Raw genomic sequence first — 115,343 nt, 5'->3', positions numbered from 1 at the left:
TGTATCTTCCTGAGTAAGTAGGATTTTTTTTAGCTTTTTATTTTCACCAATGTAATTATCAATCAATACTTTGTTTTCTTGTTGTTTCAATAAGTAGTACTCATTGCTACGAGTTACTCTTGATTTATTCTTTTTGAAAGGACGATTTCCCACCACCAAGGCTTGAAGAATATCATAATTTACATTGAAATTGAATTTTTCTGCAAAGCTTGAATAGGAATATTCCTTGTATTCGCCATGATATTTATCGTAAAGTTTCACCAAACTATCGTTGAAAAGTGCAGTAGCTACAGTAATGCCAAATGCCGAAACATTCATCCAAATTAAACTGTCTTTACGCATTCTGATATCAACTGTAAAGCTTTGATTATCTTTTGCCGATTTGTACGAAACCTTTGCTTTTGCCTTTAAATACTTGAAGTCAATTTCATCAATTTTTACTTTTTCTTCGTCTGTTGTTTCTGTAGCTACAATTGGTGGCGTAATTACAGGTTGTGTAACGAGCGAATCATTGATAGGTTTAGATTCGGCTAATTTTAGCGAATCTATGACTTGAATATCGGAAGTTTTACTGATATGCTGACGTTTACAAGAAGCAATAAAAAATGTAAACGCTAAAAGAATTAATGAGTAATGTTTCATATTTTAAGATTATGTAATTAATAGCTTGATAATTAAAATCCTTATTCTATTAATTTCATTTCTGCAATTTTTTTATCGATTAAAGTACTGGTTGAGCCAATGGTTTTTGCTTTTTTCCATTGTTCTACCGCTTTTTCTTTCTCTCCTAATTGAAAAAGTACATCTCCATAATGTTCCACAATCGTGCCACTGTTACTTTTATTTTGAACAACAGCTCTTTCTAAATAAATACGAGCTTTGTTGTAGTCTTTCATTACATAAAGTACCCAAGCATAAGTATCCAAATAAGTACCATTATCGGGATGTTTTTCTACAAGTCGAGCGCCCATTTCTGCGGCTAATTCCATTTTTTCTTTTCTCAAGGATAGAAAATAGGTATAATTATTCAACACATGGTCATTGTTTGGGTCAACTTTTAGGGCTGCTTCATAGGCTTCGTCTGATTTTTGATACTTACTTAAACTATTATAAGTATCACCCAAAAGTGCGTTGATGTGTTGAACCAATTCTGAGCCTTCAGGCGTGAGTCTTCTAGCTTCCTCTAATGATTCTGAGGCTTTGTTGTGATTTCTTTTTTGATAATATGCCGAGCCATTCAAATACCAAAATGCTGCTTGGTTCGGAAATACTTCAATTGCTTCTTCGCTGTGAACGATGGCACTGTCGATTTGTCTTAATTTAAAATCAATATTGATGATATTCCCCCAAACTTCATTGATAGATTTATCTAATCTTGCGGCTTTCACATATTCATCTCTTGCTGATTTTTCATCGCCTTTTTGGAAAAGTAAATCGCCATAAATAGCATGAGATTTTGGGTCTTGAGGATTGGTCTTCACCAAGATTTTTACCAAATTGAAAGCAGTTTCTTTTGATTTTTCATCTTTCGCCGTGTTCATGTAACCAATCAAAATACGAGCTTTCGTCGTAACATCAAGGCTGGCATCGGCAAAAGCTAATTCCAATTCACGATTACATTTTTCAATTTCCCCTTTTTCCTGATACAATTGCGCCAGCATAATATGTGCCTGTGCATTTTCAGGATTCATTGTTAATATTTTCTCAAGATATGGAATAGCTTGGTCGTTGCGTTTGTTAGACATCAACAATTCTGCTTGGTCGATATTATAATCAATCTCTTCGGGGTCTGAAGCAATAAGTTTTTCACCTTCTTTGATGGCGTCCTCTACTTTGCCCATTTTCACCAAAACCATTTGTTTTTGGCGAGTAATTTCTTCGTTGATACCAATGATTTTCTCTGCACGATTATACGATTTTATCGCTTCGTCTAAATGATTATCAAAAATATAAACGGCAGCCTGCGCTACATAAAATTCAGATTTTGAAGGATTCAATGCAATTAAACTTTGATAGATTTTAGCTGCAGCATCATATTTTTGTTTTCTAACATACAAATCAGCCAGCAATTCTCCATAAGTTTCGTTTGTTGAATTTTGCTGAAAAGCTTTTTCTGCATAAATAATGGCTTTGCTTTCGTCTTTCAATTTTAAATAATTGTTCGACATAGCATATAAAATGCCACTATTATCAGGAACGATGGCCAAAGCTTTTTCGTAAGCTTCAATAGCTTTGTCATAATCTTCCATCATATAGAATTTCATCCCTTCCGTAAAAAACGATTCGGCTTCAAGCAATTGTGCTTGCGATGTTTCTTCTTTTTTCTTAGAAGATTCACGTTTTTGAGCATACGAAAACTGCGCAATTACCAAGAAAGTAACGAGCAAAGAAGTAATATATCGAAGATTGAAATTCATCATTAAATATGTAGCATATTGAAGAAATAAAATACTGATAAAGTGTTTTGGCTATATCAGCGGTTTTATTTCTTCAAAGTTAAGTAAAATCTGTTTATCCGTTGTTGAATAATATTGTATCAAGCCTAAAACGAATATATTTATCATTAGGTATATCGAAAAGAAATACTTCTTCTTGCTTTTTTCAAGAAAGATAAATTGGAGATTCTTTACTCGTTTGGCTGATAGGCTTGGGCAAGTAATTGAACAACCGCTTGTATTTTTTTGCTATCAGAATAGGCAATTTCATATTCAGGAACTGCTGGCAAACCGCCCATTGCAATGCCTTCTTTTCGATAAATCATGGCAGAATCTTTGGTAGATTTTCCTGTTAAATGAATGGCATCAACGCCAGTTTGGGCAATTGTTAGGGCATTGTTTAGGTTTACGCCACTTCCCACCATGATTTGTATTCTACCGTTTGCTTGTTTGACCAAATTAGCAATTTCTTCGATGCCATCAATGGCGATATTTTTTTGTCCCGAAGTTAAAACTCTTGTACAACCCGCTTCAATAATGGCTTCTAATGCTTCAGCATAATTGGGCGTCATATCAATTGCTCTGTGGAAAGTTACTTGCAAAGGCGCTGCTAGTTTTACTAATTCAGCGGTTTGTTGAATATTTACTTTGCCGTCTGTTTGTAAAATTCCTAAAACGATGCCTGCGCAACCGAGTGTTTTCATTGAAAGAATATCAGCTTTCATGACTTCAATTTCTTCGTTGCTATAACAGAAATCTCCACCACGTGGGCGAATCATAGCGTGTACTTCTATGTTTACTTTCTGAGTAACCATTTTCACTAAACCAGCCGAAGGAGTAGTGCCACCTTCAAACATTGAACTACAAAGTTCTATTCTGTTGGCTTGGGCTTTTTCGGCTGCAATACACGATTCAAAAGAATAAGCGCATACTTCTACAAGTGGTTTTTTAGATAAAGTAAGGTTGGGGGACTTCATTGTAATAAATTTAATGTTTATTTAATCTCTTAAAGTAAGAATTAAGTATTTTGTTGAATTTCAGGATAATAAACGAGTTTGGGTACAAAATTGTAAATAATTATAGCTTTAAGTGTACTTTTTTCAAATAAATTTAGTTAATTCAACACAAGATTTTTCAGAAAAAAGTTTTTCGTAAATAAAAAACACATACTTTTGCAATCCTGAGAAAAAAGGGAATAAAAAATGCTAAAAAGTAAGCTGATAAGTATCTTATTTTCAGGATTTTATTTTTAAAATTAGTAATTAATTGTAATCAAATTCATATAATATGTACTGGACACTTGAATTAGCATCCTACCTAGAAGATGCTCCATGGCCTGCCACGAAAGATGAACTAATCGATTTCGCTATCCGTACTGGATCGCCACTTGAAGTAGTTGAAAACTTGCAAGAATTGGAAGACGATGGTCAACCTTATGAAAGCATCGAAGAAATCTGGCCAGATTATCCTACTAAAGATGATTTCTTCTTTAATGAAGATGAATATTAGCATTGGATATTAAGAGTTATCACGAAGTGCCACCTGTTGAGGGTGGCACTTTTTGTTGATAGCTAATTTCATTTCACCATAACTGGATATTAACATGAATAATATTAAAGTTAAACTCGTCGCTCAATTCCAGCCTGAACATAAAGCTATTATTTTGCCGATACTTCAAACAGAAGAGCTTTCAGTTGAATTAACACAAATTGCTGAAATGTTTGGTGTGGACACTCTTTTGCTTCAAACAGATTTTAAGGCGGATTTGAAGGAAATACATTCATTTTATTCGACTGATAATCAAAAGATTATTTTGTTGGGTTTGGGTAAAAAATCCAATTCGTCAGAAATTATTCGTGCTTTTAGAACGCTGATTCATCAACACAAAAGCAAATTACCGAACGAAATAACAATTGATGCACGAAAGCTTCCTGAAACTTGGATTGAATTTATCGTAAATGGATGTTTTTTGGGTACTTATGATTTGCGTTTGTACAAAACGGATGAAAAAGCAAGTATTCCACTTTTAGGAAACGATGGCGTTTTGAATATTCTTGCGGAATCGAAAAATGCAATAACTTTCATTGAAAAAGGAAAAGCCATTGCAGAAACACAAATGCAGATTTTTGATTTGATGAATGCGCCCGCAAACAAAAAATCTCCGCATACTTTGGCAAAATGGGCTGTGGCTTCTGGCGAAAAGTATAATTATTCTGTAAAGGTTTTAGAACGACAACAGTTGAATAGCCAAAAATTAAATGCGCTTTTGGCTGTTGGACAAGGCAGTGAACATGCTCCGATGTTGATTATTATGGAATATCGTTCTCCAAAAGCGAAACAAACTGTTGGCTTGGTTGGCAAAGGAGTAACTTTTGATACGGGTGGCATTTCGATAAAATCTTCAACGAATATGCACTTGATGAAGTCGGATATGGGTGGAGCTGCCGCTGTTTTTGGTGCGATAGAATTAGCTGCAAAATTTGAGTTACCTGTTCACTTAGTTGGAATTGTGCCTGCTTGCGAAAATGCGGTGGATGGAAAATCGTTCAAGCCAAGTGATGTGATTAATTCTTATTCAGGAAAAACGATAGAAGTTATTGATACTGACGCTGAAGGTAGATTGATTTTAGCAGATGGATTAAGCTACTTGACTCGTAATTTCAAAGTCGATACCATCATTGATTTGGCTACTTTAACGGGCAGTTGTATTGCTGCTTTGGGCTATCATGCGGCGGGAATGTTTACCAATAATGATGAATTGGCGGATACTTTAACCGAAGCAGCTAACCAAACAGGCGAGCGACTATGGCGTTTGCCTTTGTGGGATGTTTATAAAGAAGATATTTCTTCGGATATTGCCGATGTACGTAATTACTCTGGGAAACCAATGGCAGGTGCTATTTCTGCGGCAAAATTTTTAGAAGTATTTACAGATAATCACCCAAATTGGGCGCATCTGGATATTGCAGGAACAGCTTTTGGCGATACAGATTTTGCACCACAAAGAGCCGGAACGGCTTTTGGAGTAAGATTATTGGTCGATTTTTTAATGAAAATATAGTACATAGTTTCTTGGCTTAGTCCTTAGATTTTATTAATTTTAGTTAATTCCGAAATCTATGTAAATCCTAAAAACTATGTCTTCAACGCTTTCTTTTCTTTGTATTTCAACTTATTTTAAAGGGAATGAGTTTTTGCGAGCCTGCAAGCAAGCAGGAAATAAGGTGTATTTACTGACCAATAAAAAGCTAGAGTATAAACCTTGGGTAAGAGAATTTATTGATGAAATATTTTATGTAGAAGAAAAAGCTGATGGTTCTATTGATATGAATGAAATTATTTTAGGTTTAGCCTACATGATGCGTTCAAGAAAGGTTGATAGAATTGTTGCTTTAGATGATTTTGATGTAGAAAAAGCAGCTCATCTTCGAGAACACTTTAGAATTCCGGGAATGGGGCAAACCACTGGGCGACATTTTAGGGATAAACTGGCAATGCGCATGAAAGCGCAAGAAGCTGGTATAAAAGTACCGATGTTTTCAAGCTTGTTTAATGATAACGAAATCTTTGAATTTACCCAAAAAGTACAATATCCATGTGTTGTAAAACCTCGCTCGGAAGCTTCCGCAACGGGCATCCGAAAAGTTTATAATTCGGGACAATTGTGGGAAGTAGTTCATTATTTGGGCGACCGCCGACATGAGTATTTGGTAGAACAATTTAAACCCGGTGATGTTTTTCATGTTGATTCACTTTCATTGAATGGTGAATTTATATTTTCTCGTTCAAGTCAGTATTTATCAACACCAATGGAAGTTGCACATGGAGGTGGAATTTTTCGCTCGGTGACAGTTCCTATCGGTTCAGTACTAGATGTAGAACTTCAAGAAGTAAATGCACAAGTAATGAAAGCTTTTGGCATGAATTATTCTGCCACACATTCTGAATTCATCAAAGACCATGAAACTGGCGAAATTATATTTCTAGAAACTGCATCCAGAGTAGGAGGGGCAAATTTGGCGGAAATGGTTGAAGCTTCTTCGGGAATTAATTTGTGGCGGGAGTGGGCAAATATAGAAACGGCTGTTGCGAAAAAGGAAGAGTATGTTTTGCCGACTTTTGAAAATCTTTACTCAGGAATTATTATTTCTTTAACAAGACAACAATACCCAAATTTAGCCGACTTTGATGTGCCAGAAATTTGTTGGCGAATGAATGAAGAATATCATATTGGAATGGTTGTTAAATCTGAAAGTCGTGAAAGAGTAATTGAGATTTTAGATGATTTCGCTCAAAAAATTTATCAAAATTTTCATGCTTCGGCTCCTGTTCCCAACAGACCAACACATTAATAAAAGGCGGAAACCAATCGTGGTTTCCGCCTTTTATTTTCTTTTACTTTGATACAAATGCACTGGAATTTTATTGTCGCTTTCTTCGCTAATCGTAAAAAAGCTTGAGCCATCGCTACTAAAGCAAATGCCTTCTCCTTGCGGTTCGGCAGTGTAGGGCAACAAACTTGCGGCACGCTTCAAAGCTGAAGGAATACTTTCATTACTTTGTCGTCGCCAGTGAAAAACTTGCAGGTAATTTTTGATGAGTATTTCCTGATTATCAGCAGAAATACTTCCATCAGTAATATAAAATGCTTGATTTGTTCCTAACGAAAATGATACTTCTTCTACAAATTCAGCGGTCATCGTTTGGGTGAACGACTGTGGATAAGCAAGTCTATAAAGTCGCTGATTTTTTTCTCGCTTACTCAAAATATAAATATCTTTACTTTGCTGGTCAATCAACATACACTCTGCATCTTTCGCTCCGTCAGGATATTTAAAAGTAATTTTTTGAACATTACTTAAAGTATTGACTGCTTGGGTACTTCCTGTAATTGTTGGTTCGGCTACACGATAAATGGCATAGTCTTCATATTGGGCATTATTGTCGCCAATTTCGCCAATGTATAAATATGAACCTTCAGTAAAAGTAGCGATTGCCATTGCTTCCCAATCACGATTTGTAGCTCCTTCTAAATTGAATTGAAATAAGCCTTTTCCATTTTTATCAATCAAGAAAATCCTATTTTCGTCACCGCTGTCGTTGTGTGTCCAGAGATAATCTTTATTTTTCTGACTAGCAATTAAACCTGAAGCTTCGTCGATTGTTTTATTTTCGAGTAACCCAGCATCTGTTGGATTGTCGAAATTATCACTAACACTCGGTGTCGGATTTGGCTTTTTTTCACAAGCTAACAAAGCCATTAAAAGTAGAATAAGAAGCTTTTTCATAGTGAGATTGATGTTGAAAAGCCTATTCACTTTCCTTTGGTGGCGTATTTGTATTAACTTCTTCTTCTACTTTTGGCGTTACTTTTACTTTTTTGATTCTACGAGTATCGACAGAAGAAATTCTGAATTTATATTTTTCATATTCAATTTCTTCGCCAGCGTGTGGTAGTCTCGTGAAAAGCTCAATCAAAAGTCCTGCAAGCGATTCACTGTCTTCTCTGGCTTTATCAAAATAATCGTTATCAAGCCCCAAAGCACGACAAACATCATTTAAAGAAACTTTTCCTTCAAATTCGAAAGAACCATCGTTAAATTTCACATAACCCAAATCTTCCACGTCCGATTCATCATGAATATCACCTACAATTTCTTCGATAATATCCTCCATCGTTACAATGCCTTCCGTTTCTCCATATTCATTGACTACTACTGCCATGTGTACTCTTTTCTCTTGAAAATCATAGAGTAAATCATCAATTTTTTTACTTTCTGGAATGAAAAAAGTTTGATGTAACAAATCTTGCCATTTAAAATGTTCGTCTTTTTCAAGATGAGGTAAAAGGTCTTTGATGTACAAAATACCTTCTATTTTATCAATGGTTTCTTTGTAAACGGGAACTCTCGAATAGCCAGATTTATTGATTTTATCCATCAATTCGTGGAAGTCGAAAGCAATATCAAAAGCAGTAATGTCTCTTCTTGAACGCATAACACTTTTTGCCGAAGTACTTCCAAAGTTTACAATGCCTTTTAAAATGTCTTTTTCTTGTTCTGATGTGTCTTTGCCTGTAGTAATTTCTAGGGCATGATTTAGCTCGTCGGCAGTGATAGTATAGCCTTTTCTTTCTACTCTTTTTTCGATAACATTACTGATTCCTAATAAAAGCGAAGAAAGAGGTTGAAAAACGATAGTCGCAATTTCTAATAATGGAGCGGTGATTTTGGCAAAGCGAAGGTTGTTTTGTTGCGCCCATACTTTAGGAATGAGTTCTCCAAAAAATGTAATGATAAAAGTAACACCTACTAAAAGGACTAATGTAGCTACTAATCCTTCCTTTTGTTCTTCTCCAACTACTTGTTCGGTTACATAAGTTGAAATGGTAATAAAGGTAATGTTTACTAAATTGATAGAAATCAATAAAGTAGCAAGAAGTAACTGTGGTTTGTCTAGTAATTTAGAGATTTTTCGTTCTGTTCCGCTGTCGCTATCACGGCAAGCAGCACGCTCTTCGGCAGATAATGAAAAGAATGCAACTTCAGAGCCAGCCAATAAAGCTGATAAAATTAATAAGCCCAATAGAATCAAGGCATTGATTCCATAAACGCTATAAGAAGAGGTGCTTTCAACTTGGGCTAAAAGCACCAAAATCGGGTGAGGTTCGTCGGATAATCGGGTTTCCAAAATATAATGGGTTTTAGTTTCTAGTGATTAAATTGAAATGATTGGTAATTAAGCATTTTCAGGCTATCTTTTTTGATAGTTTCTAATGAAAAATATTGATTACCAATCTCTAATCACCAAATAACTTATAATTTAAAATGGTAAATCATCACTGTCGTCACTACCAGTATTATTATTGAATTCAGGCGCTGGTGCTGCCGTTCTTACTGGTGCTGGACGTTGCTGTTGTGCTGGCATTGCCGAACCACTTTCTGCACTTCCTTCATTACTTGCTCTACCGCCAACTAAGGTCATTGAAGTACCTCTAATTTTAACTGTTTTTCTTACGATATTATCTTTATCAGTATATTCTTCAGTACGAATTTTGCCTTCTACATACACTGAATCTCCTTTATGAAGATATTGTTCTGCGATGTTAGCCAAATTGTCCCAAAGTTCAATTCTATGCCATTCTGTTTGTTCTACTCTTTGCCCATCCTTGTTATTGTATGCCTCAGAGGTTGCAATGCTAAAAGTTGTCACTTTCGAGCCACTCGGTAGGGATCTTACTTCTGGATCAGAGCCCAATCTTCCTAAAAGAATTACTTTGTTTACGCCAGCCATTTTTGTTTGTTTTTAAAAGTTTGAGAACCTATGTGAATTTAATGAAAAACTTACAACTTACCAATTTATACCAAGGTGCTAATGCTATGATTTAGCTTTTACTAAGTAAAAAAAGTTCATTCTAAAAATCTATTTTTTATTCAAATACATACTCTTTTAAGTAATTATTTACCAAGGTTGATTTAGGTAAATCATCAACTTCATTGAGGTTGTACCATTCAAGTTCTTGTGGCAAATGTAAGAGAAAATGATTATCTACTTCTAAATGCCAAAATTTTGTTTGTATGCGCTGATGAGTAAGTATATGAATGTATATGCTTGATTCTCTTTTGATTAAGGAATTTTTTATTAATTCAGACAAGAAAGTATCTTCCATAGCAAGATACGATAAATCTTGAATATTTTCCTCAATTTCTTTCAGATAAAAATCATACATTCCTTCCCAAACATCTCTTCCTAATCTTTTACGCATGGCAAAATTACCATTTTGTTCGATGATAAAGTAATTAAAAAAACGTTCTTTTACTTTTACTTTTTTCGTTTTTATGGGTAATAAGGATACTTGTCCAGTAGCATTCGCTACACATTCCATCGCCAGTGTACAGAACATACAATCGGGCGAAGCAGGAGTACAGTGCATTGCTCCGAATTCCATAATGGCTTGGTTGTGCGTTGCTGAATCGCTTGCCGGTAATACACTTTCAGCCAATTGTGTAAATACTTTCTTGGCATCTTTGCCCGAAATATCGGTTGTTTCACCAAATACTCTTGACAATACTCTGTAAACATTACCATCTAAAACAGCTACTTTTTCACCAAAAGCGAAAGAGGCAATCGCCGCAGCAGTATAAGTGCCGATTCCTTTTAATTTTAATAATTCCGAATATTTTTCTGGAAATACTCCGTTGTAATCTTCCACAACCATTTTGGCGGTTTTGTGCAAATTCCTTGCTCTGGAATAATAGCCCAAACCTTGCCAAAGCCTGAGTACTTCGTTTTCATCAGCATTGGCTAAATCTTGTACCGTAGGAAAGGCTTCCACAAACTTATAATAGTAAGGCATGCCTTGTGCAACCCTGGTTTGTTGAAGAATAATTTCGGATAACCAGATGTAATATGGATTCTGAGTGTTTCGCCAAGGTAAATCTCGTTTATTTTGAAGATACCAATTCGTAATTTTTTTTGAGAAAAAATCGTTTTTCAAGGGATGAGTAGTTTGTTTGTTCACAAATAGAGATTTGTACTTAAAATGAGTGATTTTGTTGCTTTTTCAAGAAAATCACGTAAAAATTGATATTCGAGAACGGTTTTCAGTTTTGGCAAACGGTTCAAAATTAAGCAATTACGAAAAAAAAGTTCGGATAATATTTTTTTGTTTCTTTCATAATTCAAACCAAAGCCGTACCTTTGTGACCCTTAATAATCAAGGGGTTACGAAAGTAATGATTTCATCACTAAATTCAAGGTGAACTCTACCGTTATTTTCAATGCTGAAACGCAACCAATCATTATTTGTTTAACATATTTTTTATTAATCCTAAAATTTTCAAAAAGTGACTAAAGCAGACGTAATCGCAGAAATTTCAGACAAGACTGGTATCGACAAAGCAGATGTATCAAGTGCAATTGAGTCTTTCTTTTCGGTAGTTAAAGACAACCTTGCGAATGGTGAACCAATTTATGTAAGAGGTTTCGGAAGTTTTGTAAACAAGAAAAGAGCACACAAAATCGCTCGTAATATCTCTAAGAATACTTCAATTGAGATTCCAGAACACTTTATTCCTAGTTTCAAACCTGCAAAAACTTTTGTAGAACAGGTTAAGTCAAACGCAAAATAGATTAAGTATAGTTGTCTGTTCAAATTCTTTGTTATCCGTGGGTGGCGCTTTAACAGTGATTTGGGTTTAAAATTTACCTTAACAGATAAATTAATAGCTTAAAAAACTAAGAAATCATGCAAAAGTCTTTTATCATTATCATCGTAATTGCCTTCGGATTAGTTGGCGGTTTGTACAGTTTACCCAAAGTAGTTGTTAGCGATGAGAAAAGGACGTTAGAGCAATCTTCAAATGAAGCCCCTGCTACAGCTAATCGTGATAAAGCGACAGCATCGAAAACAGAAGAGAGTGCCGAAAGTCATGGAGCAACATTGAGTGTTGAACAGCAACGTGTGATTGCGCAATTGAAGGGGAGTTATTTGAATGGGAGTACTGCGAAAGTAAAAATGAAGGCAGCGAATGAATTAATCGCTAAATTTGTGGAATACACTCGCTTCGACAGTGCTGCTTATTATGCCGAGGAAGTAGCCAAAATCGAACCCTCAGAAACGAATTTGATGAAAGCAGGTAATTTGTATTACGAAGCATTTACCTACTCGCTTCAAGCGGAAAAAACAACTGTGTTAGGGGAAAAGGCCAGAGAGATTTTTACGAAAGTTTTGGCGAAAAATCCTGAAAACTTGTTGGCAAAAACCAACATGGCAATGACTTACGTTTCAACATCTACGCCCATGCAGGGAATTACGATGTTGAGAGAAGTAATTGCAAAGGAACCAGATTATGAACCAGCTTTGTTCAGTTTAGGTATTTTATCGATTCGTTCAAATCAGTTTGGAAAAGCGGTTGATCGTTTCAAACAAATTTTAAAGAATAACCCGTCGAATTCAAAAGCGGCTTTGAATTTAGGATATTGTTTAGCTGAACTAGACAGAAAGGAAGAAGCCAAGGAAATTCTTGAAAAAGTACTGAATAATAGTACAGATTCACAAGAAAAAGCCGCAGCAAATGAAATTCTGTCAAAATTAAAGTAATATTGTATTTTAAATATTACTTTTCGAGCTTCTTTAGCATCAGAAATACAAAAAAATTAAACATATTTTTAACATTTAAATCCTTTTATAATCATGCCTTGCGGAAAAAAAAGAAAGAGACATAAGATCTCAACGCACAAAAGAAAGAAGCGTCTTAGAAAAAGTAGACATAAGAAGAAGTAGTTAAGGCAATAAGGAATGGGCAAAGTAAATATTTATTACGACTCTTTTTTCCTTTCGCCTTGATACCCAAAAAACAGGCAGAATCTCCTTTATGGAGTTTGCCTGTTTTTGTTGTTTTTGTGAGATTGTTTGCTTGAAAGAAAAGTTTAATTACATAAAGGTTTCATTCTCAGTTTTTTATGTAATTATTGGTCATGACATTTTGGGGATATGTATTGATTTTGAAGAAATTCACTGAGTATTAATACTCGATGTTTTAATTGTTAATAAATGAAATTTAACGAGATTATTTATAAAATCATTTGCTTAACCAAGATATTCACCCACATTAAAGTCAACTTAAAAAAATTAAATTACAGACAGATTTCATTTAATAATTATCGTTTTTAAACGATGATTCCCCTAATAAAAAATCGATTTTCTCCTTTTTTTCTAGGCTCGCACATATCTGTAATTTTCTAATTTTTTAAAGACTTAACTCAAAAGCATACTCACTAACTACGACGTCCTTCATATCTCTTTCATTTCTAAATGCTTTAATCACCTGTGAGTAATGAATTAATTATCAATTCGACTCCCAAAGGTGACCGCATAGCTTTGTTGCAAGACAAGCGTATTGTGGAATACCACTTAGAGGAGTCTGAACCACACTTTTCAGTCGGAGATATTTATCTCGGGACGGTCAAGAAGATGGTAACGGGATTGAACGCTGCCTTTATTGATATTGGCTATGAGAAAGACGCCTTTCTTCATTATCATGACTTAGGTCCGAACGTCAATTCCTTAAACAAATTTACGAAAGAGGTTATCGCTGAAAGATTGCAGTCTGGACGATTAGATAACTTTAAGCTAGAACCTGAAATTGACAAGCACGATAAAATTGATAAAGTATTAAGTAAAAATACGCCGATTTTAGTGCAAGTTGTGAAGGAACCTATCTCGACAAAAGGACCTCGTTTATCTTGTGATATTTCTATTGCAGGACGTTACACAGTCTTAGTTCCTTTTTCGAATGGGGTGAATATCTCCAAAAAAATTACTGCAAAAGCGGAGCGTCAGCGTTTACAACGTTTGATGTCTTCGATTAAACCTGCGAATTTTGGAGTGATTGTAAGAACTGTAGCTGAAGGAAAAGAAGTAGAGGAATTGGATAAAGACCTCCGTGAATCCATCGCTAAATGGGATGCTGGTATGAAAGCACTGAAAAGTGCGAAACCACGTGACAAAATAATCGGTGAAATGAGTCGTGCAACATCAATGTTGCGAGATTTATTAAATGAAAATTTTGATAGCGTTGTTGTTGATACGCCCGAATTGTTTCAAGAAGCCCGTAATTATGTTTCGAATATTGCTCCTGAAAAGGAAAAAATTGTGAAACTTCATCAAGGTAAAAATAAAGTTTTTGAACAATTGGGTATCGAAAAACAACTGAAAATGTTGTTTGGTCGCTCAGTAAGTTTACCGCAAGGAGGCTATTTAATTGTAGAACATACAGAAGCTTTACACGTAATTGATGTAAACTCTGGAAATAAATCTAACAATGAGGATGGTCAAGAAGCGACGGCGCTGAGTGTAAACCGTGAAGCTGCTAAAGAGATTGCTCGCCAGTTAAGACTGCGAGATATGGGCGGAATTATCGTCATTGACTTCATTGATATGAAAAGACCTGAAAACAAGAAATTGATTCAGGACATCATGAAAGAAGAAATGAAAACCGACCGTTCGAAATATACCATTTTGCCTTTGACGAAATTTGGTTTAATGCAAATTACTCGTCAACGTGTTCGTCCTGAGATGAATGTAGTTACGGCAGAAAACTGCCCAACTTGTGGCGGAACAGGTAAAATCACAGCAAGTATTGCTATTTCGGATATTATTGAGCATCATCTTGAACACATTCTTGAGAAGCAAAACGAAAAGAAACCAACAATTTTATTACATCCATTTTTACACGCATATTTTACAAAAGGTTTCCCTTCAATTCGTATGAAGTGGTTCTTTAAATATAAAACGTGGGTGAATTTAATTCAGGATACTTCCTTTGGAATTACAGATTTTAAATTTCTGAACGACCATAGCGAGCCAATCGAATTAAATGGATAAAAGATAATTACTTGTATAACAGCCTGATTTCTTCTTGATTTCAGGCTGTTTTTTTTGCCTATATTTGTGTAAATATTATTCTGAAATGCCTCAAAAAAACGCTAGAAATTATTGGTGGTTAAATGTGAACCCTCGCCTTTGGTCGATAGACTCGTTCAAACTTGGACAAGTACAGTCTTATACTTCCCACAATGAATTTGACCATAAACGTAGAATCTATAAGTATTTCGAGGCGGTGAAAAAAGGCGATTTAGTGATTGGTTATGAATCTACGCCAGTAAAACAAATCAAAGCTATTTTTGAAATCACCGAAGCACTTCATTTTGACCCTTATCACGGTGAAATTATTTCCTTTAAAATGAAGGAGAAAGTTCCTGAACCAATTGATTGGATTGAACTAAAATCTATTCAATTTTTTAAAGATTCAGAAGTATTGAAGAATAATCAAGGAAGTTTATTCAAAATTACAGAAGATGAATTTGAGGCAATTCAAGCCATGATTGATGCCCAGAAAGAAGCAATGATTAGCGAAGATGTATTAATTCCTTATGAAAAAAAAGATGCTTTAGTCGATTTATTTATGGATGAAGAGCAGTTTGAGGAAATACTTGAAACGCTGAAATACAAGAAAAACATCATACTTCAAGGTCCTCCGGGCGTGGGCAAAACTTTTATCGCCAAGCGTTTGGCTTATACTTTGGTTGGAACGCAAGATGATTCCAGAATAAAAATGGTACAGTTTCATCAGTCGTACTCTTACGAAGATTTTATTCAAGGTTTAAGACCTGATGGTGACGGAGGTTTTAAGCTCAAAAATGGCGTATTCTATGAGTTTTGTCGCCAAGCACAACGCAATGCTGGCATCGACCATTTCTTTATTATTGATGAAATAAATCGGGGAAATTTAAGTAAAATTTTTGGCGAATTATTGCTCTTGATTGAATCCGACAAGCGTGGAAGAGTGAACGAAATGCCTTTAACTTACGGGGATAAAGATTCTGAGCCTTTTTATGTACCAGAGAATTTGTACATCATCGGCACGATGAATACTGCCGACCGCTCTTTGGCAATGATTGATTATGCTTTACGCCGACGTTTCGCATTTATTACTTTAGAACCTCTTTTTAATCAAAAATTTGAGATTTATTTGGTTCAAAAAGGAGTAGAGAAAAGCTTTGCAGAAAGACTAAGTAAAGCAATTACTCAGCTAAACCAAGTGATTTCGAATGATAAAAACCTGCAAAAAGGTTTTCAGATTGGACATAGTTATTTTTCAACTTTTGCTAACGAAGAAGATACTCGAAAATGGTATCGTAGGATTGTAAACCTAGAAATCGCTCCGCTTTTAGAAGAATATTGGTTTGATAATGAGGAGAAAGTAAGAACTGAAATTAAGAAATTACTGGATATTTTTTAGCTTGTAGCTTTGAGTAATGAGCTTTGAGCTTTTTGTTTTTTTATCATTTACATATTTCAGATTTCGAAGGTAAGTTTAAAAAGCTATTTATCAGAAATCTAAAATCTAAAATCCGCAATAGCATTTACTCAAAACTCCGTATTCATAACTCCACATTCCAATGATTCCTATTGAAAATATATATTATTTACTCTGCTACGCTTGGAATCGGCTAGAGGAAAAAGAGTTGATGAATGTTTCTACGATTGAAGTACCCGATTTGCCTAATTTATTAGCTAAAGTACTTTTAAAAGGTACAAAAGCGTTGATAAATCGTGGTCTTGATAAACAATATATTGCTGAGCAAAATCTCTATCAAGGCATCAAAGGAAGAGTAGCTTTTAATTATTCTCTTCGTAAAAATCTTTTTCAGCAAGGTTTGGCAATGTGCGAGTTTGATGAACTATCAGTAAATATTTTACCAAATCAAATCTTAAAAACTTCATTACAAAATGTAGTAAAACTACCAACGCTTGATAGAAAATTGAAGAGAGATATTCAGGCGGTTTTGTACCAATTAACGGATATTGATGCAATTGAAATTAGGAGCGATACTTTTTCAAGTGTTCAGATTCATCGTAATAATCAGTATTATCTTTTTCTATTGAATATTTGTGAATTGTTGCATCAAAACCTATCCATTCATGAAAAAACGGGAGAAGTAAAATTCAAAGATTTTTTGCGAGATGAACGCCAAATGGCTAGACTTTTTGAAGAATTTGTACGTAATTTTTATAAAATAGAAGTACCAGAAGCAAAGGTTTTTCGAGAAGATTTACATTGGCAATTTACTGGAGAACAAATGCAGTTTTTACCCAAAATGCAAACGGATATTTCAATCCAATTGCCTTCAAATCGGAAGATTATTATTGATGCAAAGTATTATGCTGAAACACTTCAGCATTTTTATGATGCCGAGAAAATACATTCTCGGAATTTATACCAAATGTTTGCCTATTTGAAAAACCAGCCCAACCAACAAGCGGAAGGGATTTTGTTGTATCCGACTGTTCAGAAAAGCTTGAGCCTCACTTACACTTATGAGGAACATCGAATCAGGGTCGAAACGTTGAATCTTAACCAGCCGTGGATGGAAATCAAAAGAGATTTACTGTTGATATTAGATAGAAAATCCAGCGAGTTGGAAACACATTCTACAGAAAATATTTAAAAATCAATTGTGAAAATTTTTGTTTTTGCATTGAAAATAAAAGACTTCTTTTCTTCTTTTACGAAGATATTTACAATATTGGTTTGGTCTTCAAACATATCAATGAGTACATCATTTTTTAATCTTAGTCCTGAAAGTGCTTCGTTCATTGGTAATTCTAAGTAAATCCAAGTTGCGTCTCCTTCTTTTTCTTTTCCTATGTATTGAATGGCTTTGAGTTGATTCTTAGCATTAACCAACATAAAGTGTTTTTTCACATATTGCTCTACCAAAGCATCGTTTTTATCGTTGTTTTCAACAATAATTTTCTTGTTCTGATTATCGTGCGAAAGTACTTTTTCCAAATCATCTGTAAATACTCTTACACTTACTTCAAATCCTTTACTTTTAGCATTATAGCGCATTTCGGTAAGGCTCGTATGAAATGCGTGCAAAGTATTACTTAGTTTGAAACTACTTGAAAGAATGATGATTCCTAAAAGTAAAAACCTGCCAAGATTGTTCATCTTGACAGGTTTTAAAATATTGTTATTTTTGATAGTCGTCATTTATTTAAAAAATGCTTTGAATGCTCCGTTTCCTAATACAAAAACCATTAAGGCTAACAAGATTACTGTTCCTACTTGTTGCGCTCTTTCTAATACTTTTTCCGATGGCGGGCGACCAGTGATGATTTCATACAATAAAAACAAAGCATGACCACCGTCAAGCGCAGGAATTGGCAATAAATTCATAAATGCCAAAGCCATTGAAAGTAAACCTGTAAGAGTCCAGAAATTTAACCAATCCCAGTGAGCACCGTACATTTCAGCAATTTCAAAAGGTCCGCTCAAGGCTTTATCGGCACGAACATCGCCTGCAAAAATCTTTTTGAAACCTTTAACATTTTTCACCACTACATCAAAAGCATCTGTTGCACCCATTACAAAGGCTTGTCCGATGGTATAATCTTCGTGTGAGAATTTGATTATTCGTTCTGCTGCAAAGCCTAATTTACCTTCTTTGGTAACGGTCATGTTAATGGTATCTACTTTTCCTTGTCTTTCAATACCAAAAGCAACGTTTTTCCCAGCGTATTTTGTTAAGCTATCTTTTAATAATTGATAGAAAAAAACTGGATGTCCATTCATACTTACTATTTTATCACCCGCTTTTAAGCCGACTTTGTAGGCAGGTAAATCTTCTGGTACAGACTTACCAAAAAGTTTACTTAATAAAGAAGGCTTTTTAGGTTCTGTTACTTGTGCAATTTTGAATGGATATAATGGTTGAATGAATTGGTCTTTTTGGTCAGATAATTTATTCAAGAAATCAGAAGGAATTACTACTTCGATGGTTTTTCCAGCACGTTCTACAGTGTAAGAAACATCATCATCGAGAATTGCACCACCGATTTCGCTATATTCTTTGAAATCTTTTCCGTTTACTTTCAATACTTTATCGCCAGTTTTAAAACCAACTTCTTGTGCCAAACTACCAGCATAAATACCGTTTTTGTTCAGTTCGTCTTTAGCGATATAATTATTTCCAGTTTTGTAATTGATACCGAAGTAGATAGCAACTCCCAAAATTACGTTGACAATAATTCCACCAAGCATTACAATTAAACGTTGCCAAGCTGGTTTTCCACGGAATTCCCAAGGTTCAGGAATGGCAGATAATTTTGAAGCATCTTGTGTTTCGTCAATCATTCCGGCAATAGAAACATAACCACCTAATGGAAACCATCCTAAACCATATTCTGTATCACCGATTTTCTTTTTGAATAAAGCGAAGTTTAAAACAGTAGGTACTGGAAACAAAAAGTCGAAGAAAAGATAGAATTTATCAACACGCATTTTGAACCACTTTGCAGTAATATAATGCCCAAATTCATGTAAACTTACTAAAATTGACAGTCCTAAAATTAACTGCCCCGCCATAACTAAACCGTCCATTTGTTAAGTGTTATCTCGTAAAATCAAATTTATTTACGATTTGTGTTCTAAGATTTTTTTACTGATTAAATATTGAAATTAAACTAGCGTTTGGGCTAGTCTTCTTGTTGCTTGGTCTGTCTGAATATAATCATCAATACTTGGCTTTTGAATAAAATCCACTTTACTCATGCACTTTTCGATGAGGTCTGACATCTCTAAAAAACCAATTTTGTCTTGTAAAAAGGCTTCAACAGCAATTTCATTGGCTGCATTCATGATACAAGGAAGGTTTCCGCCTTTGTCCATTGCCTCAAAAGCTAATTGCAAGTTACGAAATGTTTCGGTATCAGGTTGTTCAAATGTTAGAGAAGGATATTTTGTGAAGTCGAAACGTGGAAAATCTGATTTTATTCTATTTGGAAATCCCAAAGCAAATTGAATAGGAAGTTTCATATCAGGCAAACCCATTTGTGCTTTCATAGAACCATCTTCAAACTGAACCAAAGAGTGGATGATTGATTGCGGATGAACAACAACCTCAATTTGCGAAGCTTTCAATCCAAATAACCATTTTGCTTCAATTACTTCTAGTCCTTTGTTCATCAAACTGGCAGAATCAATCGTGATTTTAGCACCCATTACCCAATTTGGATGTTTTAGTGCCTGAACTTTGGTTACTTTTGCCAAATCTTCACGTTTTTTCCCTCTGAACGGACCACCTGAAGCTGTTAAAATTATTTTTTCGATTGGGTTATGAAATTCTCCAACCAAGCATTGAAAAATAGCAGAATGTTCAGAATCAACTGGATAAATATTTACTCCTTTTTCTTCGGCAAGTTTAGTTATTAATTCTCCAGCAACAACTAATGTTTCTTTATTGGCAAGTGCAATATGTTTACCTGCTTCAATGGCTTTGATGGTAGGTAATAAACCAGCATAACCAACCATCGAAGTAAGAACTATATCAATTGAATCCATTTGAACAACAGATTCCAAGGCTTTTGCACCAGCATAAACTTTTATTCCTGCGTTATCTAATGCTGAATGTACTTTATCGTATAAATCATCATTGCCAATAACAACACAATTTGGTTTGAACGTTAAACTTTGTTCAATTAATAAATCGGCATTGTTTTGGGCTGTTAATACTTCTACTTCGAAGATGTCTTCGTTGGCTTTTATTACTTCTAAGGCTTGTGTTCCGATTGAACCCGTTGAGCCTAAAATGGCAATTTTTCTTTTTTGCATAAATGATATTAGCCTTGAGCAATTAGTTGCAAGCTATGAGTCTTATTATCAGACGGTTTGCAAATTAGATTGTTGGTGAAATCTAATTTTTTCTCAAAACTTATTCTTGAAATTATCAGTAAGAAGTTTTAAGCGGGTTAATTGTCTTTTATGATTAGATTAATGATATAAAATTAAAGAGCCCAACCCAGAATTTGGCTAATAAAGTGCGAAAATAACGAAGGTTTTAGGAGTAATGTAAAAGCAATTCCAAAAGCAGCTCCATAAAGGTGAGCTGAGTGCCCAATATTATCTAAATTTCGTTTCGACATATAGTATGAGTACGCCGAATACAAAATGGCATAAATAAAACCTGGCATTGGGAAGAAATATACATAAATCTGGGCGGTAGGTTGGAAAAGAATCGCTGAAAACACAACTGCAGAAACTCCACCAGAAGCACCTAAAGCATTATAATAACGGTCGTTTTTATGGTCTGCATAACTTGGCACATTCGCAAAAATAATACCTAGTAAGTAAAGAGCAGCATAAAGCAATGACCCAATATCTGAGCCGAAAATTTCTGAAAAATAATATTCTACAATATCTCCGAAAAAATACAAACTCAGCATGTTGAAAAATAAATGTCCATAATCAGCATGTAAAAACCCAGAAGTCAAAAAACGATAATATTCTTTGTATTCTTTTACTGAATATGGATGCATAATCCACTTATTCAAAACAGTTTGATTATTCCAAGCATAAAGGCTCAGTGCAATCGTAATTCCAATAAAAATGAAAGTTAATGACATATTATTTTTTTAGAATATCTGTGGAAAAGAATTTGAATGAAATGACAAATTCTTAATTTTTATAAAACAAAAACAGCCGAAACAATTGGTTCGACTGCCAGTATCTTTCATTACAAATTTACGTTAAACCTCTCTATCAATCAAAGTTTCAGCAAATGTTCGTAGAATAAGCTTTCTGTCTTCATCTACTTTTAGCGAATCTAGCGCTTCAAAAGCTTTATCGAAGTAAGTATTAATTTTTATCGTGGCTACTTCACGAATACCTAAAATATCATAAATGGTAGTAACTGCTTTTACTTTTTCGGTAGCGTCAAATTCTTTCAGAGAAAGCCATTTGTCTAAAGCTAATTTGGTTTCACCTTCGGCTTTTTCCAAAGCTTCTATCAACATAAAAGTTTTTTTATTCGAAATAATGTCGCCACCTACTTGTTTCCCGAATTTCTCAGGGTCTCCATAAACATCTAATAAATCATCTTTTAGTTGGAAACCTAAACCAATATTTAGACCAATGTTATAAAGTAAATCACACGATTTTTCGCTTGCTCCACCAATAATTCCACCTAATTCTAAGGCATAACCCAAGAGTACTGAGGTTTTTAATTTAATCATTTCAAGATATTCTTCTTCGCTAACGTTTTCACGATTTTCGAAATTCATATCTAATTGTTGTCCTTCACAAACTTCTGCGGCAGTACGATTAAATCTTTTTAAAGCTTTTTTAAATTTAGCATCTTCTACAAACATCAATAATTCGTAAGCTTGCACTAGCATTACATCGCCAGAAAGAATGGCAGTATTATCATTCCATTTGGCATGAACTGTCGGTTTGCCACGACGCAATGGCGCTTTGTCCATGATATCATCGTGCATTAATGTGAAATTATGGAAAACTTCTACCGCAGTAGCTGGTTTAATCGCTTTTTGCCAATCGTCTGTGAATAAGGCTGTTGCCATTAAAGTCATTAATGGTCTCATCCTTTTACCACCCAAAGACATTAAATAGCGGATGGGTTCATATAATTCTTCGGGATGTTCACCGTAAGTTTGCTGGGAAAATTCTTCGTTGAGAGCTTGTACGAATTGTGTAAGTTTCATTTAATAATTGATAGTTTCTCTTTGAGAGTTAACGCACTCCATGTTAGAAATGTTATGAATTGTCAAAAATAGAAAGAAGAATTTAAACTCTCACTCGTTTCAGATTTATTTTGGCTAACTTTGCAAAACCTCTAAACGAGGTCTATATTATATGCTCAACCATCAGCTCAAACTCCGTAAACCACTTGCCGTTTTTGATTTAGAAACGACAGGTGTAAATGTTGTCAAAGATCGCATTGTAGAAATCAGTATTGCCAAAGCTAATATTGATGGAACTGTGACAGTAAAAACCCGTCGTGTAAATCCTGAAATGCCGATTCCACTCGAATCGTCACTTGTACATGGTATTTATGATGAAGATGTTGCGAATGAACCCACCTTCAGACAAATAGCTAAGTCGATGGCTCAGTTTTTAGAAGGTTGCGATTTGGCAGGTTTTAATTCTAATCGTTTCGATGTTCCGATTTTAGTGGAAGAATTTTTAAGAAACGAAGTAGATTTTGATATTAAGAATCGTCGATTAATAGATGCACAACGCATTTTCCATTTGATGGAACCTCGTACTTTGTCGGCTGCTTATAAATTTTATTGCAAGAAAGAATTAATTGATGCCCATTCGGCAGAAGCAGATACGATTGCTACTTTAGAGGTACTGAATGAACAAGTGAAGTATTATGAAGGAGTAAAAATTAAAGATAGCAATGGCGTAGAATTTGAGCCTGTAAAAAACGACATGGATGCTTTGCATGAAATCACAGCGTCTAAATTGGTTGACTTTGCTCAAAGAATGGCATTTAATAAAGAAGGAATCGAAGTAATCAATTTTGGTAAACATGCAGGTAAGCCAGTTGTTCAAGTATTAAAGGAAGAACCTTCATATTATGATTGGATGATGAAGGGCGATTTCCCGATGGATACCAAAAGAAAACTCACAGAAATAAAGTTAAGAGCTTTCAATAACAAGTAAATTAGCATAAGACAAAGGTCTGGTCAGAATAAACCTACACTTTTGTCTTATGTTTTTATGCTTTTATCAGTTTTTCCTTAATTTTGCTGATAAGTTTTCATTATTAAGCAGTCTATGTAAAGTGAAGGACGTTTTGTTTGGTTTAAAGTGTTTTATGTCAATATTTTAAAATCACAACTCATCACTCATAATTCATAACTCTTATTTAATTTGTCTGTAAACAAACAAATAGGTCTTTTTGATTTAGCAAAACAAGTTTCGTTTTAATAAGTTCTCAAGCAGAAACGCAATACTCATGCAACAAATACCTGATGTCATCCGAGAAATACCCTTGAACTATTATGTCTGGTTCAGTGCCGCATTATTTTGTATCGGAATTATTGGCGTATTAACACGCCGCAATGCAATCATCATCTTCATGTCGGTAGAATTAATGCTCAATTCAGTAAATTTATTACTGGTAGCATTTTCTTCTTACAAAGCAGACCCCGCTGGGCAAATCTTTGTGTTTTTTATCATGGCAGTAGCAGCGGCAGAAGTAGCAGTTGGGCTTGCCATTATTGTGATGATTTACAGAAATATCCAGACAATTGATGTTGGTTTGTTGAATAAATTGAAATGGTAATCTTCCAATTTAAAACATTATCATCTTCAACTTAGAAAACTTTCAAATTAGAATTATGTCTCTAATTACACTCATTCCACTATTTCCCTTAATCGGCTTCCTTATCAATGGAATCGGTTTCCGTCATGTTCCTAAATCTTTAGCTGGCATTATTAGCTCTGCGGCGGCATTTGCATCTTTTGTTTGTGCCTTAACCTTGTTTTTAGGCTTTAATGGTCAACCGCAAATTGTTCATTTATTCGACTGGATTACAGTTGGTACTTTGAATATTTCGATGTCATTTCAGTTAGATCAATTGTCATTATTAATGCTTTTGATTATTACTGGCGTAGGAACTTTGATTCATATTTATTCAATTGGCTACATGAGCCACGACGAAGGTTTTGGTAAGTTTTTTGCTTTCTTAAACCTATTTTTGTTCTTCATGCTTTTATTAGTAATGGGTTCAAACTATGTCGTGATGTTTATTGGTTGGGAAGGCGTAGGTTTATGTTCTTATTTATTGATTGGTTTCTGGAATAAAAATAGTAATTACGGAAATGCTGCTCGTAAAGCTTTTATCATGAACCGTATCGGTGACTTGGGATTTTTGTTAGGTATTTTCTTAATTATCAATCATTTTGGTTCTGTAGAATATTCAGAAGTATTTAGTAGAATTGCTGAAGGTGGTTATTCTTCTGGCGATAAAACTTTATTCTATATTACGATTCTTCTATTTATTGGAGCAATGGGTAAATCAGCCCAAATTCCATTATATACTTGGTTGCCAGATGCAATGGCTGGTCCAACACCAGTTTCTGCCTTGATTCACGCTGCTACGATGGTTACTGCGGGTATTTACATGATTATTCGCTCGAATATTATGTATTCATTAGCACCAGAAACTCTTGATATTGTAGCTTGGGTAGGTTTAGCAACGGCTTTATTAGCGGCTTCAATTGGTCTTTTCCAAAATGATATTAAAAAAGTATTGGCTTACTCTACAGTTTCTCAGTTAGGCTACATGTTTATGGGCTTAGGAGTAATGGCTTATTCTTCTTCGTTTTTCCACGTAATGACACACGCTTTCTTCAAAGCACTTTTGTTTTTGGGAGCAGGTTCAGTGATTCATGCGATGTCTGATGAACAAGATATTCGTTCAATGGGCGGACTTCGTAAAAAACTACCAATTACTTTTATTACTTTCTTGATTGCAACGATTGCTATTTCAGGTATTCCTCCCTTTGCAGGTTTCTTCTCGAAAGATGAAATTCTAGCACATGTTTTCGAACACAACAAATTAATGTGGGCGTTTGGTGTTTTAGGTTCGATAATGACTTCATTTTATATGTTCCGTTTATTGTTCCTTACTTTCTTCGGAGAATTCAGAGGAACAGAAAAACAAAAACATCATTTACACGAATCGCCAATTGCGATGACAGCTCCATTAATGATTCTTGCAGTACTTTCTGCCATCGGTGGATTCTTTAATTTTCCACATATTTTTGGTGGTCACGCTAGTTTAGCAGAATTTATGGCGCCATTGTTTGAACATTCAGCAATTGAACATGTTGCCGTAGATGAATCACTTGAAATTAAATTAATGATTGTTTCTGTCGTTGCTGCTTTACTTTCTGCGGGCGTTGCATACTTTATTTATGTAGTGAAGAAAACCGTTCCAGTAGCAGAAGGAGAGGAAACAGGCTTACAAAAAGTAATTTACAACAAATATTATATCGACGAATTGTACGATACTCTTTTTGTAAAACCAATCACAGCACTTTCTAATTTCTTTAGAGAAGTAATTGAATTCTTGGTAATAGATTTAATTGTAGAAGGAGTTGGTAAACTCGTAAAAACACTTTCAAGCGAAGTTCGTTTACTTCAAAATGGAACAACGGGTTATTATATTTTTGCAATGGTTTTATCAATTGCAGCGATATTAGTTTGGAGCTTAAAAAGTTTCCTTTTGGGATAGATTAAAGACAATATAAATACATTGAAAGATTTGCTCATTACAAATCCGATTGATAAAAAAATATGCTAACACTTTCTCTCATTCTTCTTCCCATTATTGCAGGGCTAATTACATTAGTCATCAAGGGAGAAACCGCTAAAACTGTTGCCTTGGTCTTTGCTTTTGCTGAGTTGGCTTTAGGAGCGTACTTGTATAAGTCATTTGTGCCAGACGCTACTTCACAATTTGGCGTAAGTTATGATTGGATTCATTCAGCTGGAATAAAATTTTCTGTAGGAGTTGATGGTATCAGCTTGATTTTGGTATTTCTTACCACTTTAATGGTGCCTTTTATCATTCTTTCTACTTTTGGGGCGGAATATAAAAATAGTTCAAATTTGTATGCGCTCATCTTATTTATGCAAGCAGCATTAATAGGTGTATTTACTGCAAAAGACGTTTTCCTTTTTTACTTCTTCTTCGAAGCAGCCCTAATCCCAATTTATTTTATTGCGGCTATTTGGGGAGGCGAAAATCGTATCAAAGTAACATTCAAGTTCTTTGTTTATACCATATTCGGTTCTTTGTTTATGTTGTTGGCTTTGGTTTACTTGTATTTATTGACGCCAGGAACACATTCAGCTGATATTAATGCTATTTATCAAGCAGCAGATGCTTTAGATTTATCAACTCAGAGTTACTTATTTGGGGCGTTTTTTATTGCATTTGCCATTAAAATGCCACTTTTCCCATTCCATACTTGGCAACCAGATACTTATGTGGAAGCACCTACAGCAGGAACAATGCTTTTATCAGGTATCATGTTGAAAATGGGGGTTTATGGTTTGATTCGTTTTATTTTACCAATTGTGCCACTTGGTGTAGATCAATGGGGCGGAATTGCGATACTTCTATCTGTAATAGGAATTATTTACGGTTCTGTGATTGCTATTCAGCAAAAAGACATGAAACGATTAATTGCTTATTCATCGTTTGCTCACGTTGGATTAATGTCAGCAGGTATTTTCTCAAGAAATTTAGAGGGTATTCAAGGTTCTTTGATTCAAATGTTGGCGCATGGTATCAATGTTGTAGGTTTATTCTTTGTCGTAGAAATTATTGAAAGAAGAGCAAAATCTCGTGAATTATCTCTTTTAGGCGGTATTACACAAACTACTCCAAACCTTACCGTTTACTTTATCATTCTAATGCTTGGTTCGGTAGCTTTACCACTTACAAATGGTTTTGTGGGTGAATTTTTGTTATTGAAAGGAGTATATGAATACAATGCTTGGATAGGAGCAGTAGCAGGATTAACCATCATTTTGGGTGCGGTTTATATGTTGAGAATGGTTCAGAAATCAATGTTTGGGATTACTTCTAAAATTACAGAAGGATTTGCAGATTTAACATTCAATGAAAAAGCTGTTTTATTCCCACTTTCGTTTTTAGTAATTGCTTTGGGAATTGCTCCGAATATTTTCTTAAAATTAACTGAACCAGCTGTTAGCCAATTATTATCAATCATCAAATAATTTGATTGTTGGGTTTGTGCAAAGTTTTACTTTTCAGAAACGCAATTTCTCAAGTTTTCAAATTTGAAACATGAACGCAATTATAGCATTATCACTCTTCGGGATTTCTAATCTGTTTTTAGGGTTTTTGAACAACCGTAAAATCTTGTTACCAGCTACGCTAGTTTTTATCCTTATTGCTCTTGGATTAAATTTTGCAGACTGGAATCATGAATATTATTGGTTCAATAATATGCTAAAAACCAATAATCTTTCTGTCAATTTTGTTACGATTATTCTACTATCAACATTATTAGTGGTAGCTATCTCTCGTAGCTTTGGTGATGACGACGAACATTCGCATCCTGCTGAATATTATGCCATTTTGCTTTTCTCTGCTGTAGGAGCTATTATGATGGTTACTTTCGAGAACCTGATTATGCTTTTTGTAGGTTTAGAAATTCTTTCAGTTTCTATGTATGTACTTACAGGTTCAGATAAACGTAGTTTACGTTCGAACGAAGCAGCGTTAAAATACTTTTTAATGGGTTCATTCGCTACAGGGATTTTATTATTTGGAGTAGCATTGGTATATGGCGCAACGGGCTCTTTTGATATTCACGGGATTGCTCAAGGAGTAGCGAAAGCTAAAGAACAAATGGGCGGTGCTTATGGCCCATTATTATATTCAGGTGTAATTCTGGTAATGGTTGGTTTACTCTTTAAAATTTCGGCAGCACCTTTTCATTTCTGGACGCCTGATGTTTATGATGGAGCACCAAGTATCTTTACTGCATTTATGTCAACTGTCGTGAAAACGGCTGGTGTTGCGGCTACTTATCGTATTTTGTCAATTTCTTTCCCTACCGTTTATGGCTTATGGGGAAATCCATTAGTGTATATTGTATGTGCGACTTTAATCATTGGTAATATCACTGCGGTTTATCAACAAAGCTTCAAAAGAATGTTAGCTTACTCTAGTATTTCTCATGCTGGATATTTGTTGATTACAGTTTTAGCAAAAAGACCAGAAACGAATTCTTCGCTTTTATTCTATTCATTAGCTTACGCTATTGCTACAATTACGGCTTTTGCAGTATTGATGGTAGTATCGGAAGCACAAGCTAAAAATGGTAAAGCAGATGAAAGTTTTGATGCTTTGAACGGATTAGCTAAAAACAATCCACTATTAGCATTCTCTTTAACAATTTCAATGTTATCACTTGCAGGAATTCCATTAACAGCTGGTTTCTTTGGAAAGTTTTTTGTCTTTAGTGATGCTTTTTCAAATCCATCATCATTGTTTAAATGGATTCTTGTGATTGCCGTTTTGATGTCAACAGTTGGTATTTATTATTACTTTAAACCAATCATTGCAGCTTACATGAAAAAAGGAGAAGTCGCAAAAATAGAGCTCTCACCACTGTATAAATTCATCTTAATTCTTACAACGACACTAACAATTTTATTAGGACTTGCTCCTGATTTAGTTAAAAATATCTTTTAATCTTGTCAAATTCAAAATTACTTAACAAAAAGGATTTAATTGTTTACTTTTTAGTTGCTGGTACTGGTGTTATCATTCAACTAGTTTGTAGTAGTCTTTTTCAATCTTGGTTTACCATTAGTTACGAAGCAAGTATTACTCCTTCGTACTTTATTTCTTTGATTGTAGGCTTTATCTTAACTAAACTATTTGCCTTTAATGCTCGCAAGACAAGCCAGACTCGCCGTGAAATGGTAAAGTACCTTATCGTTGCAACTTTTTCGGGTGGAGTAACATGGTTTTTCGCAACATTTTCCTACAGAATTTCAAATCATTATTTCGAGATTTTTCATTATTTGATTCCTTTTTCAAAGAAAGTAATCAATGTGAATCAATTGACTTGCCATTTAATTGGGAATGGTTTTAGTTTTATGTCTAATTACACACTTCATAAAACTTTTACTTTTAAGGATACAGGTTTTTATGATAGACTAAAGAGGTCAATTTTATGAAATAGTATTATTTTTATATTTTATTTTAATTTTCATCGTCGGTCTTGTTCTTAAATTTATAAAAACAACTTAAAATAAAAGAGTTTTTAAGGTTGTATTTGTATTTTTCTTCGAAAAAACACTGTAAAAACTAGATTTTTAATCAATTATTAAGAAATACTTAAAATTTATTTACAATTCCTTGCATGGAATAAAAGTTGTACATAAATTTGTATCAAACAAACCCCAATCACAACGAAATGAAGAAATTTTTTGCATTCGCTTTAGTAGCTGGTATGATTTCATTAGCTGCTTGTTCAGAAAAGAAAGCTGAAACTACTACAACTGATTCAGTAACTGTTGATACTACTACTGTAGTTGATACTGCTGCTGTAGTTGATACTGCTGCTGCTGATACTGCTGCTGCTAAGTAATTACAGTTTCCTTATGGAAAGAAAAGAGCCTTAACCTAGTTAAGGCTTTTTTATTGCCCAATAGTTTTCACTCAGATGTCAACAAAGTTTTCTTGTATATTAGCATCATGAAAAAAGACTTAGAGGTTTTTCAAAAATACTTCCCTAGTACTGCCGTAAACTATTGCTTTAGCTTGTGGGAAACGTATCAATTTAACTTCAAAATTACCCGTACTCGCCAATCTAAATTAGGTGATTATTCCTTTAGAAGAGATAAAGGACATAAAATTACCGTTAATGGCGATTTGAATCCTTACGCATTTTTGGTTACTTATATTCACGAAGTAGCACACTTGGTTACCTTTAAGCAGTTTGGCAACAAGCCCAACCCGCATGGAAAGGAATGGAAAAAGAATTTCAAAGATGTATTTTTACCATTATTGAATGAATCGGCTTTGCCACTTCAAATACTGATTCCTTTAAAAGAATATTTGCAAAATCCTTCAGCTACCACGCAGAGTTATTCTCCTTTGGTGAGAGAGCTAAGAAAGTTTGACAAATTAGCGGATGAAGGAGATAAGATGATATTGACAAATTTACAAAAAGGAGAAGTCTTCGAATTGAATGGAAGGTATTTCGAGAAAGGTGATTTGCGTAGAACCCGTTTTCTTTGTACGGACAAAGCAAATGGAAAACGATATGTAGTTTCTGCAATTGCCTTGGTGAAAAAAGTATAATTTTTGAAATAAGCTTACGTTTAAAAATTAAAAAGACCTGGCATTTTGAAAAAATCATTTCTATATAATCTTCTACTTTTTATTATTTCTTTCAACAGCTACGCACAGAATAATGCTGTATTGGCTAAAGGAAATTGGCTAAAAATTGGTGTCAACAGTAATGGCATTTATCGACTAGACGCTACATTTCTACAAAAAAATGGCTTTGATTTAGCAACAATTAATCCTCAGAATCTTCAACTTTTTGGAAATGGTGGTGGAATGTTGCCTCAAAGTAATGCTGAAAATCGTCCTGTTGATTTAACAGAAAATAGTATTTATATCGAAGGAGAAGCAGATGGGAAATTTGATGCCCAAGATTATATTCTTTTCTATGGACAAAGTCCGCATAAAACAATTTATAATTCCTCTACCAATTCTTACAAGCATCAATTCAATATTTATTCAGATACTACTTTTTATTTTCTGAGACTCTCTGAAACCAAGGGTTTACGAATAAAAGAACAGCCTTCTATTGGAGCCACCAAAAATATTTATACATTCGATGATTACGTTTTTCATGAAATAGACCAGAAAAATATATTAGCTCAAGCACCTTTTGCAGGTTCTGGAAGAGAATGGTTTGGAGAAGAATTTTCAGGAACGAACGAACAAATATTTACTTTTAATCTTCCTGGAATTACGGCTAATTCTTCTGTAAATATTACTTGTTCTGCGGTTGCTGTTGCTTACGGACAAACAGATTTTGTATTAAGAGCAAATGAACAAAACCTAGGAAGATTGGCAATTTCAGCCATTGGTTCAGACCGATATGATTATAAAGGGGCAATTGCTAGTAAAAGTTTCATCATAAATGGGAGTAACTTTACGAATGTCAATGACTTAAAAATCGGACTAACTTACGATAAAAAGACGCTTACTTTTGGAAGTGGATATTTGAATTTTTTAGGAGTACAATCTCAACGAACTTTAAAATTATATAACCAACAAACTATTTTTCGGTCTTTAGAAAGTTTAAATCATCCTTCTGTAAATTATGTGATAGAAAAACCATCTACCACTTTTAAAATTTGGGATATTACCAATCCTTTACAACCATTTAGTCAGGCTTTTTTACAGCAAAGCCAAACGCTTAATTTTGGAGCAAGTAGTCAGATTGTTAAAGAATATATTATTTTTAATACAACAGAATTCCTGAATCCAGTTTCTTCTCAAAAGATTAATAATCAAAATTTACACAATGTTGAAGTACCTGATTTGGTAATTGTTGCGTCTAAACTTTTAACAAATCAAGTAGAAAGACTTGCGGATTTTAGACGTCAGCATGATAAGTTATCGGTATTGGTGGTTTCACCAGAAGAAATTTATAATGAATATGCTTCAGGGAAACAAGATATTTCTGCCATTAGAGATTTTATGAGAAACCTCTATCAAAGAAATCCTAGTAAAATAAAGTACTTATTACTTTTTGGTGATGCTTCGTATGATTATAAAAAAAGGCTGAATGTCATTAATGATGAAACCAAAGCTATTTTGATTCCAACTTATGAAAGTAGAGAATCTTTGCATCCTATTTTTAGCTATTCTTCCGATGATTATTTTGGTTTTTTAGAGGATAATGAAGGCGAATGGATTGAAAATCAAGCTGGAAATCATAGTCTTGAAATCGGAATTGGGAGATTGCCCGTGAAAAATGTAGAAGAAGCCAAGCAAATTGTTGACAAGCTAATCAATTATGGAACGAATAAAAATACAATTGGGCAATGGCGAAACAAAGTAGCTTTTGTAGCTGATGATGGCGATGGAAATATTCACCAACAAGATGCTGAAGCATTTGCATCAATGGTCAATTCTTTTTATCCAGCATATCAAACCAATAAAATTTATTTAGATGCTTACCCGCTTGTTTCTTTACCAGAAGGACAAAGGTCGCCAGCAGCTAATACTGCGCTTAATCAAGCTTTCCAACAAGGTTCATTAATTATCAACTATAATGGACATGGTGCAGAAGGAGGGCTGACAGACGAACAAATTTTGACATTGAAAGATGTAGAATCGTGGACAAATTTTAATAATATGCCTTTGATGCTCACAGCTACTTGTCAGTTTGGTCGCTTTGATGACCCTAATCAAATTTCAGGGGCTGAGTTATCAATTCTTAATCCAAATGGCGGAGCAATCGCATTATTAACAACGACAAGACCTGTTTACCAAAACACCAATTTTTTTATTAATCAAGCTTTTTATGAATCAGTCTTTACTGCTAAAAATGGTGAAATGCCACGTTTGGGAGATGTCATGATTTATACGAAAAACAATAGTTTTCAAGGCATATTAAATAGAAATTTTTCTCTACTTGGCGACCCATCCATGAAACTGGCTTACCCACAATATGAAGCTGTGGTATTGAAAGTAAATGGAAAAGAAACTGCGAAAGCTGATACCATAAAGGCACAAAGTAAAGTAACCATTGAAGGAGAAATTAGGCAATTGGCGAGTGAAACAAAAATAAATAACTTTACCGGAAAGACAGTTATTACCGTTTATGATAAAGAAAAGAGTATTTTAACCAAAGGAAATAAAGGAGCGAAGTTCAATTATCAAGATTTTACAAATATTTTATTTAAAGGAGAAGTCAGTGTTCTGAATGGAAGCTTTACTAGCACTTTTATGATTCCTAAAGATATTAATTATCAATTGGGAGAAGGTAAAATTTACATTTATGCGCAAACGAACGATGGTTTAACAGATGCACTAGGTGCTTTGAGCCCTTTGATTGGTGGTGCTGGTAATAGCCTAGTACTTGATAATGTTCCGCCTCAATTAAATCTCTTCCTCAATGATAATACCTTTGTGGATGGAGGGGCTACGAATGATAATCCTATTTTTATTGCCAATATTTCAGATGAGAGCGGTATTAATATTGCCAGTGAAGGTTTAGGGCATGAGGTGCTTTTAACGATTGATGATACTTTGAATATTGCTGTAAATCAGTATTTTATCGCAACAAAAGATGATTACAAAAGTGGACAAGTAAAATATCAAATCAAGGGTTTGACGGCTGGCGAACATCAATTAAAATTAAAAGTTTGGGATACAAATAATAATTCAAACGAAGCTTCGTTACGATTCAGTGTCAATTCAGAAAGCCAAAATCGCTTAAAAAATGTATTTAGTTTTCCGAATCCAGCAAAAGAAAAAGCTACTTTCAGTTTTGAGCATAACCAAGAAGGAGATGATTTGAATATAATTGTCGAAATTTTTGATACTTTTGGGCATTTAATAAAACAAATAGACGAGAATGCTTACCGAGTAAGCTCACCATTTAATAAAATTTCATGGAATATTGTAGAAGATTCTGTCTCAAATGTAACTGGTAATTACTTTTATCGTATTTTTGTAAAGTCACTAACAACTGGCTATCAAGCCAATGGAAGTGGCAAGATTATTTTGCTTAAATAATTCCAGCAAAGAATATTTGGATAAATTTTGTAAAAAAAGGTTTATTGACTACTTTTGATATGCCTCGTTCCAAGAAACTTTAACCTTAAAGACAATGATTAAAAAAATTACCAGCGCTCTAAGAGTGTCTCTGTTGTTTGGATTAACAGTGCCCGCTGTGAACGTCTTTGCTCAAACTACTCGTACACCATCACCAGTTATCCAATCTTTAATAATTACTCCAGATGCTCGTTCAGCTGCAATGGGTGATGCGGGTGTAGCGCTTTCGCCTGGAGATGGCGATGCTAACAGCATTTTCTGGAATCCAGGAAAAATCCCTTTTTCTGGTAAAGATATGGCTGTTTCAGTATCTTATACTCCGTGGTTACGCCAGTTAGTGAATGATATGGGACTTTTGAACGCTAGTTTCTACAAAAAAATTCAAACGAATCAAGCGATTGGCCTATCAGTTCATTATTTTGATCAAGGAGAATTTCAAGCTACTAATAAATTCGGAGAATCTTTAGGAAGTTTCAATTCTAAAGAATATTCAGTTTCCCTTTCTTATTCTCGTAAACTTTCTGAGAAGTTAGGACTAGGAGTAAATGTAAAATATATTAATTCTGCATTATCGCCACTTACATCAGGAGCAGCAGGTACAGTTCAGGTTCAGACTGAATCAACTGTTGGTGCTGATATTGGTTTATTCCATACTTCAAAAAGAGATAAACCTTGGAACTACAATTGGGGTGTAATGATTCAAAACATTTCTGGTCGTGTTTCTTATGGTTTGAACGAATCAAACTTTATTCCAACGAATTTGAAAGCTGGTTTTGCTGCAATCAATACAATTGATCAGCACAATAAATTAACTTTAACGGCTGATATCAATAAATTAATGGTACCTACTCCGAAAGTAGTGAATGGTAAATTAGAACAACCTTCTACAGCCATTGGTGGAATTTTAGGTTCATTTGGAGATGCTCCAGATGGCTTTAGCGAAGAATTAAAAGAAATCAATCTTTCTTTAGGAGCAGAATATTTATACAATGATTTATTTGCTTTAAGAGGTGGCTATTTCTTTGAAGATGCTAGTAAAGGTGGACGTAAGTATTTTACAGCAGGTTTTGGAGTGAAATTAGAGAAAAAATTCGGTTTGGATTTTGCATACTTAATTCCAGTTTCAAGTGGAAACGCTTTAGCACAAACACTTAGATTGAGCTTACACGCAAATTTTAATGCAGCTCCTAAAGTAGCAACAACTACTACAAACTAGTTTCTGTAGCGTTTCAAAAATATTTTACAATAGTGAAATGGCATCTCCAACGAGATGTCATTTTTTTTAGATAATAATATCTGGCATCATCAAAATCCAGCAAGAAAATAGCATTTATAAGCAATGATTTTAGACAGAGTAAAAAGCCCGGCATTTCAGACGATTCAACAAGTATCTATTCCTAAAATAGAGAGTACGATGCTATCAAATGGCATCCCTGTTCATTATATCAGTATTGGTGAACAGCCAGTTGTTAAACTAGAAATTAGTTTTGAGGCAGGAAATTGGTATGAAAAGCAAAACGGAGTATCGCTATTTGTAGCTAAAATGCTTGGAGAAGGAACAAAGAAATATTCTTCTTCACAAATAAGTGCTTTTTTTGACCAGTATGGAGCATTTATTGAATTTGGTCATGGACTTGACAGAGCTAATATTACGGTTTACGGTTTGACAAAGTATTTGCCAACGCTTTTGCCTATGGTAAAAGACATATTAGAAAATGCCATTTTCCCAGAAGATGAATTAGAAAAATTCAAGAAAATACAATTACAAACACTTGAAGTAAATGCAGGAAAAACATCTTTCATTGCTAATAAGGTGTTTAGAAAAAAAGTATTTGGCGACAATCATTCCTATGGGAATTCTTTAGACGAAGAAGCTATTCAAGCCATTAACCGAAATACTTTACTAAATTTTTATCAAAATTTCTGGTTAGGAAAGAAACCTAGAATTTTTCTTTCTGGAAAAATTACAGAAAGTGAAGTTAATCTGCTGGACGATTTTTTTGGAAAAAATGATGTTCAGCAGATTGTAAAAGATGTTTCGCTTAATAAAGGCGAGTATGTTATGCTTGAAAAATCTGTACTTATCGAAAAAGAAGATTCAATTCAATCGTCGATTAGAATTGGGAAACAAATGATGACTCGCAAGCATCCAGATTACTTCAAAATGTTAGTTTTAAATGAGACATTAGGTGGTTATTTTGGTTCAAGGTTGATGAGTAATATTCGTGAAGAGAAAGGGCTTACTTATGGTATTTCTTCTAATATTGCTCCCTTTTCAAAAGCTGGGTACTTTGTCATTGGCACAGATGTTAAAAGAGAAAATACTCAACAAACAATTGATGAGATTTATAAAGAAATCAATGTTCTTCAAAGAGAATTAATCAAAGATGATGAATTAGAAGTAGTGAAGAATTATATGATTGGATCTTTTGCGGGCTCATTAAATACTCCTTTCGATATTTTAGATCGCTATAAAGTGATTTTATCAGAAGAACTTCCTTTAGATTTTTATGATTGTTACATTCAGCATATTCAAGGAATAAACGCTGAGATGGTTTTGGAGGCAGCGAATCAACATTTAGGAATAGATTCATTGGTTGAAATCATTGTAGGCGGAAAATAATTTATTTTTTGGTTTTTTATTTTGTATTTTTTTGTTAAATTATAGCATTATAACAAAATAAAAATCGCACTATGAAAAGAGTATCTAATCTTATTTATCACAAAGGAAATACTGTTACCGTTATTGATGCTTCTAAAACTGTTTATGAAGCACTTGAGATTATGTCTCAGAAAAATATTGGAGCGCTTGTCGTGTATAACCAAGATGATTTTGTAGGAATACTAACCGAGCGAGATTACGCCCAAAAAGTAATCGTGAAAGGGAAGCATTCAAATGATACTCTGGTGTCGGAAATCATGGAATCTGAATATCCATCTGTGAAATTTGAAGACTCTATTGAGACATGTATGGAAATTATGTCGGCAAAACATATTCGTTATTTGCCTGTAATTGCTGATAAACACGTTGTAGGAATTGTTTCGATGGGCGATGTAGTTCGTTATATTATTGAAGACCAAAAAGCCACCATTAGCCATTTACAGAATTTTATTTCAGGAGGTGGGATGTGAAAAATTCGGATTACTAGACTCGCTGAATCTAGTAATCCGAAAATATTAAATGTCGAATCCTGCTAAATCTTTGAATTCATTGATTCGGGCAGTAAGTTCTTCGTCGCTCAAATTAACGATGCGCTCAGTTCCAAATTTCTCTACACAGAAAGAAGCCATTGCCGAACCATGAACGATAGCTCTTTTCATATTTTCAAAGCTGATGTCATCCGTTTTAGCTAAATAACCAATAAAACCACCAACAAAAGTATCTCCAGCACCAGTTGGATCAAAAACTTCTTCAAGCACTAAAGCTGGACAGAAGAATAATTTATCTTCTTGGAAAAGTAAAGCTCCATGTTCCCCTTTTTTAATGATTAAGGTTTTTGGTCCCATTGCCATAATCGTTTTGGCAGCAGTTCTAAGAGAATAATCACCAGAAAGTTGACGAGCTTCTTCATCATTTATACAAAGTACATCAACCATTGTAAGTACTTTCTTCAAATCATCCATTGCAATGTCCATCCAAAAATTCATGGTGTCCATTACAACTAATTTAGGTCGTTTCGCTAAACGTTCAATTACTGTAATTTGCACTGCTGGTGTTAAATTTCCCAACATTAAGTATTCACAGTCTTGGTATTCGTTTGGAATGATAGGGTCAAAAGTGGCTAAAACATTCAATTCAGTCACTAATGTATCACGAGAATTCATATTGTTGTGATAACGACCAGACCAAAAGAACGATTTTTCTCCTTTTTTAATTTGTAAACCGTTTGTGTTAATTCCTTTATTTTCAAGAAGTTGAATGTATTCTTGTGGGAAATCTTCGCCGACAACGGCTACAAGATTTACGGGGATTTTAAAATAAGAAGCAGACAAAGAAATGTATGTTCCTGCACCACCAATGATTTTGTCTGTTTTGCCGTAGGGTGTTTCGAGGGCGTCAAAAGCTACCGAACCAATTGCTAATAAACTCATTTAGAATATTTTAGAATATTGAAATAATCATGCAATTTACAGATTTTTCATGTGTGAATGCAGGGCTTGTTTATAAAATTGACGCTGAAGTAGAAAAACATCAAGAAATGCTTTTGAATATTTTGTGTAAAACTGCTAAAATCTTGTATCTTGAGGAAAACGATTGAAGGATATTACTGATATTACAATTTTTGAAAATAGCTTACGTTCTCTGAAACAAGAATCTAACCAAATTGGCTAAAGTATAGGTCTTTGCGGGAATTCAATATTAAATTTTTAAATTTGTAAGATAGTTTATTCAGAAACAACAGCATTCGCTGTTTTGAAGAGCTTTTATTTGAGTGTTAATTGCTTTTAAACAGTCCTCTTAATAATCCTTATTGAAAATTACACATGATTCAACTTCAAGCTGGCAAATATAAACAAGTAATTTCTCGACTTTGGAAACTGTCGATTATTGGTTTTATTGCATTTATATTATACATTATTGCCGTTCAATATAATTTTTTGTGGCTTTTTGGTGGGATGCCAAGTTTGCAGGAACTGGAAAACCCTAAAAGCCAAATTGCTTCTGTTTTGATTTCGGAAGATGGCGTAGAATTAGAAAAATACTTCCGTGAAAACCGTTCTCCTGTAGAATACGAAGAACTTTCCCCCAATATTATTAATGCACTTGTCTCAACAGAAGATGCTCGTTTTACACAGCATTCTGGGATTGATTTAAGAAGTACTTTTAGGGTGATTTCTCATTTTGGTCGTGCTGGTGGAGGAAGTACGCTCTCGCAACAATTAGCCAAAAACCTTTTTGATACTCGTAGATTAGATCCAACCGAAGATGGACCAAGCTATAAAGGTTTGTTAGCTAAAATTCCTTTGGTAAGAACTGTCATAGCTAAAACAAAAGAATGGATTTTGGCAATACGTTTGGAAAGCCGTTATACCAAACAAGAAATTCTAAAGATGTACTTGAATGAAGTAGAATTTGGGAATAACGCTTACGGAATCAGAGTTGCTTGCAAAACCTATTTTGGTAAAAATGTGGGTAATGTAAGCGTAAAAGAAGCCGCTACTTTGGTTGGGATGTTACAAAATCCATCTCTCTACGACCCACGTCGCCATCCAGAAAAATGTACGATTAGAAGAAATGTAGTACTTAGCCAGATGAACAAGTATGAACATTTATCTGAAGAAGAAATGCTTGCTTTGCAAGATGAATCGCTTGGACTAAAGTTCAAGGTTGAAAACCAAAATACTGGACAAGCACCTTATTTGCGTGAAGCAGTAAAAAGACAATTACAAGAAATTATTGCTGATTTGAATTCAACCAGAGATGAAGGAGATAAATTGAATTTATACACCAGTGGTTTGAAAATTTATACAACCATTGATTCAAGAATGCAGGCTTATGCACAAGCATCACTAGATGACCACATGCGAAATCAGCAGAAGCTGTTTTATGCACATTGGAAAGGACGAAATCCTTGGGTAAACGAAAAAATGCAAGAAATAAAAGGCTTTTTGAAAGATGCAATGAAACGTACACAACGTTACAAAGCCTTAATGGAAGAGTTTGATGGCGATGAAGAAGCTGTTTGGAAAGTATTAAAAACACCTGTGAAGATGACGGTATTTTCTTGGCAAGGTGATAGAGATACAACACTGTCTCCGCTTGATTCGATGAGTTATTATAAAAGAATTTTGAATTGTGGTTTTATGGCGATGAATCCGAACGACGGACATATTAAAGCTTGGGTAGGAGGAATCAATTTTAAATATTTCAAATTCGACCATGTAAAACAAAGTAAGCGACAGCCAGGCTCTACGTTCAAGCCTTTTGTTTATGCCACAGCACTCGAAAACGACGTGGTAAATCTTTGTGGAAGTGTTGTAGATGAACCCGTAACTTTTGGACCAGAAGATGGTATAGATAGAACATGGACACCACAAAACTCAACAGGTAGTTATTCTTATGCTTCAATGTCGCTTCGTCATGCCATGGGACTTTCAATCAACTCAGTTTCTGCTGGATTAATGAAATTGTTAGGGCCTAAAAAAGTAGCTGAATTTGCCAACAGAGTAGGTATTCAGAGTACTTTAATGGAAGTTCCTGCACTGTGTTTGGGGGCGAGTGAAGTATCAGTTTATGAACAAGTAGCCGCTTATAGTACTTTCATCAACCAAGGTTATAGAATTGAACCAATCATGATTCTTAGAATTGAAGATAAAAATGGAAATGAATTAAGACGTTTTGAAACCACAACCAAACAAGTAATTAGCGCAGATTTAGCTTATAAAATGACTTATATGTTAAAGGGTGCTGTACAAGAATCAGGAGGAACAGCACAAGGTTTAAATCGCTATAACTGTGCTCAAGGAAATGATATTGGCGCTAAAACAGGTACTACTTCAAATTATTCTGATGGTTGGTTTATGGGTGTTACTCAGAATTTAGTAGCTGGTGTTTGGGTTGGTGGCGATGATAGGAGTATTCACTTTAGAAGTTTGGCATTAGGGCAGGGAGCGAAAATGGCAATGCCAGCTTATGCTAATTTTATGGATAAAGTATATGCAGACCAAACTTTGGCAATTGCGGGTTTCAAAAAAGAACCTTTCAAAAAGCCAGATGGAGCTGATTTAGGTTGTAATACTTATACTGTAGATTCAACCCAAGTGCAAGTTCCAACGGCTAAACCCAAAGAAGAAGAAGGATTCTTGAAATAATATTTTAAGAATTAAGGGCTGAATAAAAGAAACATAACTAATTGGCGATTTAATCTAACCATGAAAAATAAATTACAAATTGAGCCTAAAGCTCAGAAACCGAAATATCAACAAATTGTAGATGAAATCATTGAGAGAATCCAGCAGGGACTTTTGAAAAGAGGTGATCAGCTTCCTACGATTAATGAAATTACGGCTTCTTTGGGTGTTGCTAGGATGACTGTAATTCGGGCTTATGAAGAACTTCGAGAAAGAGGTATCGTGGCGGCTCAACATGGAAAAGGATATTATATCGCTTCAACTAACATTCAGGCATCCATGCACGTTTTTGTGCTTTTTGATGCAATGAATGCTTATAAAGAAGTACTTTTTCATGCCATGAAAGAAGCTCTGGGCGAAAATGTTTCCATTGATTTATTTTTTCACTACCATGATTTAAAGGTTTTTGAAAACGTCATTGTCAATAATATTGGTAATTATAATTTCTACATTATCATGCCTCATTTTAATGAAGATGTTTCTGATATTGTTAAACAAATCTCGAAAGATAAATTACTGATATTAGACATTGATGTTGAACAATTGGATGAAGAGTACGCAGTTTTGTATCAAGATTTTGAACAAAACTTTTATCAAGGACTTACAGGAGCGTTGCCGATGGTAAGAAAATATGAAAGTCTTACTTTGTTTCTCAGTAAAAATCAATTCCAATATACTCCGAAAGGCATTTTAATTGGCTTCAATAAATTTTGTGAAGAATATCAGGTGAAAGGAGAAATCGTTGATAATCTTGATGTAGAAAATTTACAAAAAGGACATGCTTACATTCTTTTCTTGGAAAATGACTTGGTGAGATTTGTAAATTTTACCCATAAAAAGCAATTGAAATTAGGCGAAGACATTGGATTACTTTCTTATGATGATACTCCGATTAAAGAAATTTTAGCAGAAGACGGTATCACGACAATTTCAAATGACTTTGTTCAGATGGGAAAAATGGTTGGAAGAATGGTGCACAATCGTCAGAAAGGAAAGATTGCTAGTACAAGTTCACTTATTGTGCGTGGTTCTTTGTAGCATAATTCAAGACTTAAATTATGCTACAATTGTAATTTATTGGTCATTAATTACATTCAGTTGTTCTCTTAACTTTATTGCTTTTGCTTTTCCTAACAGACTTTCTAACTCTGCTGGAGTAGCTTTATAAATGTTACTTACCGTACCAAAATGCTTCAAGAGTTTTTCTGCTGTATGTTTTCCGATACCATCAATACTTTCTAATTGACTAATAATAAAGTTTTTAGAACGTTTGTCTCGGTGTTTTGTAATCCCAAATCTATGAGCTTCGTCACGGAGACGTTGAATAAGTTTTAAAGATTCTGATTTTTTGTCAATGTATAAAGGAATGCTATCTTCCGGAAAATAGATTTCTTCCAAACGTTTAGCAATGCCAATAATTGGGATTTTCCCATATAATCCTAAATTCTTCAAAGCATCTGCCGAAGCACTTAATTGCCCTTTCCCACCATCAATGATAATCAAATCTGGTAAATCGGCTTCTTCTTCAATGAGTCTTGTATATCGTCTGGTTACTACTTCGTGCATGGTTGCAAAATCGTTTGGACCCTCTACTGTTTTTGGTGTAAAATGACGATAATCTTTTTTCGAAGGCAATCCATTTTTAAAGCAGACCATCGCTGAAACAGGATTTGTCCCTTGAATGTTCGAGTTATCGAAACATTCAATATGACGTGGAATGGCTTTTAATTGTAAATCATTTTTGAGCGTTAACAAAATTCTCATTTTGGCATCACCAGCACTTTCTTCAGAAGCTTGTCGGTCAGCCTTTTCCTTTTTGAAGTACAATACATTCTTCAAAGACATTTCCAACAGTTTTTTCTTATCACCAATTTGCGGAATGGTATTTTCAACACCTTTTAAATCTACCGATAGTGGAATGTTTGTAATTACTTCTTTGGCTTCGCTTTCATACTTATCACGCATTTCCCAAACCATCATCGTCAGAACATCTTCGTCAGTTTCATCAAGCTTCTTTTTTACTTCTAAAGATTGCGTTTGTGTGATAAAGCCATTTAATACTTTCATGAAATTGAAGTAAAAAGCATTTTCGTCAGAAACGATAGAAAACACATCCACATCTTTAATATTGGGATTCACAACCGTCGATTTACTCTGGAAATTGACCAAGTAAGTCAACTTTTCTTTAAACTCCTGAGCTTCTTCAAAGGCAAGTTTAGAGGCTGCTTCCAACATTCTTTCTTCAAAGTATTGTTTCGGCAAACTCATATTTCCCTTCAATATATTCTTGGCTTGGTCAACTTCTTTTAAATAATCATTTTCTGTTTGAAGCCCTTCGCAAGGACCTTTACAATTGCCAATATGATATTCTAAACAAACCTTAAATTTTCTATCCTGAATGTTTTTTTCACTAAGATTCAAATTACAAGTTCTGAAACTATAGAGCTGATTGAACATTTCCAGAATAGCGTGCATGGCTTTCTGGTTGGCAAAAGGCCCGAAAAAAGTACCTAATTTTTTATCAATCCTTCTAATGGTGATGATTTTTGGAAAAGCCTCATTGGTAATGCAGATGAACGGATACATTTTATCATCCCTCAACAAAATGTTGAATTTGGGCTGAAATTGCTTGATAAGTGTATTTTCTAATAGAAGAGCATCAAATTCTGTATGGGCAATGGTAAATTCTAGATTTCTAATCTGGCTAACCAAACGCTTTGTTTTTCTATCGTGTTGGTTAGATTTTGCAAAATAACTACTTACTCTATTTTTTAAATTTTTTGCTTTACCTACATAAATTACTGTCCCTTCATCATCAAAATAACGATATACACCCGGAAGTTCGGGTACTTTAGCTAAAGCACTTTTGTAATCAAACTCAGTCATATTTTTTTATTTAGAATACAAATTTACTAAATAAAATGGCCATCATTCTGGAAATTTATACTTAGAAAATTACAAAAAAATTAAAGAATAAATATTGTACGGCTTTGTTGGTGTTGTATTCTTTAAATAGATTTTTTTTATTTTTTACTTGTATGAATAGTTATTTTCTATTATTTTGGAAATGCCTTAATAAAGCTCATTTGGGTATATTTATATTATTTTGCCAAAAAATACAATAATACTAAAACGACATAAATAAAAATAAATCATTGATAATCAGTTATTTATAAAATGTTAAAATAATATTGGTTGATATTTTAAAAATTCTAAAAAGTATCAAAATGATACAATAAACATTATCAAAATGATACATTAATAAAAAACCGCCTTCAGACAAAAATGAAATAAATTATTAGAATATAAATAATCAGTTTGTTATGAAATTAAATTAAACATATATTTACAAGGATTTTCAACCAAAAATCTAATTTTTTCAATCAAAAACCCAATTTTATTATGAACACAAAATTTTACTCTACATGGAGGGGTATGCTTTTGTCGTGCGTATTTTTATTAAGTACGTTCTTAACAATGGCACAAGACAGACGAGTAACAGGGAAAGTTACTGGCATGGATGGTCAGGGAATTCCTGGAGTCTCGGTTCTTCTAAAAGGCACACAAACAGGTGTATCAACAGACGCAAACGGTGGTTTTGCAATTAATCTCAAATCAGGTAAGGATGTATTATTAATTTCAGCGATTGGTTATAAAAGCACTGAAGTTAAAGTTGGGTCGCAAAGTAATGTAGATGTTAAGTTAGCAGAAGATGTTTCAGCACTTGATGAAGTAATTGTTACAGGTTATTCAAGTTCAAACAAAAAAGAATCAACTGCTGCTGTTGCTACTGTTAAAGCAAAAGATTTACAAGTAGTTCCTTCTGGTAACGTTGAACAACAATTACAAGGACGTGTATCAGGTGTTACTTTAATTACAAACGGACAGCCAGGAACAAGTTCAATTATTCGTGTTCGTGGATTTGGTTCAATCGGACCTGCGGGTTCTAACGATCCTCTTTATGTAGTTGATGGAGTTCCTGTACAATCTACAGATTTCCTTTCTCCAAATGATATTGAATCAACTACAGTATTGAAAGATGCTGCTGCTGCTTCTATCTATGGTGCTCGTGCTGCAAACGGTGTAATCGTTTACGTAACTAAAAGAGGTACTAAGAAAGCTAGAAAAATGGAAGTTACTTATGACGGTGTTTATGGTGTAACTGACCCTAACGCTGCTGGTGCTCCTAAAAACTTGACTCCTCAAGAAGAAGCTGATTGGACTAAAATTGCACAAATCAACACTAACATTGCCAATGGTTTGTCTCGTACAGCTAACCCAACTGAATGGGCTAATGGTTTGAAACACCCACAATATGGTAATGGTGAAACGGCTACAATTCCTAACTATTTATATGCAAATGGTCAGAGTGGTGTTTATGGTACTGTAGATTTAGCTGCTGTTAAAGCTGCAGCTCAAGCAGATCCTTATGGCGTGTTCTTGATTAAACCAAACATGGCTGGAACAAACTGGTATAAAGAAATTACTAGATCTGCTCCTTTGATGAGACATAGCCTTGGTTTCAGTGGTGGAACAGAAAATGGTCGTTATTACTTCGGTCTTTCTGCTCAACAACAAGATGGTATTTTGATTACTAACGGTTTCAAAAGATATAGTTTCAGAGCTAACTCAGAATTTGATTTAGGTAAAAGAGTAAGAATTGGTGAAAACTTACAATTTACTTATCGTTCAGTATTAGGGCAATCTGGTGCTACAAATGGTTTGGGTATTGCTCAAGATGAATCTCCAATCTTAGCTGCTTATCGTATGCCAAGTATCATCCCAGTTTATGATGAATTAGGAAATTTTGCAAGTACTAAAGCTGGTGGTTTTAACAACCCAAGAAACCCAGTTAGACAATTAAAGAATAACAATACCAACGATAATAATTTTAATGCTAATGGCTTTGGTAACGTTTACATTGAAGTAGATCCTATTGCAAACTTGACATTACGTTCAAGCATTGGTGGTCAGTTTAATAGCTATTATTTCAAAGATTATGGTTATAAATACCTTGGAGACTCTGAGCCAGAAGGTAACAACAGCTTCAGCGAAGGTTCTGGATTTAACTTCTCGTGGGTATTTACAAACACTGCTGCTTATAAGGCGAAATTTGGTAGTCATTCAATTAGTGCTTTAGCTGGTATTGAAGCTTTGAACACTGGTAAAGGAAGACAAATTTCAGGTTCAGGTATCAACCCATTCTCAACAGATTTAGACTACGTAAACTTGAGTAAAGTTCAAAACCCACAAGTAAACTCTGGTTTATTCAGCGGTATTAACTTCTATTCATTATTCTCTAAAGTAGATTATAGCTTACAAGATAAATATTATTTATCTGCTGTAGTTCGTCGTGATGGTTCTTCAAGATTTGGTGCAAACAACCGTTATGGTGTATTCCCTGCGTTCTCTGCTGCTTGGCGTATGAGTAGTGAAGATTTCATGAAAGAAATTCCATTCATTACAGATTTAAAAATCCGTGGAGGTTGGGGACAAATGGGTAACTCTAACCCAGTAGATCCAAGTAACCAATACTCATTGTTTGGTTCAAGTAAAGGTAATTCATATTATCCAATTTCAGGTACTAACAACGGTGCTGATGAAGGATACTACAGAACTCGTATTGGTAATAACAATGCTAAATGGGAAACAAGTACAACCACTAACATTGGTATTGATGCAACATTCTTGAATGGTAAGTTAGAAGCAGTAATTGATTTCTGGAGAAAAGATACTAAAGATTTATTATATCAAGTACCTATTCCTGGAGTTGTTGGTGTATTAGCATCTGCTCCTTCTGTGAACATTGCTAGTATGAGAAACCAAGGTCTTGATATTCAGTTAATCAATCATGGTAAATTCTCACAAGATGTTAAGTATGATATTACTTGGAACAGTTCATTCTTAAGTAACAAAATTACTTCATTAACTGAATCAATTAAATTCTTTAGTGGCGCTGCTTATCGTGGTATCAACCCAATCAGAAATGCTGTAGATCAACCAATTTCTTCTTTCTTTGGATATAAAGTAGCAGGTTACTTTGCAACTGCTGAAGAAGCTAAAAATTCTACTCAAACAGGTGCTGGAGTTGGTCGTTTCAAATATGTTGATGTGAATGGTGATGGAAAAATTACTCCAGATGATAGAACATTCTTAGGTAATCCAGTTCCAGTTTATACAGGTGGTATTACTTTAGATGTAAAATATAAGCAATGGGATTTCTCAACGTATTTATATACATCATTGGGTAACAAAATCTTCAATATGTCTAAATGGTACACTGCATTCTATGGTTCATTCCAAGGTTCAGGAAAAGGTGCTATTGCTAAAGAATCATGGACTCCAGCTTTAGGTGATAATGCAAAAGCTCCTATTTGGGAAAGTGCTTCAAACATCAGTACAAACGGTGCAGAAAACTCATGGTATGTTGAAGATGGTTCTTATTTAAGAATGACAAACATCTCAGTAGGCTACACGCTTCCAAAGGCTTTAATTTCTAAATTAGGTCTTAGCAAAGCAAGAGTAAGTGGTTCTGTGACAAACATTTTCACAATTACTTCTTATTCAGGTCTTGATCCAGGTGTTGGTGGTGCTGTTGATACTAACTTCGGTATTGATGTTGGTAACTATCCAGTATCAAGAGGTTTCAACTTAGGTTTAAACTTAACTTTTTAAAAAATCATAGCTGATTTACAGCAAATGATTAATTAATAATAAAAGCATTATATTAATTTTTTCAGGTTAATTCTTTTGAAATAACAAGTAGAAAATTATAAAAAAATATAATAAATGAAAACAACTATCAATTTTAAGAATTCTTTGATTGCCACGTTTGCTGTGGCTTCAATTACATTCTCCTGCAAAGATAGCTTTTTGGAAGTTGCTCCAACAGGTTCTCTAGGAGTAGCCCAATTATCAAGCGCAGCAGGTGTAGAGGGAACTTTACTTGGTGCTTACTCGATGATGTTGGGTAAAGGATTTACGCAATTAGCTGGACCAAATAACTGGGTATTTGGAAGTATTTTAGGAGGTGATGCCAATAAAGGAACTGACCCTGGTGACTTTTCTGCTATTAACCCAATTCAACGTTATGAGGCTGACCCTACTAACGGAGAGTTTAATGGTACTTGGAATGCTAAATACGAAGGTATTAGTAGAGCAAATGCTACAATTAGATTAGCTACTGGTTCAACAGCTTTAACTGATGCTGATAAGAAAAGAATCATCGGTGAAGCAAGATTTATCAGAGGTCACTTCTATTTCGAATTGAAAAAGATATTCAACAATGCTCCTTTTATTGACGAAACCGTTGATTATGGAACAGGTATTGAAAAAGTGACTAACACTGCAGATTTATGGAGCAAAATTGAAGCTGATTTTAAATTTGCTTATGATAACTTACCTGAAACACAAGGTGCTGCAGGTAGAGCAAATAAATGGGCAGCAGCTTCTTATTTAGCTAAAGCTTATATGTTTGAAAAGAAGTATGCAGAAGCTAAAGCTTTGTTTGATTTAATCATTGCTAATGGTAAAACTACAAATGGCAAAAAATATGGTTTGGTATCGAATTATGCACAAATTTATAATGCTGCTAACGATAATCATGAAGAATCAATTTTTGCAACACAAACTTCAATGAATACTGGTGATGTTTCAAACTCAAACTCTTATGATGTTTTGAACTATCCATATAATACTGGTGCTGATGGTCCTGGTAACTGTTGTGGTTTCTTTGCCCCAAGTTTTGATTTAGTGAACTCGTTCCGTACAGATGCAAATGGTTTACCATTATTAGATAATTCATATAATAGCGCAGCTAATGCCGTTAAAAATGATTACGGTGTTGAATCTAAAGACGCATTTACTCCAGATGCTGGAAACCTTGACCCTCGTTTAGATCACTCTGTTGGTCGTCGTGGTATTCCTTATTTGGATTGGAAAGAGCACCCAGGTAAAGATTGGATTCGTTCTCAACCTTATTCTGGTCCATACTCAACTAAAAAATATGTTTATTACAAGTCTCAAGAAAATACATTAACCGATGGTAGTGGTTGGACAAGAGGTTACTCTGTAATGAACTATACAATTCTTCGTTATGCAGATATTTTATTGATGGCTGCTGAAGCTGAAGTTGAAGTTGGTTCTTTAGCAAAAGCACAAGAGTATGTAAATATGATTCGTACAAGAGCTGCTAATAAAGCTTCATGGGTTACAAAAAATGGTGCACCAGCTGCAAAATATGTAATCGGAACTTATGATACTCCTTGGACTGATAAAAATGCTGCTCGTACAGCTGTTCGTTTTGAACGTAAATTAGAGTTATCGGGTGAAGGTCACCGTTTCTTTGACTTAGTACGTTGGGGTATCGCTGAAAGTACTTTAAATGCTTATTTAGCTAACGAAGCTAAAGTATTGAGTACAATGTTTGGTGGTGCTAAATTTACTACAGGAAAGAGCGAATACATGCCAATCCCACAAACACAAATTGATATTCAAGGAAAAGATATTTTAAAACAAAATCCTGGATATTAATCTATAGTAGGAATATTATTAAAAAAATAAGCGGATGGCAATTTGCCATCCGCTTATTTTTTAATATGCTTTATTTCGTTTTTTCTCTGATTGACTTAACGATTCTAACAGCAGACATAATAATAATAGCGAATAGAATTAACCCTAAAATCCCCCAAATCCAATCAACGGTATTCTTTAAAACGACTAAAAATACAATAGCGAATAAAAAGATGGTAGCAATTTCATTAAATAACCTTAATTGAAAACCTGTAAATCTATATTTATCATTTCGTAATTCTAAGATTATTTTTCGACAATAGAAATGATAAAAAACTAAACCTATTACAAAACTTAACTTTAAATGTAACCAAGCTTGTGATGCAAAACTATCCCACCATAACCAGTAAATCATTGTTGTACCAGAAATAATTGTTAGCCACATTGCTGGCACCATGATGGCATTAAAAAGTACTTTTTGCATTCGCTTGTACTCTTTTTGTAGAATTTGCCTTTCAATTTCTGGTTTTTCGTTGGCTTCAGTTTGATATACAAATAATCGAGGTAAATAGAAAAGCCCGGCAAACCAACTAGTTACAAAAATGATATGTATTGCTTTGATATGATTATATTCCATTACTTATATCATTTTCAGTTAATTTCTTTGCGATGATATTTTTTGAAAAAACTATTAATTTTCATTTCAATTACTCCTAAAATAGCTTCTTTAAAAATATTAGCAGACATTTTTGAAACGCCTTTTGTTCTATCGGTAAAAATGATAGGTATTTCAGCAATTTTAAACCCATATTTCCAAGCAGTAAACTTCATTTCTACTTGAAAAGCATAGCCTACAAATTTAATGGTATCTAAATTGATGGTTTTAAGTACTTTTGAATGATAGCATTTAAACCCAGCTGTAACGTCCATAATAGACATCCCTGTGATAAAGCGAACATAATATCCAGCGAAGTATGACATTAAAACTCTTCCCATTGGCCAATTTACAACGTTTACACCACTCACATATCGAGAGCCTATCGCCATATCAGAACCACCATTTACACAAGCGTCGTAAAGTTTAACGAGATCTTCAGGGTTATGTGAAAAATCAGCATCCATTTCAAAAATATACTCATAATTATTGGCAAGAGCATATTTGAATCCATGAATATAAGCTGTACCCAAACCGAGTTTCCCTTTTCTTTCTTGTAAATGCAATCTACTTAGCCCAAACTCTTCTTGTAATTCTTTTACTTTAATTGCTGTGCCGTCAGGTGAACCATCATCAACGATTAGTAAATCGAAACTTGGTTCTAAACTCATTACTTTACGGACAATGGCTTCAATATTTTCAATTTCGTTGTATGTCGGTATAATTACAAGACGAGAGATCATTATGGAATATTAGAAGGTTAAAATTTAATATTAATACAAAGTTACGAAAAACTATATCATATTACAGATTAGCTTACTTATTAGGGTAAGTACTAAAGTATATATTTTTCAATACTTTATCTGTTTTAATACGATGACGATTTTTCATAAACATGGCTTTAAAATTAATTTAATATAACTATTTGATTGTATAATTGCACTTTGTTGATTGTAAGTTGTTTGAAATTTAAATTAGACTATTTTAATTACAATCAATTGAAAGATGTTTAAATTCCAATTATTACCATTTTTAACAAGATTTAAGAAAATGTATTGTCGTTAACAAAAATAATTTCAAATTATAGCAAACATTTTTTGTGTTTCATAGATGTAATAGTATTTTTGCATTAAATTTATAGAACAGTATAGAACACATAATTTACTGACTAAACAAATTAAACAATCAATAACAAAGACAATGGCAAACATCACATTAGGCGACAAAGAGTATTTCGCAGGAATTGGTAAAATACAGTTTGAAGGAAAAGAATCTGATAATCCTTTAGCATTCAAATGGTATGATGAAAATCGTATTATTGCAGGAAAAACAATGAAAGAGCAAATGCGTTTTGCAATTGCTTATTGGCATACTTTCTGTGGAACTGGCGCTGACCCATTTGGTCCAGGTACAAAAGTATTTCCTTGGGATGCAAAAAATGAAATTGTAGGAAGAGCGAAGGATAAAATGGATGCTGCTTTTGAATTCATTACTAAAATTGGTGCACCATACTATTGTTTTCATGATATTGATTTAGTTGATGAAGGAAGCTCTTTGTCAGAATATGAAAGTAATATGCAGGCTATTGTTGATTATGCAAAACAAAAACAAGCTGCAAGTGGCGTGAAATTATTATGGGGTACTGCCAATGTATTTTCTAATCCACGTTATATGAATGGGGCTTCAACAAACCCTGATTTCTCTGTATTAGCTCATGCTGGTACTCAAGTGAAAAATGCTATAGATGCAACAATTGCTTTAGGCGGAGAAAATTATGTGTTCTGGGGAGGTCGTGAAGGATATATGACTTTATTGAATACTGATATGAAGCGTGAGTTAGCACATCTTGGTAAATTTCTTACGATGTCTCGTGACTATGCTCGTAAAAATGGTTTTACAGGTAAATTCTTCATCGAACCAAAACCATGTGAACCAACGAAACACCAATATGATTTTGACTCAGCTACTGTAATCGGCTTCTTGAAAGAATATGGTTTAGAAAATGACTTTATGTTGAATTTAGAAGTAAACCACGCTACTTTGGCTGGGCATACTTTCCAGCATGAATTACAAGTTGCTGCTGATAACAATATGTTAGGAAGTATGGATGCCAACCGTGGAGATTATCAAAACGGATGGGATACTGACCAATTCCCTACTAATTTGAATGAATTAGCTGAGTCTATGTTAATTATTTTAGAAGCAGGTGGAATTACCCAAGGAGGTATCAATTTTGATGCTAAGACACGTAGAAATTCAACTGATTTAGAAGATATTTTCTTAGCTCATATCGGTGGTATGGATGCTTTTGCACGTGCATTAGTAATTGCTGATAATATTTTAGAAAAATCATCTTACAAGAAATTGCGTAAAGATCGTTACGCTTCTTTTGATAGTGGAAAAGGTGCTGAATACGAAGCTGGTAAATTATCTTTAGAAGATTTAAGAAATTATGCTTTTGAAGTAGGAGAACCTAAAGCGACTAGCGGTAAGCAAGAATTGTTTGAAAATATCATCAATCAATTTATCTAGTCTGATTGAATACATAAAAAAAGCGAGTGGAAAATTTCCACTCGCTTTTTTTATGTATTCAATTTTGGATTAATATTCCCAAAGATTATGTTCCATTTCCATCAATTTATACTCTAATTGTTGAGATTGAATCAAACCTTGTTTTTCACCACCATAGAATTCATCTAAACTTTTATCTTCTGGATTCCCTTTCTTTGTAAGTCTTGCATGGAATAATCTTAAATCGAAAGCATCTGCCATGTTTTTATGTTGTGCTTCGTTCTGAGAATTATACCAGATACAATTTGGGTTACTTCTGAATAACTTGTCTAAATCTTTATACTTGAATGAAGCAACAGTCTTATCAAAACCTGCAGCTGTTTTGTTGGCAGGTATAATGATTGTAATAGACTGAATATCATAATACAAACGAGAACGTTGTTTATCAAAAATAGCATCTTCTCTGATTTCTATGATAGAAAGTTCTTTTGCGAAGTATAAATCTCCTGTACCACTTGTATTTTTAGCGGTTGAAGAAGCTTGAGCCGCATTACCTGTAGCAGGTTTAGTATCACCCCAACCATCGTCAGTACCAGCTGCTGCAGCACCTTCTGCTCCAAAACCTGCTGCTTTTTCAGCATCAGAAAGGGCATTGTCTCCAATAGAGTTTTCTATGACAAGATTCTTTAAAAATTCTTCTTTAGAGATTTTAGTCTTTAAAGAATCGTTTCTGTAAGGCTGTAAAACCCCACTTTGAACCCATTCCATTAAATATTTAGTAATCTCGTTTCCTTTAGAGAAAAAAGGCTGATTTTGTTTTTCATTCAAATCCATTCTTCTCCACAAACGCATCTTCCACATGATGTTGGAATCGTCTATCGGACGAACTGAATCTGGATTTTTGCCTCTATTGTCTTTCTCTTGTGCTGTTGCTAGTAAACAAGAAGCCAGACTAAAAACGATTGCTCCGGTAATTTTGATTAAATTTTTCATAATGTTAATATCATTATAAGTTTTACGTTAAGCTTGATTATCAAATACTTGTAAACTTATAGCTAATATATTTTGAACACAGTCAACTCTGTCAAAAATATACTAGTTTAACGGAATATTCTTTATTATATTAAAGGGGATGGTTTCTATTGTACCCTTAAAGTTTTTTCGTTGAACAGCTTTTATTTCTATATAATAACGGTCTCCAGCTTGGGCACTCTGTGCTAAAGTACTAATATTCCCACCACCTTGTAATGTAAGGTCTGCAACTTTCTTTGAGCCTCTTGCTAATGCTATGTAAACTTCTGAAACTCGGTATTGAGCATCTTCTGGATTCGTTGCTTTGAATGATTCATCGGCGATTGCCCTAACATCAATACTTCTTAAACCACTTGCACTTGCACCACGTTTTTCATCCAGTTCACCACCACCACCATATACTTTCACTTCTGGTTTTGGAACTCTTCTTACTCTGAACTTCTCTGTTCCTAATAAAATACCACCATTATTGATATTCAATTCTACTGAAGCAGCATTTGGTACAACTGTAACTTTTCCGCTACCTGCTGCAATGACTTCTGCTCCATTTGCACTGAAACTTGGTTGCCATAAAGCACCTAATCCTGGGCTAACAATACTTAATTTATTGGCACAACCTAAATACAATGGAGGTAAACTTCCAGCTTCAATATTATAAGTTGGTTTTAAAACGAAATATTCACCATTAATTGTTCTTGTCTCAGCTCCATTCGGTCCATTAAATGAAATACTTGCTGAATAAGTTTTCTTTGAAAGTCCACGGCTATCGTATTGACCACCTTGAGCTTTAAACTTAATTTGTCCTTTACCATCTCTAACCGGTACTCCAGCTCCATTGAAACTCATTCTTGGCGTAATTCCACTTGAATAAGCTGCAATAAACATTTCTGCTTCGTAATCCATCCCAGCAACTACTGTATTAGATTTTGCAGAAACCATTGCTAAGATTTTGTCAAACTTAACGTCTTTAATCCCTACTTTTTCGGCCAATTGCCCTAAAACTGTACTTTCATAACGACGAATTTCAGATTGTTTTTGACTTAAAGTCGCTAAAGCAGCAGGTACTGGCGTTTCAGCAAAATTCAATTCAGCAAAATCCTTATTTTTATTATTGGCATCTTTGGCTACTGCTGGGTCTTCTTTTCCAGAGAGAGCGAGTGGTTCAAATTTGGTGTTTTTATCACCATAACTTGCAATTTTAGTGACAAAATTATCAAGCTTTGTTTTTAAGCCATAAGCCAAGCCGTCTTTTTTACCACCAATCATTACTTCATATACCTTTTCGGTTTCTTTCATACCGACATAAGTACCTGTTTCAGGATCAATACCGCCACTTTTCTCAATAATCGTATTTTTTAAATCATCTAACTCACCAACCATCACATCCGAAAGTTTACGTACTTCTTGAGCTTGCTTGATGATATCTGCATATTGAGCAGGATTAGGCGAATCGTTTACTTTTGCCTTAATTCCTTCAACAGTTTGATTATTTTTTTGAACAGCCGAGCTGTTTGCAACTTCTAAGCTATTATTTAATAGTACAAATTTTTGTAAAAGTGCATCGCTTACTTGTAAAGCAAGTAGAGCTGTTAGCACTAAATACATCATCCCAATCATCTTCTGACGGGGCGTTTCTTTCATTCCAGCCATTTTCTTATCTACTTATAGGATTTTTGTTTAAGTTTTTTTCAATATGCTTGTTATAATTAATTTTGAACTAATCATAACCGATATGTCTCTTAAATTAGTTTCCTTTCATGGCTGATAACATACTTCCATAAACAGTGTTTAATGAAGATAAGTTAGTAGTCAATTTTGCTAATTCTTGCTTAAACTGCTGAGTATCTTTACTTGCGTCAGCCATGTTTTCCATTGCTACAGTTAAATTACCATAGAAGGCATTCATTGCTTTCAAGTGTTTGTTGGTGTCTTGTAATTCTAATTCATAAACAGCATTCAAAGCACCCATGTTTTGAGTTACTTTTTGGAATTGAAGACGATATTCTTTAGCATCTTGAGAAGCGTTTGCCATTTCTCCCATAGCAGTCATCGTTACTCCGTAAGCCTTATTCATTTCTGTCATTGTCCCTGCTGCAATTTTTACATTTTTAGCATAGTCGTTTGTTGCAACAGTCGCTTCAGTAATTGTTCCAATTTTAGAAACAGTTTCAGTTAAAGACTTCATGCCTTTTCCTAAATTTTCAAAAACATCAGGAGTAATTTTAGCATTAGCTAACATCTCATCCATTTTAGCAGTTAAACCAACTCCAGCGTTTGATGTTGCAACGCTTCTTTTAGGTAATTCTCCTTGGAAATCACTTGCTAATTCAGGATATACTTTTTCCCAATCGTAACTTTTTTCAGGTCTTACAGAAAGATATAAAACTCCGAATAATATAAATATAAATGCTTCAGTAAACATTCCTACCATTAGCATTTCATTGGCATAATTCCAATGTAAGATTTTAAATAAAGCACCAACGATAACTACTGCAGCACCAAAACTGGCGATAACGTTAATAATTCTTTCCATTTGTTTTTGTAATGATTTTGAGTGTAACGATTAATGAGAATGATTTTGATGTTTGGATGGATTATTAAAACGAAGCGAGAGAACGTTGTCGTAAAGTACGACTGGATTCCCTCGCTTACGATTCAAAATCGTTTTTTCTTTTACCTGAATTCTTTACCTGATGAACGCCCTAAATGATTCATCGCACAACGGAAGCCGATATAAGAACGTTTCTTGGTTTCATACTCATACGAGCGAGTACCCGTTTCAAGATAATAAGCAACGTCTTTCCATGAACCTCCACGAATTACTTTACGTGGTTCGTCTTTATCGTCATTCATTGTGTTTAAGTCCCAAGTAATTGCTACAGCATTATCAGCATAAGCATCTAAGCACCACTCAGCCACGTTTCCAGCCATGTTATATAAACCATAATCGTTTGCATTGAATTGGTTTGCAGGCGCTGTGTAGGCATAACCGTCAGCATCATAATTACCTCTGTGAGGTTTGAAGTTTGCTAATAAACAACCTTTTACGTTAGCAACATAAGGGTTACCCCAAGGATATTTAGCAGAAGCTTTTCCTCCACGAGCAGCCCATTCCCATTCTGCTTCAGAAGGTAAACGGAATCTTGGAGAAATGTACATTCCTTCAGATGTTCTGTAGTCATTGTAAGCTTTTGTTCTCCAGTCGCAGAAATATCTAGCTGCAACCCAGCTAACACCAACTACTGGATACATATCAAAAGCTGGGCTTGAGAAATAATATTCAGTCATTGGGTCACCATTGTGATAAGTAAAGTCTTTACTCCATACAGTAGTATCGGGATATAATTCAGAAAGTATTTTTTCTTCGCCAAGGACAGAGATTGAATCTGTCAACATTACGTCTGTGAATTGGCGATATTCATTATTAGTGATTTCAGTATCGTCCATATAAAACTGAACAACTGTTACACGTTTGTTGAAGCCTACTGATGTTGCAGCAATATCCTCATCTGCTTGTCCCATCATGTATGAGCCAGCAGGAATCAAGACCATACCTAGTGGGGTAGTTTGTTTCCAACCTTTACGACTGGTTGCTGCAATTTCCCCATTGACCATCTTGATATCTTCTTTTTTGCTACTTCTGCTTCGTTTGCTATTCTTGCCTTTAGCAACCTGTTCTCCTCGTTTGCTACTTCTACCTTTGCTACTAGCTGTTTTGCTAGTACCAGAGCTACAGCTATCCAAAAACAAAACAGGAGTAACTACTAAGAGTAGTAAGGATATTTTCCTGAAAATTCCACTGTAATTCATAGTGTCTTAACTTTTTTAATTGATACCCGTAAGTAAAATAAGGTAATGATCTCTAAAATTTTGATAATGGTTTTCTAATATAATCGTGTTTTATATTATTGTAATAAAATTCAATTTTTAATGTTAAATCTTCTTAAAAACGACCTTATTTACTTGGTTAGTATAGTAACCCAAAAACAAAGTTAATATTTTTTTCTGTTGTAAGTACACCAATCGTTTATTTGTGATTTTTGTAAATTGCTTCTGTTGGGTTTTGTAGGAAAAAAATTATTGATGTCTGAATCTTGGTGTACGAACTGGAGTCTTTTTCCCACCAAATAATTTTGGTGCAGGCAGTGCATAACTGATTAATACTTCGTGTGATGTAGGAGATTTTGCTGTTTGCCCAACTGTTGTTAAATCGAGTGAATAACCTAATCGTAACGAATTGTCTTTCAGCATGGATAACCCTGCAATAATGATACCAGCATCGTTTAAACGATAAGAACCTCCGAGCCAATATTTTTCAGTATAAGTAAAAATGGCACCGCCTTCTAAGGCTGAAGTTACGAAATCGCTTCTCCAAAGTGCTGTTGGAGTAACTTTTACTTCATCATTAAGATAATAATCATAGCTTGCCGTAATATTTAATACTTGTTTGATACGGTAATCGCTATCTCTTGTTACGCCAAAACTATAATTGGGTGTATTGACGTGGTTAAGACTTATTCCTAGTTGATAATCCTGTGCTTTGTATAAAATGCCTAGTGCTAAATCAGCTTTGGTTTCATTAATACTTTTAGAGGCTGCATCTACAATTGGGTCACCTGTTTCACCTGGTCTAAAGCGTGAGTCAAAAGTTTTGGTATGAAATCCACCTTTTACGCCAATTGATAATATTGAACCGTTTCTTAAGCCAATTTGATAAGCGTAAGATAATAGCATATTCTGATAGCCACTTCCAGAAGGCGTTTTATCATTTACAAATTGTATTCCTAAGCCACTATGCAACCCGTTCAATGGCATTGAGGCAGTAAGTACTTGTGTACCTAATGAACCTGAACCATCATAAGTAGTTTGGTAGGCAGTCCATTGATTACGGTAATGCAATTGAAATCTCATTACACCATCGGTACCTGCCGTTGCTGGATTAATATATAATGGATTAAACATATATTGACTCAACTGTGCATCTTGTTGCGCAAAAACGGAGCAGTTTGCCAATAGCAGTAGAATTAGAGTAAAATATTGTAAATTCTTTCGCATAGTCTTTCAAAAAAGTACAGATAAGTCAAAATACAGGCTTTAATTCCAAATCTAATAAACATTTGTATAATTTACGCTAAAATTTGTATCTCTCAGATACTCCTAACGCTAATTTATTGATATTTGTTGTAAAAAGTCTGATAAAAAAAGAGACCCATGAGTTTTATTACTCACAGGTCTTGAATGATTTATTTTCAATAACCTTTAAAGGCTATTGGCTTTTTTGATATAAAGTTCCAAAGCGCCAGTCATTGATGGAGCATTTGGAAGTGGAGCTTGAATATCTAAAATCAAACCAGCTTCGGTTACTGCCTTTGCTGTTGTAGGACCGAAGGCTGCAATTCTCGTTTTATTTTGTTTGAATTCAGGGAAATTATGATACAAAGATTTAATACCTGAAGGGCTAAAAAATGCGATGACATCATAAAAAACACTTTCTAAATCAGATAAATCAGAAGAAACTGTTTCATACATTACTGCTTCAGTAAGATGTAAATCGTTTGTTCCCATAAATTCAGGAATATCGCTACGGCGTTTATCCGAACAAGGGAATAAAAACTTTTCAGTTTTGTGTTTTTTGATTAACTCAAGTAATTCTGCAGCAGTTTTTGTTCCTGTAAATATTTTACGTTTACGTATCACGATATATTTCTGCAAATAATTTGAAGTTTGTTCTGTAATACAGAAATACTTCATATCGGCTGGTACTTCGATACGTGCTTCTTTACAAATACGAAAAAAATGATCTACGGCATTACGGCTAGTAAAAATAATGGCTGTATGCTCAAGAATGTTGATTTTTTGCTTCCGGAAGTCCTTAAAAGCAACGCCTTGAATTTCGATAAATGGGCGAAAATCAACCTTGATATTGTATCTTCTCTCCAACTCAAAATATGGTGATTTCTCGTCGGTTGGGCGTGCTTGCGTAACTAAAATACTGGTTACTTTGGTTAATCTGTCTGGATGTGCGGTTAATGTTATTTCGCTCATGCTCAATGCAGTTAAACTTGATTGGATTATTGTTTGGGCTAATGATGTTCTTTTTTAGAACATTTTTTTGTTGAATTATCACATTATTTAGAGTGCAAAACGGATGCCAACAATAAGTGGGATTAATTCAACGATGCAAAGGTACGAAAATAAATATAGATTTTTTAATGAGGTCATCTTATTTATCGTAAAGTATAAGAGGGCCAAGCGTCCAATAAAGAATATAGAAACTGGTAGGAACAAATACTTTTCTGCATTTTTGGTGATTTCTGGGATAGATATTGTACTGTATGTCAGTACAATTAATACAATCAGGAAAAAAATACTTGAAGCTTGAATAATTTTAAAAAAGTGAATATTTATAATTTTATCAAGTCTGTAAAGATTGGAAAGAATCATCAATGAAACATATTTGAAAATGTATGCTCCGAATATAATAGAGGTTATTACCAAGAAATTACTAAATAATACACCAAGTGTTTCTCCTTCTTGAAGAATGGTACTTGTCGAGAATAAGTCGTTTTTCTCAATAATAATTAACATGAAAATAAAACCAATCGTAAAACTGAGGTTTATCACAAACAATAAATTCCCCAAATCGAAAGGCTTGTTTACAACAAAAGTATCATCTCGAAGACTTATCGTTAAAAGGTCTTTCGGATTAAAAAAACGTTCAAAAGATTTTGGTTGATAGTTATACAGAAAAGCATACGCACATACCAACAAAAAAATACCAATCACAAAGAAATTCTGGAAAGAAGAAATTTCTCGAGGAATAATCGTCAATAAAGATTCTGATAATTCAATTACTGCTTGACTTGTTGATTTTGGGTTTCCTACATACAGCATTAATTCATCTACGTTGGTATTAGTACCATAAATCGTAAGGAATAACTTCGTTTTTTTATAAACGTTTTGAAGACTATCAACATCTAATACAAGCCACTGATTTACTGGTAGTTTTTGTTGTAAAGAAGCATTGATAAATAGATAATTTTCTTTAGATGAGTAATAGAGTATTTTGTAAGTCTTGTAGTTTTCAATATCACAAAATAAGCTGAATGAATTATAATCTTTATGAAGTTCACGAACATAAGGTACATAAGCCTTGTAGGGTTCGTCAAAGACCTGCCAGTCGTCGTGATAGTCATGAACTAAATAAAAGCTATTGCTTGGTCCAACGGTGCCTTTAGCATAGCTATGATTAGAGAATGACAGAAGACTAGCGATAATCAAAAAAACTAGCGACTGGAAAAAGGAGTACTGTTTGTCTAAACACAAAATCCTGCATGATTCAGTAAATCGTGCAGGATTTTGCAATTGAATATATTTCTGGTAAAAGTTCAAGTCTTGATAGTTTTGTGCAAAATTAGAAAAAAACTATCAATATTCATTGAAACCGTTTACTACAATCCTAATGCTTTCAACATTGTAGCACCAATATCAGCAGGAGAATGTACTACGTGGATTCCACAAGCCTCCATGATTGCCATTTTAGCAGCAGCAGTATCGTCTGCACCACCGATGATAGCACCTGCGTGACCCATTCTACGACCTTTCGGTGCAGTTTGTCCAGCAATAAAACCTACTACAGGTTTTCTGTTACCATCAGCTTTGATCCATTGTGCAGCTTCAGCTTCCATTCCACCACCAATTTCACCAATCATTACGATACCCTCAGTTTCAGGGTCATTCATTAATAATTCTACAGCTTCTTTAGTTGTTGTTCCAATGATAGGGTCACCACCAATACCAATTGCAGTTGTTTGTCCTAAACCTGCTTTTGTCAATTGGTCAACAGCTTCGTAAGTTAAAGTTCCTGATTTTGATACGATACCAATTTTACCTTTTGTGAAAATAAAACCAGGCATAATTCCTACTTTACATTCACCAGCCGTCATTACTCCCGGACAGTTTGGACCAATTAAACGACAATCTTTATTCTGAATGTATTCCTTAGCATAAATCATGTCTTTAGTTGGAATACCTTCTGTAATACAAATAATTACTTTGATACCAGCGTCAGCAGATTCCATGATAGCATCAGCAGCAAATGCAGGCGGTACAAAGATGATTGAAGTATCAGCACCTGCTTTTTCTACAGCTTCAGCAACTGTATTAAATACAGGACGGTCAAGATGGGTTGAACCACCTTTTCCTGGTGTTACACCACCAACTACGTTAGTACCATATTCGATCATTTGCTGAGCGTGGAATGAACCTTCAGACCCAGTAAAGCCTTGTACGATTATTTTTGAGTTTTTGTTAACAAGTACACTCATTTCAGATAAATATTTGGTTTGTAAAAATCAGTTTTTTTGTGAAATTACTGTATTTAACCTTAATAGAGATTATAATTATACAGTGCCTACGTAAATTTATTGTAAAGGTATAGTTTGCAAGGCAAAGGACAAAAAGGAATTTGGATATTGAGTAATATACTTATTTTAAATTGTATTTAATTGATTGATTTATAGATATTTAAAGCTATTTCTATTTCTGGAAATATAGTATAGCTTATCATTTTTCGATAATTTAATTGCCTAATTCTATGTTAAGATTGATTTGATAGAAATTTACTGATGAATTACCCAGAAGTTTGAAATATTGTTTTTTGAGAAAAGATAGGAGGGGAGGCACTGCTCCTTTGGTGATAAACAATTGAAGTGCTTTTTAAAGGATATGCACAAAAAAAGCAAATCCAGTGATTAACCTGAATTTGCTTTTTTGTGTTATCTAATTTTTAATAATATACTTAAAGTGTTCTTTTCTTTCCTTTTGAATCAATTACTTCCATTGATTTTACATTTGAACTAACCAAGATACTTCGTGAAGATTGCGATAAAAACGAACTTCCATAATTTACTTCTACTCTTCTCGTTTTGCCATTTTTGAGTGTTTCTAAAACAACCATATCTGTATTTTTCAATGGTTTACTTTGCAACACACTATTTCTTAATTTGAAGGTTTTTAGTGCACCACGGTTTTGTGTTGCCATCATCAAGGCTTTTCCTTGTGGATTATTCACTCTGACTAAGCCTTTTGCATCGCCTAAAACAATAAAGGCACTTTCAGGTAAAGTAATAGGTTTGAAGTCGCCTTTACCGTTTCCTTTTAAAAGTAATCCGTTGAAAGCATCATATCTGCCAACTGAAACTTCTGCTCCAAAATCGTTTCCAACCATCAGCACATCAAGGTTTCCGTCGTTATCAAAATCTTCGGTCAACATTCCTAAAACTGGCGCTGTTTGTGCTTCCATTGGTAATGCTTTTACTTTAAAAGTATCATTCCCAAGATTTTCGATATAACTTGTTTTAAGATAATTGGCCTTTAAAATGATGGCATCTTTCAAATCTTCTTCTGAAAGTACATCTTTTATCTCCGCATTTGCTAGAGTATTATAACGAACAAATTTCTTACGCATCGTAATCATTTGCTTATTTAAATCATCTTTTCCGTTGAATGGCACTTCTTTTTTGAGCAATTCACCTTCTTTTGATTTATAAAAAACCGTAGGAATGGCATCAAAATTACCATCGGTGTTGAAATCTTTTCCATAAATAGAAACCGGTTCGGTATCACTTGCTCTGAAAAGCGAATTTTTTCCGAAGTTTCCAACTATGTAGTCGATGTCACCATCATCATCAAAGTCACCAGTTGTGATACTGTTCCAGAAACCTACTTGTTTGTCTAAATCAGTAGCCGTTGCTAATTTTTCTAATTTTCCATGATTATTTTTAAGAATCGTGATAGGCATCCACTCGCCAGCGAGCATCAAATCTATCCAACCATCGTTATTATAATCTGTCCAGATGGCATCACAAACTAAACCGATATTTACTAAGTTTTTAGCTACTTGTGCTGTTACGTCTGTGAATTTTGGTTGCCCAGCTTTTGAGTCATTTCTAAGGATATAACTTGAAACAGGTTTTGGATAACTTGCTACTTCTACTCTGCCACCGATGAATAAATCAAGGTCGCCATCTTTATCATAATCGGCAGCTTTTACACATGAACCACTTTTTAAGAATGCTGGAAGTGCTTGGGTTTTCTGTGTAAAATGTCCTTTTCCATCATTTTCATAAAATCTATCTTGATAAACAGGGGAACCATTTGGATACTCGTAACCGCCACTGACGATGTATAAATCAAGGTCATTGTCTGAATCTGCATCAAAAAGTAATACGCCCATGTCTTCAGAAGGTTTCGTCAGATTCGTTTCATTGGCAATTAAATCAGTTTGTGTGAATTTTCCCGATTGATTTTGGAGTAAAAATGTACCTTTTTGGTCGCTTGGTCCGCCAATGAAAATATCTTCAAGTCCATCTCCATTAACATCTCCAACAGAAATGGCTGGCCCAAACTGAGAGAATTTATGAGGCATTAATTTTTGAATATTAAAATCAATAGCATCTTTTTCAGTATGCGTAAAATTGATATTCAAGGAATCGGTAATGTCTTCGAAAAGAGTAGGGTTACTTGATTTTTTCTCAAGATTTACAACCGCATTTTTTTCATAAATATTCAAAACTTGATTTGCTTTCACGTTTTTGAGTACTTGTACTTTACCACTTTGCCAAATAATTTTTACTTCATCAACAATATGATTTTTCCCTAAACCAAAATGTACAATATTTTCAATTGTAGAAAGATAACCACGATAAGGCGAATTTTCATAAACTTGAGTCTGTCCATTTTGATACTTGATTTCAACAAAAGCACCTAAACCACCAATGTTTTTATCGGCACCATTTAGTTTTAATCGAAGATAATTACTTTCATCAGGTTTGGTTTCAATCAAATTGTTACGATAAACTGAAGCTGAATCGTTGATATTATTCGTAACATAATCTAAATCGCCGTCATTATCCAAATCTCCGTAAGCTGCACCATTCGAGAAGCTCGGTTTGTTCAATCCCCATGCCATTGATACATCTTCAAAATTAAAATTACCTTTATTTCGGAAAGCATAATCTGTGATTTTTACTGAAGGAATAGAATCAAGTAACATCAATTTAGTCATCATATTACCCATTTCAGCACGATAAATCATGAAATCTTGATCTGTAATATCTCTTGGAAATCCGTTGGTGATAATAATATCTCTGAGTCCGTCATTATCAAAATCGGTTGCCATAGGAGTCCAACTCCAGTCAGTTTCAGCAACGCCAGCCAATAAACCAATTTCACTAAAAACAGGTTTGCCCGTTTTAGGATTTACTCCTTGGTTCATTTGTAAAGTATTTCGTGCATATTGGTAGTCGTAGCCAAACTTTTCATTGTTTTGATAAGTCAAGTAATTGTTGGGTGGCAACATCATTTTTTTACGATAATTATCTGCGGGCATCATATCCACAGCCAAAATATCTACCAGACCATCGTTATTAAGGTCGGCAACATCATTTCCCATTGCCGAATATGAAGTATGTTTGAAATAGTCGTGAGCTTGGTCGTTGAAAGTACCATTATGATTATTGATGTAAAGTAAATCATTTGTCAAATAATCATTCGTTACATAAACATCTTTCCAGCCATCACGATTGATGTCGGTAATGTTTAGTCCCAAACCGTAACCTTCAATCAAAATGCCAGCTTGTTTTGAAATATCTGTAAAAACGGCATGATGGAGTTTTTCATCCCAATCATTACGGAATAATTTGTCTGTTCTTTTTGATGAACCATCTACAATTTTATCATGATATTTATTAGGGAAACGGATGTCTTCCATTTCGTTAATTAATACATATAAATCTAAATCGCCATCATTGTCATAATCAAAAAAAGCGGCGTTAGTACTATGTGAATCATCGTCGATGCCATACTCTTTTGCCATTTCCTTAAAAGTTGGAACACCATCTTTCCCAACTCCTTGGTTTACATAAAGCATATTAGTTCTTTCAGAAGCAACGTCTTTTACGGTTGCACAAACATAAATATCTAATAATTTATCATTGTTAATATCAACTAGGGCAACACCCGAACACCATTTGCCATCGCCTGCAACTTTTGCTTTATCGGTTACGTCCTCAAATTTTAGCTTGTTGGCATCATCTACTCCTTTATTGAGGTACAATTTATTGGCAACTTGGTTGCCTGTGAAGTAAATGTCAGTAAGATTATCATTGTTGAAATCGCCTAAAGCAACGCCTCCGCCATTATAAACGTATTCAAATTCAAGTACATTCATGGTGTCATTTTCTGTAATCCTATTAGAAAATGTAATACCTGTGTCTTCTGCGGATAATTGAGTAAAGAGCGTACTCTCTTTTTTACATGAGGAAAGAGAGAAACCTATCATGAAGAATAATAGCAGTAATTTTTGATTCATAAAATTGGGTCTTTTTTGGAATATAAAATTAACAAGATTTTATATGAATACTATTCGTGAATGACCTAATTTGAAGAATATGAACGTATATTTTTAATAATTTATATTTGAATAGTCAAATTTGATTTAAAATGGAGATTTTAGAGCATAAAACATAAAAAAAGCTCGAAGAAATCTCCGAGCTTTTTTGACTAAAAATATTATTAATGAATTAAAGCGTACGTTTCAATTCTTTCATTTCGTAACATTCGATGATGTCTCCCACTTCAAGGTCATTGAAGTTTTTGATTGAAAGTCCACACTCATATCCGAATTTAACTTCAGCTACATCGTCTTTGAAACGTTTCAAAGCAGAAATTTCACCTTCATGAATCACGACGAAGTCACGAATCACACGGATTTTATGAGCACGTTTCACTGTACCATCTAATACATAAGAACCTGCAACAGTACCAACTTTAGAAATTTTGAATACATCACGTACTTCAATGTTAGCTGTTACAACTTCTTCAAATTTCGGTGCTAATAAACCTTCCATCGCATCTCTTACATCATCAATTGCTTGGTAGATGATAGAGTAAGTACGAATTTCGATTTGTTCGTTTTCTGCCAAACGACGAGCGTTTACACTTGGACGAACTTGGAAGGCTACAATTACTGCATCTGAAGCAGAAGCTAATAATACGTCTGATTCTGAAACTTGTCCAACACCTTTGTGAATAATACGAACTTGTACTTCTTCGGTTGAAAGTTTCAATAATGAATCTGACAATGCTTCTACTGAACCATCCACGTCACCTTTCACAATTACGTTCAATTCTTTAAATGTACCGATTGCTTTACGACGACCGATTTCATCTAAGGTAATATGTTTACGAGTACGTAATGATTGCTCACGGATAATTTGTTCACGTTTGTTGGCAATTTCACGTGCATCACGTTCATTTTCCATTACGCTTAATTTATCACCCGCAGCAGGAGCACCGCCTAGTCCTAGTACTTGTACAGGAATTGATGGGCCAGCTTCTTTTAATTTATTTCCACGGTAATCGAACATGGCTTTTACACGACCATAGTGCGCACCGGCAAGCATCATATCTCCAACTTTCAATGTTCCTGCTTGAACCATGATATTGGCAACATAACCACGACCTTTATCTAACGAAGCTTCGATAACAGCACCTACAGCACGTTTATTAGCATTGGCTTTCAATTCTAATAATTCAGCTTCCAATAATACTTTCTCTAATAATTCATTGATACCCATACCTGATTTAGAAGAAATTTCTTGAGTTTGATATTTACCACCCCATTCTTCAACAAGCATGTTTTTGATTGATAATTGCTCACGAATTTTTTCTGTGTTAGCACCTGGCTTATCTACTTTCGAGAAAGCAAAAACGATAGGTACACCAGCAACCATTGCGTGGTTGATAGCTTCCTCAGTTTGTGGCATCACGGCATCATCCGCTGCAATTACGATAATGGCAACGTCAGTTAACTTAGCACCACGAGCACGCATCGCTGTAAAGGCTTCGTGACCAGGAGTATCAAGGAATGTAATTCTACGACCATCGTCATGTTTTACTGAGTATGCACCAATGTGCTGAGTGATACCACCGGCTTCACCAGCAGCAACTTTTGCACGACGGATATAATCAAGTAAAGATGTTTTACCGTGGTCAACGTGACCCATGATGGTTACGATTGGTGCTCTCGGTAATAAATCTTCTGGAGCATCTTCTTCTTCTACGATAGCAGATTCAATTTCTTCTTCTGCTGATACGAATTGTACTTCAAATCCAAATTCTTCGGTAATTAAAGCGATAACATCTGCTTCAAGACGTTGGTTGATTGAAACGAACATTCCTAAACTCATACAAGTAGAAATAATTTCGTTAACCGAAACATCCATTAAAGAAGCTAATTCACTTGCTGAGATAAACTCAGTTACTTTCAAGATTTTTGCTTCTTCGTCTTCTGCTAATTGACGTTGTTCGTTTCTTTCGGCACGGAACTTACGTTTAACACGACGTTCTTTTGCACCAAAGTTAGACTTGTTGGTTTGTCCTTGCAGACGAGCCATCGTAGCCTTGATTTGGTCTTGGATTTGTTTTTCAGAAACTTCACCTTTAGGTTGTGGTTTTACTCCACCGCCAGCATTGTTGTTATTATTTCCAGCTGGTTTTTTCTTAAAGTTGTTATTACTGTTATTATTGTTTTGATTGTTGTTGTTACCTTGATTATTGTTCGAGGTATTATTGTTGTTACCAGTATTACCACCAGTATTGGCAGGTTTTCTAGCATTAGGGTCATTCGTAGTAGGAGCGCCCGGTACGCCGTCTTTTTTCGGACGAGGAGCACCTCTTTCATTGCGAATTTCAGCTTCAGTAACTTTAGCTCCGCCCGGTTTATCGATGCGTTTACGCTTTTTCTTATTGTTATTATTGTTGTTGTTATTTCTAGAACCACCACGGGCAGGTTCAACGGGTAAAGAAATTTTACCTAAAACCGTCAAACCTTTTAGTTGTTCACCTTTCGCTTCAATTAATTCCACATTTGAAGTATCTTCTGGAATTTCATCATTACGACCAAGTTTTTGTGCTGGCGCAGGACGTTGCTGTTGTGGTTGTGGTGCAGGGTTTGGTGTTGGTAAACTACTTCCCTGTTGTATTGGACGAGCTTGGTTTTGGTTTGGATTACCACCACCTTGCTGTTTGTTCTGTTGTGGATTTTGGTTTGGATTTCCGCTACCTTGTTGCTTATTATGCTGTGGATTTTGGTTCGGATTTCCGCCACCTTGCGGTCTGTTTTGTTGGTTTGGATTATTATTCCCACCGCCTTGTTGTGGCTTATTTTGTTGATTTTGGTTATTGTTCACCCCACCTTGTGGTCTATTGTGTTGGTTCTGATTACTCGGCTGTATTGCTGCTTCAGCAATTTTGGTTTCTGCTATTGGTGTTGCTACTGCTTCTATCACTACTGGTTTTTCTAATACTACCACAGGCTCAGGCTTTGTTGCTTCCTCAACCTTTTCAACTTTTGGAATCTCTACTACTCTAACCTCTTCGGTTACCACAGGTATAATCACTGGCTTCACCTCTTCAACTTTAACTTGAATTTCTGGTTTTGGCTCAGGTTTAACAGCTTCAATCTTCACTTCAGGCTCTTCAACTTTTGGCTCTGGTTTTGGTTCAGCTATTACAGGCTTTTGAGGAACTGGATTTCCTTTTGCATCCAATTCTATTTTACCAAGTACTTTAAATTGTACTTCGGCTCTTCCCAAAATCACTTCTGGTTCTTTCTCAGCTTTTGCTGGTTCAGCTACTTTTGTTTGTTCAGCCTCATCAGCTTTATCTTTTCCACGGAAATAAAGAGGCATATCGTCATCTTGCTTTTTCGTAGGAACAAACTCTTCCACTGTAGGTTTCGATGAAACTACAGGTGCTGGGCTAACATCTTTCAATAAAGATTCAGCTCCATATTCTTTTGCAACGAGCTTTAACTGCTCAAAATTTAGTTTGGCGTTGGGGTTGTTCTCAACCTTGTGACCTTTGACAGAGAGATATTGAACAATGGTTGAGGTTCCCACGTTAATCTGCTTTGCCACAAGGCTCAAACGCATCATTTTATCTTCTGCCATAATTTCTGTTGATACTTTTCTATAGTAATTTTTAATTTTAAGTAATGAATGATAGAATAGTTTTGATGAGTAAGTGAGAAAAAAACAATGACTATTCTATCATTCTATCACTTACTCATTCTAAATTACTCAAACTCCGAACGTAGAATTGATAATACTTCGTTTACGGTTTCTTCCTCAAGCTCTGTACGACGAATTAATTCATCGCTGTTCAATTTGAGTACTTGTTTCGCCGTATCCAAACCGATTTTGTGTAATTCTGCAATTACCCAATCTTCGATTTCGTCAGAAAATTCAGTTAAGTCAACATCTTCGTCATCAACTTCACTTTCTTTAATATCACGATAAACATCTAATTCGTAGCCAACTAGCTTTCCTGCTAACTTAATGTTTTGTCCGCCTTTACCAATTGCCAAGGATACTTGGTCTGGTTGTAAATACACCGCAATTCTTTTTCTTTCTTTATCAATTTTCATTGAACTTACTTTGGCTGGGCTTAAAGCACGGCCTACAAGTAATTCAAGGTTTTCAGTATAATTGATAACGTCAATGTTTTCGTTCTGTAATTCACGCACAATTCCATGAATACGAGAACCCTTCATCCCCACACAAGCACCTACTGGGTCGATACGGTCATCATAAGATTCTACCGCTACTTTTGCACGCTCACCTGGTTCACGAACTACTTTACGAATCATGATTTGTCCGTCGTAAATCTCAGGAATTTCTTGTTCGAATAAACGTTCTAAGAAAACAGGAGAAGTACGAGAAAGGATAATCTTTGGCGTACCATTATTCATATCAACTTTATGAATAACAGCTTTTACCGATTCACCTTTTTTGAAACGATCTTTTTGAATCATCTCTGATTTTGGTAAAGTCAATTCATTGCCTTCACCATCAGTAATGATAAATTCTTTTCCAATAATTTGGTAAACATCTCCCGAAACCATTTCTCCAACTAAGTCTTTGTATTTTTCAAAGAGACCTTCTTTTTCTAAATCTTTAACTTTTTGAATCAATGTTTGACGAGCCGTTTGAACAATTCTACGACCGAAATCTTCTAATTTGATTAATTCCGCTACTTCTTCGCCAATTTCAAAATCAGGTTCAATTAATTTTGCTTCTGCCAAAGGAATTTTGTCATAATCCCAAATATCTTCTGAATTGTCATCAACAATTTCACGTGTGCGCCACATTTCTAAGTCGCCACTTTCAGGGTTGATAATTACATCAAAATTTTCATCCGTACCGTATCTTTTACGAATCATTGTGCGGAAAACGTCTTCCAGCACTTTAATCATCGTCGGACGGTCGATATTTTTTTCTTTTGCAAAATCCGCAAACGATGAAATTAACTCTGCACTATTCATCTTTTCATAATTTTATTAATGTGAAAAGAAGCCAGCAAGTAGAATGGATGAGGGATAAGATTTACTCTAATTTCAACAATTCAACCGTTCGGCAACTCGACCACTATTTAAACGATATTTGTACTTTTGCTTGTTGTATATTCGAAAAAGGAATGGTGATTGCCTCTATTGGCTCTACTTTCTTACTTTTTGTTTTCTTTGGTTCTTCTTTGAAAGTTATGCCTTCGTCGCTTACTTCTTCTAAAGCCCCTATTTTTTCTATTTTGTCGTTCAATACTAATTTCAAATTACGACCAATATTTTTGACAAACTGACGCTTAAATGTAAGTGGGTGATCGATGCCCGGAGAAGATACTTCTAAATTATAGGCTCCAGCAATTAATTCATTGGTTTCTATAAAATGAGCCAACCTTCTACTAACAGATGCACATTCTTCTATTTTTATGCCTTCGTCGGTATCTAATAGAATCGTAATGTTCTGTCTAGTTTTACCTTCACTTACTTGAACATCTACAATGAATAACCTTCCTTCTTCAAGATAGGGTTCAAGCAGTTCGATTATTTTTTCTTTTGTCATTTCTTTTTTCACAGTTAAGTCAACTGTGCTACAATCTAGTAAACAAAAAAGAGGGACTATCGACCCCTCTTCCTTTAAATTCTCTGCAAAAGTAATAAAAATTGTCTTAGAAAACAAGTTTCATGATTGGTTTACAGTGTTTTTCACAATTAATTAAGGAAATTAAACTACAAATCTGCTCTAAAGCTAAATCCATGTTTTTCAAAAGCTAAACTTTCATAAAAAGCATGTGCTTCAGTCCGTTTTAAATTACTTGAAAGTACCAATTTATAACAGCCTGTTTCTTTGCTTTTTTCCATAGCGAATATCATCATGGTTTTGCCAATTCCTTTTCCTTGATAATTATCAGCAACCACAACATCCTCAACAACGGCTGAAGGAGTACCCAAGTGAGCCAAATTATCCATTATCAATAAAGCGAAGGTGCCAATAATTGTGCTTTCAGTTTCAGCTACATACACTTTGTAATTTGGATAAGTAGCCATTTTTGAGAAAAGTGTTTCAGCTTGTTCAAGCGAAAGTACTTCTCCTTTGTCGAGAACCTCGGCATATAGATTTAGGATCTGAGGTAAATCTTCTTTTATCGCTTGTCGAATTTGAATATTCATGGTTTTAAGAAAAAAAATAGTACTTTTGGACAAATTTTAACCTTGATTTTAGCATACAACTAAAATACTTAATTATTTTAAAATGAAGCTCATATTCATATTAAGAAGCTTCGTTCAGGAATAATTTATTTTAAACTAAAATCAACAATCAGAAATCAAAAAAATGTCATACGGTTTATTAAAAGGAAAAAGAGGAATTATTTCTGGAGCATTAGATTCCAACTCTATCGCTTGGAAAGTGGCTCAACGTGCTAAAGAAGAAGGCGCAATTATCACACTTACGAATGCTCCTTTAGCCATGAGAATGGGAGAAATCAACAAATTAGCTGAAGAATGCGAAGCTAAGATTATTCCAGCGGATGCTACTTCTGTAGAAGATTTGGAAAAACTTTACGAAGGTTCAATGGATGCTTTGGGTGGGAAAATTGATTTTGTATTGCATTCAATTGGTATGAGTACTAACATCCGTAAAAACCGTCCTTATGGCGATTTGAACTACGAATGGTTTATGAAATCTTTAGATGTTTCAGCTTTATCATTCCACAAAATGTTGCAAGTTGCTGATAAAATGGATGCTATTGCTGATAATGGTTCAGTAGTAGCTTTATCTTATATCGCTGCACAACGTTCTTTTCCTGATTATACTGATATGGCACAAGCAAAAGCGATGTTAGAATCGATAGCTCGTTCTTATGGTTATCATTATGGAAAGAAAAATGGAACAAGAGTAAACACTGTTTCGCAATCACCAACTAAAACCACCGCTGGTACAGGTATTTCAGGATTTAATGCTTTCTATGAATATGCCAACGAAATGTCGGCATTAGGAAATGCAACTGCGGATGAATGTGCTGATTATGTAATTACTTTATTCTCTGACTTGACGAAGAAAGTAACGATGCAAAACCTTTTCCATGATGGAGGTTTCAGTGCAGTAGGTATTTCAGAAGAAATTGTAGCAAGAATGGGTTAAAAAATATGGAGTTATGAGTGCAGAGTGTTGAATCGAAAAATTGTTTTAAAACATTCATTAGCCTAATTCCAATAAATATTTCTAAACAAAAATGACAACTTCAAAAGAGTTGTCATTTTTGTTTGGGCTTCTTGATAAATAACAAAAGCCTCTTCGAAGTGAATCCGAAGAGGCTTTTGAAAATATTTTAGGAGTACTATAAACTTAAAGTACCTCTACGAGCAGCATCTACTAAAGAAGCTTCTAAGCCTTTTTTGTTGATAGTACGGATAGCTTTTGCTGAAACTTTCAACTGTACCCATACACCTTCTGATTCTAAGAAAAATTTCTTAGTGTGTAAGTTTGGAAAAAATTTACGCTTAGTTTTATTGTTAGCGTGAGAAACGTTATTTCCAACTTGTGTTTTTCTTCCTGTTAATTGACAAACCTTCGCCATGATAAAATTCTTTTATTTGTTATGTAAAATCGCTTTTTGAGCGATGTAATAGACTTGATTACCAGTGTTTTCCGAAATGGAATGCAAAATTAGGAAATAATTATTAATCTAACAATTAATTACAGAAATAAAATTGATACTTTTCTGTTAATGTTATAAAAAAGCTTGCAAACCAAAATATTCATTAGGCTTTGTTTATTCAAGACATTCTTAATTTGTACTTTTGTCTAAAGCTAACCGCCAAGATTACATCATGCTGAAAAAAATTGCAACTTCTCTTTTGTGGCTAACGAGTCTTCCTTTGTGTATATATACTCTTTTTACCTATTTATTAGCTTATACTTTGGTGATTGACCATTGGTTTGTTGGTTTCATGATGATGAGTTTGCCAATAGTGATGATACTTTGTGCCATCATTGCTCTTATGTGGCTATTTATCAGACCTTCCCGAATGCTTCTTCCTCTTGTTGTTTTACTCATTGGTTATCCATTTATTAGAAGAACTTTTAGCTTTCATACTGCTAAGGAATCCGATAAAAGTTTGTCGGTATTAGATTATAATGTTTTTGGTTTTTACCATAATAGTTATCCATTTAATAAAGACAAAACGAAAGCATCTGTTACTTATGTTTCAGAAACCAATGCAGACATTAAATGTTTTCAGGAGTTTAGTAGTATGAGTAATGAAAAAGATTTCAGGGTTTTTGAAGCCATTACCAAAGAGAACCCCTACTATGTGATTAATAGTATTTATGGTACGCATAGAATATTTTCATTAGCGATTTTTTCAAAGTATCCCATCATTCACGAAGAAAAAAGTTTATTTGGACAAGAGCCTGGAAAAGATAATGGTAATGGCTATTTATTGGCTGATATAGCCATGGAAAAGGATACGATAAGAGTAATTAATTTACAACTCCAGTCGATGGGAATTAGAGTGAAAAGAGTTGTAGAGGAAGTAAAAGAGAAGTCGTATTCTCAGGCTAAGGATGAGACCAAATCTATTTTATCAAGTTTAAAAACAGGTTTTGTGAATCATGCAGAAGAAATAGAACAAATTGAAAGATTGATTGATGAAAGTCCTTTTCCAGTAATTGTTTGTGGTGATTTTAATGAAACGCCTTACGGAAATGCCTACGGACATATTCGTGATAGATTGAAAAATGCTTTTGAGGAAGCTGGAAATGGTTTTGGTTTTACACTTAATCGTAGTCCAAGATTTGTTAGAATTGATAACCAATTTTGCAGTGAATCAATAGAAGTATTAGATTTCCAAACGCATGACCATATTAAATCTTCAGATCATTACCCAGTATTTGCAAAATATAAAATACGCTGATTATTAAGTGTTTGATTGGTACTTTCCCATTTTATTTTGCTTGAAATCTCGTCTGGCTTCAACGATGTATTTTACTATTTCCCATGAATTACTGCCGTAGAAAAAACCTTTTTTTAGAAAAGACATTGCATTTCGATTGATTTTTTGCATCGTTTGTTTGTCAAAGCCTTTATACTTAGATTGTACATAAAGATTGTTACGATACATATAATAATATCTTAACGGAGAATGTAATTCTTTTTCTTTTTTAATTAAGTAGAGTGTTTTAATAGACGCTTTCTTTTCGGTTTGTCCTAATTCATGCTGAATGAAAACGTTGATTAATTGAATCATTTTAAAGCCTGCTTTTTGAACTCTCAAACAGTATTCAATATCAACAGCATCAATGAATAGCGCTTCATCAAATTTTCCTATTTGTTGATAGATATTAAGATTTAAAAGTGTTCCTGAAGTAATCATTCCATCAATTTCTTGATAGCTTGATTGTGCTAACGATTGTTTATTATTACGTGAGAATTGTGGACCAAATAATCCTACATTCTCTGGGTGTGGAAATTTGCTTACTCCATCCCAATAATATTGAATTGCATTTCCTTCAAATTTAGAATCTTGGTCCATCATCAATAACCAATCAAAGCCTTCATTAATTGCCATTTGCGCACTAGTATTCAATCTTTTGGCAATACCAGCATTGTGGTTATCATGTAAATAAGTGATATTGGGAATTTCCATCAAATTCTTTTTTAGAAATGTCCCTTCTTCAGTATTATCAAAGACATATACTTTATCAACAGCTTTAGCATACGTTTTGATATTGTCTAAAGTATTTTCAGTTGGATGATAAAGTATTACTACTGCCGCAATTTTCATGATTATAGAGGTTTATAGTTGGGCAATTAATTTTTTAATTAATAACTCAAACTGAGGTTGAAACGAAAATTCAAAGCCGTTGGCTCCTTCAGGAATTACATTTGGACATTTGTAATAACTTTCTAGCATTCTTGGTGTTTTTAAAGCTTCTGCGATAGCGTAAGGGAATGATTGATTCCCAATAAATAATTTTGCACCGGCAATGATACTTGCCATCTCCAAAAAATTGCTTACTCTGGCATACTCAAGGTTAGGTATAATCGCTTTCATCAACTTAAACTCTTCTGACAAACCCACAAAAACTAGATTGTTATATTTTTTTAGAACAGAATAGTCTATCATGGGTGAATTGTAACGAGTACTTCTTGCAATAACGATTTTATCGCTCATTGAAGTATTTTTTGGTACAACTAGCCAAGGTTTGCTTAAATCATAGCTTACTGCAAAGCAGTTAAAGTACCACCTGCTGATGTGTCCTTTTGTGTGATCAAATGTAAATTGCCTAAAAATGTCTAAATCGTAATCTATTGCTTGGTTCTTAAAGATGTCGATTTGTTGAAATTGGTTTTGTAAAGCTAAAAGTGGCTCTAACATCGCAACCGACTTTTCATTCAAACCAATATCTTTTAGCGGATGATTACCATCAACTTTTATTCTTTGACCGATATTTAAATGAAGATTTATCTTACCATTTTCAGCCAAAGCATACATCGCTGGAATAGCATAAATTATATCGCCAAGATGCCCACTGTGTTTAAAATCGACAAGGGCTTTAGGGGTATCTAAAAAGTTAATCGAAGGCAAATCATTTACCTTTAATTGGTATTTATAATTTTGATAAGCTTCTTTGTTCGTGTTTTTTAGATATAATTTTTCAAGAGAATTGAGTTTTTTAAAGAGCATATATTAATTAAGCAATTGAGAGAATAAGTTTCAAAGAGGATCAATGTATTAAAAATAGGTAACGAGAAATGTAGGGTAGTGAAACAAACATTTTTACTGAACCCCGTTTAGTTTTTGCTAAACGGGGTTCAATGCTTAAAATGATTTTGCAATGTTTGTAAACTCACGAGATTTCAACGATGCTCCACCGATTAATCCGCCATCTACATCTGCGCAAGCAAATAATTCTTGGGCATTTTTCTCATTACAACTTCCACCGTAAAGAATAGAAGTGTTATCTGCTGCTTCCTGACCGTATTTAGTTGCTAAATGTCCTCTTAAATAAGCGTGCATTTCTTGTGCTTGTTCAGAAGAAGCTGTTAAGCCAGTTCCGATTGCCCAGATTGGTTCGTAAGCGATTACCACTTTAGCGAAATCTTCTGGAGAAAGATGGAAAAGGCTGTCGGTCAATTGAGAAGCAACGAAAGCAAGAAAATCTCCACCTTGACGCATTTCTAATGATTCACCACAACAGAAAATTGGCGTTAAACCATTTTCAAGAACGATGTTTACTTTTTCTGCCAATTGTTCATTTGTTTCTTTGAAATACTCACGACGCTCTGAGTGTCCAAGAATTACATGAGTAACACCAATTGATTTCAACATTGAAGCTGAAATTTCACCAGTATATGCACCAGAAGCTTTGTTAGAACAATTTTGTGCAGCAATGCCAATATTTGGAGCTGTTTCTGTATATTTTTGAAGTGTCGATAAGTAAATCGCTGGTGGAGCAATAATTACTTGCACATCAGTATTTACTTCGTCTTTCACCATATTTACAACTTCAGATGCCAAAATCAAGGCTTCTTCGGCTGTTTTATTCATTTTCCAGTTTCCTGCTACAATTTGCTTTCTCATTGTTTTTTGGTTAATTATAAATTAGATATTTTGACAAAAGTACTTCTTATCACAATTCTAAAAAACAAAAAGCCATAAGTATCTTCATCTTAAAGGTGAATATTTTGAAAATTCTACAAGAAAGACAACATAAAAAACAGAAAGGTTGGATTTTGTTTTTACAAAATTGGAATCAATCATATCCCCACTTTCAATCACATAATATTCATGAATAAAATTTTATAAATATTTTCGGTATTTTTCTTTGAATAAACATTAATTTTTTAATGTAACTCTTTGGAAATAAGTAATATTATCCCGATATTTAAGATAAGAAAAACGACTCTTATCATGAAACTGGCTTGGCATAAAATATTATTGTTCAGTACTTTACCGCTGGCAGGGTATTGTCAAGACTCTACGAGTTATGCTGAACAAAATAATGGAGGTGTAAGGGTAAGCACTTATGTTCGAAGTGAAAGACCTAAAAAATTAAAATTCAAACCTGCCATTGAAGAAAACTTTGGTTTTCAGTTAGTAAAGAAAAGAAAAATCTCCGTCATTCCTTTTGAACTTCACGCCAATTTGGTGATTGTACCTATCAGAATTAATAACTCTGATACGCTAAGATTTATCCTTGATACGGGTGTGAGTTCTATTATTGTGACAGACTCAAAAGTGGCTGAAAAACAAGGAATGCTATACAGCAGAAATGTGAAAATAGCGGGCGTTGGTGTTGGAAATGACTTAGAAGCGGGCATTGTGATTGATAATACGATAAAAATGGGAGACGTAATTGGTTATCGCCAGAATATCGTAGTACTGAAAAATGATATTTTAAAACTTAGCGAATTTGTAGGAAAACCCATTCATGGAATTATTGGATATGACCTTTTCAATCGTTTTGCCGTAACAATTGATTTTTCGGTCAATCAAATCGTTTTAGAAAACCCCGAACATTATAAATACAAAACGTCTAAAGGACAACGTTTCCCGATAACAATTGAAGAAAATAAACCTTATTTGGATGCTGTAGAATTAGTAAATGGCGACCAAACAGTACCTATAAAAGTATTATTGGATACTGGTGCAGGACATGCCATTTCGATTGAAGTAAATAAGAAATTTAATATTCAATTGCCCCCTAAAGTTGTGAAAGCTCAATTAGGACGTGGCTTGAGTGGTATCATTAATGGAAATTTAGGACGATTGCCTAAAATAAAATTCGGAAAATACGAGCTAAATAATGTAGTCGCTTCATTTCCTGATAGCTCATCTTATCATTTAAAACCAACTAATTTTTCTGAACGTCAAGGAAATATTGGTTGTGAGTTTCTCAGAAGATTTAAAGTTACTTTCAATTATCGGGATAAATATGTGGTGTTAAAACCGATTAATAGAAGAATGAAAGAACCATTCGAACACAATATGAGTGGAATGGAATTATTGGCAAGTGGAAGTGATTATCATGAGTTTTTGATTGAAAGAATTATTGAAAATTCTCCAGCTCATTTGGCAGGTTTACAGCAAGGAGATAGAGTGATTTTTATCAATAATAAGTCTTATAAAGATATATCAATTACTGATATATATAAAATCTTTCAAAAAGGGGAAGGCAAGCCGATTAGTATGGTGGTGAAAAGGGGACAAGAAGTGATTTTTACAACGGTAAATTTGAAAAGACTGATATAAAAGTCGCTCACTGAATATCAATGAGCGACTAACACTTAAACCAAAACTAAATTTTTTATCTTTCGATGCGTCCATCCAATAACTCAATTACTCTGCTTCCATAAGTAGCATTTTTCTCTGAGTGAGTTACTTGAATAATGGTTACGCCTTCTTCGTTCAATGTTTTAAATAATTCCATTATTTCCTGTCCTTGTTTTGAATTCAGATTGCCTGTAGGTTCATCTGCCAAAATCAAATTGGGCTTTGTAATAATAGCACGAGCAATGCCCACCAATTGTTGTTGCCCACCCGAAAGCTGATTGGGAAATAGGTCTTTTTTACCAACAATATTGAATCTGTCCAGAATATCAGCGACCATCGATTTTCTTTCAGAAGAACCAATGCCATGATATAATAGTGGAGTTTCTATGTTTTCATACACCGTTAGTTCATCAATCAAATGATACGCTTGAAATACAAAACCAATGTGTTTTTTGTATAATTCTGCACGCTGTTTTTCTTTGATTTTCAGTACGTTTTCTCCCAAAAATGAATATTCGCCTTCATTGGGTTCGTCCATCATTCCTAAAACATGTAAAAGCGTAGATTTTCCAGAGCCCGAAGGTCCCATGATAGAAACAAATTCTCCCTGTTCAATAGTTAAACTTATATCACGCAAAACGAAAGCCCGATTTACGCCTGAATTATACCAACGGAAAATATTTTTGAGTTCTAGCATATTGTTGATTTTATAAAATGTCTTTTTCTATTAATAATCTTGAAAACGATGTTTCTACTCTGTTTTGAGGCTTTTAATCGGATTTTCTAAAGCTGTTTTAAAAGTTTGTAAGCAAACAAAAATGGCTATTATTAGGCTAAATCCTAAAGCAACAGTTAGAAAAGTTTGCCAATCTAATTGAATCCTATAAGCATAAGCCGTCAGCCAATGATTCATACTGATAATGCCAATTGGAAAAGAAATAGCGATGGCAATGGCTATCAAAACAATAAATTCTTTCAAAAACAGCATCACAATACTGATACTTGATGCTCCCAAAACTTTACGAATTCCTAATTCTTTTGTTCTTCTGGCAATACTCATTGAAACCATTCCTAAAATACCTAAGAGCACAATAATAATTGATAAAATGGTGGCTACTTGCGAAGCTTTTTTAAGCTGAATTTCAGATTGATAAAGCTTCTGAAGCGTATCGTCTATAAATGTATATTCAAAAGCTGAACCAGGCATTAAAGTTTTCCATTTTTGTTCTATACTTAACAAACTTTGAGCGATATTGTTAGGCTGAATTTTAAAAGATAAGTACCTGAAAAAAGTAAAATCTTTAACATTCATGAATACTAAAGGTGAAATCGCTTTGTGCATTGAAGCAATGTGAAAATCTTTAGTAACACCCACAATGGTAAAAGGTTGTGGATAATAATGAATCCGAATTTCTTTACCAATGGCTTCCGTAGGGTTTTTAAAGCCCAAAGTTTTTATGCCTGTTTCATTCAGTACGATTTTTCCCGCTTGAAAACCTTCCTGTTTTCGCTGAAAATATACTCCTGCAACCATTGGAATTTGATAAGCATCCGCATATTTTTCATCCGTCGTGATGGTCTGAACATATACTGCTTGGGTGGAATCTTGTCCCATTTTATAAAAAGCATTATTGTTTCCGCCATGACCTGCTGGAATATCATACGACAAACTTACTTGGCTTACTTCTTTTAGTTTTGCCATTTCGTCACGGATGCGTTCCATTTTATCAACTCCCACAGGCGACCAATCACGAGGAACACTTAGCGTAACGACAGCTTCTTTTTGATAACCCAAATCTTTATTGAAAAAATAATTTACTTGTTTCGATATAATAGATGCCCCGACGAAAACAAATAGAGCAATGGTGAATTGAGAAACAATTAATAATCTTCTGAAAAAAATGTTTTCTTTGATAGATTTCAATTTGCCTTTTAAAGAATCTATAGAAGGCAAATTTGATAAAATAAATGCAGGATAAATGCCAGACAATAAGCCAATCAAGACTGCAAATAGAACAGCAAAAAGATAAAAATAAGATGATACTGTTAACAAAGAAGGCATTTTCTTGTGAAGCATTTCGCCAAAAAATGGTTGAAAAACTTCGTAAAAGATTAAGGAAATCAATAAGCTAAAAAGTGAAATTAAGATTGATTCAGCTAAAAATTGACGGATTAGCTGTCCTTTTTCACTACCAAGCATTTTCCGAACACCGATTTCTTTTAACCTTGTCACTGAATTTCCGATAGACATATTGATAAAATTGACTATCGCCATCAGCAGTATAAACAACGACACAAAGAGTAAAGTAAAAATTGTCTTTTTTACAATGCCATTGTTTGCTTCCAGATAAACATTCTTCATGGGAACAAGATAAGCCTGAAGGTTTGCACTAATATTTTCAGGAGCATTCGCTTTGATGAGCTTGGACATTACCTGAGCAACACTTTCAGGTTTTACGCCATTTTTCAACTCAATATAGCCCACATTATAAGGATTGTTCCAAGCAAAATACTTTTCTATTCCCCAGAATTTACTGCTTTCAAAAGACATTAAAATTGGAATTCGAGTATCTGAAAGTAAGTTCATTACTGAATTGGTATTTACTTTCCCCAGTACTCCAGTAATCATAAAACTCTTTTTCTGACCACTATTAGATTCGATAGTCAAGCTTTTCCCAAAACAATCTAATTTTCCGAAATACTTAATGGCTTGTTCAGAAGAAATTACCATTGTATAAGGCTGGTTTAGCGCAGTTTTGCTATCTCCATACAGTAATTCAAAACCATACATATTCAACAAAGTAGCATCTCCAATTTGAATATCTTCTCTGAAAACTTTATCTCCATTTGAAATAGTGGAGGTATAACCTTCAAAACCATAATAGTTTTCTACCAAATTTGGATAGTTTTCCTTTAAGGTTTTTGCCAAAGGCGCAAGCGTTGTTATTTCTAAGCCAATATCAGGTTTCTTCCACTTGCTTTGAATCAAGTACTGATTTTCTACATTTTTTAAATCAGTGTTTACTTGTAATTCTCCCCAGATATAAGTGCCAATGAGTAAAGTAAAAGTAATGCCGACAGATAAACCCAAGATAGAAACGAAAGCGTAAAACTTCCGTTTCATCAAGTTTCTCCAAGCTATTTTAAAGTAAATTTGTATCATGATTTCTAAAATTTGTTAGTTTAAAGTGAAGATAACCAGGCAAAAAGAGATTCTGAATTAGCTTAACTTTTTTTAACATTTCAATAGAAATTACTCCGTTCTCAAACTCTTTACAGGATTGGCTAAAGCTGCTTTAATGGCTTGGAAACTTACCGTCAATAAAGTGATAACTAATGCTCCTAAGCCAGAAATTGCGAAAGTCCACCAAGAAATTTCTGTTCTGTAATCATAGCTTTGTAACCAATTGTTCATATAATAATATGCGATTGGTACTGCTGTTAAGAGAGAAATTAGTACGAGTAATACAAACTCTTTTGAGAGCAATGTCCATAGATTCAAAACGGTAGCACCTAATACTTTTCTGATGCCAATTTCTTTTGTTCGTTGTTCAGCTACAAAAGAGGCTAATCCAAACAAACCTAAACAAGAAATGAAAATAGCAAGTACTGCAAAGAATGAAGTCAGTTTCCCGATTCTTACTTCGTTAAGAAATTTTAGATTATACTCATCATCAACAAACCAATAATCAAATGGAGTATCAGGAGTGTATTTTTTTAATACAGTCTCAATTTGATCTAATGCTTTTGAGGAACTTACTTTAGGATTGATTTTTATATTAATGATATTTATCCACTTATAGTCTAACATAAAAACAGTTCGCAAAGCAGGTTGATACGGAGAATTCATGACCATATCTTTTACTACTCCAAGTATCTTATAGGGTTTTCCATCAATTTGCATGGTTTCGCCAACTACTTGTTTAATGCCCATAAATTTCACCGCTGCTTCGTTTAATACAACACCAGTAGAATCGGTTGAAAATGCTCTTGAGAAATCTCTACCTTCTTTAAATTGCCAACCTACAGTTTTTCCAAAATCGTGGGTTACTGCTACTGTTCCAAAATTGCCTTGAACACTTGGGTCTTTGCCCTTCCAATCATAACCATTATTAATTGCCCAAACGCCCGTGGTAGGACTTGAAGATTCAGACATTTCTGATACCGTTCCCGTCTTTATCAAGTCATTTCTGATGGCATTATAATGTTGTATTAGCTCCTGATTATTGACAAACATGGCTAATAATCCATCTCTGTTATATCCTATTGGGCGGTTTTTAGCAAATTGAATTTGGTTATAGACGATAATCGTTCCAATGATTAATGTAATAGAAACGGTAAACTGTAAGACCACTAACACCTTTCGTGGCATAGATGCAAAATGTCCAATTCTGAAAGTACCTTTTAGTACTTTAACAGGTTGAAAAGAAGATAAATATAAGGCTGGATAACTTCCAGCTACAAAACCAGTAACTAAACTAAAGCCTAAACCCAAAAGCCAAAAAAGCGGGTTTGTGAATAGAATGCTTATTTTTTTATCAGCAATTTCATTGAAAGCAGGCAAACTGAGTTCTACAAGGAGTAAGGATAAAATAAAAGCTATCATTACTACCAAGAAAGATTCAGTAAGGAATTGGGTTATTAATTGTCCACGCATAGAACCAATCGCTTTTCTGACACCTACTTCTTTCGCACGTTTTTCTGAACGAGCCGTACTTAGGTTCATAAAATTGATACAAGCTAAGAGCAATACAGCAATGCCAATGATACCAAATAACCAAACAAATTCAATTTGTCCTCCTGTATTGACACCATTTTTAAATTCAGAATATAGATGCCATTTCTTCATAGGATGAAGAAATACTTCGGGTTTAAAAGCAGCATTAGCTTTATCTACTTTATTGAGTTTAACATCTTTTATTTTTGCAGAAACCTTATCTACATCAGCATTATCAGCCAATTGTGCATAAGTTTGAAAAGCATTGCTTCGCCAAGGATTAGAGAGTTTTTCATCCCAATTTTCATTTTTAATGTAAAGGTCCCAAGGAGCAATGAATGCTAAATCATGGAAATCAGAATTATGAGGAATATCCTCATAAACTCCAGTTACCTTTAAATCAAATTTATTATCAATTCTAAAAGATTTGAATAAAGGATTTTCATTACCAAAAAATGCTTTGGCGGTTGATTCATTAATTAATACTGATGATGGATCTTTCAATCCATTATTTGTTCCTTTAAGCATTTTTAAGCTTAGCATTTCTGGGGCTTCAGCTTCAATGTATTCGCCTCGTATAGAAAGTTTTTTATCACCAAACTTCAAGATATGCTTTCCTCTTCCAGAAGACATGAGTACGAATTTGAAATCACTTCCATATTTTTCACGAATTTCAGCTCCGAGTAAATAAGGATTAGATGTCTGAGTACCCACTTCACCATTAAAGGTTTGGTGTTGCATTACCTGTGCAATTCTATCATAGTTTTTATGATATTTATTGAACGATAATTCATCATGAATCCACAAACCAATCAACATTGCTACTGCCATGCCAACGGCTAATCCACCAATATTTATAAAAGAGTAAACCTTGTTTTTGACAAGATTACGAAAGGCTATTTTGAGGTAATTTCGTAACATAATGACATGACTTTAGGATTGATGACTAAATGACTAAAGGATTTTAGATTTGGAGTTTTGGCAAAAAATGCTTCTTTCTTCGCACTCAAAACTGCCAACTCAAATTACTCTGTCCTCAAACTCTTTACAGGGTTTGCCAGTGCCGCTTTTATCGCCTGAAAACTTACTGTTAATAATGTAACGGTTAATGCACCCAAGCTAGCCAGTACAAAAATCCACCAAGAAATATCTGTTCGGTATTCATACTTCTGTAGCCAATCGTGCATAAAGTAATAAGCAAGTGGCGTAGCCGTAAGCAGAGAAATAATCACCAAAACCAGAAAATCTTTTGACAATAAAGACCATAAATTCAAAATGGTAGCACCTAATACTTTTCTGATGCCAATTTCTTTGGTTCGTTGTTCTGCTACGAAAGAAGCTAATCCGAACAAACCTAAACATGAAATAAAAATAGCAAGTGCAGCAAAAAATAAAGCTAATGTTCCAATGCGCTCTTCCGTTTTAAATTTTCTTGCAAATTCATCATCTGCAAATTTATAGTCAAAAGGAGCGGAGGGAATGTACTTTTTGAAGGTCGCTTCTATCTTTGAAATAGACTCGCTCGTACTTTTATTAGGGTTCAACTTTAGGTTTATCCAATTTACATTGTGCGAACTCAAGAAGTAAAAAGATTGCTTTACGGGTTTGTATGGCGATTGCATTAGCATATCTTTAATTACACCAATAATGGTGAAATTTTGTGCATCTTTACCCGTTCCTGATGTAACAGTTTTTCCGACAGGGTTTTTAATACCCATAAACTTCACGGCAGCTTCATTAATAACTAAGCCTGACGAATCGGTAGAAAAGTCTCTTGAGAAATCTCTTCCTTCTTTAAACTGCCAGCCTACTGTTTTTCCAAATTCATGGGTAACAAAGATGTGTGCAAAGTCAGTATCTAAATTGGGGTCTTTGCCTTCCCATGAAAAACCACCTGAGTTCGACCATACGTCAGTGATTGGACTTGAAGATTCTGATAGCTCTACGATTGCACCAGTATTCTTAAGTTCGTTGCGGAGTAAATCAAATTTTCCATAAAACTCAGGTGTTTTCATCATTATCATCATCAGTCCATCTCTATTGTAGCCAATAGGCCTGTTTTTAGAAAACTGTACTTGTTTGTAAATGATAATTGTTCCGATAATTAAAGCAACTGAAACGGTGAATTGAAAAACTACCAACACTTTGCGTGGAAGCGAAGAAAATCTACCAACTTTAAAAGTACCTTTTAGTACTTTCACAGGTTGAAAAGAAGATAAATATAAAGCTGGATAACTTCCAGCGATTAAACCAGTCAATAAACTAAAGCCTAAAGAAAGTAACCAGAACAAAGGATTTGTCCATAAAATCGTCATTTTTTTATCGGCTACTTCATTGAAAAAAGGCAAAGTGATTTCTACTAAAATAATTGAAAATACAAAAGCGAAAGCAACAACTAATAAAGATTCACTCAAGAATTGAATGATTAATTGACTACGAGCCGAGCCAATTGCTTTTCTAACACCTACTTCTTTCGCACGTTTTTCAGAGCGAGCAGTGCTTAAATTCATAAAATTGATACAAGCCAAAAGCAATACAAAAATGCCTACAATGCCAAATAACCAAACGTATTCTATTAATCCTCCTGTATTTACGCCGTCTTTCCAGTTAGATTTTAAATGCCAATCTGCCATTGGTTGCAAGAAAATTCGGGCATCGAAACGTCTTTCTTCCTTAGGTAAATTATTGAATTTTGAACGAAGTATTCTTTTGTTAACTGTTTCAAAATCTACATTATCAGCAATTTGGGCGTAAAGCTGAAAGGAATTATTATCCCATTGATTGTTATCTCTTGCTCTTTTTATCCAATCTTCCGAAGAAACATATAAATCCCAAGGTGCTATAAATTTTAAATCCTTGAAATTCGTATTAAAAGGTAAATCTTCATAAACGCCCGTTACTTTTACAGAGAGTTTATTATCAATTTTTAGTGTTTGGTTGATAGGGTCAGCATCTGCAAAAAAGGCTTTTGCTGTCGATTCTGAAAGTAAAATAGAATTTGGGTTTTTTAAACCTTCGTTTGTTCCTTTCAGCATTGTTAAAGACAACATTTTTGGGGCATCTACATCAAAATATATTCCAGGAGTAGATAATTTTTTATCACCAATAGATAATATATGTTCGCCTTCCCACGAAGCCATCGCTATATATTTGAAGTTGTTCCCATATTTATTCTTTAGCTCAGCACCAATCGGAAAAGGCATCGCTTGTCCAGTAAAAACTGTCCCGTTTTCTGTTTGGTGTTGCATCGCCAAACCAATTTTATCATAGGTTTGATGATAAGTATTATAAGTTAGCTCATCATGAATCCATAGCCCAATAAGCATCGCCACTGCCATTCCAACAGCCAATCCACCAATATTAATAAAAGAGTAAACCTTGTTTCTTACAAGATTTCTAAATGCTATTTTGAAGTAATTACTGAGCATATTTTATGAGGTTAAACAGAATTAGCTAATGATAACAAACTTATTCCAAAAACAAAACCAGAAAGTTAATTAATTGATAATTAAATACTTGTGTTTTGTTAAAATAAAAAAAGTGTCCGTTTTCGGACACTTTTTGTACGATTTTGAACACGTAGAGACGTTGCATTGCAACGTCTCTACAATAGTTATTCTGTCCTTAAACTCTTTACAGGATTTGCCAAAGCTGATTTTAAGGCTTGATAGCTTATCGTCAAGATGGTGATAAGTACCAAAATCACCAATACTAAGGCAAACATCCAACCGTCAATAGCTATACGATATGGGTAACTTTCTAAGAATTTATTCGCCGACCACCAAGCTAATGGAAATGCAAAAACTACCGAAGCCAAGACTAATTTTAAGAAGTCTTTCGTCAACATCGACACGATGGCTAAAGCATTGGCTCCTAATACTTTTCTGATACCAATTTCTTTAGTACGTTTCTCGGCTGAAAGTGTCGCTAAACCAAAAAGACCGATACAAGAAATGAAAATGATAAGGATAGCTGAGAAACTGATAATCTGTTTCCATTTCGCTTCTTTTTCATATTGTTTTTGATTACTCTGGTCTTTAAAATCGTAAATATAAGGTTGAGTTGGGCGTAAATTTTTGAATGTTTTTTCAATGAATTTTAAACTGTTGGGCGTATTGGTTGGCTTAATTTTAATGCTTAATTGTGCAAAAGTTCCCATGTCTGGATGACAAGTGAATAATTGCGGTTTGATGGTTTCGTACAAAGAATTATAATGATAGTCTTTCACGACGCCCACTACTTGAAATTTTCTATTGCGGGAAAAGAAATCAACTGTTTGTCCGATTGGGTTTTTCCAACCTGCTTCTTTCACAAATGCTTCATTTACTAAAATAGATTGAGAAGAATCAGAAGGGAAATCTTTAGAAAAATTTCTACCTTGGACCATTGGAATTTTTAAAGTGGAAAGATAATCTTCATCCACAATATCAATGGCAAAAATAATTTCTTTTTTACCATTTACATTGGCAAGTGTATTCCAAGTTCCACCTTGTCGTGGAGCTACGTTTTCAATTGTTGGATTTTTTAAAAGTTCTTGTTTAAAGGTATTTGTTTCGGTACGATTCATTCTTCCCGTAGCAATTTCTACGATGTTTTTATCATTATAACCCAAATCTTGTTTAACCATAAAGTCAAATTGAGCATATAAAATCAACGTTGCCATCATCATAAATGCTGCCAATGAAAACTGGAAAACGACTAAACTTTTCTGTAAGAAACTACCTTTTGATAATTTAAATCGACCATAAAGAGTATCAACAGGGCTAAAACTGGAAAGTATCAAAGCTGGATAAATTCCTGCCAGAAAACCTGTTAACAGAAAGAGTAAAAAGTATGAAGTAATTAGTTGGGCATCAAAAAGATATTTTAATGAAAGGGCTTTGTTGGCTAAAGTATTAAAGATAGGCAAAGTCAATTCTACAAGAACTATGGCTAATAAAAAAGCAATAAGACTCAGTACAAAAGATTCGCCCATAAACTGAAAAATCAACTGTTTTCGGTCGCCACCAACTACTTTTCTGATACCAATTTCTTTACTTCTTTTGACAGAACGAGCGACAGTGAGATTGACGAAATTGATACAAGCAATCAATAATAAGAACACTGCGAGACCGATTAATACATAAGAGTACATTGGATTACTTTCGTCTTTTAAACCATTGGCCGCTCTAAAGTCTGTTGAAAGATGAACCTCTAAAAAGGGTTGTAAACCATATTGAATAGTGTTTTGAAAATTCCATTTTTCTTTGGCTTCAATCAATTGCCCTTTTGCTTCACGAGCATAAATATTGGCAAATTTTGCCTCCAAAGCTTTTGGATTTGCCAAAGGTTTTAAGGTTACGAAAGTATTCAGGTAAAAATTAATCCATTGGTCATCATGGTTTTTTTCACGATGAAATGGCATTAATAAATCTATTTTGATGGATGAATTTTGCGGGGATTTCTTAGTCACACCCGCAACTGTAAAAGGCTGAAAAGTATCATCATAATTGATTGCCAAAGTTTTCCCCAAAGCCGATTCTTCCCCAAAGTATTTCTCGGCAACTTCTTCAGAAATCACGACTGATTGAGGGTCTTTCAAAGCTGTTTTGGGAGACCCTTCTATAAAATCAAAAGTAAAAATTGAGAAGAAAGAACTATCAACTTTCAAGGCATCTTGTACCAAAATATCATTTCCCTTTTTGATATTATAAGATTCGCCTTGCAGACGAACGTAATTTTCAATTTCGGGTAATTGTGCTTTAAAAGCTGGCCCTGGCATCATGCCCGTGATGCCAAATTTCTGTACTTTTCCGTCGGGAGCTGTTTCTGTAGAAGTAATTCTATAAATCTGATTGACGTTTTTATGGAAACGATCATAACTGATTTCGTCTTTTGTATAAAGTACAATCAACATACAACAAGCCAAACCAATACTTAGTCCAGCGATATTAATCAACGAAAACACCTTATTGCGTTGGAGATTTCGGATGGCGATTTTGAAGTAGTTTTGTAGCATGGTTTTAAAGATTTATTCGTTACGAAGGCTTTTGATTGGGTTCGCCACCGCCGATTTAACAGCTTGATAACTTACCGTAACAAAAGCTAAAACAATACTTGTAAGGCTTGCTAATAGAAAAATTTCTGAAGTAAGTGAGATTCTGAAAACGAAATCTTGTAACCATTTTTGCATTGCCCACCAAGCCAATGGAATAGCAATCAAATTGGCTAAAATCACCAATCCTAAAAAGTCTTTTGAAAGTAAGAAAACAATGTTTTTTACACTTGCTCCTAATACTTTTCGGATGCCAATTTCTTTGTCTTTTTGTTCTGCCAAGAAAGTAATTAAGCCAAATAAACCCAAACAAGCGATGAGAATGGCGATACTCGTAAAGCTGAAAAACATTTTAGACATTCTGATTTCGTCACTGAAAGTTTTCTGAAAAGCTTCGTCTAAAAAGTAAAACTCAAAAGGCTTTTCGCTTGGATATTTTTCATACAATTGTTGTACCTGTGCTACTTTGGCTTGTACATCTACTTTTGAATCTAAACGTAAATAAATACTTCCATACAAAGTTTCGGTAGCCTTTGGTGCAGAGATGGAAATCATCAAAGGTTCAATTTTCGACTTTACGCCTGTAAAATGGAAATCTTTCATAATGCCGCCTACAATACTTGGTTTGCTTCCAAATAAAAACACCGATTTCCCTACGGGATTTTTGCCCAATTCCAGTTGTTCTGCTGCTATTTCGTTGAGATATATTTTTGAATCAAGATTTTTGCTGTCAATGGGCGGATTTTTCCATTTTAAATCAACTGTTTTGAAGAAATTTTCGTCTGAATCAATTGAAAATAATGTCACTTCTTTTTTAGAAACCAGCGATTTGGTAAACCATGAATTCACACCTTTGTAAAGTGGCGTAGAAACGTGAGATACATTTTTAATCCCTGCAATTTGTTTTAAATCATTTTTAAGCGTAGCGATTTTTGAAGCAGGACTTTCTTCAATTGGAATGACCAAAACTTGGTCTTTGGTCAAGCCCAAATCCATATTTCGCATAAAATCCAGTTGTTTTTGCACAACCATTGTACAGATTATCAAGACTACAGAAACAGAAAACTGGAAAATCAAAAAGCCTTTGCGGATAACTGCACCATTTTGTTGGCTTGAAAACTTGCCTTTTAGTACTTCTATCGGATTGAATTTTGATAAAAAAAGAGAAGTATAACTGCCTGATAATAAAATGCTCAGGAAGAAAATTGAAGTGATTATACCAATGAAAATCGGACTCTGCATAAAAACAGTATCGACTTGCAAGCCCAAAATGTCATAAAAAGGCTGACGAAGTAATTCTAACAGCAAGAAAGCCAGTACAAAAGAGAAGAAACAATACACAAAGGCTTCGATATAAAACTGCTTTACCAAACCAAGTCTTTCAGCACCTACTACTTTTCTTACACCTACTTCTTTGGCTCTAATCGTAGCTCGTGCCGTTGTCAAACTCATATAATTGAAAAGCGCCAAAATAAGTATCAAGATGGCTACACCTGAAAAAATGTAAGCAAACTTTGTATTTTGGTGGCCTGAAAAACTACTTCCATTATGAATTTTATCAAATTGTTCTAATGAATATTTTGAAGTTTCATCAAAAAAACCTGTTAGTTTACCTACTTGGGCAATCGATTTTTCTACTTTAGCAACAGAAGCTTGTTGATTGAGTAAAATGAAAGTTTCGAAAGATCCAGCTTTTTCCCAAATGTACTGACGTTCTTCATCCAATTTTGGATAAGTAGCCATTGAAGTAATTACTTCAAACTGAAATGTTGAATTGGAAGGCATTTGTGCAAAAACACCTGTAACGATAAAAGGCTTTTTGCCTTCTAAAAGCAAGGTTTTACCAACAGGATTTTCGTTGCCAAAGTATTTTTTCGCTACTTTTTCAGAAAGTACTAAACTAAAAGGATTTTTCAGGGCAGTATTGAAATTCCCGTCTAAAGTTTTGAATGAAAAAATATTAAAAAAAGCAGGGTCTGCAAATGCGAGTTTTTCTTCTTTAAATTTAATTTCTGGATGACTACCGTTCTTGAAAGTAGGATTATCTATCTTACTAATGCGTACAAAATCTTTAATTTCAGGATTATGCTGTTTCAGCATTTCACCCAATTTAGCGTTCATTGCCGTTGTCTGAACAGTTTGTTCTCCGTATTTTGTAATAGATAAAATTCTATAAATTCTATCAGCTTTTTGATGGAATTGGTCGTAGCTAAATTCGTGAGAGACAAACAAAAAAATGAGCATAGCTGCGGCAAGTCCAGTAGCCAATCCGCCAATATTCAAGGCAGAATATAGTTTGTTTCTCCACAAATTCCTGATGGCGATTTTTAGATAATTTTGTAGCATGGTTTTATGATTTTAGGACTAAATGACTAAAAGATTTTAGGATTTTTGATTTTCGTAAAAAATACTCCTCACTCCGCATTCAAAACTCCCCACTCAAAATCATTCCGTTCGTAAACTTGTCACAGGATTGGCTAATGCCGCTTTGATGGCTTGATAACTTATCGTCAGCAAAGCAATAAAAAGTGCTAAAATGCCAGCCAAAACAAAAATCCAAGCACTGATTTCGATGCGATAAGCGAAGTCTTGTAGCCATTTGTTCATCAGCCAATAACCCAATGGAAAGGCAAAACAGCAAGCCACTAAAACCAATTTTAAAAACTCTTTAGAAAGTAAAGTAACAATTTGACTCACGGAAGCTCCCAATACTTTGCGAACACCAATTTCTTTGGTGCGTTGTTCAGCCGTAAAAGTTGCCAAACCGAATAACCCCAAACAAGCTACAAAAATGGTAAGTCCAGAAAAGATGCTTAGAATCACACTAATTTTCTGTTCGCTTTGGTAAGTTTTTTCAAACAATTCATCCATAAAAGCGTAAGAAAAAGGCTCTTCTACACTAAACTTTTGCCATTGATTTTTCAGTGATGATAACAATCCTTCTACATCTTTACCTTTTACTTTGATGGTTAAACCATAGGTTTTTTCAGAAACCATCAACAAAGGCGTGATACTTTCGTGGAGAGATTTAAAGTGAAAGTCCTTCACAATACCGATGATTCTATAAGTAACTTTTAAGCCATCATTGGTTTTAAAACGAGTGATGGTATGTCCAACTGCATTTTTCCAACCAAAAGCTTTTGCCGCAGTTTCGTTGATAATCATTGCGGTAGAATCGGTAGCGAAATCTTTGGAGAAGTTTCTTCCAGCAATTACTTTCATACCCATTGTTGGAATATATTGGTCGTCGATTTTGTATTCCAATGTGCGCATAACTTGCGATTCATCGCTGTCTGGATAGCCCATCGAATTATTAGAATCGCTCGGGCCAGCAGGTAAATAACCCGCACTGGTTACGCTCAATACTCTTGGGTCTTGCAAAATTTGCTGACGAAATACTTCTTCATTTTTGCCCAGAGACCAAGTATTTCGCATGATTAATAATTGGTCTTTGGCATAGCCCAAATCTTTGCTTTGGATAAACTTGATTTGTTGATACACCACCGTAGTCCCGATGATTAAAGCAATAGAAATGAAGAATTGAAAAACTACTAAACCACTTCGCAGACTAATACTTTTTCCTGCCAATTTGAATTTGCCTTTCAATACTTCAACAGGATTGAACGATGAGAGAAAAAAGGCTGGATAACTGCCAGCTAAAACACCAACTAACAAACCAAAAAGTAGAAAAGCAATGAGTAGGAGAGGGTTCTTGAGGAAATCTAATTGTAAATCTTTTTCGGCTAAATCGTTAAAAATAGGTAAAGCCAACTGTACCAACATCAAAGAAAGTACAAGTGCAACGATGCTTAAAAGTACTGATTCAAATAAAAACTGGGTAATCAAATCTTGTTTTACAGAACCCAATACTTTACGAACGCCCACTTCTTTGGCACGTTTGGAAGCTCCAGCCGTAGAAAGATTCATAAAATTGATGCAAGCGATGAGCAACATAAACACCGCAATTGCCCCGAAAATATAGACATACTGAATATTGCCACTGGCTTCTATGCTACCAGTATAACCAGCGTCTAAGTGAATACTGGTTAATGGTTGAAGGAAAAGCCCAAGTTGGTTACCTTTTTGTAAAAACTGCGAAATACTCATGCCCATCGCTGTTTGAATTTGCGGCCCCATGTATTTTTTAATGACTTGAGGTAGCTTCGCTTCTAAAATTTTGTAGTCATAACCTTCTGGCAAAACCAAATAAGTAAAATAGCCAGACGACATCCAAGAAGGTTCTTTGGCATCTTTTACACCTGCCATCGAACCAAAAATATCAAAATGGAAATGTGAATTATGGGGTACTTTATCGATAAGTCCCGTCACTTTATAATTTTCATTCCAACTTTTGATAAATAATACTTTACCGATTGGGTTTTCATCACCAAAGTATTTTTTAGCGAATTCTTGTGTGATAACGGCTGTATTTGGTTCACGCAAAGCCGTTTTAGCATCGCCTTTTAATAATGGCAAAGTAAAAACATCAAAGAAATTAGTATCGACAGAAGCGAAAGAATGTTCTTTGAATTTCTTGTTTTGATAGACAATTTCGGGCGAACCGCTAGTGCGTAAACGAGTAGCGTCTAATACTTCAGGATAATCGTTTTTCAGCACTTGTGCCGTTGGGGGCATCACGTTTGCTTCATTGATTTTCCCGTCGTTGATAGACGCTTTGAAAACTACTCTAAAAATTCTATCTGCTTTTTCATTGAATCTATCATAACTTAATTCATCATATACAAAAAGCATAATAATCAAACAAGTAGCGATTCCTAAAGCTAAACCAACGATGTTAATTGCCGAGAACACCTTGTTTCTGAGCAAATTACGAATGGCGATTTTTAAATAATTTTGTATCATGAATTTTCTTTTTGAGTATATTTGAATAAACAAAAACGATTATGGAATTATTAGTCGAAAACATAGCAGACACTCAGCTTTCAGATTACGAAATAGAAAGAAATAAACCTATGCCTACACTTTTACATGGTGCAATTCAAGCCAATTTGATTTTTGAAATCAAATTCAACTACAGAGATAGATTTAGAGTTGTCAGTGAAGTTTCCTTAGCTACCACTCCAAACTCATTTACTCCAGATGTGGTATTATATCCTTTTGAAAATTTAGACTTCCAAAACGATCCTTCTCGTCGCCAAGATGCCCCTTTGTTGTCTATTGAAATCCAATCAGCATCGCAAAGTAGTAAAGACATGACGACAAAGCTGGAGCCTTACTTTAATTTTGGTATCAAATCTTGCTGGATTGTTGTACCAGATTTCCAAGGCGTTTTTGTTTATGATAGTCCAAACCATTACGATTTTTTTCATGAAGACGAAATCGTAAAAGATACAATAATGAATATTGAAATACCTATTGCAAAAATATTTGCTTGATTCTTGTCAATATTCAGTACCATTATTTTTAAGATTTAAGAATTGGTCTATCATTCATATCACTCCTCACTCGTAACTCCAGATTCCAAACTCAAATTATTCCGTTCTCAAACTCTTTACAGGATTTGCCGAAGCGGCTTTAATGGCTTGGTAACTCACGGTTAATAAAGTAATCAGTAATGCTCCCAAACCTGACGCTACAAAAATCCACCAAGAAATATCAGAACGATACTCGTATTTTTTCAACCAACTGTTCATAAAAAAGTACGCAATTGGCGTAGCGAGTAAAAAGGAAAGCATTACTAAAAAGACAAAATCTTTTGATAATAATTGCCATAAATTCAAGACTGTTGCTCCTAATACTTTTCTGATTCCAATTTCTTTGGTGCGCTGTTCTGCTACAAAAGAGGCTAAGCCAAACAAACCTAAACATGAAATAAATATGGCAAGTACGGCGAAGGTGCTGGCTAATTTACTTATTTGGACTTCATCCCCGAATTTTTTGGCATACTCCTCATCTACAAAATTGTAGTCAAATGGTTGAGAGGGATTATACTTATCAAAGACAGTTTTTATTTTACTCAAAGCCATACTTGCACTCATTTCAGGGTTGATTTTAGCAAGAATATAAGCGACATCCTCTTTGTTGAAATTATATATTGTAGGCTTTACTTGTTCATAAGGCGATTGCATAATTACATTTTTCACCACGCCAATTACTGTAAAAGGTTGCTTGAACCAAGTAATTGTTTTGCCAATAGGGTTTTTCAAACCCATTAATTTTACGGCTGATTCATTCAAAATGACTGATGATGAGTCTGTTGCAAAAGCCTTAGAGAAGTCTCGTCCTTCTTTCATTTGCCAGCCTATCGTTTTGCCATAATCGTAAGAAGTACCAACAATTGGAATTTCTGCTAATTGATTGGGGTCTTTCCCTGGCCATTCAAATGCGCTACTACTTGACCAACTTTCTGTGGTTGGCCCAGACGTTTCGCAAATACTAACAATTGCTCCTGTTTTATATAGCTCATCTTTTACCACATCGAAGTGCTTGTGAATTTCATTAATGGCTTGTGGCAATGAGACTAATCCGTTGGTTTCATAACCAATAGGACGATTTTTAGCATATTGTATTTGTCGAAAAATGACGATTGTGCCAATTATTAAAGTAATTGAAACTGTAAATTGCATTACTACTAAAGCTTTGCGTGGAATTGAAGCAAAACGACCAATGCTAAAAGTGCCTTTCAATACTTTTACTGGTTGAAAAGACGAAAGATAAAGTGCTGGATAAGTTCCTGCCATCAGTCCAGTAAATACGCTAAAGCTTATTCCTGCCAGCCAAAATAGTGGATTTGACCATAAAATGATGATGTTTTTGTTAGCCAGCTCGTTGAAAAATGGTAAGCATAACTGAACCAAACACAGCGAAAATATAAATGCAATAGTAACCACTAAAAAGGACTCACTATAAAACTGCGAAATCAACTGACCATGAGCAGAACCAATTGCTTTACGAACGCCAACTTCTTTTGCCCTTTTTGCACTTCGAGCGGTACTTAAATTCATAAAATTGATACACGCTAAAAGCAAAACGAATGCTCCAATGATACTGAAAAACCAAATATATTGAATACGACCACCAACATTAAAGCCATCTTTAAAGTTTGAATACAGATGCCAATTAGCCATCGGCTGTAGAAATAGCGTAGGCTTCATTTTGGCTAATTCAGAATTAACCTTTTTTAATTTTACATCTTTTATTTTTAATGAAACTTTATCAAAATCAGCATTATCAGCTACTTGAGTATAAATCTGAAAAGCATTTGCTCGCCAGGGGTCGGCTATAGTTCTAACCCATCCGTATCTATTGTAAAATAATTTAAAAGGAGCAATGAATGTTACTGTATTGAAAGTAGAATTCCTCGGGAAATCTTCATAAACACCCGTAACTTTTACATTATATTGGTTGTCCATTTTAATGACTTTATCTAATGGATCTGTTTTTCCAAAAAGTGCAATTGCTACTGATTCTGACAAAATGATAGAAGACGGATCTTTTAAGCAATCAGCACTTCCTTTTAACATTTTTACATCAAAGACTTCTATTCCTTGTGGTTCAAAGTATGAACCTACTTTTAAAAACTTGTTATCTCCATAACTCAATACATTCCATACATCGTCCATTGACAACACTACATGCTTGAAATCACTTCCATAGTTTTTGCGGAGTTCCTCTGCTAAAGGATAAGGTACACTCTCTCTGGTTTGAATATCCCCATTATTGGTTATGTGTTGCATAACCTTAGCAATTCGGTTGTAGTTTTTGTGATATTTATTAAAACTTAGTTCATCCCAAACCCAAAGTCCAATCAACATAGTTACTGCCATCCCAACGGCAAGTCCACCGATGTTAATGAAAGAATAAACCTTGTTTCTAAATAAGGTTCTCAATGCGATTTTTAAATAATTTTGTATCATTTTTTGGGACTTTAGGATTGATGACTAAAAGACATTGGGATTTTGGATTTCAGATTTAGGATTTTGGTAAAAAATCACTCCTCATTCAGTACTCAAAATTCCCTACTCAACTCATTCCGTTCTCAAACTCTTTACAGGATTTGCCGAAGCGGCTTTTATGGCTTGGTAACTCACGGTTAATAAAGTAATCAGTAATGCTCCCAAACCTGACGCTACAAAAATCCACCAAGAAATATCAGAACGATATTCGTATTTTTTCAACCAGCTGTTCATAAAAAAGTAAGCAATTGGCGCAGCGAGTAAAAAAGAAAGCATCACTAAAAAGACAAAATCTTTAGAAAGTAATTGCCATAAATTCAATACTGTTGCCCCAAGTACTTTTCTTACGCCAATTTCTTTGGTGCGTTGTTCTGCCGTGAATGAAGCCAAACCAAATATGCCAAGACAGCTAATGAAAATGGCAAGTATTGCAAAGAAGGTCGCCAGTTTTCCAACTCGTTCTTCGTTTCCGAATTTCTTCGCATATTCCTCATCTACAAAAGTGTATTCAAACGGAGCTGCTGGATTATACTTTCTGAAAACTATTTCTATTTTACTTAATGCTTCTCTTGAGCTTATTTTAGGATTTATTTTAATGATAAGAACATTTTCTTGGTCACTTGAAATATGAAATAATGAAGGTCTCACTGGCTGGTAAGGCGATTGTACAACCATGTCTTTAATTACTCCCACAATTTTGAATGGTTTACCATTCCATTTAAGGGTCTTTCCAACTGGATTTTTTAACCCTATGAATTTTAGGGCAGCTTGGTTCACTACGAAGGCTAATGAATCAGTAGCATGGTCTCTTGAAAAATCTCGTCCATCGACAAATTGCCAACCTACGGTTTTACCATATTCATAAGTAACGCCATTGTTCGGGAAATCAATGGCTAAATTTGGGTCTTTCCCTTCCCAATCGAAACCGCCATTGGTATTCCAAACTTCAGTAGTTGGGCTTCCAGATTCGGTCATTTCTGAAATTACTCCAGTACTTTTTAATTCACCACGGATAGCCTCAAAGTGATTATGAACATCAGGAGTTGCCATATTCATGGTGATTAAACCATCACGATTATAACCAATTGGGCGGTTTTTGGCATGTTGAATTTGGCGGAAAACTACAATCGTTCCGATAATTAAAGTAACTGAAACTGTAAACTGAATAACAACTAATACTTTACGAGGAATAGCCGCATAACGACCCACTTTGAAAGTACCTTTTAATACTTTGACAGGCTGGAAAGATGATAAATATAAGGCTGGATAACTTCCCGCAATTAAACCTGTTAGTAAGCTAAAGCTAAGACCCAAAAGCCAAAAGAAAGGGTTTGTCCATAGAATGACCATTTTTTTATCAGCTACTTCATTGAAAGAAGGCAAAATAAGCTGAACTAAAAGAATTGATAATACAAATGCAAACACTACAACCAATAAGGATTCACTTAGAAATTGAATAATTAATTGGCTACGAGCAGAACCAATGGCTTTACGCACACCTACTTCTTTAGCTCGTTTTTCCGAACGAGCGGTACTTAAATTCATGAAATTGATACAAGCTAATAGCAAAACGAAAATGCCAATAATACCAAAAAGCCATACAAATTCAATTCTTCCCCCAACATTTACTCCATTTTTAAATTCACCAAATAAATGCCATTTATTCATAGGTTGTAAGAATACTTCGGGTTTATAGCTTTTGTATTCTTTAGCAACTTTATTGAATTTAACATTGATGATTTTTTTTGAAACTTTATCTAAATCAGCATTGTCAGCCAATTGTACAAAAGTTTGGGTAAAATTGCTTCCCCAAGGATCATCCATCTTTTTAATCCAAGGATTAGTAATCAGGTATAATTCCCAAGGTAAAATGTACTCCATTTCTCTAAAACTTGAATTATAAGGTAAATCCTCATAAACGCCTGTTACTTTTACTACTTCTTTATTATCAATTTTTAGGAGTTTATTCATTGGGTCTGTGTCCCTAAAATATGCTTTTGCTACTGATTCAGATACTAAAATTGAATTTGGTTCTTTCAATCCTCCTCTTGTGCCTTTTAGCATCTTCAAACTCAACATATCTGTTACTTGTGGTTCAAAGTAATTACCAGATTTAGTAAATTTTTTCTCTCCATAAGTCAGAATATGGGTTGATGTCCAAGAAGATTGTAAAACATATTTAAAATCGCTGGCATAATGACTGCGAATTTCTTCGGCCATTACCGCAGGATTAGATGGCTGAGTAGTTTTTTCTCCATTATAAAGATTATGTTGCAATACTTGTGCGATGCGGTCATAATTTTCATGGGATTTATCGTAGGAAATTTCATCATAAATCCAAAGACCAATTAACATAGCTACTGCCATACCAGTAGCCAATCCTGCTATATTAATGAAGGAATAGACCTTGTTTCTGAGTAAGGTTCTTAGAGCGATTTTTAAATAATTTTGTATCATTTTTTGGGACTTTAGGATTTATGACTAAAAGACTTTGGGATTTTGGATTGGGGATTTCAGATTTTGGAAAAATTTACTCCTCACTCCGCACTCAAAATTCCCAAGTCAAATCATTCTGTTTTTAAGCTTTTTACAGGATTCATTAACGCTGCTTTGATAGCCTGAATACTAACCGTTAACATAGCAACTAATAAAGCCAACATACCAGCTACTGCAAAAATCCACCAAGAGATTTCAGTTCTATAAGCAAAATCTTGTAACCAATTGTTAGCTACATACCAAGCAAGTGGTGCTGAGATTACAAAAGCTAATAGTACTAGTTTTAAGAAATCTTTTGAAAGAAGATTAACAAGATTTATTACAGAAGCACCTAATACTTTTCTGATACCGATTTCTTTGGTACGCTGTTCGGCCATAAAAGCCGCTAAACCAAATAAGCCAAGGCTGGAAATGAAAATAGCCAAGAAAGCAAATAAGCTAGATAATGTACTTACCACTTGCTCGCTTCTATATTGTTTGGCGTACTCTTCGTCCGTGAAATAATAGGTAAATGGATATTCTGGATTTATTTTTTTACATAATACCTCTAATTGTGCAATAGCTTCAGTTGTTTTGCCTGCTTCAACCCGAACAATGATGTTGCCTTGTTTGTACCTATCACTCAAATAAGTAATCATCGGTCTGATTGGCGTATGAAGTGATTGAAAATGGAAGTCTTTCACAACACCAATAATTCTACCTTTTGCTCTACCCCAAGTAACAGATTGACCAACAGGATTTTTAAAACCCATTGCCTTTTGTGCCGTTTCGTTGATGATAAAGCCTAATGAATCTGAAGCAAAATCTTTTGAGTACTCTCTACCCGCCACTAGTTCAAGCTTCATTGTTTTGGCAAAGTCGTAGCCAACACCCACTGGCGTAAACCTTATTTTATCATTAGGGTTACTACCTGGCCAGCTAATAGCCTCTGTACCATCGCCAATGCCAGCAGGGTTTGCTGTCATATGGGATATTTGCTTAATGCTTGATAGATGAGATATTTCTTCTTTTAGAATATTATACTTTTTATTCAAATTACCTTCAACAGGAAAATAGAGCAGGTTTTCACGGTTGAAGCCTAAGTTTTTATGTTGGATATAATCTATTTGACGATAAATAACAATCATTCCTATTACCAAGATGATAGAAAGAGAGAATTGAAAGACAACCAAGCCTTGTCTTAACCAAGTAGATGCTGAATCTACTTTCAAGGTACCTTTTAACACCTTAATCGGGTTCAGTGACGATAAGAAGAATGCTGGGTAACTACCAGCGATGATACCTGTTACAAAGGTCAGCCCAATTAATAAACCCCAGAAATACATTTCATTAATTGGTAAAACGATTCCTTTGCCAGTAAGGCTATTGAACGAAGGCAACAATAACGTAACTAATAGAACTGAAATAATAATCGCAAAAATGGTAAGTAACATGGCTTCTCCCACAAATTGCTTGATTAACGCAGAGCGAACAGCACCAACTACTTTACGTACACCAACTTCTTTAGCTCTTTTGGCCGAACGTGCGGTTGCCAAGTTCATGAAGTTGATACAGGCAATTAATAAGATAAAAACAGCAACAATACTAAATAGACGAACGTACTCTATTCGTCCACCTTCCATTTCAGCATTTTTGAAATTACTATTCAAATAATATTCATGAAAGGGCTGCATGGCTAACTCTGTTTTATCTAGTCCTTTTCTGTATTTATCTAGTACATGCTTAATCTTGTTGGCTACAAGCTCAGGGTTCGCATCGGGACGAATCATAAAAAAGGTTAGGGGATCGGTACTGCCCCAATCTTTAGCCCATTCATTATCAATAACGTAAGCATCCCAACTGCGGAGGCAATCAAATTTCAAGGTGCTATTTTGCGGTAGGTTTTCAAAAACAGCAGTAACGATTAAATCATTGCGATTATCGAAACGAATTGTTTTGCCTATGGCTACTTCTGGACTACCAAAAAATATTTCGGCCATTTTTCTAGAAATAGCAAGGCTATTAAGGTTTTTTAAAGCAGATTCGGGGTTTCCTTGTAATAGCTTGAAGCTAAACATTTTAAAAAAGTCAGCTCCGGCTACGTTGGTTTCTTGTTTATTTACTTTATCGCCAACCATAAAAGTTTGGCTGCTAGGCCAAGAAAAAGCAGTTGACATTTGTATTTCAGGAATTACTCTTTTTAGCTCTTCAGCTAATGGGCCTGGTGTCCAGATTACTCCTTGTGTTTTTCCGCTAAAAAACTCCTTCATATAAATTCTATACAATTGGTTTTTATTGGTGTGAAAAGCGTCAACACTTCGCTCGTCTTGAACCCAAAGCATAATCATCAGACTACAAGTCATGCCAAGAGCCAATCCAAGAATGTTAATCACAGAAAAAACCTTGTTTCTCAACAGGTTACGAAAAGCGATTTTTAGATAATTTTGTATCATGATTAGATGACTTTAGGATTTATGACTAAAAGACCGAGGACTAAAGGAATAAGGATTTTAGATTTCAGATTTCGGAAAAATTTACTCCTCACTCCACACTCAAAATTCCCAACTCAACTCATTCCGTTCTTAAACTCTTCACAGGGTTCATTAAGGCAGATTTTGTGGCTTGAAAACCAACGGTGAGTAAAGCAATTGCCAAAGCCAAAACGCCTGCCAAAGCAAAATACCACCATTCAATATTGATTCTGCTCGCAAAATCTTGTAGCCATTGCTGCATAAAATAATAAGCAATTGGACAAGCGACGAGAATGGAAATACTTACCAAAATCAAAAAATCTTTTGATAACAATTGTACAATACTGAATACCGAAGCACCCAAAATTTTACGGATACCAATTTCTTTGGTGCGAGATTCTACCGTGAAAGTAGCCAAACCAAAAAGTCCCATACAAGCGATAAAAATTGCCCAAACCGAAGCCGTTGTAAACAAAGTACTGTACTGACTTTCGGTTTCGTATTGCTTATTGAAATTTTCGCTCATAAAGAAAAACTCAAATGGATTTCCCGAAAAATGTTTTTTGAATACATTTTCCAAAGTCGCCACTTTGCTATTCATATTTTCGCCAGCAAGCTTTATCGTTAAGTACGAAGAACTATTGAAAGGATAAAAAATCATCGGGTCGATGGCGGTTTGTAAACCTTTGTGATGATAATCTTTCACAACGCCAATCACATCCAAATAACGTTCATCCCATTTTATTTTGGCATTTACGGCTTCGTTGGCTGATTTAAAACCCATTTGTTCAAGGGCTTTTTCGTTCAAGAGTACTTTGCTGTTGTTGTTCCATTCAACGTCACATTCTTGTTCTGTAAAACTTCTTCCTGCTTTCAATGGAATATCGTAGGTTTTTAGAAATTTATGTCCGATAGTTATAAATGAATATGGTTTTTGTTCGTCGCCAGTTTTTGATTTAGCAGAAGTAAAACCAACCGTAGTGAAATTATACCAATTGCTTGGTACGCTTCCGCTGGTACAATAATCATTCACGAAATTGAGGTTGGCAATATCGTTTTCAAAAGCATTTACTCGGTTTTTGAAAGTGCTGTCTTTCCCAATTTCTGGCCCTTTTATCACCAACAATTGTTTGATATTCATGCCCAAATCTTGTTTTTGCATGTGTTTCAATTGACTGAAAATAATCAACGTAACAATAATCAGTACAATTGAAATACTAAATTGAGTAACCACCAGCGATTTACGCAAGAAAATCCCTTTAGCTGATTTATGTAATTTACCTTTTAAGGTTTCTATTAATTTAAAATTCGCCAACCCCCAAGCAGTATAAATGCCCGAAGCGACAGACCCAACAATCAACAAGCCTAAGCCAATTATCCACAAAGAGGAGGAAAGTAAAGTAGTAAGCGAAAGATTTTTCTGAATGATTTCATTGAAAAATGGTTGTAAAAGTGTCACCAGAAAAATAGCTCCGACAAAGGCAAAAAGGTTTACTAAAATAGATTCTCCTAAAAACTGCATCACCAAATTGTTGCGTGTAGCACCAATTACTTTTCTTACGCCTACTTCATTAGCTCTTTTTAGGGCGTTGGCGGTACTTAGATTGATATAATTGAACCATGCAATCAGTAAAATCAAAAAGGCGATACCACTTAGAATAAATACATATTTGATGTTGCCATTGTGTTGATAACTATCCGATAAGCTACTTGCCAAATGTATTTCTGAAAAGTGTTGTAAACGGAAAGTAATATCATCATTTTCTTTGCTCAATTCCTTGCGAAGCACGTTGAGCTTGCTTTCAAGCGCCAAATAATCAGCATTTTGATTTAGCTGAAAATAGGTGTCAATATACTGAGAATCCAGATTAGTAAGATTTGCCCAAGAGTTATCATTGAGGTTGGCTGGGTTTTTTAAGGTTTCTAAAGAAAAAACAAAGTCGAGTTGAATGTCGGAATTGTCGCCCATATTGGCAAAAATGCCTTCTATTAAATAATCTTTTTTTCCAAATTGGTTATATAAAGTAAGCGTTTTGCCGATAGGATTTTCTGCGTCAAAATACTTTTTCGCCACAGATTCTGCTACAAAAACTACATCGGGCTTTTGTAAGGCAGAGACCGTGCCTTGAAGCAATGAAAAGCTAAAAAACGTAAAGAAATTGCCTTCTGCATAAGCAATTTTTTTCTCTCCGAAAGAAACACTTTTAGCATCATATTTCACCACGCCTTTCCCAACGCTCTCGGCTACACGACAATAAGTTTTGATTTCGGGAAAACGTTCTTTTGCTTTTTCAGACCAACCCGGTTCTACTTGTGCCCAAGTTTCACCTTTAGTATTTTGGTTCAAAAGTCGGTACATTGTCGGCAAGTTGGCGTGAAATTGGTTCACGCTTTTTTCTAAACTTACATATTCCAAAATCAACAAAAAGGCAGCAATCCCCAATGCCAAGCCTGCAATGTTGATAAATGAGTAAACCTTGTTTCTCAACAAGATTCTCAAAGCGATTTTTAAATGATTTTTGAACATTTTCTTGACTTTAGGACTAAAGGACTTTGGAGGTTTGGAGAGAAAATACTCCTCACTCCGCACTCAAAATTCACAACTCAACTTATTCTGTTCTTAAACTCTTCACTGGGTTCATCAAAGCAGCTTTTACCGATTGATAACTTACAGAAATCAAAGCAATGATGATAGAGGCGATTCCACCCAAAGCAAAAATCCACCAACTAATAGTAATGCGATAAGCGAAATCTTGTAACCATTGATTCATCGCCCAATAGGCAATTGGCGTAGCAATGAAGATTCCTAAAATGACTAATTTCAAAAAGTCTTTCGACAGCAATTGCATGATTTGTGTCACTGAAGCTCCCAATACTTTGCGAATACCAATTTCTTTGGTGCGTTGTTGGGTTGTAAAAGCCACCAAGCCAAATAAACCCATGCAAGAAATCAAGATAGCAACGCCCGTAGCGGTATTGAGAATTTTAGCAAAGCGTTCTTCTTTTTCATAGAATTTGGCAATGCTTTCATCAAAAAACTTCGGACTAAATTCTTCGTAACTATTAGGATAGATTTCCTTGTAAGCTTTTTCTATTTTGGCTAAAACACTTTTGAAATCAGCAGAAGATTGTCCTTTACTATGAATTTTTACACTCATCGCAGACTCATACTTGGTTTCCGACATCATATACAAAGGTTGAATGGCTTTGTGCAATGATTGTAAATGAAAATCAGCCACTACGCCTACGATGGGCAATTTATAATCTCCTTTTCCGCCCGAATACACTAAAAAATGTCCAACAGCTTGTTCAGGTTTTTTGAAACCCAATGCTTTTGCGTAAGTTTCGTTAATGATAAATTCTTTGGCTGAGTCGCTATCAATAATGTTTCTGCCTGCTAAAATTTTTATACCAAACATCGGTATATAATTTTCATCAATCGTTCTTCTATGAACGTCTATTTTGATTTCTTTTCCACCTTCGTTATAAGTCACTCTGTTGGTAGAATAACCATTTCTTGCAGGGGTTTCTCCAAGACTAACGCTTTCTATTTCAGGAATTTGCTTGATTTTTTGAATCAATACAAATTTCTTGTTATTGTCTGGGTCGTTCCAATCTGTGTAAAAATGAACGATGGCATCTTTCTTAAAACCAAGGTCTTTATTAAGCATATATTTCGATTGCGTAGCCACAATGATTGTTCCCAAAATAAATACTTGCGATGCCGTAAATTGGAAAGTAATCAAGGCTTTACGAAGTAGCGCAGTACGAGTTTGTCCGCCAGATGATACTTGGTTTTTCAAAGATGAAACGGGCTGATAAGATGAAATCATCCAAGCAGGGTACAAGCCCGACAACACACAAGTTGCAAGTGTGATGATACCTAAAAAGCCTAAAATATTCGGACTCAAAACATTAAAAGATAATTCTTTCGGAATAAAATCTTTGAAAATCCAAAGAATGGGTTCTACTAAAATAACAGAGAAAAATACAGCTAAAGAAGTGATGATAAAGGTTTCACACAAAAACTGAATCACTAAAGTTTTTCTATTACTTCCTAAAACTTTCCGAACACCAATTTCTTTCACACGAGTGATAGATTGGGCGGTTGATAAATTGACATAATTGATGGAGGCAATCAACAGCAAAAATCCAGCGATTCCCAACAATGTGTAAAGTGTTGGTAAATGTACTTGTCTTGAGAAATTGTCTTGTAATTTATCACAAAAATGAATGTCTGATAAGGCTTGCAAAGTCAGTGTTCTACCAATATTCCATTCATCTTTTTGGTCGAGATGTTTTTTTAGAAAAGCAGGAAATTGTGCATTTACAGTAATGGCTTTGACATTTTGAGTAAGCTTGACAAAAGCCATTGAACTCGAATTGGTATTCGTCCATTGGTCTAATTGAAATTCTTTACGCCAATTTTTGGATTCAATGCTTTTGAAAGAAATAAAATTTTTAAACTTAAAATCAGAATTAACAGGGAAGTCTTTCACAATGCCCGTTACAGTTGTCGCCAAAGAATCATTGAAGTATAATTGCTTGCCTAATACTTGTTGTAAAGGAATTTTGCCAAAATATTTTTCTGCTTCGGTTTGTGTTAAAACTACTTCGTTTGGTGTAGTTAGTGCCGTTTTTTGATTGCCAGCTAACCATTCGTAGTTGAAAATTTTGAAATACTCAGGCTGACAAACTAATACTTCTGAGTCTTCATTTTTCCAGATTTTAGGTGGATTTTTTCCATCTTTTTTATCATTTGGCACGGTGGCTCTTGCACTCCAAACATGACAAGCCGATAAATATTCTATGCCCGAAATTTCTTGTACAATAGAAGAGGGCATCGGAGATGATAATCCTGCATTATAAAAAGCTTCCCCTTCTTGGTTTTTGAAACCAGAAGTTACTCTATAAATACGTTCACGGTCGGGTTGAAAGTCCTCAAAACTCAGTTCAAAACTTACAAGTAAATAAATCACCAAGCAGGCACTTACGCCAATTGCCAAACCCAATATATTAACGAATGAGTAAACCTTGTTTCTCAACAAGATTCTCAAAGCGATTTTTAAATGATTTTTGAACATTTTCTTGACTTTAGGATTGATGACTAAAGGACTAAAGGACTAAAGGACTAAAGGACTAAAGGATTTTGGATTTGAGATTTCGGTGATTTTTTTTAAATCCCAAATCCGAAATCCCCAATCCCAAATCGAATCATTCTGTTCTTAAACTCTTCACTGGATTAGCCGAAGCTGCTTTTACGGCCTGATAGCTTACGGTTAGTAAAGTAATAATCAATGCACCTAAACCTGATATTCCAAAAATCCACCAAGAAATCTCAGAACGATATTCATAATTTTTCAGCCAGCCATTCATAAAGTAATAAGCAATTGGCGTAGCGATTAGGAAGGAAATCATGACCAACATCACAAAATCTTTTGATAGTAATTGCCATAAATTGAAAATCGAAGCACCTAATACTTTTCTGACACCAATTTCTTTCGTGCGTTGTTCTGCCGTGAAAGATGCCAAGCCGAAAATGCCCAAACAAGAAATGAAAATTGCCAAGCAAGCAAAGAAAGTAGCTAATTTACCTATACGTTCTTCGCCACTGAATTTCAAAGCGTATTGGTCGTCGGCAAACTTGTAATCGAATGGACTACCCGGATTATATTTTTTGAATACATCTCCTACTTTTTCTAAAGAAGCGGAGGCACTCATGGCTGGATTCAACTTGATATTGATAATATTTGCCCAACCATAATTGATAAAAAATATCGTTGGTTTGATAGGTTCATAAGGCGATTCCATCACCATATTTTTAATGACACCCACGATACGATAATTTTTATCGTTCCAATTGATGTTTTGTCCTGCCGTTTTTTTGAAACCAATAAATTTTGCAGCTGCTTCATTCAAAATCATGGCAGAAGTATCTGTCGAAAAACTTCTTGAAAAATCTCTACCTTCTACAAATTGCCAACCTACCGATTTTGCATAATCATGTGAAACGGCAATTACTCCGAAAAGTGCTTGTAAATTAGGGTCTTTTCCTTCCCAATTGAAACCAATTTGGTTGGAATAAACTGCCGTTGTTGGACTTGATGACTGTGACATTTCATATACTGCTCCTGTTTTTAATAAATCACTTCTAAGTGCATCATAATGACCCACCAATTCAGGAGTATTGATGTTTATAGCAATCAGTCCATCACGACTATAACCAATTGGGCGATTTTTAGCGTGTTGAATTTGGCGATATACGATAATTGTTCCGATGATTAAAGTAACCGAAACCGTAAATTGAATTACTACCAATACTTTACGAGGAATGGCGGCAAATCGCCCCACACGAAATGTACCTTTTAGTACTCTGATAGGATCAAAAGATGATAAGTAAAATGCTGGATAACTTCCTGAAACCAAACCTGTAATCAATGAAAATGAAATACTGATGAGCCAGAAATATGGATTTGTCCAAAGAATGGACATTTTTTTATCTGATAATTCATTGAACCAAGGCAAAGTAAGCGTTACCAACACCAATGTAAGGATAAAAGCAAAAACAACAATCAGTAAAGACTCGCTTAAAAACTGAGTAATTAATTGCGAACGAACCGAACCAATTGCTTTACGAACGCCTACTTCTTTAGCACGTTTTTCAGAGCGAGCAGTACTTAAATTCATGAAATTGATGCAAGCCAACAAAAGTACAAACACGCCAATAATGCCAAATAACCATACAAACTGAATACGTCCGCCAGCAATTTTGCCATCTTTGAATTCAGAATACAAATGCCATTTACTCATCGGATGTAAGAACACCGTTGGTTTGGCTGCATCTTGTTTATCATGATTGAATTTTACAAACTTAATTTTTGCAGAAACTTTATCAAAGTCAGCATTTGGATTCAATTCTGCAAAAGTTTGGAATGAATTATTATTCCACTGGTCTTGCGAGTTCTTCACCCAATTTTCTGTGGCTAAGTATAAACTCCAAGGCAAAACAAAAGTAACTTCGGTCAAACTGGTATTATGCGGTAAATCCTCATAAACACCTGTTACTTTTACATCGGTTTTGTTATTGACCTTAATTATCTTATTAATGGGGTCGGTATTCCCAAATAAAGCAGTGGCAACTGATTCAGAAATAAGGATAGAGTAGGGGTCTTTAAGCCCATTTTGAGAACCTTTCAACATTTTGAACGAAAACATTTCTGGAAATTTCGGTTCTACAAAATTTCCAGTTTTGGTAAATTTTCTATCGCCTACTGCCAAAATGTGTTCAAAATTCCATGAAGACAAAACTACATTTTTGAAATCTCCTGAATACTTAGCTCTTAGTTCTGGAGCTAAAGGCAAAGGCATTGCCGTTTGCGAACCCGTAACGCCATTCCAAGTTTGGTTTTGCATTACTTGTGCCAGACGGTCGTATTTTTGGTGATATTTATCGAAAGAAATTTCATCATAAATCCATAAGCCAATCAACATTGCTACAGCCATACCTACTGAAAGCCCAACGATATTGATGGCAGAGAAAGCTTTGTTTCTCAACAATGTTCTTAGTGCAATTTTGAAATAATTTTGTAACATGTTTCTTAGGTTTTAGGGTTGTTGACTCAAGGACTTAAAGACTAAAGGATTTTGGATTTAGGATTTCGAAAAATTTACTCCTCACTCCGCATTCAAAACTCCCAACTCAAAAATCATTCTGTTCTTAAACTTTTTACGGGATTTGCTAAGGATGCACGAACCGAACGATAACCTACCGTAATGCTGGCAATGAGTATCGTCGTACCAATAGAAAGTAAGAAAATCCCTGCACCAATGCTGATGCGGTACTCATAATTTTGTAACCAAGCGTTCATTATCCACCAAGCAGCAGGAGCGGCGATAAAAAAAGCGATGATGATTAATTGAGCAAATTCTTTTCCGAACATCATTAAAATATTGCCAATACTTGCTCCTAATACTTTTCTGATACCGATTTCTTTGGTTTTTTGTGCTGCCATGAACGACACCAAACCGTAAAGCCCCAAACAACCAATTAAGATGGCAACCAAAGCAAAGAAGTTGATGAGTTTGCCCATTGTTTCTTCTTCTTGGTAAGCTCTTTGGATGGCTTCATCTACAAATTGATGATTGAAGTAACTTTCTGGATATACTTGATTAAAGCTTTTTTCTAAAGTTTTAATTACTTTTTGAAAATTAGCTGAACGTAATTTAACATTGACAGAATAGTAATTTGTAGCCAAGGTTGTCATGTATAAAGGTTCAATCGTTTGGGAAAGTGACTGTTGATGAAAGTCTTTTACTACGCCCACGATTTCTACATTTCGCCCTCTTGCTTCTATTTTTTTACCGATAATTTTTGCTGGGTCTTTGAAGTTAAGCTTTTTCGCAAAAGCTTCATTTACCACTACTTCTCTGATAGAATCAGAAGGGTAAAGGTTACGCCCAGCTACTAATTTTATACCGTATAAATCTAAATAATTAGCGTCAATGCTTTTGACATGAGTACTCCATTTTTCGTCTTCTCCACGATTGTCAAATCTTAAACTTGTGCTATTTACCCAGCCAGATTGCGGTGGACCCGACATTGAAAAACTGATTTTTTCTACATCAGGAACAGCCGAAGCCAAATTCTTGAAGGTATTCATTTTGACAACATCTTGCTTCGACATAAAAGGAAGACTAATGGTTAAGATAGATTCTTTTTTGAAGCCTAAATCCTTATTCTGAAAATACGACAGTTGGCTTGTCACTACTGCCATGCCAATAATTAGCATTTGCGAAATGGCAAACTGAACGACTACCAAACTTCTTCTTACAGAAAAACCACCTACTTGTTGTGTTGAAATTTTACCTTTCAGAGCCATTACGGGTTGAAATCCTGCCAATACTAAAGCTGGGTACGCTCCAGAAAGTACGATAACGGCAAGAATAATAAGGACAACATACAAGATAACAGAGGCATCGAAGTAGAAAGTAAATCTGAAAGCTCCATCTAAGTACTCACGTGCCACTTTCTCCCCAAATTGAAAAAGTACAATTGAAATCAGCAATGAAGTAATGGTAATCATGGCTGTTTCAGCCATAAATTGCCAAAACAATTGTGCCTTTGAACTTCCTAAAACTTTGCGAACACCTACTTCTTTAGAACGTTTCAAAGCCTGAGCGGTTGCTAAATTGACGAAGTTGATACTTGCTGTAATAATTAAGAAAATACCAATGGCAAAGAGTGATAAAATAAGGTTTTTATTGATGCCACCATAGTCTTCTGAAAAGTGAATTTCTTTCAATGGTTGCATTACATAGTGAATATATTTTGCTTCATCTGGACGGTATTTTTTCACAAAAGCAGGCATCAGTTTGTCCCAATTAGCTTTGGTGAATTTTTCGTTCAATGAAACTACACAACGAGTACTGCTATTTGTACTTCCGAAATTATCGTTGATAGAACCATAATATTCTTTCAAACTTGCATACGAGGGCATTACTTCGTAGGCAAAATCTGTATTGTCTTTATAATCTTTGAAAACACCAACGATTTTAAGGTTCAAACGACCTTCGTGTTTTATGACATTACCTATTACGTCTGTTGTTCCAAAATACTTTATGGCATTTTTCTCACTGATGACAACCGTATTAGGATTTTTTAATTCTTCAAAACCTCCTTGAATCCATTCGTAATCAAAGATTTTAAAGAAAGTAGGTTCTACAAAAGCACCTTCACCAGTTTCTTTAAATTTTTTGTCTTCGCCATTTTTTGATGGAATCGCCTCGAAATAATCTTCGATTAATTCCGTCATCGAAAGGTTTTCGATATTGGGATAATCTGTTAAAACAGCTTTGCCAAGAGGATAGGGGACACCTGGAGAATGAAAATTTTCACCACCTTCTCTCGAAACAAATTCACTTACGATTCTGTAAGTATTTTCATATTTGCTGTGATGTTTATCAATACTGAAATGGTAGCGAACTAAAGCAAAAATCAACATGGCGCAGGTAAGCCCTAACGACAAACCTGCTATATTGATAAAAGCGTAACTTTTGTTCCTCAAAAGGTTACGAAAAGCTATTTTTATATAATTTGTTAACATGGTTTTAAAGGTTTTGCAATTGATATTTAGTGAGTTGTGAATTAGTGATTGAGTGATTTTTACAATTATTTACTCACTCATTCACAATTCACTAAATCACTCAATGAGGTTATCCCAAAATATTCTCCATCACCACTTTTCCATCCAATAAACGAATGATTCTGTGGGCATAACGAGCGTCATGTTCAGAGTGCGTTACCATGATTACGGTCGTTCCTGCTTCATTCAATTCTGTTAGTAATTGCATCACTTCGTTACCATTCGTAGAATCCAAATTACCTGTTGGCTCATCGGCTAAGATTAATTTTGGGGTATTCACAACGGCACGAGCTACGGCACAACGTTGTTGCTGACCACCCGATAATTGTTGTGGAAAGTGATTTCTACGGTGCATGATTTGTACTTTTTCCAATACAGCTTCTACCTTTTGTTTGCGTTCAGCAGCATCAACTCCTAAATACAAAAGAGGTAATTCTACATTTTCATATACTGTTAGTTCATCAATCAAGTTGAAAGATTGGAACACGAAACCAATATTACGTTTGCGGAGGTCAGCACGGCGACGTTCGTTGAAGTGGATAATTTCTTCATCATTGAACATGAAACTACCTTTTTCAGCATCATCCAACATTCCGATGATATTCAACAAGGTAGATTTGCCACAGCCAGAAGGACCCATGATGGCAACAAATTCTCCTTTTTTTACACCTAAAGAAAGTTTGTTTAAAGCAACCGTTTCGATGTCTTCGGTACGGTAAATTTTTTCTAAGTCTGTTATTTTAAGCATGTTAAATACCCTAACCTCCGAGGAGAACGCAGGGGCTGCGTTTGTTTATGAGTGAATATCTTGTATTAGTTTAGATTTTAGAATATAATTCTCCAATTTTCATCAATAGAGGTGGACTTAAGTCCACCTCTATTGATGAAAATTGGATTTATGGTGTTTTCTTAATCACCAACTCCTGCATATCTCCGTAATTTTCATAGCTTGATGTCACTACTTTGTCGCCCGGTTTTAAGCCTTCTAATACTTCATAAAACTCAGGGTTTTGGCGACCTAACTGAATGTCAACTTTATAAGCTTTCTGTCCGTTTTCGCCTACTTTGAAAATCCAGTTTCCGCCAGTTTGTTGATAGAAACCACCTTTTGCCAATAAAACTGCTTGTGTTTGGTCGCTTAATGAAAGACGAACTTGAAGCGTTTGTCCACGACGAATATCACTTGGAGGCGTTCCAACAAATTCCATATCTACTTGGAAGCGTCCGTTTGTTACTTGTGAGTAAACCTTTTTAACACGTAGTTTATAAGTCTTATCCGAAATCGTAAATTCACCCGTCAAGCCAATGAATACTCTGGCGATATAATGTTCGTCAATATCAGCACGTACTTTAAAACCGCTGAGTACATCAATTTGTCCTAACCTTACTCCACGTACTTTGTTTTCACCGATTTCGGCATTTCTTGAAGTAAGTTGACCCGCTACTGGAGCTTTCACCACTAAATCAGAAGCCTTTTTACGCATCAATTTCAAGGTTTCTTGCGTGCGGGCAACGGTTTCTTTCATTTGTGTTAATTGTGTTGCCGTTGTGATTGAATCTTGTTTTAAAGTTTTTTCAATCAGCGATTTACGTCTAACGTTATAGTTATATAGGTTTAGAGATGATTTATAGTCTTGTTCAGAGATCACTTTTTCTTTATGCAAACGGCTATTCAATTCATATACTCTTTTGGCTTCTACCAAAGCATTATCAATATCTGCTAAATTAGCTTGTTGACGAATGGTGTTTTCACGAGCTAAATTTTGTGTGTATTGCATTTGCGTAATCAACTGGAAAACAGAAGTTTCACGGTTTGCCAAATCCAATTCAAGGTCGGTATTCGATAATTTCAAGAGCGGTTGTTCTTTCTTTACAATAGCACCATCTTCTACATACAATTCTTCAACTCTACCGCCTTCAAGGGCATCTAAGTAAATAGTTTGGATAGGCATCACAATTCCGTTAACAGGGATAAACTCCTGAAAGCTTCCTTTGCTTACTTCCGAAATCATAATTTTATCTTCCTCTACATTCAGTTTGCTGTTGCCTGTGGTATTGAAATAACTTGCTGCAATCAGTCCAATTACTGCTACGCCACCAATCCACGGGAGAATTCGTTTTGCAGACCATTTGTTTTTTTCGATTACTCTATCCATTGTATTGAAATTAA

Annotated in this window: 79 protein-coding genes (1 of these 79 cut by a window edge); 30 read left to right on the top strand and 49 right to left on the bottom strand. The window is 34.7% G+C overall.

Annotated elements, in window-relative coordinates:
• The 3 genes from VB798_RS11725 to VB798_RS11715 all read right to left on the bottom strand — a co-directional run.
• Nucleotides 1-642, bottom strand: partial view of a DUF4292 domain-containing protein gene (locus tag VB798_RS11725; protein WP_323258657.1) — the 5' portion only. 213 nt of this gene lie to the left of the window's left edge; the window shows 642 of its 855 coding nt (coding positions 1-642); its start codon is at nt 640-642; its stop codon lies beyond the left edge, outside the window.
• Between the two features lie 41 nt (nt 643-683).
• Entirely contained in the window at nt 684-2,420 is a 1,737-nt protein-coding gene (locus tag VB798_RS11720) for a tetratricopeptide repeat protein (protein ID WP_323258656.1), read from the bottom strand.
• Between the two features lie 206 nt (nt 2,421-2,626).
• Nucleotides 2,627-3,412 (bottom strand): copper homeostasis protein CutC, encoded by a 786-nt coding sequence (locus tag VB798_RS11715; RefSeq protein ID WP_323258655.1) that lies wholly within the window; start codon nt 3,410-3,412, stop codon nt 2,627-2,629.
• A gap of 310 nt (nt 3,413-3,722) precedes the next feature.
• On the opposite strand from VB798_RS11715, the gene VB798_RS11710 reads away from it, so the two are divergent.
• The 3 genes from VB798_RS11710 to VB798_RS11700 all read left to right on the top strand — a co-directional run bounded on the left by VB798_RS11710 (nt 3,723) and on the right by VB798_RS11700 (nt 6,787).
• Nucleotides 3,723-3,944: a DUF2795 domain-containing protein gene (locus tag VB798_RS11710; RefSeq protein ID WP_092018230.1), complete on the top strand. Its 222-nt coding sequence runs from the start codon at nt 3,723-3,725 to the stop codon at nt 3,942-3,944.
• Nucleotides 3,945-4,038: 94 nt separating this feature from the next.
• Nucleotides 4,039-5,496, top strand: a complete 1,458-nt coding sequence (locus VB798_RS11705; RefSeq protein ID WP_323258654.1) for a leucyl aminopeptidase family protein — start codon at nt 4,039-4,041, stop codon at nt 5,494-5,496.
• Between the two features lie 76 nt (nt 5,497-5,572).
• Entirely contained in the window at nt 5,573-6,787 is a 1,215-nt protein-coding gene (locus VB798_RS11700) for an ATP-grasp domain-containing protein (protein ID WP_323258653.1), read from the top strand.
• Between the two features lie 33 nt (nt 6,788-6,820).
• On the opposite strand, the gene VB798_RS11695 is transcribed toward VB798_RS11700, so the two are convergent.
• From VB798_RS11695 to mutY, 4 genes are all read right to left on the bottom strand, one after another.
• A complete protein-coding gene (locus VB798_RS11695; protein ID WP_323258652.1) occupies nt 6,821-7,723 on the bottom strand; it encodes a hypothetical protein in 903 nt (300 codons plus the stop codon).
• Nucleotides 7,724-7,745: 22 nt separating this feature from the next.
• On the bottom strand, nt 7,746-9,125 hold the full coding sequence (gene gldE / locus VB798_RS11690) for a gliding motility-associated protein GldE (protein ID WP_323258651.1): 1,380 nt from the start codon (nt 9,123-9,125) through the stop codon (nt 7,746-7,748).
• A gap of 132 nt (nt 9,126-9,257) precedes the next feature.
• On the bottom strand, nt 9,258-9,728 hold the full coding sequence (locus tag VB798_RS11685) for a single-stranded DNA-binding protein (protein WP_323258650.1): 471 nt from the start codon (nt 9,726-9,728) through the stop codon (nt 9,258-9,260).
• A gap of 136 nt (nt 9,729-9,864) precedes the next feature.
• The gene (gene mutY / locus VB798_RS11680) at nt 9,865-10,956 is read right to left on the bottom strand and encodes an A/G-specific adenine glycosylase (protein ID WP_323258649.1); all 1,092 of its coding nucleotides are present in this window, start codon (nt 10,954-10,956) and stop codon (nt 9,865-9,867) included.
• Between the two features lie 325 nt (nt 10,957-11,281).
• Between mutY and VB798_RS11675 the strand changes: the two genes are divergently transcribed.
• The 5 genes from VB798_RS11675 (at nt 11,282) to VB798_RS11655 (ending at nt 17,450) form a co-directional block, all read left to right on the top strand.
• The gene (locus VB798_RS11675; RefSeq protein WP_184135073.1) at nt 11,282-11,566 is read left to right on the top strand and encodes an HU family DNA-binding protein; all 285 of its coding nucleotides are present in this window, start codon (nt 11,282-11,284) and stop codon (nt 11,564-11,566) included.
• Between the two features lie 116 nt (nt 11,567-11,682).
• Entirely contained in the window at nt 11,683-12,537 is an 855-nt protein-coding gene (locus VB798_RS11670) for a tetratricopeptide repeat protein (RefSeq protein ID WP_323258648.1), read from the top strand.
• 729 nt (nt 12,538-13,266) lie between these two features.
• Entirely contained in the window at nt 13,267-14,823 is a 1,557-nt protein-coding gene (locus tag VB798_RS11665; protein WP_184135077.1) for an Rne/Rng family ribonuclease, read from the top strand.
• An 85-nt stretch (nt 14,824-14,908) separates the two neighbouring features.
• Nucleotides 14,909-16,240, top strand: coding sequence for an AAA family ATPase (locus VB798_RS11660; protein ID WP_323258647.1), 1,332 nt, complete (start codon nt 14,909-14,911; stop codon nt 16,238-16,240).
• A 160-nt stretch (nt 16,241-16,400) separates the two neighbouring features.
• On the top strand, nt 16,401-17,450 hold the full coding sequence (locus VB798_RS11655; RefSeq protein ID WP_323258646.1) for a 5-methylcytosine restriction system specificity protein McrC: 1,050 nt from the start codon (nt 16,401-16,403) through the stop codon (nt 17,448-17,450).
• Here VB798_RS11655 and VB798_RS11650 read toward each other — a convergent pair.
• The 5 genes from VB798_RS11650 to VB798_RS11630 all read right to left on the bottom strand — a co-directional run bounded on the left by VB798_RS11650 (nt 17,447) and on the right by VB798_RS11630 (nt 22,503).
• Complete coding sequence (locus VB798_RS11650; protein WP_323258645.1) at nt 17,447-17,998, bottom strand: DUF6702 family protein; 552 nt, start codon at nt 17,996-17,998, stop codon at nt 17,447-17,449. The two genes, VB798_RS11655 and VB798_RS11650, sit on opposite strands and share 4 nt — an antisense overlap.
• A complete protein-coding gene (rseP, locus tag VB798_RS11645; protein ID WP_323258644.1) occupies nt 17,999-19,387 on the bottom strand; it encodes an RIP metalloprotease RseP in 1,389 nt (462 codons plus the stop codon).
• A gap of 78 nt (nt 19,388-19,465) precedes the next feature.
• Nucleotides 19,466-20,617 carry a 1-deoxy-D-xylulose-5-phosphate reductoisomerase gene (locus VB798_RS11640; protein ID WP_323258643.1) on the bottom strand — a complete coding sequence of 384 codons (1,152 nt, stop codon included), beginning with the start codon at nt 20,615-20,617 and terminating at the stop codon, nt 19,466-19,468.
• 173 nt (nt 20,618-20,790) lie between these two features.
• Complete coding sequence (locus VB798_RS11635; RefSeq protein ID WP_323258642.1) at nt 20,791-21,408, bottom strand: rhomboid family intramembrane serine protease; 618 nt, start codon at nt 21,406-21,408, stop codon at nt 20,791-20,793.
• Nucleotides 21,409-21,531: 123 nt separating this feature from the next.
• Nucleotides 21,532-22,503 carry a polyprenyl synthetase family protein gene (locus VB798_RS11630; protein WP_323258641.1) on the bottom strand — a complete coding sequence of 324 codons (972 nt, stop codon included), beginning with the start codon at nt 22,501-22,503 and terminating at the stop codon, nt 21,532-21,534.
• Between the two features lie 151 nt (nt 22,504-22,654).
• Between VB798_RS11630 and VB798_RS11625 the strand changes: the two genes are divergently transcribed.
• From VB798_RS11625 to VB798_RS11570, 12 genes are all read left to right on the top strand, one after another.
• A complete protein-coding gene (locus VB798_RS11625) occupies nt 22,655-23,470 on the top strand; it encodes an exonuclease domain-containing protein (RefSeq protein ID WP_323258640.1) in 816 nt (271 codons plus the stop codon).
• Nucleotides 23,471-23,765: 295 nt separating this feature from the next.
• The gene (nuoK, locus tag VB798_RS11620; RefSeq protein WP_184137192.1) at nt 23,766-24,095 is read left to right on the top strand and encodes an NADH-quinone oxidoreductase subunit NuoK; all 330 of its coding nucleotides are present in this window, start codon (nt 23,766-23,768) and stop codon (nt 24,093-24,095) included.
• 55 nt (nt 24,096-24,150) lie between these two features.
• Nucleotides 24,151-26,052 carry an NADH-quinone oxidoreductase subunit L gene (gene nuoL / locus VB798_RS11615; protein WP_323258639.1) on the top strand — a complete coding sequence of 634 codons (1,902 nt, stop codon included), beginning with the start codon at nt 24,151-24,153 and terminating at the stop codon, nt 26,050-26,052.
• Between the two features lie 62 nt (nt 26,053-26,114).
• A complete protein-coding gene (locus tag VB798_RS11610; RefSeq protein WP_323258638.1) occupies nt 26,115-27,566 on the top strand; it encodes a complex I subunit 4 family protein in 1,452 nt (483 codons plus the stop codon).
• A 70-nt stretch (nt 27,567-27,636) separates the two neighbouring features.
• Nucleotides 27,637-29,052, top strand: a complete 1,416-nt coding sequence (locus tag VB798_RS11605) for an NADH-quinone oxidoreductase subunit N (RefSeq protein WP_323258637.1) — start codon at nt 27,637-27,639, stop codon at nt 29,050-29,052.
• Between the two features lie 2 nt (nt 29,053-29,054).
• Complete coding sequence (locus tag VB798_RS11600) at nt 29,055-29,543, top strand: GtrA family protein (protein ID WP_323258636.1); 489 nt, start codon at nt 29,055-29,057, stop codon at nt 29,541-29,543.
• Between the two features lie 239 nt (nt 29,544-29,782).
• Nucleotides 29,783-29,956, top strand: coding sequence for a PG1828 family lipoprotein (locus VB798_RS11595; protein WP_184137199.1), 174 nt, complete (start codon nt 29,783-29,785; stop codon nt 29,954-29,956).
• A gap of 107 nt (nt 29,957-30,063) precedes the next feature.
• Nucleotides 30,064-30,672, top strand: a complete 609-nt coding sequence (locus VB798_RS11590; protein ID WP_323258635.1) for a SprT-like domain-containing protein — start codon at nt 30,064-30,066, stop codon at nt 30,670-30,672.
• A 45-nt stretch (nt 30,673-30,717) separates the two neighbouring features.
• Complete coding sequence (gene porU, locus VB798_RS11585; RefSeq protein ID WP_323258634.1) at nt 30,718-34,134, top strand: type IX secretion system sortase PorU; 3,417 nt, start codon at nt 30,718-30,720, stop codon at nt 34,132-34,134.
• 94 nt (nt 34,135-34,228) lie between these two features.
• A complete protein-coding gene (gene porV, locus VB798_RS11580) occupies nt 34,229-35,389 on the top strand; it encodes a type IX secretion system outer membrane channel protein PorV (protein ID WP_323258633.1) in 1,161 nt (386 codons plus the stop codon).
• A 123-nt stretch (nt 35,390-35,512) separates the two neighbouring features.
• Nucleotides 35,513-36,796, top strand: coding sequence for a M16 family metallopeptidase (locus VB798_RS11575; protein ID WP_323258632.1), 1,284 nt, complete (start codon nt 35,513-35,515; stop codon nt 36,794-36,796).
• Nucleotides 36,797-36,867: 71 nt separating this feature from the next.
• Complete coding sequence (locus VB798_RS11570; RefSeq protein ID WP_184137209.1) at nt 36,868-37,305, top strand: CBS domain-containing protein; 438 nt, start codon at nt 36,868-36,870, stop codon at nt 37,303-37,305.
• 45 nt (nt 37,306-37,350) lie between these two features.
• Here the strand turns inward: VB798_RS11570 and VB798_RS11565 are convergent, their stop codons facing one another.
• On the bottom strand, nt 37,351-38,265 hold the full coding sequence (locus tag VB798_RS11565) for a PfkB family carbohydrate kinase (protein ID WP_323258631.1): 915 nt from the start codon (nt 38,263-38,265) through the stop codon (nt 37,351-37,353).
• A 29-nt stretch (nt 38,266-38,294) separates the two neighbouring features.
• On the opposite strand from VB798_RS11565, the gene VB798_RS11560 reads away from it, so the two are divergent.
• The 3 genes from VB798_RS11560 to VB798_RS11550 all read left to right on the top strand — a co-directional run bounded on the left by VB798_RS11560 (nt 38,295) and on the right by VB798_RS11550 (nt 42,063).
• Nucleotides 38,295-38,432, top strand: a complete 138-nt coding sequence (locus VB798_RS11560) for a hypothetical protein (protein ID WP_323258630.1) — start codon at nt 38,295-38,297, stop codon at nt 38,430-38,432.
• Nucleotides 38,433-38,658: 226 nt separating this feature from the next.
• Nucleotides 38,659-40,986 (top strand): penicillin-binding protein 1A, encoded by a 2,328-nt coding sequence (locus tag VB798_RS11555; RefSeq protein ID WP_323258629.1) that lies wholly within the window; start codon nt 38,659-38,661, stop codon nt 40,984-40,986.
• A 60-nt stretch (nt 40,987-41,046) separates the two neighbouring features.
• Complete coding sequence (locus VB798_RS11550; protein WP_323258628.1) at nt 41,047-42,063, top strand: GntR family transcriptional regulator; 1,017 nt, start codon at nt 41,047-41,049, stop codon at nt 42,061-42,063.
• 36 nt (nt 42,064-42,099) lie between these two features.
• On the opposite strand, the gene uvrC is transcribed toward VB798_RS11550, so the two are convergent.
• Nucleotides 42,100-43,911: an excinuclease ABC subunit UvrC gene (uvrC, locus tag VB798_RS11545; protein WP_323258627.1), complete on the bottom strand. Its 1,812-nt coding sequence runs from the start codon at nt 43,909-43,911 to the stop codon at nt 42,100-42,102.
• 591 nt (nt 43,912-44,502) lie between these two features.
• Here uvrC and VB798_RS11540 point away from each other — a divergent pair.
• Both VB798_RS11540 and VB798_RS11535 read left to right on the top strand, forming a co-directional pair.
• Entirely contained in the window at nt 44,503-47,700 is a 3,198-nt protein-coding gene (locus tag VB798_RS11540; protein ID WP_323258626.1) for a SusC/RagA family TonB-linked outer membrane protein, read from the top strand.
• Between the two features lie 114 nt (nt 47,701-47,814).
• Nucleotides 47,815-49,557 (top strand): RagB/SusD family nutrient uptake outer membrane protein, encoded by a 1,743-nt coding sequence (locus VB798_RS11535; protein WP_323258625.1) that lies wholly within the window; start codon nt 47,815-47,817, stop codon nt 49,555-49,557.
• Nucleotides 49,558-49,627: 70 nt separating this feature from the next.
• Here VB798_RS11535 and VB798_RS11530 read toward each other — a convergent pair whose 3' ends face one another.
• Together VB798_RS11530 and VB798_RS11525 are read right to left on the bottom strand one after the other, a co-directional pair.
• Complete coding sequence (locus tag VB798_RS11530; protein WP_323258624.1) at nt 49,628-50,173, bottom strand: CopD family protein; 546 nt, start codon at nt 50,171-50,173, stop codon at nt 49,628-49,630.
• Nucleotides 50,174-50,187: 14 nt separating this feature from the next.
• Nucleotides 50,188-50,934: a polyprenol monophosphomannose synthase gene (locus VB798_RS11525; protein WP_323258623.1), complete on the bottom strand. Its 747-nt coding sequence runs from the start codon at nt 50,932-50,934 to the stop codon at nt 50,188-50,190.
• A gap of 457 nt (nt 50,935-51,391) precedes the next feature.
• On the opposite strand from VB798_RS11525, the gene xylA reads away from it, so the two are divergent.
• A complete protein-coding gene (xylA, locus tag VB798_RS11520; RefSeq protein ID WP_323258622.1) occupies nt 51,392-52,723 on the top strand; it encodes a xylose isomerase in 1,332 nt (443 codons plus the stop codon).
• A gap of 69 nt (nt 52,724-52,792) precedes the next feature.
• Here the strand turns inward: xylA and porN are convergent, their stop codons facing one another.
• The 13 genes from porN to VB798_RS11455 form a co-directional block, all read right to left on the bottom strand.
• Nucleotides 52,793-53,695: a type IX secretion system ring subunit PorN/GldN gene (gene porN / locus VB798_RS11515; protein ID WP_323258621.1), complete on the bottom strand. Its 903-nt coding sequence runs from the start codon at nt 53,693-53,695 to the stop codon at nt 52,793-52,795.
• 102 nt (nt 53,696-53,797) lie between these two features.
• Nucleotides 53,798-55,375, bottom strand: a complete 1,578-nt coding sequence (gene porM / locus VB798_RS11510; protein ID WP_323258620.1) for a type IX secretion system motor protein PorM/GldM — start codon at nt 55,373-55,375, stop codon at nt 53,798-53,800.
• A gap of 103 nt (nt 55,376-55,478) precedes the next feature.
• Nucleotides 55,479-56,267: a type IX secretion system motor protein PorL/GldL gene (gene porL, locus VB798_RS11505; RefSeq protein ID WP_323258619.1), complete on the bottom strand. Its 789-nt coding sequence runs from the start codon at nt 56,265-56,267 to the stop codon at nt 55,479-55,481.
• A 140-nt stretch (nt 56,268-56,407) separates the two neighbouring features.
• A complete protein-coding gene (porK, locus tag VB798_RS11500) occupies nt 56,408-57,544 on the bottom strand; it encodes a T9SS ring complex lipoprotein PorK/GldK (RefSeq protein ID WP_323258618.1) in 1,137 nt (378 codons plus the stop codon).
• A 267-nt stretch (nt 57,545-57,811) separates the two neighbouring features.
• Nucleotides 57,812-58,789, bottom strand: coding sequence for a PorP/SprF family type IX secretion system membrane protein (locus VB798_RS11495; RefSeq protein WP_323258617.1), 978 nt, complete (start codon nt 58,787-58,789; stop codon nt 57,812-57,814).
• Between the two features lie 204 nt (nt 58,790-58,993).
• Nucleotides 58,994-59,779, bottom strand: coding sequence for a uroporphyrinogen-III synthase (locus tag VB798_RS11490; RefSeq protein WP_323258616.1), 786 nt, complete (start codon nt 59,777-59,779; stop codon nt 58,994-58,996).
• 87 nt (nt 59,780-59,866) lie between these two features.
• A complete protein-coding gene (locus tag VB798_RS11485; protein WP_323258615.1) occupies nt 59,867-61,126 on the bottom strand; it encodes a DUF4271 domain-containing protein in 1,260 nt (419 codons plus the stop codon).
• 59 nt (nt 61,127-61,185) lie between these two features.
• A complete protein-coding gene (sucD, locus tag VB798_RS11480) occupies nt 61,186-62,061 on the bottom strand; it encodes a succinate--CoA ligase subunit alpha (protein ID WP_323258614.1) in 876 nt (291 codons plus the stop codon).
• 473 nt (nt 62,062-62,534) lie between these two features.
• The gene (locus VB798_RS11475; RefSeq protein ID WP_323258613.1) at nt 62,535-66,107 is read right to left on the bottom strand and encodes a VCBS repeat-containing protein; all 3,573 of its coding nucleotides are present in this window, start codon (nt 66,105-66,107) and stop codon (nt 62,535-62,537) included.
• A gap of 211 nt (nt 66,108-66,318) precedes the next feature.
• The gene (infB, locus tag VB798_RS11470; protein WP_323258612.1) at nt 66,319-69,750 is read right to left on the bottom strand and encodes a translation initiation factor IF-2; all 3,432 of its coding nucleotides are present in this window, start codon (nt 69,748-69,750) and stop codon (nt 66,319-66,321) included.
• Between the two features lie 125 nt (nt 69,751-69,875).
• On the bottom strand, nt 69,876-71,123 hold the full coding sequence (gene nusA, locus VB798_RS11465; RefSeq protein ID WP_184137602.1) for a transcription termination factor NusA: 1,248 nt from the start codon (nt 71,121-71,123) through the stop codon (nt 69,876-69,878).
• A 103-nt stretch (nt 71,124-71,226) separates the two neighbouring features.
• Nucleotides 71,227-71,700 (bottom strand): ribosome maturation factor RimP, encoded by a 474-nt coding sequence (locus tag VB798_RS11460; RefSeq protein WP_323258611.1) that lies wholly within the window; start codon nt 71,698-71,700, stop codon nt 71,227-71,229.
• A gap of 167 nt (nt 71,701-71,867) precedes the next feature.
• Entirely contained in the window at nt 71,868-72,308 is a 441-nt protein-coding gene (locus tag VB798_RS11455) for a GNAT family N-acetyltransferase (protein ID WP_323258610.1), read from the bottom strand.
• Between the two features lie 163 nt (nt 72,309-72,471).
• On the opposite strand from VB798_RS11455, the gene VB798_RS11450 reads away from it, so the two are divergent.
• Nucleotides 72,472-73,281, top strand: a complete 810-nt coding sequence (locus VB798_RS11450; RefSeq protein WP_184137598.1) for an enoyl-ACP reductase FabI — start codon at nt 72,472-72,474, stop codon at nt 73,279-73,281.
• 196 nt (nt 73,282-73,477) lie between these two features.
• On the opposite strand, the gene rpmB is transcribed toward VB798_RS11450, so the two are convergent.
• The gene (gene rpmB / locus VB798_RS11445) at nt 73,478-73,717 is read right to left on the bottom strand and encodes a 50S ribosomal protein L28 (protein WP_184137596.1); all 240 of its coding nucleotides are present in this window, start codon (nt 73,715-73,717) and stop codon (nt 73,478-73,480) included.
• A gap of 253 nt (nt 73,718-73,970) precedes the next feature.
• On the opposite strand from rpmB, the gene VB798_RS11440 reads away from it, so the two are divergent.
• The gene (locus VB798_RS11440) at nt 73,971-75,056 is read left to right on the top strand and encodes an endonuclease/exonuclease/phosphatase family protein (protein WP_323258609.1); all 1,086 of its coding nucleotides are present in this window, start codon (nt 73,971-73,973) and stop codon (nt 75,054-75,056) included.
• A gap of 3 nt (nt 75,057-75,059) precedes the next feature.
• Here the strand turns inward: VB798_RS11440 and VB798_RS11435 are convergent, their stop codons facing one another.
• The 3 genes from VB798_RS11435 to tpiA form a co-directional block, all read right to left on the bottom strand.
• Nucleotides 75,060-75,926 carry a glycosyltransferase family 2 protein gene (locus VB798_RS11435; protein ID WP_323258608.1) on the bottom strand — a complete coding sequence of 289 codons (867 nt, stop codon included), beginning with the start codon at nt 75,924-75,926 and terminating at the stop codon, nt 75,060-75,062.
• Between the two features lie 12 nt (nt 75,927-75,938).
• Nucleotides 75,939-76,829 carry a hypothetical protein gene (locus tag VB798_RS11430; protein ID WP_323258607.1) on the bottom strand — a complete coding sequence of 297 codons (891 nt, stop codon included), beginning with the start codon at nt 76,827-76,829 and terminating at the stop codon, nt 75,939-75,941.
• Nucleotides 76,830-76,964: 135 nt separating this feature from the next.
• Nucleotides 76,965-77,726, bottom strand: a complete 762-nt coding sequence (gene tpiA, locus VB798_RS11425) for a triose-phosphate isomerase (RefSeq protein WP_323258606.1) — start codon at nt 77,724-77,726, stop codon at nt 76,965-76,967.
• Between the two features lie 330 nt (nt 77,727-78,056).
• Here tpiA and VB798_RS11420 point away from each other — a divergent pair, with 330 nt between their 5' ends.
• On the top strand, nt 78,057-79,397 hold the full coding sequence (locus VB798_RS11420; RefSeq protein WP_323258605.1) for an aspartyl protease family protein: 1,341 nt from the start codon (nt 78,057-78,059) through the stop codon (nt 79,395-79,397).
• Nucleotides 79,398-79,452: 55 nt separating this feature from the next.
• On the opposite strand, the gene VB798_RS11415 is transcribed toward VB798_RS11420, so the two are convergent.
• The 7 genes from VB798_RS11415 to VB798_RS11385 all read right to left on the bottom strand — a co-directional run bounded on the left by VB798_RS11415 (nt 79,453) and on the right by VB798_RS11385 (nt 95,032).
• A complete protein-coding gene (locus tag VB798_RS11415; protein ID WP_323258604.1) occupies nt 79,453-80,115 on the bottom strand; it encodes an ABC transporter ATP-binding protein in 663 nt (220 codons plus the stop codon).
• A gap of 54 nt (nt 80,116-80,169) precedes the next feature.
• Nucleotides 80,170-82,581 (bottom strand): ABC transporter permease, encoded by a 2,412-nt coding sequence (locus VB798_RS11410; protein ID WP_323258603.1) that lies wholly within the window; start codon nt 82,579-82,581, stop codon nt 80,170-80,172.
• Between the two features lie 90 nt (nt 82,582-82,671).
• Nucleotides 82,672-85,056 (bottom strand): ABC transporter permease, encoded by a 2,385-nt coding sequence (locus VB798_RS11405; RefSeq protein ID WP_323258602.1) that lies wholly within the window; start codon nt 85,054-85,056, stop codon nt 82,672-82,674.
• 104 nt (nt 85,057-85,160) lie between these two features.
• The gene (locus tag VB798_RS11400; RefSeq protein WP_323258601.1) at nt 85,161-87,563 is read right to left on the bottom strand and encodes an ABC transporter permease; all 2,403 of its coding nucleotides are present in this window, start codon (nt 87,561-87,563) and stop codon (nt 85,161-85,163) included.
• A 185-nt stretch (nt 87,564-87,748) separates the two neighbouring features.
• Nucleotides 87,749-90,133 (bottom strand): ABC transporter permease, encoded by a 2,385-nt coding sequence (locus VB798_RS11395; protein WP_323258600.1) that lies wholly within the window; start codon nt 90,131-90,133, stop codon nt 87,749-87,751.
• A 12-nt stretch (nt 90,134-90,145) separates the two neighbouring features.
• Nucleotides 90,146-92,515: an ABC transporter permease gene (locus tag VB798_RS11390; RefSeq protein ID WP_323258599.1), complete on the bottom strand. Its 2,370-nt coding sequence runs from the start codon at nt 92,513-92,515 to the stop codon at nt 90,146-90,148.
• A gap of 99 nt (nt 92,516-92,614) precedes the next feature.
• A complete protein-coding gene (locus VB798_RS11385; protein ID WP_323258598.1) occupies nt 92,615-95,032 on the bottom strand; it encodes an ABC transporter permease in 2,418 nt (805 codons plus the stop codon).
• 41 nt (nt 95,033-95,073) lie between these two features.
• Here VB798_RS11385 and VB798_RS11380 point away from each other — a divergent pair, with 41 nt between their 5' ends.
• On the top strand, nt 95,074-95,565 hold the full coding sequence (locus VB798_RS11380; protein ID WP_323258597.1) for a Uma2 family endonuclease: 492 nt from the start codon (nt 95,074-95,076) through the stop codon (nt 95,563-95,565).
• A gap of 96 nt (nt 95,566-95,661) precedes the next feature.
• Here the strand turns inward: VB798_RS11380 and VB798_RS11375 are convergent, their stop codons facing one another.
• From VB798_RS11375 to VB798_RS11335, 9 genes are all read right to left on the bottom strand, one after another.
• Entirely contained in the window at nt 95,662-98,046 is a 2,385-nt protein-coding gene (locus VB798_RS11375) for an ABC transporter permease (protein ID WP_323258596.1), read from the bottom strand.
• 111 nt (nt 98,047-98,157) lie between these two features.
• Nucleotides 98,158-100,542 (bottom strand): ABC transporter permease, encoded by a 2,385-nt coding sequence (locus VB798_RS11370; protein WP_323258595.1) that lies wholly within the window; start codon nt 100,540-100,542, stop codon nt 98,158-98,160.
• 110 nt (nt 100,543-100,652) lie between these two features.
• Nucleotides 100,653-103,013 carry an ABC transporter permease gene (locus VB798_RS11365; protein ID WP_323258594.1) on the bottom strand — a complete coding sequence of 787 codons (2,361 nt, stop codon included), beginning with the start codon at nt 103,011-103,013 and terminating at the stop codon, nt 100,653-100,655.
• 118 nt (nt 103,014-103,131) lie between these two features.
• Nucleotides 103,132-105,558 carry an ABC transporter permease gene (locus VB798_RS11360; RefSeq protein WP_323258593.1) on the bottom strand — a complete coding sequence of 809 codons (2,427 nt, stop codon included), beginning with the start codon at nt 105,556-105,558 and terminating at the stop codon, nt 103,132-103,134.
• Nucleotides 105,559-105,640: 82 nt separating this feature from the next.
• Complete coding sequence (locus VB798_RS11355; RefSeq protein ID WP_323258592.1) at nt 105,641-108,115, bottom strand: ABC transporter permease; 2,475 nt, start codon at nt 108,113-108,115, stop codon at nt 105,641-105,643.
• A 130-nt stretch (nt 108,116-108,245) separates the two neighbouring features.
• Entirely contained in the window at nt 108,246-110,624 is a 2,379-nt protein-coding gene (locus tag VB798_RS11350; RefSeq protein WP_323258591.1) for an ABC transporter permease, read from the bottom strand.
• 113 nt (nt 110,625-110,737) lie between these two features.
• Nucleotides 110,738-113,134 (bottom strand): ABC transporter permease, encoded by a 2,397-nt coding sequence (locus VB798_RS11345; protein WP_323258590.1) that lies wholly within the window; start codon nt 113,132-113,134, stop codon nt 110,738-110,740.
• A gap of 109 nt (nt 113,135-113,243) precedes the next feature.
• The gene (locus tag VB798_RS11340) at nt 113,244-113,921 is read right to left on the bottom strand and encodes an ABC transporter ATP-binding protein (RefSeq protein WP_323258589.1); all 678 of its coding nucleotides are present in this window, start codon (nt 113,919-113,921) and stop codon (nt 113,244-113,246) included.
• Nucleotides 113,922-114,069: 148 nt separating this feature from the next.
• Nucleotides 114,070-115,329 carry an efflux RND transporter periplasmic adaptor subunit gene (locus VB798_RS11335; RefSeq protein ID WP_323258588.1) on the bottom strand — a complete coding sequence of 420 codons (1,260 nt, stop codon included), beginning with the start codon at nt 115,327-115,329 and terminating at the stop codon, nt 114,070-114,072.
• Nucleotides 115,330-115,343 lie beyond the last annotated feature (14 nt).

The sequence above is a fragment of the Arcicella lustrica genome (genome assembly GCF_034930985.1).
Classification (GTDB): domain Bacteria; phylum Bacteroidota; class Bacteroidia; order Cytophagales; family Spirosomataceae; genus Arcicella; species Arcicella lustrica.
This window is presented reverse-complemented; position numbering and strand designations above follow the sequence as displayed.

What these genes read in the sequence shown, in the direction of transcription:
- VB798_RS11720 (WP_323258656.1), bottom strand. Translation starts at nt 2,420, where the DNA reads ATGATGAATTTCAATCTTCGATATATTACTTCTTTGCTCGTTACTTTC.
- VB798_RS11715 (WP_323258655.1), bottom strand. Translation starts at nt 3,412, where the DNA reads ATGAAGTCCCCCAACCTTACTTTATCTAAAAAACCACTTGTAGAAGTA.
- VB798_RS11710 (WP_092018230.1), top strand. Translation starts at nt 3,723, where the DNA reads ATGTACTGGACACTTGAATTAGCATCCTACCTAGAAGATGCTCCATGG.
- VB798_RS11705 (WP_323258654.1), top strand. Translation starts at nt 4,039, where the DNA reads ATGAATAATATTAAAGTTAAACTCGTCGCTCAATTCCAGCCTGAACAT.
- VB798_RS11700 (WP_323258653.1), top strand. Translation starts at nt 5,573, where the DNA reads ATGTCTTCAACGCTTTCTTTTCTTTGTATTTCAACTTATTTTAAAGGG.
- VB798_RS11695 (WP_323258652.1), bottom strand. Translation starts at nt 7,723, where the DNA reads ATGAAAAAGCTTCTTATTCTACTTTTAATGGCTTTGTTAGCTTGTGAA.
- VB798_RS11685 (WP_323258650.1), bottom strand. Translation starts at nt 9,728, where the DNA reads ATGGCTGGCGTAAACAAAGTAATTCTTTTAGGAAGATTGGGCTCTGAT.
- VB798_RS11670 (WP_323258648.1), top strand. Translation starts at nt 11,683, where the DNA reads ATGCAAAAGTCTTTTATCATTATCATCGTAATTGCCTTCGGATTAGTT.
- VB798_RS11660 (WP_323258647.1), top strand. Translation starts at nt 14,909, where the DNA reads ATGCCTCAAAAAAACGCTAGAAATTATTGGTGGTTAAATGTGAACCCT.
- VB798_RS11655 (WP_323258646.1), top strand. Translation starts at nt 16,401, where the DNA reads ATGATTCCTATTGAAAATATATATTATTTACTCTGCTACGCTTGGAAT.
- VB798_RS11650 (WP_323258645.1), bottom strand. Translation starts at nt 17,998, where the DNA reads ATGACGACTATCAAAAATAACAATATTTTAAAACCTGTCAAGATGAAC.
- rseP (WP_323258644.1), bottom strand. Translation starts at nt 19,387, where the DNA reads ATGGACGGTTTAGTTATGGCGGGGCAGTTAATTTTAGGACTGTCAATT.
- VB798_RS11640 (WP_323258643.1), bottom strand. Translation starts at nt 20,617, where the DNA reads ATGCAAAAAAGAAAAATTGCCATTTTAGGCTCAACGGGTTCAATCGGA.
- VB798_RS11635 (WP_323258642.1), bottom strand. Translation starts at nt 21,408, where the DNA reads ATGTCATTAACTTTCATTTTTATTGGAATTACGATTGCACTGAGCCTT.
- VB798_RS11630 (WP_323258641.1), bottom strand. Translation starts at nt 22,503, where the DNA reads ATGAAACTTACACAATTCGTACAAGCTCTCAACGAAGAATTTTCCCAG.
- VB798_RS11625 (WP_323258640.1), top strand. Translation starts at nt 22,655, where the DNA reads ATGCTCAACCATCAGCTCAAACTCCGTAAACCACTTGCCGTTTTTGAT.
- nuoK (WP_184137192.1), top strand. Translation starts at nt 23,766, where the DNA reads ATGCAACAAATACCTGATGTCATCCGAGAAATACCCTTGAACTATTAT.
- nuoL (WP_323258639.1), top strand. Translation starts at nt 24,151, where the DNA reads ATGTCTCTAATTACACTCATTCCACTATTTCCCTTAATCGGCTTCCTT.
- VB798_RS11610 (WP_323258638.1), top strand. Translation starts at nt 26,115, where the DNA reads ATGCTAACACTTTCTCTCATTCTTCTTCCCATTATTGCAGGGCTAATT.
- VB798_RS11605 (WP_323258637.1), top strand. Translation starts at nt 27,637, where the DNA reads ATGAACGCAATTATAGCATTATCACTCTTCGGGATTTCTAATCTGTTT.
- VB798_RS11595 (WP_184137199.1), top strand. Translation starts at nt 29,783, where the DNA reads ATGAAGAAATTTTTTGCATTCGCTTTAGTAGCTGGTATGATTTCATTA.
- VB798_RS11590 (WP_323258635.1), top strand. Translation starts at nt 30,064, where the DNA reads ATGAAAAAAGACTTAGAGGTTTTTCAAAAATACTTCCCTAGTACTGCC.
- porV (WP_323258633.1), top strand. Translation starts at nt 34,229, where the DNA reads ATGATTAAAAAAATTACCAGCGCTCTAAGAGTGTCTCTGTTGTTTGGA.
- VB798_RS11575 (WP_323258632.1), top strand. Translation starts at nt 35,513, where the DNA reads ATGATTTTAGACAGAGTAAAAAGCCCGGCATTTCAGACGATTCAACAA.
- VB798_RS11570 (WP_184137209.1), top strand. Translation starts at nt 36,868, where the DNA reads ATGAAAAGAGTATCTAATCTTATTTATCACAAAGGAAATACTGTTACC.
- VB798_RS11565 (WP_323258631.1), bottom strand. Translation starts at nt 38,265, where the DNA reads ATGAGTTTATTAGCAATTGGTTCGGTAGCTTTTGACGCCCTCGAAACA.
- VB798_RS11560 (WP_323258630.1), top strand. Translation starts at nt 38,295, where the DNA reads ATGCAATTTACAGATTTTTCATGTGTGAATGCAGGGCTTGTTTATAAA.
- VB798_RS11555 (WP_323258629.1), top strand. Translation starts at nt 38,659, where the DNA reads ATGATTCAACTTCAAGCTGGCAAATATAAACAAGTAATTTCTCGACTT.
- VB798_RS11550 (WP_323258628.1), top strand. Translation starts at nt 41,047, where the DNA reads ATGAAAAATAAATTACAAATTGAGCCTAAAGCTCAGAAACCGAAATAT.
- uvrC (WP_323258627.1), bottom strand. Translation starts at nt 43,911, where the DNA reads ATGACTGAGTTTGATTACAAAAGTGCTTTAGCTAAAGTACCCGAACTT.
- VB798_RS11540 (WP_323258626.1), top strand. Translation starts at nt 44,503, where the DNA reads ATGGCACAAGACAGACGAGTAACAGGGAAAGTTACTGGCATGGATGGT.
- VB798_RS11535 (WP_323258625.1), top strand. Translation starts at nt 47,815, where the DNA reads ATGAAAACAACTATCAATTTTAAGAATTCTTTGATTGCCACGTTTGCT.
- VB798_RS11530 (WP_323258624.1), bottom strand. Translation starts at nt 50,173, where the DNA reads ATGGAATATAATCATATCAAAGCAATACATATCATTTTTGTAACTAGT.
- VB798_RS11525 (WP_323258623.1), bottom strand. Translation starts at nt 50,934, where the DNA reads ATGATCTCTCGTCTTGTAATTATACCGACATACAACGAAATTGAAAAT.
- xylA (WP_323258622.1), top strand. Translation starts at nt 51,392, where the DNA reads ATGGCAAACATCACATTAGGCGACAAAGAGTATTTCGCAGGAATTGGT.
- porN (WP_323258621.1), bottom strand. Translation starts at nt 53,695, where the DNA reads ATGAAAAATTTAATCAAAATTACCGGAGCAATCGTTTTTAGTCTGGCT.
- porM (WP_323258620.1), bottom strand. Translation starts at nt 55,375, where the DNA reads ATGAAAGAAACGCCCCGTCAGAAGATGATTGGGATGATGTATTTAGTG.
- porL (WP_323258619.1), bottom strand. Translation starts at nt 56,267, where the DNA reads ATGGAAAGAATTATTAACGTTATCGCCAGTTTTGGTGCTGCAGTAGTT.
- porK (WP_323258618.1), bottom strand. Translation starts at nt 57,544, where the DNA reads ATGAATTACAGTGGAATTTTCAGGAAAATATCCTTACTACTCTTAGTA.
- VB798_RS11495 (WP_323258617.1), bottom strand. Translation starts at nt 58,789, where the DNA reads ATGCGAAAGAATTTACAATATTTTACTCTAATTCTACTGCTATTGGCA.
- VB798_RS11490 (WP_323258616.1), bottom strand. Translation starts at nt 59,779, where the DNA reads ATGAGCGAAATAACATTAACCGCACATCCAGACAGATTAACCAAAGTA.
- sucD (WP_323258614.1), bottom strand. Translation starts at nt 62,061, where the DNA reads ATGAGTGTACTTGTTAACAAAAACTCAAAAATAATCGTACAAGGCTTT.
- VB798_RS11475 (WP_323258613.1), bottom strand. Translation starts at nt 66,107, where the DNA reads ATGAATCAAAAATTACTGCTATTATTCTTCATGATAGGTTTCTCTCTT.
- infB (WP_323258612.1), bottom strand. Translation starts at nt 69,750, where the DNA reads ATGGCAGAAGATAAAATGATGCGTTTGAGCCTTGTGGCAAAGCAGATT.
- nusA (WP_184137602.1), bottom strand. Translation starts at nt 71,123, where the DNA reads ATGAATAGTGCAGAGTTAATTTCATCGTTTGCGGATTTTGCAAAAGAA.
- VB798_RS11460 (WP_323258611.1), bottom strand. Translation starts at nt 71,700, where the DNA reads ATGACAAAAGAAAAAATAATCGAACTGCTTGAACCCTATCTTGAAGAA.
- VB798_RS11455 (WP_323258610.1), bottom strand. Translation starts at nt 72,308, where the DNA reads ATGAATATTCAAATTCGACAAGCGATAAAAGAAGATTTACCTCAGATC.
- VB798_RS11450 (WP_184137598.1), top strand. Translation starts at nt 72,472, where the DNA reads ATGTCATACGGTTTATTAAAAGGAAAAAGAGGAATTATTTCTGGAGCA.
- rpmB (WP_184137596.1), bottom strand. Translation starts at nt 73,717, where the DNA reads ATGGCGAAGGTTTGTCAATTAACAGGAAGAAAAACACAAGTTGGAAAT.
- VB798_RS11440 (WP_323258609.1), top strand. Translation starts at nt 73,971, where the DNA reads ATGCTGAAAAAAATTGCAACTTCTCTTTTGTGGCTAACGAGTCTTCCT.
- VB798_RS11435 (WP_323258608.1), bottom strand. Translation starts at nt 75,926, where the DNA reads ATGAAAATTGCGGCAGTAGTAATACTTTATCATCCAACTGAAAATACT.
- VB798_RS11430 (WP_323258607.1), bottom strand. Translation starts at nt 76,829, where the DNA reads ATGCTCTTTAAAAAACTCAATTCTCTTGAAAAATTATATCTAAAAAAC.
- tpiA (WP_323258606.1), bottom strand. Translation starts at nt 77,726, where the DNA reads ATGAGAAAGCAAATTGTAGCAGGAAACTGGAAAATGAATAAAACAGCC.
- VB798_RS11420 (WP_323258605.1), top strand. Translation starts at nt 78,057, where the DNA reads ATGAAACTGGCTTGGCATAAAATATTATTGTTCAGTACTTTACCGCTG.
- VB798_RS11415 (WP_323258604.1), bottom strand. Translation starts at nt 80,115, where the DNA reads ATGCTAGAACTCAAAAATATTTTCCGTTGGTATAATTCAGGCGTAAAT.
- VB798_RS11410 (WP_323258603.1), bottom strand. Translation starts at nt 82,581, where the DNA reads ATGATACAAATTTACTTTAAAATAGCTTGGAGAAACTTGATGAAACGG.
- VB798_RS11405 (WP_323258602.1), bottom strand. Translation starts at nt 85,056, where the DNA reads ATGTTACGAAATTACCTCAAAATAGCCTTTCGTAATCTTGTCAAAAAC.
- VB798_RS11400 (WP_323258601.1), bottom strand. Translation starts at nt 87,563, where the DNA reads ATGCTCAGTAATTACTTCAAAATAGCATTTAGAAATCTTGTAAGAAAC.
- VB798_RS11395 (WP_323258600.1), bottom strand. Translation starts at nt 90,133, where the DNA reads ATGCTACAAAACTACTTCAAAATCGCCATCCGAAATCTCCAACGCAAT.
- VB798_RS11390 (WP_323258599.1), bottom strand. Translation starts at nt 92,515, where the DNA reads ATGCTACAAAATTATCTAAAAATCGCCATCAGGAATTTGTGGAGAAAC.
- VB798_RS11385 (WP_323258598.1), bottom strand. Translation starts at nt 95,032, where the DNA reads ATGATACAAAATTATTTAAAAATCGCCATTCGTAATTTGCTCAGAAAC.
- VB798_RS11380 (WP_323258597.1), top strand. Translation starts at nt 95,074, where the DNA reads ATGGAATTATTAGTCGAAAACATAGCAGACACTCAGCTTTCAGATTAC.
- VB798_RS11375 (WP_323258596.1), bottom strand. Translation starts at nt 98,046, where the DNA reads ATGATACAAAATTATTTAAAAATCGCATTGAGAACCTTATTTAGAAAC.
- VB798_RS11370 (WP_323258595.1), bottom strand. Translation starts at nt 100,542, where the DNA reads ATGATACAAAATTATTTAAAAATCGCTCTAAGAACCTTACTCAGAAAC.
- VB798_RS11365 (WP_323258594.1), bottom strand. Translation starts at nt 103,013, where the DNA reads ATGATACAAAATTATCTAAAAATCGCTTTTCGTAACCTGTTGAGAAAC.
- VB798_RS11360 (WP_323258593.1), bottom strand. Translation starts at nt 105,558, where the DNA reads ATGTTCAAAAATCATTTAAAAATCGCTTTGAGAATCTTGTTGAGAAAC.
- VB798_RS11355 (WP_323258592.1), bottom strand. Translation starts at nt 108,115, where the DNA reads ATGTTCAAAAATCATTTAAAAATCGCTTTGAGAATCTTGTTGAGAAAC.
- VB798_RS11350 (WP_323258591.1), bottom strand. Translation starts at nt 110,624, where the DNA reads ATGTTACAAAATTATTTCAAAATTGCACTAAGAACATTGTTGAGAAAC.
- VB798_RS11345 (WP_323258590.1), bottom strand. Translation starts at nt 113,134, where the DNA reads ATGTTAACAAATTATATAAAAATAGCTTTTCGTAACCTTTTGAGGAAC.
- VB798_RS11340 (WP_323258589.1), bottom strand. Translation starts at nt 113,921, where the DNA reads ATGCTTAAAATAACAGACTTAGAAAAAATTTACCGTACCGAAGACATC.
- VB798_RS11335 (WP_323258588.1), bottom strand. Translation starts at nt 115,329, where the DNA reads ATGGATAGAGTAATCGAAAAAAACAAATGGTCTGCAAAACGAATTCTC.